Origin of the sequence: Calothrix anomala FACHB-343, assembly GCF_014696435.1 — a bacterium.
Lineage (GTDB): Bacteria > Cyanobacteriota > Cyanobacteriia > Cyanobacteriales > Nostocaceae > Aulosira > Aulosira anomala_A.
Genome location: NZ_JACJQG010000015.1, coordinates 57,672 through 155,536, shown reverse-complemented (window position 1 = coordinate 155,536; position 97,865 = coordinate 57,672). Strand labels below are relative to the sequence as shown.

General features: G+C 41.0%; 77 protein-coding genes and 1 pseudogene (1 of these 78 only partly in view). 29 read left to right on the top strand and 49 right to left on the bottom strand.

Going from position 1 to position 97,865, the window contains the following annotated elements; genetic code table 11:
* Positions 1–190 precede the first annotated feature (190 nt).
* The 4 genes and pseudogenes from glgB to H6G08_RS37460 all read right to left on the bottom strand — a co-directional run.
* Positions 191–2,485, bottom strand: a complete 2,295-nt coding sequence (gene glgB, locus H6G08_RS11175) for a 1,4-alpha-glucan branching enzyme (protein ID WP_190541765.1) — start codon at positions 2,483–2,485, stop codon at positions 191–193.
* 465 nt (positions 2,486–2,950) lie between these two features.
* Positions 2,951–3,265 carry a hypothetical protein gene (locus H6G08_RS11170; protein WP_190541805.1) on the bottom strand — a complete coding sequence of 105 codons (315 nt, stop codon included), beginning with the start codon at positions 3,263–3,265 and terminating at the stop codon, positions 2,951–2,953.
* Between the two features lie 312 nt (positions 3,266–3,577).
* Positions 3,578–3,832 carry a hypothetical protein gene (locus tag H6G08_RS11165; protein ID WP_190541762.1) on the bottom strand — a complete coding sequence of 85 codons (255 nt, stop codon included), beginning with the start codon at positions 3,830–3,832 and terminating at the stop codon, positions 3,578–3,580.
* Positions 3,833–3,982: 150 nt separating this feature from the next.
* A pseudogene (locus H6G08_RS37460) lies at positions 3,983–4,188 on the bottom strand (hypothetical protein); the annotation flags it as partial.
* A gap of 556 nt (positions 4,189–4,744) precedes the next feature.
* Here H6G08_RS37460 and H6G08_RS11160 point away from each other — a divergent pair.
* Positions 4,745–5,437, top strand: a complete 693-nt coding sequence (locus tag H6G08_RS11160; protein ID WP_190541759.1) for a hypothetical protein — start codon at positions 4,745–4,747, stop codon at positions 5,435–5,437.
* Positions 5,438–5,567: 130 nt separating this feature from the next.
* Positions 5,568–7,412 (top strand): peptidoglycan D,D-transpeptidase FtsI family protein, encoded by a 1,845-nt coding sequence (locus H6G08_RS11155; RefSeq protein WP_190541756.1) that lies wholly within the window; start codon positions 5,568–5,570, stop codon positions 7,410–7,412.
* A gap of 422 nt (positions 7,413–7,834) precedes the next feature.
* Here H6G08_RS11155 and H6G08_RS11150 read toward each other — a convergent pair whose 3' ends face one another.
* From H6G08_RS11150 to hppD, 9 genes are all read right to left on the bottom strand, one after another.
* Positions 7,835–8,878 (bottom strand): caspase family protein, encoded by a 1,044-nt coding sequence (locus tag H6G08_RS11150; protein WP_190541753.1) that lies wholly within the window; start codon positions 8,876–8,878, stop codon positions 7,835–7,837.
* Between the two features lie 13 nt (positions 8,879–8,891).
* Positions 8,892–9,335 carry a PIN domain-containing protein gene (locus H6G08_RS11145; protein WP_190541750.1) on the bottom strand — a complete coding sequence of 148 codons (444 nt, stop codon included), beginning with the start codon at positions 9,333–9,335 and terminating at the stop codon, positions 8,892–8,894.
* Entirely contained in the window at positions 9,335–9,625 is a 291-nt protein-coding gene (locus tag H6G08_RS11140) for a DUF2281 domain-containing protein (RefSeq protein WP_190541749.1), read from the bottom strand. The genes H6G08_RS11145 and H6G08_RS11140 overlap by 1 nt, the downstream gene beginning before the upstream one ends.
* Before the next feature lie 724 nt (positions 9,626–10,349).
* Positions 10,350–11,303 carry a hypothetical protein gene (locus H6G08_RS11135; protein ID WP_190541746.1) on the bottom strand — a complete coding sequence of 318 codons (954 nt, stop codon included), beginning with the start codon at positions 11,301–11,303 and terminating at the stop codon, positions 10,350–10,352.
* On the bottom strand, positions 11,300–12,202 hold the full coding sequence (locus H6G08_RS11130; protein ID WP_190541743.1) for a hypothetical protein: 903 nt from the start codon (positions 12,200–12,202) through the stop codon (positions 11,300–11,302). Before H6G08_RS11130 ends, H6G08_RS11135 begins: the two co-directional genes overlap by 4 nt.
* A 100-nt stretch (positions 12,203–12,302) precedes the next feature.
* Entirely contained in the window at positions 12,303–14,339 is a 2,037-nt protein-coding gene (locus H6G08_RS11125) for an AMP-binding protein (protein WP_190541740.1), read from the bottom strand.
* Positions 14,340–14,603: 264 nt separating this feature from the next.
* Positions 14,604–15,524 carry a hypothetical protein gene (locus H6G08_RS11120; protein ID WP_190541737.1) on the bottom strand — a complete coding sequence of 307 codons (921 nt, stop codon included), beginning with the start codon at positions 15,522–15,524 and terminating at the stop codon, positions 14,604–14,606.
* A gap of 314 nt (positions 15,525–15,838) precedes the next feature.
* Complete coding sequence (locus H6G08_RS11115; RefSeq protein WP_190541734.1) at positions 15,839–17,026, bottom strand: homogentisate 1,2-dioxygenase; 1,188 nt, start codon at positions 17,024–17,026, stop codon at positions 15,839–15,841.
* A gap of 83 nt (positions 17,027–17,109) precedes the next feature.
* The gene (hppD, locus tag H6G08_RS11110) at positions 17,110–18,213 is read right to left on the bottom strand and encodes a 4-hydroxyphenylpyruvate dioxygenase (protein WP_190541731.1); all 1,104 of its coding nucleotides are present in this window, start codon (positions 18,211–18,213) and stop codon (positions 17,110–17,112) included.
* A gap of 504 nt (positions 18,214–18,717) precedes the next feature.
* Here hppD and H6G08_RS11105 point away from each other — a divergent pair.
* Together H6G08_RS11105 and H6G08_RS11100 are read left to right on the top strand one after the other, a co-directional pair.
* The gene (locus tag H6G08_RS11105; protein WP_313941814.1) at positions 18,718–19,212 is read left to right on the top strand and encodes an Lrp/AsnC family transcriptional regulator; all 495 of its coding nucleotides are present in this window, start codon (positions 18,718–18,720) and stop codon (positions 19,210–19,212) included.
* Positions 19,213–19,260: 48 nt separating this feature from the next.
* The gene (locus tag H6G08_RS11100; RefSeq protein WP_190541727.1) at positions 19,261–20,130 is read left to right on the top strand and encodes a hypothetical protein; all 870 of its coding nucleotides are present in this window, start codon (positions 19,261–19,263) and stop codon (positions 20,128–20,130) included.
* A 100-nt stretch (positions 20,131–20,230) separates the two neighbouring features.
* On the opposite strand, the gene H6G08_RS11095 is transcribed toward H6G08_RS11100, so the two are convergent.
* The 8 genes from H6G08_RS11095 to H6G08_RS11060 all read right to left on the bottom strand — a co-directional run bounded on the left by H6G08_RS11095 (position 20,231) and on the right by H6G08_RS11060 (position 30,513).
* Positions 20,231–21,778 (bottom strand): radical SAM protein, encoded by a 1,548-nt coding sequence (locus tag H6G08_RS11095; protein WP_190541724.1) that lies wholly within the window; start codon positions 21,776–21,778, stop codon positions 20,231–20,233.
* Between the two features lie 47 nt (positions 21,779–21,825).
* Positions 21,826–21,963: a hypothetical protein gene (locus H6G08_RS11090; protein ID WP_190541721.1), complete on the bottom strand. Its 138-nt coding sequence runs from the start codon at positions 21,961–21,963 to the stop codon at positions 21,826–21,828.
* 677 nt (positions 21,964–22,640) lie between these two features.
* Positions 22,641–22,838, bottom strand: coding sequence for a hypothetical protein (locus H6G08_RS11085; protein WP_190541719.1), 198 nt, complete (start codon positions 22,836–22,838; stop codon positions 22,641–22,643).
* Between the two features lie 299 nt (positions 22,839–23,137).
* Positions 23,138–25,156: an AAA-like domain-containing protein gene (locus H6G08_RS11080; RefSeq protein ID WP_190541715.1), complete on the bottom strand. Its 2,019-nt coding sequence runs from the start codon at positions 25,154–25,156 to the stop codon at positions 23,138–23,140.
* A gap of 117 nt (positions 25,157–25,273) precedes the next feature.
* A complete protein-coding gene (locus tag H6G08_RS38130; protein WP_313941826.1) occupies positions 25,274–25,396 on the bottom strand; it encodes an AAA-like domain-containing protein in 123 nt (40 codons plus the stop codon).
* Between the two features lie 110 nt (positions 25,397–25,506).
* Positions 25,507–27,552 carry an AAA-like domain-containing protein gene (locus H6G08_RS37455; protein WP_190541712.1) on the bottom strand — a complete coding sequence of 682 codons (2,046 nt, stop codon included), beginning with the start codon at positions 27,550–27,552 and terminating at the stop codon, positions 25,507–25,509.
* Between the two features lie 569 nt (positions 27,553–28,121).
* Positions 28,122–29,042: a DUF1338 domain-containing protein gene (locus H6G08_RS11065; RefSeq protein WP_190541709.1), complete on the bottom strand. Its 921-nt coding sequence runs from the start codon at positions 29,040–29,042 to the stop codon at positions 28,122–28,124.
* Positions 29,043–29,208: 166 nt separating this feature from the next.
* On the bottom strand, positions 29,209–30,513 hold the full coding sequence (locus tag H6G08_RS11060; protein ID WP_190541706.1) for an acetyl ornithine aminotransferase family protein: 1,305 nt from the start codon (positions 30,511–30,513) through the stop codon (positions 29,209–29,211).
* A 513-nt stretch (positions 30,514–31,026) separates the two neighbouring features.
* Between H6G08_RS11060 and H6G08_RS11055 the strand changes: the two genes are divergently transcribed.
* Both H6G08_RS11055 and H6G08_RS11050 read left to right on the top strand, forming a co-directional pair.
* The gene (locus H6G08_RS11055) at positions 31,027–31,191 is read left to right on the top strand and encodes a hypothetical protein (protein ID WP_190541701.1); all 165 of its coding nucleotides are present in this window, start codon (positions 31,027–31,029) and stop codon (positions 31,189–31,191) included.
* Between the two features lie 67 nt (positions 31,192–31,258).
* Positions 31,259–32,467, top strand: coding sequence for a NupC/NupG family nucleoside CNT transporter (locus H6G08_RS11050; RefSeq protein WP_190541796.1), 1,209 nt, complete (start codon positions 31,259–31,261; stop codon positions 32,465–32,467).
* Positions 32,468–32,625: 158 nt separating this feature from the next.
* Here the strand turns inward: H6G08_RS11050 and H6G08_RS11045 are convergent, their stop codons facing one another.
* Entirely contained in the window at positions 32,626–33,072 is a 447-nt protein-coding gene (locus H6G08_RS11045) for a hypothetical protein (protein ID WP_190541699.1), read from the bottom strand.
* Between the two features lie 285 nt (positions 33,073–33,357).
* On the opposite strand from H6G08_RS11045, the gene H6G08_RS11040 reads away from it, so the two are divergent.
* On the top strand, positions 33,358–34,647 hold the full coding sequence (locus H6G08_RS11040) for a sensor histidine kinase (protein ID WP_190541694.1): 1,290 nt from the start codon (positions 33,358–33,360) through the stop codon (positions 34,645–34,647).
* Positions 34,648–34,689: 42 nt separating this feature from the next.
* Here the strand turns inward: H6G08_RS11040 and H6G08_RS11035 are convergent, their stop codons facing one another.
* From H6G08_RS11035 to H6G08_RS11015, 5 genes are all read right to left on the bottom strand, one after another.
* Positions 34,690–36,252 (bottom strand): NAD(P)H-quinone oxidoreductase subunit N, encoded by a 1,563-nt coding sequence (locus H6G08_RS11035; protein ID WP_190541690.1) that lies wholly within the window; start codon positions 36,250–36,252, stop codon positions 34,690–34,692.
* A 296-nt stretch (positions 36,253–36,548) separates the two neighbouring features.
* A complete protein-coding gene (gene rbp, locus H6G08_RS11030) occupies positions 36,549–36,860 on the bottom strand; it encodes an RNA-binding regulator (protein WP_190541686.1) in 312 nt (103 codons plus the stop codon).
* 405 nt (positions 36,861–37,265) lie between these two features.
* Positions 37,266–38,501: a DUF6745 domain-containing protein gene (locus H6G08_RS11025; protein ID WP_190541684.1), complete on the bottom strand. Its 1,236-nt coding sequence runs from the start codon at positions 38,499–38,501 to the stop codon at positions 37,266–37,268.
* A 79-nt stretch (positions 38,502–38,580) separates the two neighbouring features.
* Positions 38,581–39,654, bottom strand: coding sequence for a DUF6745 domain-containing protein (locus H6G08_RS11020; protein ID WP_190541681.1), 1,074 nt, complete (start codon positions 39,652–39,654; stop codon positions 38,581–38,583).
* Positions 39,641–39,934 carry a DUF8820 family protein gene (locus tag H6G08_RS11015; RefSeq protein WP_190541677.1) on the bottom strand — a complete coding sequence of 98 codons (294 nt, stop codon included), beginning with the start codon at positions 39,932–39,934 and terminating at the stop codon, positions 39,641–39,643. Before H6G08_RS11015 ends, H6G08_RS11020 begins: the two co-directional genes overlap by 14 nt.
* Positions 39,935–40,401: 467 nt before the next feature.
* Here H6G08_RS11015 and topA point away from each other — a divergent pair, with 467 nt between their 5' ends.
* From topA to H6G08_RS10985, 6 genes are all read left to right on the top strand, one after another.
* Positions 40,402–43,080 carry a type I DNA topoisomerase gene (gene topA / locus H6G08_RS11010; protein ID WP_190541674.1) on the top strand — a complete coding sequence of 893 codons (2,679 nt, stop codon included), beginning with the start codon at positions 40,402–40,404 and terminating at the stop codon, positions 43,078–43,080.
* A gap of 402 nt (positions 43,081–43,482) precedes the next feature.
* Positions 43,483–43,620 carry a hypothetical protein gene (locus tag H6G08_RS11005; protein ID WP_015140586.1) on the top strand — a complete coding sequence of 46 codons (138 nt, stop codon included), beginning with the start codon at positions 43,483–43,485 and terminating at the stop codon, positions 43,618–43,620.
* A gap of 10 nt (positions 43,621–43,630) precedes the next feature.
* Complete coding sequence (gene aroQ / locus H6G08_RS11000) at positions 43,631–44,098, top strand: type II 3-dehydroquinate dehydratase (protein WP_313941805.1); 468 nt, start codon at positions 43,631–43,633, stop codon at positions 44,096–44,098.
* A 238-nt stretch (positions 44,099–44,336) separates the two neighbouring features.
* Positions 44,337–45,353, top strand: a complete 1,017-nt coding sequence (locus tag H6G08_RS10995; protein ID WP_190541671.1) for an ADP-ribosylglycohydrolase family protein — start codon at positions 44,337–44,339, stop codon at positions 45,351–45,353.
* A gap of 265 nt (positions 45,354–45,618) precedes the next feature.
* On the top strand, positions 45,619–48,312 hold the full coding sequence (locus H6G08_RS10990; protein WP_190541668.1) for an HD family phosphohydrolase: 2,694 nt from the start codon (positions 45,619–45,621) through the stop codon (positions 48,310–48,312).
* 81 nt (positions 48,313–48,393) lie between these two features.
* Positions 48,394–48,990 (top strand): Uma2 family endonuclease, encoded by a 597-nt coding sequence (locus tag H6G08_RS10985; RefSeq protein WP_190541789.1) that lies wholly within the window; start codon positions 48,394–48,396, stop codon positions 48,988–48,990.
* A 39-nt stretch (positions 48,991–49,029) separates the two neighbouring features.
* Here H6G08_RS10985 and H6G08_RS10980 read toward each other — a convergent pair whose 3' ends face one another.
* From H6G08_RS10980 to H6G08_RS10970, 3 genes are all read right to left on the bottom strand, one after another.
* Positions 49,030–50,265 carry a DUF445 domain-containing protein gene (locus tag H6G08_RS10980; RefSeq protein ID WP_190541665.1) on the bottom strand — a complete coding sequence of 412 codons (1,236 nt, stop codon included), beginning with the start codon at positions 50,263–50,265 and terminating at the stop codon, positions 49,030–49,032.
* A gap of 28 nt (positions 50,266–50,293) precedes the next feature.
* The gene (gene ubiE, locus H6G08_RS10975) at positions 50,294–50,986 is read right to left on the bottom strand and encodes a bifunctional demethylmenaquinone methyltransferase/2-methoxy-6-polyprenyl-1,4-benzoquinol methylase UbiE (protein ID WP_190541662.1); all 693 of its coding nucleotides are present in this window, start codon (positions 50,984–50,986) and stop codon (positions 50,294–50,296) included.
* 247 nt (positions 50,987–51,233) lie between these two features.
* On the bottom strand, positions 51,234–52,178 hold the full coding sequence (locus H6G08_RS10970) for a response regulator (protein WP_190541659.1): 945 nt from the start codon (positions 52,176–52,178) through the stop codon (positions 51,234–51,236).
* A gap of 328 nt (positions 52,179–52,506) precedes the next feature.
* On the opposite strand from H6G08_RS10970, the gene H6G08_RS10965 reads away from it, so the two are divergent.
* The 4 genes from H6G08_RS10965 (at position 52,507) to H6G08_RS10950 (ending at position 60,443) form a co-directional block, all read left to right on the top strand.
* Entirely contained in the window at positions 52,507–53,595 is a 1,089-nt protein-coding gene (locus tag H6G08_RS10965) for a RuBisCO accumulation factor 1 (RefSeq protein ID WP_190541656.1), read from the top strand.
* Between the two features lie 958 nt (positions 53,596–54,553).
* A complete protein-coding gene (locus tag H6G08_RS10960; RefSeq protein ID WP_190541653.1) occupies positions 54,554–55,138 on the top strand; it encodes a CHAP domain-containing protein in 585 nt (194 codons plus the stop codon).
* 681 nt (positions 55,139–55,819) lie between these two features.
* Positions 55,820–59,764: an FG-GAP-like repeat-containing protein gene (locus H6G08_RS10955; protein ID WP_190541649.1), complete on the top strand. Its 3,945-nt coding sequence runs from the start codon at positions 55,820–55,822 to the stop codon at positions 59,762–59,764.
* Positions 59,765–59,777: 13 nt separating this feature from the next.
* Positions 59,778–60,443 (top strand): Uma2 family endonuclease, encoded by a 666-nt coding sequence (locus H6G08_RS10950; RefSeq protein WP_242046125.1) that lies wholly within the window; start codon positions 59,778–59,780, stop codon positions 60,441–60,443.
* Positions 60,444–60,645: 202 nt separating this feature from the next.
* Here the strand turns inward: H6G08_RS10950 and H6G08_RS10945 are convergent, their stop codons facing one another.
* Complete coding sequence (locus tag H6G08_RS10945; protein ID WP_190541647.1) at positions 60,646–61,827, bottom strand: hypothetical protein; 1,182 nt, start codon at positions 61,825–61,827, stop codon at positions 60,646–60,648.
* Between the two features lie 407 nt (positions 61,828–62,234).
* Here H6G08_RS10945 and H6G08_RS10940 point away from each other — a divergent pair, with 407 nt between their 5' ends.
* The gene (locus tag H6G08_RS10940) at positions 62,235–62,852 is read left to right on the top strand and encodes a CP12 domain-containing protein (RefSeq protein ID WP_190541642.1); all 618 of its coding nucleotides are present in this window, start codon (positions 62,235–62,237) and stop codon (positions 62,850–62,852) included.
* Between the two features lie 120 nt (positions 62,853–62,972).
* On the opposite strand, the gene H6G08_RS10935 is transcribed toward H6G08_RS10940, so the two are convergent.
* The 4 genes from H6G08_RS10935 to H6G08_RS10920 form a co-directional block, all read right to left on the bottom strand.
* The gene (locus H6G08_RS10935) at positions 62,973–64,088 is read right to left on the bottom strand and encodes an LptF/LptG family permease (protein WP_190541783.1); all 1,116 of its coding nucleotides are present in this window, start codon (positions 64,086–64,088) and stop codon (positions 62,973–62,975) included.
* 251 nt (positions 64,089–64,339) lie between these two features.
* Positions 64,340–65,068: an LPS export ABC transporter ATP-binding protein gene (lptB, locus tag H6G08_RS10930; RefSeq protein ID WP_190541639.1), complete on the bottom strand. Its 729-nt coding sequence runs from the start codon at positions 65,066–65,068 to the stop codon at positions 64,340–64,342.
* A gap of 34 nt (positions 65,069–65,102) precedes the next feature.
* A complete protein-coding gene (locus H6G08_RS10925) occupies positions 65,103–65,600 on the bottom strand; it encodes an LptA/OstA family protein (protein WP_190541635.1) in 498 nt (165 codons plus the stop codon).
* 458 nt (positions 65,601–66,058) lie between these two features.
* Positions 66,059–67,762 (bottom strand): potassium channel family protein, encoded by a 1,704-nt coding sequence (locus H6G08_RS10920; protein WP_190541632.1) that lies wholly within the window; start codon positions 67,760–67,762, stop codon positions 66,059–66,061.
* A gap of 547 nt (positions 67,763–68,309) precedes the next feature.
* Here H6G08_RS10920 and H6G08_RS10915 point away from each other — a divergent pair.
* The 5 genes from H6G08_RS10915 (at position 68,310) to H6G08_RS10895 (ending at position 72,596) form a co-directional block, all read left to right on the top strand.
* Positions 68,310–68,804, top strand: coding sequence for a hypothetical protein (locus H6G08_RS10915; RefSeq protein ID WP_190541628.1), 495 nt, complete (start codon positions 68,310–68,312; stop codon positions 68,802–68,804).
* A gap of 524 nt (positions 68,805–69,328) precedes the next feature.
* Positions 69,329–69,991, top strand: coding sequence for a transaldolase family protein (locus H6G08_RS10910; RefSeq protein WP_190541625.1), 663 nt, complete (start codon positions 69,329–69,331; stop codon positions 69,989–69,991).
* A gap of 106 nt (positions 69,992–70,097) precedes the next feature.
* Entirely contained in the window at positions 70,098–70,301 is a 204-nt protein-coding gene (locus H6G08_RS10905) for an antitoxin AF2212-like protein (protein WP_190541622.1), read from the top strand.
* A 50-nt stretch (positions 70,302–70,351) separates the two neighbouring features.
* Positions 70,352–70,777 carry a type II toxin-antitoxin system VapC family toxin gene (locus tag H6G08_RS10900; RefSeq protein ID WP_190541620.1) on the top strand — a complete coding sequence of 142 codons (426 nt, stop codon included), beginning with the start codon at positions 70,352–70,354 and terminating at the stop codon, positions 70,775–70,777.
* Between the two features lie 727 nt (positions 70,778–71,504).
* A complete protein-coding gene (locus H6G08_RS10895) occupies positions 71,505–72,596 on the top strand; it encodes a glycosyltransferase family 4 protein (protein ID WP_190541616.1) in 1,092 nt (363 codons plus the stop codon).
* 114 nt (positions 72,597–72,710) lie between these two features.
* Here H6G08_RS10895 and H6G08_RS10890 read toward each other — a convergent pair whose 3' ends face one another.
* The 4 genes from H6G08_RS10890 to H6G08_RS10880 form a co-directional block, all read right to left on the bottom strand.
* Complete coding sequence (locus tag H6G08_RS10890) at positions 72,711–73,160, bottom strand: response regulator (protein WP_242046124.1); 450 nt, start codon at positions 73,158–73,160, stop codon at positions 72,711–72,713.
* Positions 73,161–73,204: 44 nt separating this feature from the next.
* Positions 73,205–73,603, bottom strand: coding sequence for a response regulator (locus tag H6G08_RS10885; protein WP_190541613.1), 399 nt, complete (start codon positions 73,601–73,603; stop codon positions 73,205–73,207).
* Positions 73,604–73,912: 309 nt separating this feature from the next.
* Complete coding sequence (locus H6G08_RS38125; RefSeq protein ID WP_277877783.1) at positions 73,913–74,047, bottom strand: hypothetical protein; 135 nt, start codon at positions 74,045–74,047, stop codon at positions 73,913–73,915.
* 143 nt (positions 74,048–74,190) lie between these two features.
* On the bottom strand, positions 74,191–76,053 hold the full coding sequence (locus H6G08_RS10880) for a PAS domain-containing protein (protein WP_190541610.1): 1,863 nt from the start codon (positions 76,051–76,053) through the stop codon (positions 74,191–74,193).
* A gap of 416 nt (positions 76,054–76,469) precedes the next feature.
* On the opposite strand from H6G08_RS10880, the gene H6G08_RS10875 reads away from it, so the two are divergent.
* Positions 76,470–77,306: an endonuclease/exonuclease/phosphatase family protein gene (locus H6G08_RS10875; protein ID WP_190541607.1), complete on the top strand. Its 837-nt coding sequence runs from the start codon at positions 76,470–76,472 to the stop codon at positions 77,304–77,306.
* Between the two features lie 147 nt (positions 77,307–77,453).
* Positions 77,454–78,896 carry a cardiolipin synthase gene (gene cls, locus H6G08_RS10870; RefSeq protein ID WP_190541604.1) on the top strand — a complete coding sequence of 481 codons (1,443 nt, stop codon included), beginning with the start codon at positions 77,454–77,456 and terminating at the stop codon, positions 78,894–78,896.
* Positions 78,897–78,966: 70 nt separating this feature from the next.
* Here the strand turns inward: cls and H6G08_RS10865 are convergent, their stop codons facing one another.
* Positions 78,967–82,092 (bottom strand): calcium-binding protein, encoded by a 3,126-nt coding sequence (locus H6G08_RS10865; RefSeq protein ID WP_190541601.1) that lies wholly within the window; start codon positions 82,090–82,092, stop codon positions 78,967–78,969.
* Between the two features lie 906 nt (positions 82,093–82,998).
* Between H6G08_RS10865 and H6G08_RS10860 the strand changes: the two genes are divergently transcribed.
* Positions 82,999–84,048 carry an aldo/keto reductase gene (locus H6G08_RS10860; RefSeq protein ID WP_190541598.1) on the top strand — a complete coding sequence of 350 codons (1,050 nt, stop codon included), beginning with the start codon at positions 82,999–83,001 and terminating at the stop codon, positions 84,046–84,048.
* 565 nt (positions 84,049–84,613) lie between these two features.
* Here H6G08_RS10860 and H6G08_RS10850 read toward each other — a convergent pair.
* Complete coding sequence (locus tag H6G08_RS10850; RefSeq protein WP_190541592.1) at positions 84,614–85,039, bottom strand: hypothetical protein; 426 nt, start codon at positions 85,037–85,039, stop codon at positions 84,614–84,616.
* 451 nt (positions 85,040–85,490) lie between these two features.
* On the opposite strand from H6G08_RS10850, the gene ypfJ reads away from it, so the two are divergent.
* Positions 85,491–86,348, top strand: a complete 858-nt coding sequence (gene ypfJ, locus H6G08_RS10845) for a KPN_02809 family neutral zinc metallopeptidase (RefSeq protein WP_190541589.1) — start codon at positions 85,491–85,493, stop codon at positions 86,346–86,348.
* Between the two features lie 437 nt (positions 86,349–86,785).
* On the opposite strand, the gene H6G08_RS10840 is transcribed toward ypfJ, so the two are convergent.
* The 7 genes from H6G08_RS10840 to H6G08_RS10810 all read right to left on the bottom strand — a co-directional run bounded on the left by H6G08_RS10840 (position 86,786) and on the right by H6G08_RS10810 (position 95,840).
* Positions 86,786–87,427, bottom strand: coding sequence for a heterocyst differentiation related protein (locus tag H6G08_RS10840; protein WP_190541587.1), 642 nt, complete (start codon positions 87,425–87,427; stop codon positions 86,786–86,788).
* 266 nt (positions 87,428–87,693) lie between these two features.
* Positions 87,694–88,494 (bottom strand): tryptophan synthase subunit alpha, encoded by an 801-nt coding sequence (gene trpA, locus H6G08_RS10835; protein WP_190541584.1) that lies wholly within the window; start codon positions 88,492–88,494, stop codon positions 87,694–87,696.
* A 358-nt stretch (positions 88,495–88,852) separates the two neighbouring features.
* The gene (locus tag H6G08_RS10830; protein ID WP_190541581.1) at positions 88,853–89,164 is read right to left on the bottom strand and encodes a DUF3007 family protein; all 312 of its coding nucleotides are present in this window, start codon (positions 89,162–89,164) and stop codon (positions 88,853–88,855) included.
* Positions 89,165–89,188: 24 nt separating this feature from the next.
* Positions 89,189–89,401, bottom strand: coding sequence for an NAD(P)H-quinone oxidoreductase subunit L (gene ndhL, locus H6G08_RS10825; protein WP_096647603.1), 213 nt, complete (start codon positions 89,399–89,401; stop codon positions 89,189–89,191).
* Between the two features lie 1,216 nt (positions 89,402–90,617).
* The gene (locus H6G08_RS10820; protein WP_190541578.1) at positions 90,618–92,000 is read right to left on the bottom strand and encodes a TniQ family protein; all 1,383 of its coding nucleotides are present in this window, start codon (positions 91,998–92,000) and stop codon (positions 90,618–90,620) included.
* On the bottom strand, positions 91,990–93,141 hold the full coding sequence (locus H6G08_RS10815; protein WP_190541575.1) for an ATP-binding protein: 1,152 nt from the start codon (positions 93,139–93,141) through the stop codon (positions 91,990–91,992). The genes H6G08_RS10820 and H6G08_RS10815 overlap by 11 nt, the downstream gene beginning before the upstream one ends.
* Before the next feature lie 2 nt (positions 93,142–93,143).
* Entirely contained in the window at positions 93,144–95,840 is a 2,697-nt protein-coding gene (locus H6G08_RS10810) for a TnsB C-terminal domain-containing protein (RefSeq protein ID WP_190541572.1), read from the bottom strand.
* 173 nt (positions 95,841–96,013) lie between these two features.
* On the opposite strand from H6G08_RS10810, the gene H6G08_RS10805 reads away from it, so the two are divergent.
* Positions 96,014–96,274: a helix-turn-helix domain-containing protein gene (locus H6G08_RS10805; protein WP_190541569.1), complete on the top strand. Its 261-nt coding sequence runs from the start codon at positions 96,014–96,016 to the stop codon at positions 96,272–96,274.
* A gap of 32 nt (positions 96,275–96,306) precedes the next feature.
* Positions 96,307–97,314, top strand: a complete 1,008-nt coding sequence (locus H6G08_RS10800; protein ID WP_242045762.1) for a TniQ family protein — start codon at positions 96,307–96,309, stop codon at positions 97,312–97,314.
* A 225-nt stretch (positions 97,315–97,539) separates the two neighbouring features.
* On the opposite strand, the gene H6G08_RS10795 is transcribed toward H6G08_RS10800, so the two are convergent.
* A protein-coding gene (locus H6G08_RS10795) for an AAA family ATPase (protein WP_190541566.1) crosses the window boundary here: on the bottom strand, positions 97,540–97,865 show its 3' end. 1,729 nt of this gene lie beyond the right edge of the window; only the last 326 of its 2,055 coding nucleotides appear in the window; its start codon lies beyond the right edge, outside the window; its stop codon occupies positions 97,540–97,542.

Sequence of the window (97,865 nt, the reverse complement as noted above, 5' to 3'; positions counted from 1 at the left end):
AGTCAACAGTCAACAGTCAACAGTCAACAGTCAACAGTCAACAGTCAACAGTCAACAGTCAACAGTCAACAGTCAACAGTCAACAGTCAACAGTCAACAGTCAACAGCTATATAACACCACTCCCGATTCTAAAACGAAAAATTGCGCGATCGCCTAAATTAAAGGGTGGGACTATGCCCACCCTCTTAATTAAGATTCCAGCGCTTTTGCTGTCTTCTCTTTATCCAACTTGAGAATTAAAACCCCCAAAGGTGGTAAACATAAATCTAGGGAATAAGGACGATTGTGCAACGACCAGTCATCAGTCCATTTACCGCCTAAATTACCCATGTTGCTACCACCATATTGGCGCGCATCACTATTAAACAACTCGGTATAAAAACCCTTTTCTGGTACACCTATGCGGTAATGGGAATGAGGCTGAGGTGTAAAGTTGCAAACCACAACTACAAAATTATCAGAATCTTTTTCCCGACGAATAAAGGAAACTACACTATGGCGGTTGTCGCTACAGTCAATCCACTCAAACCCAGGTTCAGCAAAATCTTGGGTATATAAAGCGGGTTCGCCGCGATAAAGATAATTTAGTTCGTGGAAAAATTGTTTTAACTGTTGATGGGCTTCATATTGCAGTAAGTGCCATTCTAAATCAGCCCAGACATTCCACTCACTCCACTGCCCAAACTCCATGCTCATAAACATGGTTTTCTTACCAGGGTGAGCAAACATATAGCTAAACAAACAACGTATATTAGCTAACTTCTGCCATGTATCCCCTGGCATTTTGCCAATCATATTACTCTTACCATGCACCACTTCATCGTGGGAAAGTGCCAGCATGAAGTTTTCGCTGTGGTTGTACCACATACTAAAGGTGACGTTATTTTGGTGGAACTGACGGAACCAAGGATCCATACTGAAGTAATCCAGCATGTCATGCATCCAGCCCATATTCCACTTTAAGTTGAAACCCAAACCACCAGTGTAGGTAGGCCAAGATACCATCGGCCAAGAAGTAGATTCTTCCGCAATGGAAAGCGCACCGGGGAAATAGGTGAAAATCAGATAATTTACTTGACGCAGAAAATCTGCGGCTTCTAGATTTTCTCTACCACCGTACTGGTTAGGTAGCCATTCTCCTGGTTTACGGCAATAGTCGAGGTAGAGCATAGAAGCCACAGCATCGACGCGAATACCGTCTATATGGTACTTATCAAACCAAAACAGGGCATTTGCCGCCAGGAAATTACGGACTTCATGACGCGAATAATTAAATACCAGTGTTCCCCATTCTTTATGTTCGCCTTTGCGGGGGTCGGCATGTTCGTATAAATGACTACCATCAAAGAAGGCTAAACCATGTCCATCTTTGGGGAAATGTCCGGGAACCCAATCGACAATTACACCAATGCCATTTAAGTGACATTGATCAACAAAATACATGAAATCTTCAGGAGTACCAAACCGGGAGGTAGGAGCATAATATCCGGTTACTTGATAACCCCAAGAACCATCAAAGGGGTGTTCGGCAATGGGTAACAGTTCTACGTGAGTGTAACCCAATTCTTTAACGTAGGGTATTAATTTTTCTGCTAATTCTCGGTAAGTTAGGAAGCGCGCGCCGGGTTTGAGTTCGGAAACTATAACTACAGGTTCAGTTTCGCCATTGGGTAATTTGGCTGGTTCAGCACTAGAAGCATGTAGCCAAGAGCCGATATGGACTTCGTAGACGGAAACAGGCTGAGTGAGAGGATCGCTATGACGCCGCTTTTCTAACCAATCTTCATCACTCCATTTATAGGTATTTAAATCGGTAACAATCGATGCAGTTTTTGGGCGCGGTTCCTGTTGAAAACCGTAGGGATCGGATTTTTCGTAAATGTGACCTTCAAAATTTTTGATTTCATATTTATAATGCTCGCCTGCACCTAATTCAGGAATAAACAATTCCCAAACGCCAGTAGGGCCTTTGCGCATTTGGTGTTTGCGCCCATCCCAGCTATTAAAATCGCCCAATAAAGAAACGTTACGGGCGTTAGGTGCCCAAACAGCAAAGTAGACGCCTTTAACACCGTCTACTTCTGTCAGGTGCGCTCCTAGTTTTTCATAAATTCGGTGGTGGTTACCTTCACCAAACAAATGCAAATCAAAATCTGTGAGACGGGGAGAACGGAAGGCGTAAGGATCGTAGGTGACGCGCTCGCGATCGCCTTCTTTAATTTTTAGCTGGTAGTTTGGTAGTTCTGCTGTTTCAATCGTGCATTCAAAAAAGTGGGGATGATGCACTGTTTGCATCGGGTATTCTTTGCGTTCTTCGGGAACTACTACCGACACTGCACTTGCATTTGGTAGGTAAGCTCGCACAGCCCAGACATTTTTGCCATTTTGTTCTATAAGATGCGAACCCAGTACTTCAAAAGGATCTTGATGTTGATTCCAAACGATACGGTTAACCTGTTCAGGGGCGATCGTGGTCATGGACATGAAAGCTACCTACGTTAAATAAAGTGATTGAGTAAACGAGTTTTCTAACTTTATATATATTCTTTACATTTATTTGCAATTTTGTCCTCACCGTTATCGTACATCAGAAATGATTCACTAATACTGCTAGCGCCTAAGTCAAAAGTCAAAAGAAGCAGGGGAGCAGGGAGCAGGGGGCAAGGGGGAAGACTGGGAACGGAAGCTCAAACTCCGCCCCAGTAAGAGCGAACAAAGAAGGGCGGGGCTTGATACCCGTGTTCCGCCGCTCCGCTCCACGGCTCCAGGGCAGGGGACTGCTCCCCCTGCTCCCTGCCCCCTGCCCCTCCGCCTCTTTGATCAAAACGATCGCTCTCTCATCAACCAGTCCCTAATGACAACTGTACGGGCGGGTTCACAGATATCCGCAAATATCCTAACGATCGCACATAAACCCGCCCCTATTGACAACTGACTATGACCAATCGCTCAAATTCCTAAAAATGGGAAGAATTGCAGCAAAGCTTTCCGGATGCGTAATAAGAAAATCTGATCCCGGATTCGGGGATCTAGTTTGGGCGGTGGGCTGACTTGCAAATTTTCTTGCAATTGTGCATATTCTGCAGCAGTTAGAGGCTTACCATCAATAGGCGATCGCGCTGCAAGTATTATCTCTGTACGGAGGATTTCTTCGGGAATATCCTCTGGTGGTGGTAACGCCCTCACCACTGTTGTTAAATGGCTGTTCAACCACAATACAATGCTGATGCTGATGCTCAAAACCAAAAATCTTGTCCGCTTCATCGGTATCCTTTTAAGTTCTGAGTCCAGATTGCCATAAACTAAGCTTAAGGCTACTAACTGCCGACCAAAGCCAAGAAAGCTCAAAAATAAATTTTTTTAATGAGATATTGTGATGCGATCGCAGCAAAAGGACACTTGGTAGCAGTCTTTGCTTCTTCACCAGTGTCCTCTTTCTTGCTGATTGGATTAAACAGGTACTTAAGCACCCTCAATTTGCATTGAGCAACACCAGAACTTGGGTAACCTTATATCCCCACCAACCTACTCTCAGGATAATGGTGAGGAATGTAGTTACTAAACCTAAATATACTATTAGGGTGACTTTGTAGCAGCAGGGCTAGCAGCAGGGCTAGCAGCAGGAGAAGTTTTAGTAGTACCACCAGGAGAAGTGGTAGCAGCAGGAGAAGCAGGGGTTTTAGTAGAACCAGAGTCACTGGGTTCGCCTGTAGCAGCTGGGCTGCTGGCTGGACTGCTACCAGTACCACCAGGTTCACCACCGCCTTCACAAGCACCGAGAAATGTAGCCAGACTTAAAGCGAGAGCCAAACCGAAGATTTTTGTTTTCATAACTCCTCTTTCACCAATTGTGGCAATAACAAATTTTCGCCTGATGAATAAGATACCCTATTTATTGCTTTTTTTTAAAATACTTTGAGAGATATATATTCAAATTAATGGAAAAGATTTTTTCGTGAACTACTCAGGGTTTCGCGTTGGCTAACCCTGAGCTTCTGTACTCACAGGCGAGTGCCGTAACTTGGACTTTCGCCCTAGTTTCGGTCTTACCTCCCCTCCTACAGCAGAGACGGCTGATAGCGAAGCGTTAGCGACGAAGGAGCGTCACCTTCCGCCTTTAGCATTTCGGCTTCGCTCAATGCAAGCATTCTGATACCTTCTGCTCTTATATTTATCGCTGCGTTTCCATATGTAATTCTCAGTAAAGCAATCAGATAAAATATTTGGCAATTCCAAAAGACACCCGCCTCACACATCAAAGAGCGGTTGATTTAGTTCGTTGCGGTCTTCGTTGTTGCCCTGCTTTCATCCCCAGGTGTAGTTCACGGAACCTGGGGACTTCCCGCAGTGTTAGTTAAAACTTTGGCAAAAGAATTATCTAGATATCGGTGAAAGCAGATAGCCAAGACAGTCAAAGCTTAACACCTAGTTAAAATCTGTAACTTTAGCGCAAAGCGAGCTATCATACCAAAAATCGTGATGTTTTCGCGGACACTTGTAGCTTTCTTGAGAGCATTGCCATACTTTAGAGACAATGCCCAAAGGTCAAGTTGTCCAATTGCAGTTTGCAATCAGCAAGCATCGCCATATTTAAGGGATGCAAACATTGGGGCAGCTACCTAGCAGAATATTGAAAATGAGTTTAGGGTATTATTTGCGCCGATCGCATTCGGGAGCGATTTCCACCTAAACAAACCCGGACAAGCAATATACAATCTAGTTTTTCCATATCTCCAAAAAATTATGCCTGCGGCTCGCAAATCAGCTGTTTCTGTATCGAGTAATAATTGGTTTCGACGAGAACCTACCCTATCTTTAGGGAAAAGGCGATCGCCAAATCGAAATTCAGCCACACCAGCCTCTACACCTGCTGTTGAATCTTTACCAGTCACGACTAGCAGACAACGGCGTTCATCGCCAAAGTTATCTGTTTCGGCAAAAAATGGATCTGTTATCCACCCAAAAGAGCGATCGGGTAAATCATCTGCCAATTTCCCCGAAAAAGCTAATTCTGGGCAGAAAAGCCAGAAATTAGGCTTTTTGAAGTTTCCCGTGAATAGCGATCGCGGAAATTTACCTGTATGGTTATTACGTTTTTATACAGTTCATCGTTATTCTTCAGTTGTTGCATTTTTATTAGTCGCAGCCACCCTAGTAGTTTATGGCTGGACAGTTTATTCTCAGGATGTTTGGAGTCGGGGATACCGTCAATTACAAAATTTACAACGTCACGAACGACAGTTGACTACAACTAATGCTGCACTCACCAACAAAATGGCTGAAGAAGCAGAACAACCAACAGCCGGATTAGCCCTACCAACTCCATCCCGCACGATTTTTCTGCCCCCAGCATCTCATAGTCCTAATTCCCCACCAGATCAGACAACACCCAACCAAGAGACACAACAACCAATTTCTTCACCCTTGGGGTATTAAGGTTAAGAGTCAATGGTCAATGGTCAATGGTCAATGGTCAATGGTCAAGATTAAATTGACTTTAGACTCTGGACTATTGACTCTGGACTATTGACTCTGGACTATTGACTATTGACAATGGACAAACCCAATGCGTAAGTCACCAACTAAAAGTAGATTTAAAAATTTTCGCCATTCAGATTTTACGAGGCGGAGGCAATTTTCTAAGCAGAGTTTACCAGAAAACTCGACGACTAATAATCAAGAAAAGCTAGGCAATAGCAGAACTCGACTGTTCATCACATGGGGTGTACTAATTGCTGCCGGTTTGGGGTTGGCGATTAATTTGTATCAATTACAAATCTTGCAGGGCGCAAAGCTAACGGAAAGGGCGAGAAACCAGCAAATGGTAAATCTTAGGCCTTTTATGCCCCGTCGTCCGGTAATCGATCGCAGTAATAATGTATTGGCAATTGACCGTCCTGTATATACTGTCTTTGCCCATCCCAAGCTGTTTGATAAATCTAATAAAGAAATCGCTAAACTCATAGCTCCAGTAATAAATAAAGATGCTGATGAATTAGTTAAAATATTTGACAGTAAAAAAAGTGGCATTACATTAGCCGCAGCATTGCCGGAAGAAATCGCCGATCGCTTTATCGCCTTAAGGCTAAATGGGTTTGAATTTACACAAAAATATTCGCGTTTTTACCCACAAGAAGACTTAGCAGCTGATGTGGTAGGTTACGTCAATCTTGACCGTCGCGGTCAGGCGGGGGTGGAATATAGTCAAGAGAAGTTATTAGAACGTCCTGTACAAACGGTGCGATTAAGTCGATCTGGTAATGGCGCATTGATGCCTAATAATGCACCGGAAGGGTTTTTGCATTTTGATGACTTGCAATTACAATTAACTCTTGATAGCCGCCTGCAACGGGCTGCTCGTTCTGCACTCAAGCAACAGATGGAAAAGTTTGGTGCAAAACGAGGTGGAGTCATTGTGATGGATGCAATGGATGGCTCAATACTTGCTTTAGTTTCTCAACCAACTTACGATCCAAATCAGTATTCTAAAGCGAAAATCGAACTGTTTAAAAACTGGACTGTCGCCGATCTTTACGAACCAGGCTCGACATTTAAGCCTTTAAATGTAGCGATCGCTCTGGAAAATGGTGTAATTAGACCAGATGATGTATTTAACGATCCTGGTTCTATTGCAGTAGCCGATCGCATTATCAAAAATGCGCAAAACAAAAGTTACGGGCAAATCAACATTGCTCAAATTCTCCAACATTCCAGCAATATTGGCATGGTGCAAATCATCCAAAGATTGCAGCCCAATGTCTATTACAATTGGCTGGAACGTTTAGGGTTAGGACAAACCTCGGATACAGATTTACCTTTTGAAGTCGGCAGTCGCTTAAAAAGTCAAGAAGAATTCATTTCTTCACCCATTGAACCTGCGACTACCTCTTTTGGGCAAGGCTTTTCTTTAACACCCTTGCAATTAGTACAAATGCACGGAGCTTTAGCCAATGGCGGTAAATTAGTCACTCCCCATGTCATCCGTGGGTTAGTTGATAGTAAAGGACAGATGCATTATGTACCAAATCGTCCGATGCCGCGCCAAATTTTCTCACCAGCTACAACCCAACGGGTAGTTGAAATGATGGAATCTGTAGTTGCTGAGGGTACTGGTAAGGTAGCACAAATCCCCAACTACCGAATTGGTGGGAAAACAGGTACAGCACAAAAAGCTAGTGCCTCCGGCGGTTATTTAGCTGGTGCTAGAATTACCAGCTTTGTCGGGATTTTACCTGTAGAATCTCCCCGCTATGTTGTTTTGGCATTAGTAGATGAGCCAAAAGGAGAAAATGCCTACGGTTCTACCGTCGCTGCACCAATTGTTAAAGCCGTGATGGAAGCGTTGATTCCCATTGAACAAATACCACCGAGTTCATCAAGCGATAATAATCCAGTGAATCCGCAAAATTAGCCCAAACTGCTATTCAATCGCTTACAGGCAGTGTCTACGCTATATATGCCGTTTGGGGTGTGAAGCGATCGCTTTTAAGCATGTTTTGTCACTTTTAGGACTTACGCAGTGTCATATATTTTTCATGCTTTTTGTCAATGATCAATAGTCCATAGTCCAAAAACGTGAATTTTGACCATTGACTTTTGACCACCCTTGTGAGGGTTTTTGTGTTCGGTGCGTAAGTCCTAACTTTGTGAAAATAAAAATCAGAGCCAATCTTTTAACTCTAAATACAACGAGCATTTGAGTGTTTAGGAGTCGTGTAAAAATAAGTTGAACAATTTAATATTTCTAGTGCGAGCAGCGTTCGACTGAGCGCTCACGCCGAAGTCTTGCCCGCGCGAGCAAGATGCTCGCACTACTTATTTTTACTTAATGCCTTATGATTCGATAAATGACTCAATGCGATCCAGTTCATCGCTGAGATGAGCGAGTTTCGCTTCTTCATCAAGTAGCTGTTGTTCTAACTGAAACTTCACTGCTGTACCAGCTTCAATCGCTAAAGCTTCCCGCATCTGCTTCACTTTCTCAGTACGCTTGTTCCATTCAGCTTGAAGTATATCTAGTTTCTGCTGCGATCGCCTGCGTTGTCCAGCAGTTAAACCTAGAGCAATTGGGCTAGTTTCAATAGTTGCAGTTTCCCCAGGTAAAAATTTACTTCCCCCAGCGTAGTAACACAGGGGAAAATTATCGCCTAAATCCAGCACTTTGTTGACAAATGGGTGTTGTGGCCCCGAAGCTCTTTTTGGTACTTGGTCAAACAAGTACACTAAAATATCTAGAATCCGAGCATAGCCATCTTGATTAAATGCAGCTTTCCCTTGCAAAGCTTCCAGCAAGCAATCAGTAAAAGCACTATAAGGTTGACCTGTATAAGAATATTCATCTTCCCGTGAAGAAGCAACCACCACTTTACCGCTTCCAGTTCCCAGCACATTCAACAATTCTGGTGGTAAAGGTGATTTCTCAAATACCTCCCCTGATTCCTTCAAAGCCGGAACACCGCCAGCATGACAGCAATCTAACAAAACCACCAGCTTCCGCGCTGTAATGGCTTCAATTTTTTGGGTAAATTCTAAACCTGATATCGCAGTATTTGGGCGTTGACTAGGATCATAGCCATAAGGTACAAGGAAGTATTCATTGGTGCGTTTAATGCGTCCCCCATGTCCAGAGTAGTAAATAATGACAGTCGCATCAGGATTTTGATTGACTTGGGTAATAATTTCGTCAAAAGCTGCGAGGATATTTTGCCGAGTAGCAGCAGTTTCAGTAAGCAGTGTCACCTGTGTTGCTGGATAGGCGGCGCGGTTCTGGTCAATCAATACATCTCTGAAAGCAGTAGCATCTTTGACAGTGACAGGTAAATCTGCACCTACGCCAATGAGTAATGCATAACCGTTGTTAAAAGTTGCGTTTGTCATACTTATTTTTTTATCAAACCCAAGATTCTAGGGCAAATGTTCTCACCTGTTGAATTCGCAAAAAATCACTATCTCTAGAAACAACAGTTAAATTATTTTGCAGTGCAATAGCTGCGATCCAAATGTCGTTTTCATCAAAACCTAAATCAGTGATTTTAGTTTTTCTCTGTTTGTTTTTATCTTTGGGTGCAAATTGCTTAAATACAGCTGCTTTTAGTTGACCATAAATAGTAGCAGTAGATGCATTAATACTGGAAATATATATACCCTGAAGAAAGCGGTGAATCAGATCTAAGTTACTTTCCCTGCGTTGAGAACGTTCTGCCATATCTACCAGTTCACCTTGAACAATGACACAAGTTGTAATTAGGCTGTTTTCTAATTCGGCAATGCGACGTAGTAGATTCACATCACCTAGAATGGCAGCACTACAATGATTTGTATCTAATAGGTACATTATTCAAAAGGGTTATCATAATCAAATTTTGCTTTGCCGCGAGTAGCATAAACTAGCCGCAGACACTCTTCTAAATCATCACCTTCCCATTTACCAATAGTTTTTAGATGTTCTAGAAGCGAGCGACCTGTAGAATTTGTATTAGCGTGAGTAGGAGATGTTGAAGCTTCTGGCTTAGGCTGAGTTTCAGTTTCTTTTGTTTTTAGAAAGCGTAAAAAATCTAGAGTTTCAGCCAGAATATTATCGGGGCTGGATTCAATTTCTTGTAGTAGTTGTTCCTTGATTGTCATAATTATTTCTGACCGCTAATTATTCCCCCTTCATTGTATCGGAAAATTAGGAATTACTGAGTCAATTGTGTTCATGAAAACAACAAGCTATCTTTATTACAGCATCAGTTATCCTGACTACACAAAAGAGCGATCGCCTATTTTACTTCGCTAAACTTGTGAAGAGGTGCGATCGCCTAAAAGCGAATGTGATGGTTGAGTGCGATCGCCTGTTTGACTCGATCAACTTGTGGGGAGGTGCGATCGCCTAAAAGCGAATGTGATTGTTGACAGCGATCGCTTGTTTTACTCGATCAACTTGTGGGGAAGTGCGATCGCCTAAAAGCTGATGTGATGGTTGAGAGCGATCGCTGGTTTTACTCGATCAACTTGTGGGGAATTGCGATCGCACTTGTGTTAATTAATGTGATTTATTTACATTTTGGGTTTATCATACCCTATTTTGTAGTGTGTTATGTGTGGTCGCTGCGCCCCATGACTATTAAGAGTCTACAGAACTTTTTTCAATTAAAATCACTTAAATTCCTCTCACTCAAGCATAACAAAATCTCCGCCCTCAATTTTTACAAGAACAGGTTTACTCTGACGCTCTCCTTGATTAAACTGAATTGGCTCTCCTGATGTTTCAGTAGATGCAACATTCACTTCTTTTAATCTTTGTAAAATCGTTTGTCGAGAAGGATAAGGAAATAGAGTTTTGATAAAAGCTTGTGTAGCATCATAGCTAGTAATTGAATTTTTCGATACCTTGATCGCGGTTTTTGTTTTTAATTTGAGGATAAAAAGTTCTTTCTCCCCTACTAATACTATTTGTATCTTGTTGACAAAAAATACCTAAATTTTTTTGTTGTCCTGCTGGGCAAGGGGTTAAAATTTGATAAATGCTCATACTAAGACTGAGACTAATCGTACCAATGTATACTGCTAATAAAGCTCGTGGAATGAATTTTATGGCTTTTTTACGATCAGCCTTTAACTGTTCGGGGATTGGCAAATTAACTCCCAAAATTCGTATCTGGTTTTCTTTGTCTAGTAATTCACTAATAACAGCTTTTGCAACATCCAAATTACCACGGGCAAACTTTCCCATTCCATGAGCATAAATTAGTAGGGGTTGGAATTGTGCCAATGGGTCTGCAAAGGTTTCTGTTAAAAAAGCCATTCGCACCATTTCAGATTTATCATGCAAATTTAACTTTGAGAATGCTAAAGCTAGTTCACGATCTGCGTGATTAGGTTGTGTATATGCTAGAGCTACCCACCGTTGAGTCTGGGCAAATTCATAAGTATCAGGATCATCACTCTGAAGCTTCTGCCTGACATAAGCAAGCAAAAAATCTGATAATTCATTTATCCTTTGTTGACCGAAGTTTTTATCTTCTTGCAATCGCTGCAACAGCAAATTTCGCACTGCTAAATCCATTTCATAAAGTTCATATCCAACTTCATCGCACAAGTTAGAAAGTAGTAAATCAGCTACAGCTATCCAAGGAATATTTAACATTTCGCCGTGAATATCTCGTTGGAATTTAGCCCATAAACGATATAACAAATCCGGTGTGAGTGCTAAAGGAAAAGCCGCATGATACGCCAAATATAGGTGCGCTTTGCCGAAGCGGTTTTGGTTTTCAAAAGACTCAATACGTCGCCTGGCAACGTCTGTCCTAATTTTGCTCATATTCTCCGCCCCTCAAAATTAGTCGGTCTTCCCCGCAGTACACCAATTGCATCTAGCACACCTCTGCGGCTAACTTCAAACATCGGGACAAGACTAGCAATCTCATCGGCGGTTGTACCAAACCAACGTTTTCTCGGCATAGGGTTAAGCCAAGCAATGTAACGCACCCGTTTGTTCAACTTCTCCAAAAATTCTTTAGTAAAAGCGTACCGTTCTTCGCTATATCTACTACGGGCAGCACCAGCATCACTAAAAATTAATATAGTAGTTCTATTTGTGCAAACATGGGTAACAACATCGGTGATTAACTCTGCTTGCTGATGGTACGAATCTTCGTAGAGATATTCCATAGGGCAATTGTGAAAGTAGTAAACCCCAGATTTACCCAAACGACCACCATGCAAAGCAGTTTCTGCCAAACGCCGTGATAGTGCGTGAAAAGGCACCATTGAGCCATCTTGGTCAATTAGTAATAGCAATTCCGCCTTATTCACCCGACGCGGAACTAAAACAGGTTCAAGCAATAAACCTTGGCTGACAATCTGGTTGACTGTTGCTTCTACATCCAACTCTGTAGGTGAACCTTCACGTACTGGACGGCGTAAATAGCGCCAAATCTGTTTCATTTGCCGTTCAGTTACAGGAAAATACTCAGTGTTCACCATGAAGCCACTATAAGGAATGTCCTCATCTCTGCTGGTAGCGTGTAGGACAGCTTGAGCCACTTCTACTTCATCTTTGACTACTTGTATAAATTCTGAAGCAATTGGCGAATTAGTTTCTTTTAAAGTTGCTGTGGCAACAGAGGTACTGCGATTAATGGGTTTTTCCTCAATCTTAAACTTAGCTGCCCATTTTAAACATATATATAGATATATAAACCTTGTGATAAGTAGCAAACTCCAAGCAATCCAATCTGGTTTTTCTGTGTTTGTTGTGTCAGGTAGCTTAGGGTTTGTTGATGGTGTAGGATTAACTCACATCTTGCCATTGTTGAGGTCAACTTTTTTGGCAGTCATAATGCTTTGCCTCCTGATAATCTTCGCGCAGTACGCGACGCATGACTTTATTGGATGAAGTTCGCGGTAATGTATCAATAATGACGATGTCTTGAATTTTAAATAAAGGATTGAGTTGCTTACGAATTGCGGTTTGTAAGGAATTTTGCAGTAATTCTTTGTTTGGCTGGATGTGACTTTCTAGCACAGCGTAAACGATTAACTGACTCGGCCCGCCTTCAGGGGGTGAATAAGCGATCGCAATAGCTTCGCAAATTCCCTCTACAGTATTCAAAATTTGCTCAATCTCCATCGAGCTAACTTTGATACCGCCTAAATTCATCGTGTCATCCACACGTCCATGAGTCCGGTAGTAGCCGTTGCTTAATCGCTCGATTTGGTCGCCGTGACGACGTAAGGATGAGCAGGGAGTATGGGCGAAGTAAACTTGATGGTGGTCTTTGTTAATTAGCTCAGTAGATAGCCCGATGGCAGGAGCAATGATAAATACTTCGCCTTTGTCACTGGGATGACCAGCTTCATCAAAAATCGCCAAGTCTAAACCTAAAGCTGGTGTAGTGAAAGTTGAAGGTGCGGAAGGCTGTACCACTGTACTAGTCAGATATGCGCCGCCAACTTCTGTACCACCGCAGTACTCTATGATTGGTTTGTAGCCAGCTTGAGACATCAAAAACAGCATATCTTGGGGATTAGAACATTCACCTGTGGAACTGTAAGCTTTGATACTGCTCCAATCCAGTCCTTGCATACAGGCGGTGGTTTTCCAAGTGCTGACTAAACTTGGGACTACACCCAGCATATTCACAGGAGCATTTTGAATAAATTCCCCAAATCCCCGTTCTGTGGGCGTGTCATAGTAAAGGGCGATGGTTGCTTTATTGATTAAACTGGCGTAAATAAGCCAAGGCCCCATCATCCAGCCTAAATTGGTAGGCCAAGCTACCACATCACCAGGGTGAATATCTTGATGTAAATGTCCATCTACAGCGCATTTTATCGGGGTGGTTTGCGTCCAGGGGATTGCTTTGGGTACTCCGGTAGTACCAGAGGAAAACAGGATATTTATATGGGCTGCTGGGTGGGAAATTACAGCATCAAATTGCTCGTTTTGACTGAGAAATTCCTGCCAAGTTACATCGCCAACACGTAATTCTACAGATGAACCCAGGACGATCGCTCTTGGCGCATTGGCATCAACTACTTTGCTATATAGGGGGAGTTGTTTACCGCAACGCCAAACATAATCTTGAGTAAAGATAGCTTTAGCCTGTGCAAGGTGCAACCGCATAGCAATTTCCGCAGGCGCAAAACTATCAGCGATGGAAACAACTACACAGCCAGCTTTGACAATACCTAAATATATTGCTACTGATTCTACAGTCATGGGTAGAGCGATCGCGATCGCATCTCCAGTCACAAAGCCAGCTTGTACTAATCCATTAGCGACGCGGTTAGTTAAACTGTGGAGTTCGCTATATGTAAGGGTAGATAACGAACCGCCTTCTTGCTGAAAAATAATGGCGGTGGCGTTTTCATCGGCTAAAAAACAACTCTCCGCAATATTCAAACGCCCATCTACTAGCCATTGCGGTGATTCTACACCTTGGGATAAATCCACAATTTTGCTGTACGGTTTTTGGAAACGAATGCCTAATCGTTGAATCATTATCTCCCAGAATTCTCCACGATGCTGGGTTGACCAAGCGTGTAATTCTGGATAGGAGTTTACGTTGAGCTGCTTCATCAACGCCGCGATGTTGGTTGATTGAATTTGCTCATCGCTGGGAAACCAAGCCGGAGGTTGTCCGGTTTGCCAATCAGCAAAGGTGGTTTGATAAAGCAGTTCGTGAAAGTGAAAGGGTTGATCGGGTTTGAGGATATTTTGGGTGAGGTGCTGCCAGCATTTTGCGGCAGGCAGGGAGGATAACCACTGATTGATTTGTGGTAGCATGATGGCGGCGGTTTCTTGGGATATGCCGCAAGCGGTTATTTGTTCGAGCGATAACTGCTTTGTCATCGCTTTTTACCTCATATATGAATTTTAGATTTTAGATTTTGGATTAAAAATCCATATCCTCTTGCATAAATATCTTTTTGTCTCACGCATAGACGCGGAGCGGCTTCCCGCAGGGTAGGCGCAAAGACGCAAAGAAGAAGCTAAGAATAAGGACTTTTGCAAAAAGTCTAGTAACTTTCTTAACTCTGTGTCCTCTGTGCCTCTGCGGTTATAAAAAGTTTTTGAACCACAGAGACACAGAGAACGCGGAGAGAATTAAGAGTTTTAAGTGGAAATTTGGGTTAATTTGTCTTCGTTGAGACCGTACCAAAAAATAGCGATCGCATCTAAAATTTCTCGTCCTCCTTGAATGAATTTACTTTGATCAAAGTGGGGTTTAAAGTAGACTTCCTCTAGTTCCTCTAAGGTATGTCCGGCGTGTTGTCCTTCGACGCGGTTATGCCAAGTGAAAAATGCTAAATGTAATTGGGGATGTCGTGTTTGTTTAATTTTTGTGAGTCCGTCTTCTAATTCTTGCCAAAAGCCTGCCGCAGCCCAATTTTCAACAGCAAAGCTAGCGCCTTCGGCTATTTGCGGATCGTCGCTACCATAGAGGCGTTGTAATTCATCGCAAAAATGTAAAGTTGAAGGGCGTCCGTGTTTGCGTTTACCTAATTCTTCGTAGTGTAATCCTAAATCCTCAGCTACATTCAGCAACCATTCAAAATGAGCCGCCCGGAAACGACAAATACCACCGTCTACTGTACCTTCTGTACTGATTAATTCGGGGTCGCCTTCTCGGTCTTTTTGTTCTTCAGTTTGGGCAATTTGTTGACCTGAATTTTTGCCTGATTGGCGATAAATTACGCCCAATTCATTTAATAAAATCTCCCGACTAGCCCGTGATTGTTGCAGGGTTGGTGAATTAATTGCTTTGAGTAAAGCTGCAATTAAAAATTGATTGGAGAACACCGAGAATTGTTTGAGAAAGTGCTGTAATTCTGCATCTGTTGCCGTACCATTACTAAACCAGCGAGTATAAGTATTGTTAGTAATGATGCGATGCTGCAAAAATTCCCGTTCTATTTCATTCAAGAAATCGCGAAAACTTTCAACTTGCGCTTGAGTTAATTCGCCTCGTTGTAAGCGTTCTTCAATTCGTGAGGAAATCGTTAAATTATTTGGTTTGGTAATAACTTGATTCATAAATATACCTCATTTTGGAGGCAGAAGGCAGGAGGCAGAAGGCAGAAGGGCTTAATTTATGGTTAGGACTTTTGCAAACACCATTTTTTCACTCTTATTTCTCTGCGCTCTCTGCGTCCTCTGCGGTTTTTTATAATACTAATTCGTCACACTCCACCAGTAAATTTCAACCATCAAACTCAGATATAGCAATCCTATTTGAATTGCAAAAATATTTTTAAAATGAACCGCCAAGACGCCAAGTACGCCAAGGATAAGAGAAAAAATAGAGAATTAGTAAATTTCACAAATGATTTAGGATTGCTATAGAATTTTTACCCTTGTATATGTTCTGCTGTATGTGGATGTGATAGCCAACTGTAAGCATAGTTTTTATCCTCTAAACCCAAAGCATACTTCGTTAGTTTCAACGGACGGAAAGTATCAACCATCACTGCTAACTCATTTGTCCGTTCTTTGCCAATTGAGCCTTCATAGGTTCCTGGATGGGGGCCGTGGGGAATACCGCTAGGATGAATGGTAATCGAAGCCTGCTCAATTCCTTTACGTGACATAAAGTTACCTTCTACGTAATAGATAACTTCATCAGAGTCAACGTTGGAATGGTTATAAGGTGCAGGAATTGCTTGGGGATGATAATCGAATAAACGCGGTACAAAAGAACACACCACAAATCCGGGGGCTTCAAAGGTTTGATGTACTGGCGGTGGTTGATGTAGTCGCCCTGTAATTGGCTCAAAGTCTTCGATATTGAAAGCAAAAGGCCACAAATGTCCATCCCAGCCCACCACATCTAAGGGATGATGGCGATATAAATAACTGGTAATGCGATCGCGTGCTTTGACTCGGACTTCAAATTCCCCAACTTCATCATGGGTAATTAGCTCGTCTGGTGGGCGTATATCCCGTTCGCAGTAGGGCGAATGTTCTAAAAATTGTCCGTAACGATTGAGGTAACGGGCTGGGGGTTCAATATGTCCCTGTGCTTCAATTACCAGCATTCGTTGCTCAATTCCCGCGTCGGGAATAATTCGCCACAATACTCCTGTGGGAATTACTAGGTAATCTCCTACTTGATAACGCAGAAGACCATATTGGCTTTCAAGGATACCGCTACCTGCATGAATAAAAATAACTTCATCGCCATGAGCAAAGCGATACCAGTATTGCATTGCTGCGGTAGGACGAGCCACGAAAATGCAGACATCTGTATTCGCCATCAGGGGAACACGAGAGGCGATCGCATCTCCACCAGTTTCTACTGTCGCTGTTCGTAAGTGGCGATGTAGTAAAGCACCTGTTTCTGCAAAAGGAATTTCTACCGTTTCTTCCAGCAAAATCTTCTCAATTTGCGTTGGTGGATGCAGGTGATAAAGCAGAGATTGCACGCCAGCAAAGCCGTGAATACTAATTAATTCTTCATGATATAAAGAACCGTTAGCTTGACGAAATTGGGTATGTCTTTTATGTGGTATATTACCCAATTTATAGTAATAAGTCATATCGCTATGCTCCAATTTTTAATTCGTAATTCGTCATTAATTACGAACTTGTACTGAGCTTGTCGAAGTATTACGAATTATTTCTACACGCTCACAAGATTTCCTCGCTTGGCTTGTTCGCGTTCAATGGCTTCAAATAAAGCTTTAAAGTTTCCTTCGCCAAAACCTCGCGCGCCGTGTCTTTCTATGACTTCAAAAAATAATGTCGGTCTATCTTGTACGGGTTGGGTAAAAATTTGCAGTAAATAGCCATCTTCATCTCGGTCTACTAAGATACCTAATTCTGCCAACTGTTCTATGGGTTCGTCAATTTTTCCTACCCGTTCTTCTAAGTTATCGTAATAAGTCGGTGGGGGAACTAAAAACTCAACGCCTGTTTGTTTCATGCCGCTAACTGTGGCAATAATATTATCAGTTGCTAAGGCGATATGTTGCACTCCCGCCCCGTAGTTATATTCTAAATATTCTTCTATTTGCGACTTGCGTTTACCATTAGCAGGTTCGTTAATTGGTAATTTAATTTTTCCCGTACCATCCTGCATAACTTTGGACATTAAAGCAGAATATTCGGTAGTAATGGTTTTATCATCAAACTCTACTAAAAGATTAAAACCCATTGTTTCGGCAAAGAATTCTACCCAACGTTCCATTGCGCCTAATTCAACGTTACCAACTATATGATCTATCGCTTTAAGTCCCAAACCTGTACTTTTGAGATGCGCTTTATTTTGCGCCTCAAAACTAGGTGCAAATACCCCTGCATAATCGCTGCGATCGATAAATTTAATGATGGTGTCACCGTAACCGCGAATGGCGGAATAACGGAATATTCCATAGGTATCTTCTTCTTCTGTAGGTGCGATCGCGCCAATTGCACCTCGGCTAGTTGTTTGTTGATAAGCGCTGACAACATCCGGTACTTCTAAGGCGATAATCCCCACAGCATCACCATGTTTCAACACACTTTTGGCAATGGGATGATCTGGACTTAAGCCTGAGCTTAAAACAAAATTAATATTTCCCTGTTGCATCACATAAGATGCTGTTTCGCGGTACTTGGTTTCTAATCCGCGATAAGCTGTGTTCGTAAATCCAAAACACTGCGCGTAAAATAGCGCTGCTTGCTTGGCGTTACCAACATAAAATTCTAAATGGTCGATGCGTTTAATTGGGCAGAAATCGGTCATTATCTATTCCCTCATTTAAAATCAGGCAGAAGGCAAAGAACAGAAAAAGAAGAGTTGTAAGATATTTATTTGTGTTTCTTTCAGAATTAATATGAAACATTACCAAATGTTTAATTTGGTGAAATAAGAATCTAAAGCAAAATAGATGAGAGACAAACCCTCATTAATTCTGACTTTTATAAAAAACATCTCTCTTCTGGCAGATTTATATAATGCCTTGTGCAAGACTCTGTCTTTAGCTATCAATTTTTGAGTTGAGATTATAAACTCTACTCTCCTAATTTAGATTATAAATTTTACTAACGAGTATCTACAAGTGTAAGATATTAACTTTTAAGATAATTTTAGAATGTATTTTTGACTACCCTAGATAGGTATATTCTGAAAACATAACAATCAAAACCGCCCTTTCCTTCTACGTAGAGGAGGAAATCAGCTTTGTGACTGTCAATTAATACTTCCTTCTGCCCTCTGCCTTGCATAATAAGACTGGAGACTATCAAAGTGAAGCCAACACTCAAAAACTGGGAACACCTGCAACAATTGGATGAAATAGATCGACAACTGTTATGTCTCTTACAAGAAAATAGCCGTATTACTTTCGCGGAATTAGCGCGTCACGTTAATCTCTCAACGCCAGGGTTGCAAAAGAGATTGCGCAAGCTGGAAGAAAAAGGTGTGATAGATCGTTATGTAACTTTGGTGAATCGCGAGGCGTTAGGTTTAGATTTGCTATGTTTTGCGCAGGTTACATTAACTAATCATCAACCGGAATGCGTGGGTATTTTTTGCGATCGCGTCAAAGAATTACCAGAGGTTTTAGAATGTCACCATCTTAGCGGCGAATTTGACTATTTATTAAAAATGGTTGTCCCTAACCATCAGCACTTAGCCAAGTTACTCTCAGAAAAAATCACCCGCATTCCTGGTATAGATAGAATCCAGACAAATATTGTGCTGAATGAAATTAAAGCTTCAACTTCATTACCATTGGATTAGATAGTCATTTGTCATTTGTCATTTGTCATTGGTAGGAGGTGAAATGTAATGGTTTCATCAGTAAAGGCGCTGCTGTCGTCGGTTGTGGATTATGCTGGGTTATTTCCGCCTGCAAAATTGGAATTACAGCCAGCAATGGCGAATTATGCTCAATATCAAACAACAGCTTACAATTGGATGTTAGGTCGGTTTATTTTACCAATTTCTCGCTTACAGGAATTTGAGCAGCTTTTACCCGATTATCCAGCGCAATGGTTACTCAGCATAATTATGACTGGAGATGTGCAAAAAGCGATCGCTATTTTAAAATCACTCAACAATCCCAAAATTGCGATCGCCTCTTTAGAATTTCCCCCCCTTCCAGCAACAGAAATCAAAAATATCCTTCCCTTAATTCCTCCCGATGTAGAATCATTCTTTGAAATTCCCTTTAACAGCGACTTACAAAGCTATTTACCCTTATTGCAACATCCTCGCGCAGCCGCTAAAATCCGTACTGGCGGCGTCACAGTTGATGCTTTCCCTAACTTTGCGCAACTTTACCAAATTATCTTCGCCTTTGCACAAGCGCAAATTCCCTTTAAAGCCACCGCCGGACTGCATCATCCATTACTCAGTAAACATCCTGTAACCAGCGAACCAAACAGCCCAATCGCCCTGATGCAAGGCTTTTTAAATGTCGCCGTTTTAGCCGCACTAATTTATCAGCAAAAAATCACACCACAAATCGCCGTAGAAATACTACAAGAAACATCTCCAGACAACTTTCACTTTACAAGCGATCGCCTTTCCTGGAAAAATTACCAACTAAATATTGCAGAAATAAAGTCAGCCAGAACCCAATTCTTTCGTTCCTTCGGTTCCTGTTCATTTCAAGAACCAATAGACGATCTCAAAACACTCAAACTCTTACCTTAACAAAACAGTTCATCAACCCCTAACTCATCCTCCGCGTACCTCCGCGTTTACCTTAGCGCCCCTACCCTGCGGGAAGGCGAAGCGCCTATGCGTTAAAAATTCACCTTTCCAACACAATCTTCGAGTCATTCGAGGAAGCCGTACTTACCATTGCTGAATATTCCCCGTTATAGTTAGTAAATTCCGCCGGCGCTTTGCGAATATTAGACAGACGAATTTGCCAATCAGAAACCTGCTCGTAAGTAAGATGACGAGTATTAGAAGTAGTCGTCCATACTCCCCAAAGACAAGTATCTTCAAACTGGAGCATTCCGGTTTTGCGTAAATTAAAAGATTGGGGAGTTCCAGGTAAAGGAATAATACTGTAACAAGAAGTTTGAAATTCCAACTTGGGATTAATCTTTACCAATTCATCCACCAGTTCTGTAATCGCTTCCTCCAGACGTAGCAAGTCCTCATGGTCATCATCAGGTAGCCCAATAATAATGCCATAAGTCACCACAGGTACACCGGTTCTGACTACAGCTTTCATCAATTCACAATGCTCTTGCCAAGGTACCAGCTTTTTGTACGCTTCTCGGCCAAAAACCGGACGTTCCGCCGGAATATAAGCCAAAGGACAACCCACTTTCCCATCCCAGCCAAACAAAGCTTCAATTAGTTCTTCATCCGGTCTGAGGTCGGTGCTATCATAGTTGCGCCCAGCACCAAGAGTAGTTTTCCGCAGTTCCAAACCATTCGGCCACATGAGAGTGATTCCCATTTCCCGCGCACCATTGGTAATTGCGAGGATTTCTTCTCGTCCTCCGGGAAACAGTACGCGGGCGAGAAATTGATCGGAACCGATATTAATTGAACGCGCCCCCACCTGTTTCTGAATTTCTAACCATTTTAAGGATGTTTCTGGCGACATTCTGCGAAAACCAGTACCATAGGTAGGTGTCATGCAAAAATCGCAGGTGCGATCGCATCCAATATCTGCAACCAAAGAACCAACAGGTACAAATCCCTGCACATTGGGAAGCGTTCCTAAACATTCTTGCGCCACTTCTAATGAAGGTAGCGCCCACTCATCAGGACTTTTAGCTTTAGTTTTTCGCGCATACTGTTTACCATCTGCGAGAATCACCCCTGTGAGTTCTTCCCGTGGAGTTTTTCCGAGTACATAATCGAAAATCGCCCAATTTGCGCCCCCCGATTTATCTTGAACCACTGCGGTTGCGCCAGCTTTGAAGTAATGCTGCGGTTCCGCTAGCGCATCCGAACCACCCACAACAATGGGGCGATCGCCTTTTGCTAAATGCTCAATCACCATACAACTGACTTGACGATCTTGGGAGAAATTGACTGTAATACCCCAAGCATCGTAAGCTTCCGGGTCAAGAGTAGAAATTTTACCTCCGACGTAGGTTTTCCGCAGAGTCATTCCTTTCCAGTCAATCTCGCCAAAGTCTTCGCTATAATTGTCATCTCTGAGGTTGACTAAGCGCGCATCAAATCCACCTGCTTGTAAATCAGCAATTAAAACTTGCTTGCTGATTAACGAACGATGTCTATATAAAGAAGTCCAATTTTTACCGGCTGCATCGTATAATCCCGTAGCTGGCGGTTCAATCAATCCAATAGTCGGACGCTTTTTGTTTGCCATAGTCGAGGTTGCAGAATGAGAGATAAACGCAGAGTTATTTTGCTGTGTCATAATTGGCACTCTTGGGCGAAACAGTTTGCGAATTCAATATCCAGGCGATCGCTCAAACTTTGAAAGCGGCGGGAAACTGCATACTCTTGTGGGTGGAGAGGGACAACTGCCCCGCCGCTTGGGGCATTGGGCATTGGGCATTGGGCATTGGGCATTGGTATGTTCTTTCCCATACCCGATTCCCCATGTCCAAAAACTCCGATCCGTGGATGGAGTTTTGTATTTTTCACCACAAAAAATAGCTGATTATTTAGCTGTTAACATAGTTAATTTAAGATTTTGATGCATAACTTAACATAAACAAATATAAGATTATAAAAATTTTTTTGTGAGCGAAATCTAAACAATTCAGTTACAAGAAATGGCAGCAAAAACGCTAGGTTATACCAATGGGAGAAAAGAATGCGACAGATTGTAGGGGCACTGGCACTGCCATGCCCTCTAGAATATTTTGATGTGTCGCAAAGATTATTGAAATTGGTATTAGAGTGTGGATAAAATTAATTTTTAAATTTTAGCTTCCTTCTTAGGGAGTATTTATAAATAAATTTAAAATGAAAAACTCCACCCCCAAGTAGATTGAGTTTTTGAGTATGGGGAATAGAATATGGCGAATAAATTCAATATAGTAGCTGAATCTCGCAGCCCAAAAATGCTTAAACACAAAGACCTAGACGTAGGGTGTGTTGTCGCGTAGCGCAACGCACCAAAGCAGAGAATAAGGTGCGTGGCTACTCCTGCGGGCGTTAATGTGCAGCAATAATGCGATCGCACTTTAATGCAATGGGTGCGCAGTCCCTTGTCTGACACATCACACCTCGATATCGATTGCAATCAACACAACATTGACGACAATCAACGCAACATTGATTGCAATCAACACAACATTGACGACAATCAACACAACATTGATTGCAATCAACACAACATTGACGACAATCAACGCAACATTGATTGCAATCAGCACAACATTGACGACAATCAACGCAACATTGATTGCAATCAACACAACATTGAAGCCAATCAAAACGACTGCGAGAACTTGCTATTTATAGCAAATTGCCCTTAATTGCCATACCAATTTTAAAAAAGAATGCCAAACATGGTAGGGGCACTGGCACCGCCATGCCCTCTAGATTATATTGATATACCGCAAACAATATTTAAATCAGTATCATTTTTAACACAAAACTAAAAGCGATCGCCCCATCACAAACAGACAACCCCCAGCCCTAAGCTAATGCGCGTCTAAATTGCCTAACTACTAATAAAAACAGTCAACCGTCAACCGTCAACCGTCAACAACCCTCACCGACACACCTTCAACCTCTCCCGCACCTCAGGATGGGTGACAAAATAATCTTGCAGCCAGTCGCAACCCCGCGCCAGCAAATCATCCAACCCACCAACCCGCCACACCTTGGCGGTGTTGTCATCTGATGCAGTGAGGATGCGCTGTCCATCCGGGCTAAAGCTGGCGCTGCTGACCAAATCTTGATGCCCTTTGAGGTCAGCGAGCAACTTGCCATTGCTGTCCCACACCTTGGCAATTTTGTCATCTGATGCAGTGACGATGCGCTGTCCATCCGGGCTAAAGCTGGCGCTGTTCACCGAACCTTGATGCCCTTTAAGTTGCACCCGTTCGCGGATATTATCAACAATTGTTTGCAAAGCCAAAATCGGGCTACTAGCGGGGTATAGGTCTAAAGGTCGTCCATCTTTCACCAGTTCTTGTAACCTTTGTCCCCCATCCATAGCCGCAACTAAAGCATCTAGTTCTTGATTTTGTTTCTCAAACTGGTTTAATGCTGAAACTCCTGTTTGTTCCAGCTTTGTACCTTCCTGGGCTTCTTGTGCTTGCTTAATTGCACTAGCTGCAAATATTCCAGCAATAATTGCTCCAACTATCGACACAGCTAAAAGAATTGTACCAATGCGAATTTGTTGCTTGGCTTTTGTTTGCGCTTTATTTAAAGTCTCATTCGCTTGTGCTAATATCCTTCCTTCTTCTTCTTTAACTTCTAAAGCAATTTCAATTTCTCTTTTATCTATTCTTTCGCTAGCAGCTAAAAACTTATAATCTTCATCAATCAAACTTTTATCACTTGCCCAAGCTAAGGCATCCCGCAAAGCTTGCCCTCGCAATAAACGCGATTCATCTTGATAACCTGAATCTACCCAAGCTTTTAGTGCTTCTCCATAGGGGCGTAAATCAGCCAGTGCTTTTTCCAGCCAATTCAGGTTAAACACAGCAGCATATATCCGGTTATAAACTCCCAGCTTGCCCTTGCGCCTGACGACCAATCCCGAAAGCCGCAATTGAGTTTGCTCTAAACTATTATTATCTGCAATTTCTTCCTGTTGCAAAATTTGCTGATATAACCCTAACAATCTACCTGTACGCTGTCCACCACTGCGTAAAATCCGATCGCGAATTGTCTTTAAATGCTCTGGTTCATCCTGCGATTCCCAATTAGAAATTACTTTGGTTTGCACCAATTCCTCTACCCACGCCGCCACCCTATCCTCTGGAATGGGAGAATCATGATTCAGAATTAATTTACAAATTTTTTGAGTAAGAAATGGTTGTCCCCCTGTCCACTCTAAAATGGCTTCCATTACCAACTTGGGATTTTTACTTTTCGTCGCCAAACCCCCAGCTAATGGTTGGGCTTCTTGTAACTTAAAACCAGTCAGTTCAATTGCCCTACCAATATTAAATGGTGTACGTTGCCTATCTTGAATTAAATCTGAGGGAGTCGCCACTCCAAATAAAGCAAAACTCAACCTTTGATATTCTGGCTGAGTTGCGCGACTGTTATAAAACTTTCTAATTAACGCAAAAAAATCATCAATATTAAATCCCAGACTCAATACGCTGTCAATTTCATCAACAAAAATCACAATCTTTTGTGAAATTGAATTAAGCAGAACTCTTTCAATAAACTCGCTAAATCGGTTAACAGAAGACAATGAACTGTGACTAGTCCACCAATCATCTAAATCAAAGCTATCGTAAAGATGGAGACTGTTAATAATGCCATTAATCACCCCTGCATACCATTGTTCAGAAGTGATATCAGCAGTGCCAATTCCTGTAATATCAATATCAGCACAGGCAATACCCTCTGCTTGCAATCGTTGCATCGTCTGTACCCGCAAACTCGACTTACCCATTTGCCGCGAATTCAGCACATAACAAAACTCTCCCGCTTTTAATGCTTGGTAAAGTTCAATATCTGCTTGTCGTTGCACATAAGTTGGGGCATTAACTGGTAAACTGCCCCCTACTTGATATTCGTAAGATGGGCGGGGTATGGCATTCATTTAGTTATATCTCAACTTTTGTTTAAAATTTTGCATTAGCTGTAGGTTGGGTTGAGGAACGAAACCCAACATTTGTCAAAATGTCAACCTACAAACTTTTTAGACATCCTCATAAATTCACCCCAAATGCTCATCAAAATACTGACGATACAACTCACACGAAGAAATAACATTATTCACCTGAAATTTCACCAACCCCATACTGAATAATTTACAGATATTTTCAGGTAAATAAACCACGCTGTAGGGGCACGGCACCAGTAAAATTATTGTATGTACGAAAAGATTGTCGGTGCCGTGCCCCTACGACCCAACTACATACTACAAAATTTTTAGACATCCTCATAAATTCACCCCAAATGCTCATCAAAATACTGACGATACAACTCACAGGAAGAAATAACATTATTCACCTGAAATTTCACCAATCCCATACTGCGTAATTTAAATGCCAAACCAGAATCTATGCGTACTGAACTACTAGCTGCAACTACTTGTTTCATCGCACTAGCTAAGTTAATATCCTCCTGTAAATTCGATAAATGTCTGCGTAAATGGTCGCTGTAAAAACCTTCTTCTGTAGGCGCAATTTGTAATAATTGTGATAAATTTATCCTGCCACGAGCAATTTCATAAATAGCTTTTCTCACCAAATATGGATGTCCCCCTAACATATCCATGAATTGCTGAATTTCTACTTCATGCCAATGTAAATCATGGCGTTGCAGCAAATCCTCTACCTGTAATTTATTAAACTCTGGTAACTCAATTGGCAATCCCACATTAAATGGTGATTGATTAATATTTAAAGGAATATACACTTCCTTAGAATGAACAATCGCCAAGCGCAGCTTTTTCCAAATTTCTTTATTCTTAGAAGTTTCATGCCAAGCTCGTAACAATGCAAAAAATTCCGAGGCTACTTGCGGATATTGAAAAACTTGATCGACTTCATCTAAACCTAAAACAATCGGGTGAGGAATTTCTGCAAGCAAGTATCTTTGAAAGTAGTTGGTACACTTGTCTTTACTACCCAAAACACCTTGCCAATATTCTCTTAATTTATCTGGGAGATTCAATTCTTGAGCAATACTCACACAAAACCATTGCAAGAATTTATCTAAGTTAGTAAAAAATTCTGCATCTGCTGATTGAAAGTTTAAATAAGCAGCAGAATAACCTTGTTTTGTTCCACAATCAAGAATCCGCGTTAACAGTGAAGTTTTACCCATTTGTCGAGGAGCTTTAATCCGAATCAGCGCCCCTGATTGTAAAATTTCTTCATAACAGTCACTCTCAATCGGTGGACGTTCTATATAAAAAGCTGATTCTAAACTAACCTGTCCTTCTGGCTGTTCAAAATGTATCTGTTTAGCAGCAGAATTAAAAGCAGGCTGAGTAATCGCAACAGTTGATGCAAAAGAATTATCCGGTGTACTTTCACTAAATAAATCTTGGAAGAATAGCCTAATTTTTTGGAAAATCGAAGCCTCACCACCAGACTGAGAAGAAATTAGCCTAGCTGTTGGTGGCGCTGGCACCAATGTTTGAGCCTGAGATATATTAAACTGTTGCTGTAAAGCCTGCAAAGCTGCCGTAGCATCTTGGTAACGCTGGCGATAGTCATAGCGCACCATTTTATCTAAAAATTCTGCAAAGCCAAGGCTGATATTAACTGTGCCTTGGAACAAAGCACAACATATCTCACCATTAACATTTCGTGGTAGCTGGAGAGGTTGTAACCCAGTCAAAGCCTGAAAAGCAATAATCCCCACTGCATAGATATCGCTACTAAACTGGGGATAAAGCGCCTGTTGTTCGCTAGGCATATAGCCAGGAGTACCAATTGCTACTGTCAGGCTACTTTCACCTTGAGGATTAACTTGCAAAGCACCAATTTCTTTAACTGCGCCAAAGTCAATCAGTACAATTTTCCCATCTTTGCGCCGCATTAAATTCATTGGTTTGATATCTCGGTGGATAATACCTTGTTGATGCACAAACGCTAAAACTTCTAAGATTTCCTTGGTAAGTTTTAATACTTCAGCTTCGCTTTGACGGTAACCAGGAATAATTTCTGATGTTAAGTTATTCCCATCAACGTATTCTTGAACTAAATAAAATTTTTCGTTTTCCAGAAAATGGGCAAATAATTGGGGAATTTGCGGATGTGCGTTCCCAAGTTTGTATAAAATTTTTGCTTCTTGGTCAAACTTTTTTTGAGCAATTTCTAAAATCGTCGGATTTGCATTTTTAGGTTTGAGATGCTTGACTACGCATGTAGGGTAGTCAGGTAAATCCAAATCATAAGCCAGGTAAGTCTCACCAAATCCACCAACTCCCAATTGTTTAAAAATTTGATATCGATTCCGCAGCGTTATCCCAATTAAACTCATTTTGCATCCTCTATTTTTTTAACTGATAATTGGTCAATCATGGAAACCGACAAAAAGAAAATGGTATATTTTGTAACTATTGATTTTTAGCTAATCTACGAATTTATCTGTACACATAAAAACTATAGAATATCGACATCTTGGGGCAAAAACCGCTATTTTAGCTATTATCATAGTAATTTACATCGAGTTTATAATCAAAATCAATCTTTACTAGTTTTGTTTTGGATTTGATAACAATCACTATCTTGCTCATTAAGATTGATAAAAAATTTGACCCTGCGACTTTGCTCAGGGTCAATAGATGTGAATAAATATAAATTGTTTGTAGGAGAGTTAAGCTATTGATTGTGCTTTTACAGCTATTTTCAGGTAAATAGACCACGCTGTAGGGGCACGGCACCAGTAAAATTATTGTATTTACCAAAAGATTGTCGATGCCGTGCCCCTACTACGACAGATGTGGTTCAAATAGGTGAAAACTGCTGTAAGTTGCAGAATCTATTGTCGTCAATAGTCAACACTTCGACAGGCTCAGTGCGGCGCAGTCAACAGTCAACAGTCAACAGTCAACCGTCAACCCGTGTCATTTCAAATAATTGCTGGGCATTCTTACCCAAAAAAGCATCAAACAGTCTAGATTTACCCGGTTCTATTTCTACAGGATAACGCTGGGCAATTTCATAATAAGCGTAAGTCCAAGGAATCTGAATTTCCGCACCACTGTTATCATCTAAAACCGTAACCATTTCCTTAACAGCTTGAGTAGCAGTTTGTCGCAAACCGCAAGCAATATTACCTTCTATCTCCGCTTTCATCGGTACACCCAGATTAACTAAACCGCTAACAGTAGCATCAATATCTGGATATTTTGGTGTATTTTGCCGATTCACATAGCCTGTAAAATGGTTAACAGCATAACCATGTAACAATACCCAAGCACCATATTGAGTTACTTCGTTAACTTCTTCCACAACCAAACGTTGCGGAGGTAGCCAAGGACGAGTAAATATTTTGTGTAATTCTTGAGCAGTTGTTTCTACGTTTTTATTTTCTAGTAGAGAATCAGTTAGAGAAAATATCAGTTCTTCCTGAAATGAAGAGACTGTTTTTTTAATAAGTTGGACAATTCTCTCCGGTAATTCCTCAACAATTAACTCGCTGATAAATAACTTAGGTAAATCAAATTCTGCTTCCTGGGGATGAGTATAATGACGGGCATACAAATGAGTTTCCGGAAATGTATATTCCCCTGCGGCTACGTAACCTAAAGCTGTAGCTAATTGTTCCAGATAGTTAATCCCCAAGTTAACTAAACCTTTTGGGGTATTAATAGACATACGTAAAGACCGCAAAGCAATGTGATCGTTAGCTACAGTCCCACCAGCCGCCGTAATCATTTGCTGATAGGTGCGAGCATAACTTACTCTGGCACTATATTCTTGCCACAGTAACGAGTAAAGATGAATAGCAAGTTTGTCATTTGTCATTTGTCATTTGTCATTTGTCAGTTGTTAGTAGGGGCGGGTTTATGGGAAATCCTTATGGATATTTGAGGATATCTGTGAACCCGCCCGTACATTTGTTAGTTGTCAGTTGTCAGTTGTTATTTCCCAATGCCCTATGCTCCATGCCCCATGCCCAATGCCCCATGCCCTATGCCCCATGCCCTAAAATATCCGCGAGAATATCAAGGGCGATTTGAATTTGGTTGCTATCAATTATTAATGGTGGACAAAAACGAATTGCGGCTTTACCACAACCAAGTAATAATAAACCGCGTAGGAAGGCTTCTTGAATTATGCGATCGCGCATGGGACGATCTAAATTACCTTCTTCATCTATTAAATCTATCGCTACCATTAAGCCTTTACCTCTGGGTAGGGAGACACGGGGAAATTTCTCATGTAACTGTGTTAACCCAGCTTGTAATAGCTCTCCCATCTCTAAAGCGTTGCTCATTAAACCATCTTCTAACAGTCGCAGGGTAGCAATACCAGCAACGCAAGCTACAGGATTACCCCCAAATGTGGTAGCGTGGGCACCAGGAGGCCAAGTCATTAATTCTGGGCGAGAAAGGATTGCACCTAGAGGTAAACCGCTAGCGATACCTTTAGCTGTGGTAATAATATCTGGCATGACGCCCCAATGCTCAATAGCAAATAACTTACCAGTGCGCCCCATACCCGATTGCACTTCATCAACTACCATTAAGATGCCATAGCGATCGCATATATTGCGAATTCTTTCTAAAAAGCCTGACTCAGGAACAATATAACCGCCTTCCCCTTGAATTGGTTCTACAACAATGGCGGCGATTTCCTCTGGTGGTAATAGAGTTGGGAATAGCTGTTTTTCTAGATAATCTAAGCTAGCGTGAGTGCCGTAGGGAATATGAGTTACTCCCGGTACAAACGGGCCAAAATTAGCTCTTTGCACAGCTTTAGAACCAGTCAAAGACATTGCGCCATAGGTACGCCCGTGAAATGCACCTAAAAAAGCGACGATGTGCGATCGCTTGGTGTAATATCGAGCTAGTTTAATTGCCCCTTCGTTAGACTCCGCCCCTGAGTTAGTAAAAAATACCCTCGCACCTTGGGGAAAAGGGGCGCGAACCGCTAATTTTTCCGCCAGTTCTACCATCGGTTCGTAATAAAAATCAGTCCCCGACATGTGTAACAATTGGGCTGATTGGGCTTGAATTGCGGCTACAACTTCAGGGTGAGCATGTCCGGTGTTGGTAACAGCGATACCTGCTGTCATATCTAAGAAAACATTGCCATCAACGTCTTCCACCATACAACCTTCACCCCTAGCGACAACTAAGGGATAGTCTCTAGTGTAAGAAGGAGAAGTAACATTGCGATCGCGTTCTATAATTGCTTGAGCGCGCGGCCCTGGTAAAGCAGTCACCAAATTAGGTATGCGCGGTAAACCCAAATTAACAGAAATACTTAACATACTTTTTTTAGATTTTTTTAAGATAATTTTTGATTAAAAACTGATATTTTAGCGCTTGCAGTATCAATTGATTCTCTTTGTCAAAGATTTATACTTGAATCGCCAAACACAAAATACAAGCTTAAATATCAACTTTTTAGTTAACAGTTGAGTCTGGCATCAACAACTATCCTGACAAATGTTTCTTGTCTGGTTATGGCAGAAAATCTGATATTATGTCCATTAAATTTAGCATAATCAAAATTTTCCGTGTTGCATATTTGCGGTATGATTTACCTCACCCATGAAGCAGAGGCAACCCTGAGACAATCAAGATTTTCAACGTTTCATGACAAAATTTATCTTCCGTTTTCGCCACACAATCAACTGCGGTAATTTGGGACATCACACAGCAGTAAAAAAGCTTAAATTTGATAACCGATCCGAACCTTAATCTCTACAATCCTCTAAACATATGGATTTGGCATTTTGGCAGATATTTTAATTGTCATGTTGGTATCTTGAAATTCGCGAATGTCTTTGTGCGACAATACCGACTTGCAGAATCCCTCGGCTAATTACCGGGGGTCTTTTTTTTGTCAAGAAAAAATCTTTTTCCCAGTCAACAGTCAACAGTCAACAGTCAACAGTCACCAGTCAACAGTCACCAGTCAACAGTCACCAGTCAACACACCCTAGCCCATAATCCTCTTTTTGTGTATGCTTTGTGACCAAGCCTCAAAGCAGTAAATTCTGGGGATTTATTATGGAACGTGCTATCTCTGCCTTTGGTATCTTAGTTTTTCTAGGCATATCTTACGCTTTGTCTGTGAATCGCAGTGCTATTCGTTGGCGAACAATAGCCTGGGGGTTGGGTTTGGAATTTACATTCGCCCTATTAATTCTCAAAACTCCTGGTGGTTTGACTGTATTTAAAACCTTAGGAGATGTCGTCAGCAATTTCTTAGCATTTTCTGATGTGGGTGCAAAATTTGTCTTTGGCGAAAATTTCAAGGATCACTTATTTGCCTTTCAAGTATTACCCACAATTATCTTTTTCTCTGCTTTTATCAGTGTTTTATATTACTACGGAATTTTACAGCGCATAGTCAATGGACTTGCCTGGATAATGATCAAGACAATGAAAACATCAGGTTCCGAGTCCTTATCCTGTGCAGGAAATATCTTTTTAGGGCCAACTGAGTCAGCATTAATAGTTAAGCCCTATGTAGGTAAAATGACCCAATCAGAACTGCACGCTGTAATGACAGGCGGTTTTGCTACCATTGCAGGGGGAGTATTAGGCGCTTATTTATCATTTGGTATTCCTGCTGAACATTTAATAGCAGCTTTCTTTATGACTGCACCCACATCTTTAGTTGTGTCAAAACTGCTATACCCAGAAACCGAAGTATCAGAAACTGCTGGACATGCCAAGCTAGATGTGGAAAAAAACTATATTAATGTAATTGATGCTATCACCACAGGTGCAATTGATGGCGTCAAGCTAGCAGTAAATGTTGGGGTGATGATCATCGCCTTTTTGGGTTTACTCGCAGCCTTCAATGCTTTTTTAGCTTGGTTAGGAGCTTTTGTTAATTTACCCCAGTTATCATTGCAGTGGATTTTATCTTTTATTATGGCTCCTGTAGCTTGGTTGATGGGTGTACCTTGGGCGGATTGTCTGCAAGTAGGCGCATTATTAGGTACAAAGACTATTCTTAATGAGTTTATTGCTTTTTTAGATTTAAAAACATTAATTGCTAGTGGCAAAATTTCCCAAAGAGCGATAATCATTGCTACTTACGCTTTATGTAATTTTGCGAATATTGGCTCTATTGGAATTACCATAGGTGGACTTGCCGGTCTAGCACCCGATCGCCAACACGACCTAGCACGGATGGGTGTAAAATCCATGATTGGCGGCTTACTGGCAGGTTTTATCACCGCTTGTATTGCGGGGATGTTGGTGTAGAGACGCGATTAATCAGAAACGCGATTAATCAGAAACGCGATTAATCAGAGACGCGATTAATCAGAGACGCGATTAATCAGAGACGCGATTAATCAGAGACGCGATTAATCAGAGACGCGATTAATCGCGTCTCTACAATTGTCATTTGTCCCCCTGCCTCATTCTTTCCTCACGTACCCCAGGCTCCAATTACTCGGTTGTTGTAGATGATCGAGTTGACCTTGTACCATGAGCCACAACGCTAATCTAGTATTGACATATCCCTTAACTAAATAATTACCTGGTTGGGCAGTAATTCCATTGAGATTGGGATGTATACTAAAGTACGCAGTCCCACAGTAAATGGTGTTTGTTGGTAACCGTAATTGCAGCAAATAGTCATGAATATAGCCGTTGGGAATCTGAAAAATCCCATAAACATGATGTTGACCCCGCCAAGGCTGAATCACGATTTTTTCGGGAGAAATATAGTGTTTTTGGTTGGTTGAAGCAATAAATCCGCGTTTATAACATCTCCCAATAGGCTGCTCTGATATGTAAGAAAAGCCGAGAATTCCCACTAAGCTAATGGCAAACAAGGTATAAATGAATTGACGATTTCGCACTTATTCATATCCAACACTATCTTTTGTGTTTATAGCTTAACTATTGTCTTTTTAACTTTGGTTTTTAGCTTGAGCCGCAATCATTCCATGATGCAGTCAAGCTAATAGCTTGATTGTGAAATAGTTTCAGCAACACATACCTATAGTATTTGTGCTAATGGATATTAAACACTGTTCAAAAAGCGATCGCCTCCGGAGCGATCGTGTATCAATGTGAATTTAAAGTTATATAGACATACTAGCCATTCTCCAGTTACTGAAACAGTACATTTGACACCTGTAAATATGGTTACTGATAAACAAAGCCTGATCCTGATTGTTGACGATAACCCAAACAATGCCAAATTACTGTTTGATTATTTACAAGCTTCCGGTTTACAAGCCTCACTGGCGGAAAATGGCGAGATAGCTTTGGCACAAGTGCAAGAAATTTTGCCTGACTTAATTTTATTAGATGTGATGATGCCGGGAATTGATGGCTTTGAAACTTGCCGACGCTTAAAAGCAAACCCAGCTACTCAAAATATTCCCGTGATTTTTATGACCGCCATATCAGATGTGGTAGATAAAGTCAAGGGTTTAACCCTCGGTGCAGTAGACTACATTACCAAGCCATTTCAACCAGCCGATGTATTAGCGCGGATTAATCTTCATTTGAAATTATCTTATCTCAACCAAAAGCTAGAACAACGAGCAGCAGAATTAACTGCGACTGTGGAACAGTTAAAACAATCTCAACAGCGTTTGGTACAAAGTGAAAAAATGTCCACTTTGGGCGAATTAGTCGCCGGAATAGCCCATGAAATTAATAATCCGACTAGCTTTGTGCAAGGTAATCTCACCTTTGCACAAAAATATATGCAAGATTTAATCGATCACATTCATCTTTATAAAAATCAAGCCTCAGCAACAGAAATAGCCAAACACGCAGCCAAAATAGATTTAGAATATATTTTCAAAGATTTTCCCCATATTCTCGATTCTATGGATGAGGGAGTAGAGCGTATTTGCGATATTAGTATGTCTCTACGCACCTTTGCTCGTGCTGATAGTGCTGTGAAAATTCCTTTTAATATTCACGATGGCATTGACAGTACTATTTTAATTCTCAAACATAGATTAAAAGCTTCTAATCGGCGTCCGGCTATTGAAATTATCCGCGATTACGATGATTTACCAGACATAGAATGCTTTCCTGGGCAATTAAACCAAGTATTTATGAACATTTTAGGTAATGCAATTGATGCTTTAGAAGAGTCTAATTTAGGACGCAGCTATCAAGAAATTGCCAAAAATCCTAATTATATTAAAATCAAAACTCAATTAATTGCCGATAAAAATAATATTTTAATTACTATTCAAGATAATGGTTTGGGTATTCCCGATAAAATTAAATCACAAATATTCGACCATCTATTTACAACTAAACCTGTAGGCAAAGGTACAGGTTTAGGTTTATCTATTACTCAACAAATTATTGTTGATAAACATGGGGGAAAAATTGCAGTAAATTCTGTTTTTGGTGAAGGCGCAGAATTTGCGATTACTCTACCAATAAATTCGCAAAACAAGTAATGGATAATTGTTGTGAGCAATTACCCATTACCGACGTTCAATTTACATTTTCTCTGGCTGCTCGATGTTAACGGCACTTGCCTGAGTGCTAACAGCAGTAGTTCCTTGCAATATTGCAGTATGGGAAACTGAATTGTTAGCTAAAGTAAATAGAGGATTTGACAAAATCCCAGAAATAGTAGTGGCGATTAAAGTTACTATCAAACCCACTTGCAAAGGTCTAAATCCAGGTAAATTCCATTGCACTGGGGGATAATTTTGCACTACTTCTGACATTTCTTGAGGTTCTTTGACTACCATCATCTTAACTACACGAATGTAGTAGTAGATGGAGACAACGCTGGTAACTAAGCCTAACAGGACTAACCAGTAAAGGCCAGCTTGCCAACCTGCCCAGAACAAGTAAATTTTCCCGAAAAATCCTGCTAGTGGGGGAATACCACCTAAAGAGAGCAGGGAGATACTCAAGCCTAATGTCAGCAGTGGATCTTTTTGATATAAGCCAGAGTATTCGGCAATTTGATCTGTTCCGGTTCTCAGGGAGAACAAAATAATGCAGGTAAAGCCGCACAGGTTCATGAACAGATAGACCAGCAAGTAAAAAATCATACTGGCATATCCGGCTTCAGTACCAGCAATCATCCCAATCATCACAAACCCAGCTTGGGCGATAGATGAATAGGCTAGCATTCGTTTCATGCTGGTTTGGGCGAGAGCAACTACGTTACCCAGCACCATACTAAGAACTGCAAGGGCAGTAAAGACGAATTTCCATTCGTCAGCGACTAGGGGGAAGACTGAGGTGAGTAAGCGGATAGCTAGGGCAAAACCTGCTGCTTTGGAACCTACAGATAAAAAGGCAATCACTGGGGTAGGAGCGCCTTCGTAAACGTCTGGAGTCCATTGGTGGAAGGGAGCAGCAGAAATTTTGAAGCCAATACCGGCAATTACAAAAACCAGAGAAATGACTATACCCAATGACTGCCCAATGTGTGCTTTGGCAATGCCATCGGCGATCGCACTTAGTTGAGTTTGTCCGCCAGATAAACCATAAAGCAAGGACACGCCATATAAAAATACTGCTGTACTGGAAGCCCCAATCAACAGATATTTTAGTGCTGCTTCATTTGAGCGTGGGTCACGCTTGGTATAACCTGTTAACAAATAAGAGGAAATACTCAGGGTTTCTAAGGAGATGAAAATCATCACCAACTCACTAGCCCCGGATAAAAACATTCCCCCCAGGGTAGCGGTTAACAAAATCGCGATGAATTCTGCTAAAGCGGTGCCACTCTGCTCTACGTAGCGAATGGACATCAAAATAGTGACGGCGGCAGATAAGGCAATAATACCGCGAAAGACAATACTGAGGTCGTCACTATTAAAGCCACCGCTAAAAGCAATGGGATTAGTAGCATCCCATTGCAAGCTCAGGGCGACAATCGCAGCTAATAAACCTGCGATCGCTAGATACCCAATCCAGCGTGAAGATGTACGCCCCAAAATCAAATCAACAATCAAAACCCCCAAGAGGGTGAGAATGACAATACCCTCTGGTAAAATCGTTCCCGCATTTAGCTGGGATGCAAGATTAGCAAAATCCATGAGTTGTATAGGTTTTGGCGATTAGACATCAAGGCTAACTTTGTTCATTCTATCTATTGTTCTGAACCAAAGTTCCATAAACCTTTTTGTCCGATTCCATAGAGTAAATTATATTCATTTTCTCTACTGCCAATCCATTATTCAATATTTCACGCAAAAATAAGCAGTTCAGCGATATTTTGAACTGCTTTTTATATAAATCAGCAGTCCAGTATGCTACCGAAGCTGCTAAATATGGGATAATTTTTTTAGCTAAAGGCTTTTTATCTTCCTGCCTTAATGCATCGCCTCAAGTCTTAATATTGTCTTGAGTATCCGCTAGCATTTCTTCCCCAATTGCCACCGCCAGAGCGAGCACCTTTGTCCTCCCGTGGTCTAGCTTTATTAACTTTCATTACACGCCCCATCCATTCAGCACCATCTAGAGCTTGAATAGCTGCATCTTCGGCGGCTGATGATTCCATTTCCACGAAACCAAAGCCCCGCGCGCGTCCAGTTTCCCGATCTGTGGGTAATTGAACTCGCTTAACAGTACCGTACTCAGAAAATACTTTGCTGAGGTCGTCTTGTGTGACGCTGTAGGATAGGTTACCTACGTAAATAGACATGAAACTCTCCCGAATCCATTGATGCAGAGATGCTTATCCGGAGAGCAACTTGCAATTATAAATAAAAACAAGATTTTGACCGCCGAATTTAACTTCTCCGATTTTATGCTAGCACAACTTTTCTGTGATTTGGCAATATATCTTATCCATTTGTCATCATGTGTGCTAAAATACAAAATTTTTTATTATTTCGACTAATATATTTATCTGCACTTAGGTTTGAATACTGCTCGGTTAAGGAAAATTGTAGGTTGGGTTGAGGCTCTGCGAAACCCAACAGAGCTACCCAAATGTTGGGTTTCGTTCCTCAAACGCCACTTGCTTCAAGCCGGGAAACCCGTCCAACGCAGTGGCTCCCCAACCTACGCGGGTTAAGGTTTTTGAGCTTAACCGAGCAGTATTGACTTAGGTTTGAATAGCAAATTCCTCTGGCGCAATCCCCCAATTTACCCAGCAAATAGCTTGATGTGCTGATGTCATATCTGGTGGAACACGCAAAGCATGGATAAATCCAGTGCTGGGACAAGTCATTTTTAATAAGTAAATTGGCTCTGCATCTACATCAGCGTCAATTTTTAATAGGCTGTATTCTCTCCAGGTATCTAATTCAATTGCTTGTAATTCTTGGCAAATTCGGGCATAACCAATACCTTGAATTAACACTCGCCGCCATTCCGCATTATCTTCTGTTAATAACCATTGAGCTTCCCATTGTTGCGGGTGGAGTTTACCGTATTTTTCTGGTAAAGTGACGCCGTGATAGGAGTAAAGGCTAAATCCATCAACGTACTCTATTGCAGGTTCTCCTTCTGCGTGGAGACGATTTTGATTATCTAAACGCAGATGAAGCGGGCGATCGCAGATAATTACAGCTTGATCAAAAGTAAAAATCCATCCACACTCTTTAATTAAAGATTGATATACTAACAATTCTGGGAAAATTTCTGCACACCATACACAAGTAATAATAAAATCCCGAAAGCTGTTAATTTTGCACTCTTCTTCTGGCTGAAAACATAGCCCAAAGAAATTATTTATGTAAGAGTATAAACTGGCTTGGAGAGAAGATGATAGCCGACTTCCGAGTTGCAGGTTTATTTGTTGCCAATCTTCACTTTGTAGTTGTTCATTCAGATATATTCTGCTGTAATTTTCCAGTACAAAACTTAGCCTAAAACCTAAAATATCGGAAAAATTGTTATTTAATTTAGCATACACTAGTTCATCGAATAGTTCTTCATCGATGTTGATATCCTGAAAAACTTGAGGATATATTGAATAACTCAGATCTTTGAAAAACGAAGTTTGTCTTCCCAATTGCTCTAGTGGCTTTTCTAGCAAATCCCGTTGCAGCTTTTTTAGTTTACTAATTGGTGAATGATTTAATTGGCTAACAACTTTGTTATTTAATTCCTTTTTCAAGTAATCAAGCTTGTCAAAGATAGTATGTTTTAGAGCTAAATAAGGACTTTCATAAAAAATAATGTTAGGAGCATTCTTACCAATTGCTATGTAGGCTGCTTTTACTGCTTCCGCAGCTTTTTCTCTATCAATTCGCTCAGTTGAAAGTGCAATATTTCGCCACTTATCCCGATAAATTGGAATTAAAGCTTCTTGTTCGGGTGTTAACTTGTCAATCATAATTGCTAATATAAAAATGTACTTAAATAAAATCTAAAGGTAGATTTATCCTTAAGTTTTGCATCTGATATTCAATAATTCAGGTTTGAATAGCAAATTCCTCTGGTGCAATTCCCCAATTTACCCAGCAAATTGCTTGATGGGCTGATGTCATATCCGGTGGAACGCGCAAAGCGTGGATAAATCCAGTGCTGGGACAAGTCATTTTTAATAAGTAAATTGGCTCTGCATCTACATCAGCAGCAATTTTTAATAGGGTATATTCTCTCCAGGTATCTAATTCAATGGCTTGTAATTCTTGGCAAATTCGAGCATAACCAATACCTTGAATTAACACTCGCCGCAGTTCTGCATTATCCTCTGTTAATAACCATTGAGCTTGCCATTGCTGTGGGTGGAGTTTACCGTATTTTTCTGGTAAAGTGACGCCGTGATAGGAGTAAAGGCTAAATCCATCAGCGTACTCTATTGCAGGTTCTCCTTCTGCGTGGAGACGATTTTGATTATCGAAGCGAAGATGAAGCGGGCGATCGCAGATAAAACAGAATCCTTCAAAAGGAAATATCATCATCCCCGCCACTAATACCTGCTCAACAACTTGATAAACTTTATGATCGTAGTAGCAGTCTATCTCGGAAATAAAAAAATCAAATGTAGCAGCAATATCTATCCAATCAAATGAGTAAATAGCTTGTGCAGTCACATTGTTACTCCAAAGCTGCCAAACTAATTCAGATTGGTTGATACTAAGAACCCTGCCTAATAAATTTAAGGTATTTTCTTGCCTAAAAGCTGATTCTAGGTTATCTAAATTATTTTCTCTAAAAACTAAGCTAATTGGGTTGAAGGATAATTGTTTCCAAAAATCTTGTAATTGATGTTCTATCAAATCCTCTACAGAATCTACTAGATTATTTTCTAGTTTATTTTGAGATGAATTCAGTAATAGCATTTCGGTAATAGCCTGATAAGGACTATTACAAAAAATAATTTGCGGCAGTTTCTTTCCCGCAAATAAGTACACAGTCTCAACAACTTCCGCAGCTTTATCTCTATTAATTCTTTCAGTTGAAAGCGCAATCTTTCGCCACTTCTCCCGATAAACTGGAATTAAAGCTTCATGTTGGGGCGTTAACTTTTCAATCAGCGACATAGCGCCAACCTTCAGGCTCGTATTCTCTTTGGATTTTCACCATCCAATGACCTTGAGGAACTGCGATCGCCTTGTGTTCCTCATGACTCAGTAAAGCCGTTGTAGAATAAACACGTAGATAAAGAGTATCATTTTTCAAGAATAATTTAGCATCGCCTTCGGTAATCCTGTGCTTATGCCCAGTTACCTCACCTTCTGCCAAAGTTAAATGAGGTATCTTTTCTCCCTCAACTTGTGGCACAGGTTGTAGAATGACATCACCTTGACGAATTGGTTGCATAGTCTCGGCTCCAAGATAGGTACAAAACCCACTTCGCTTTTGCTCTCAATTTTGATTTAATTTTGGCACAACCTTTTGCAGAATAGGGAATGAGAGATAAGGTAAGGGGACACAAAGGAAGCAGGAATCATGAAATCAACTCACCTTCATCACCTGCGATCCCTGACTTGCGCCGAAAACAAGAGCGATCGCTATATTACACTTTGGGGGTATTTTGAAAACTGTAGTCGCCAATTTTGCTCTTGATAAGTTAAAGATGGAAATAGCTGGAAATTCACAGCCAGCGTTTTCCTAGCTTATTATCTGGAAAGGACTGTGCCCAAACTGTAGCGGATTTTTACCCTCATGGGCATTTTGTGTGAGGATAAACTCACATGCAAAAGCGCGACGTATTATTGTCACATCTCGCCGAAATCATTTAAATTTTTCTGTTTAGCTGAACGGCTATTCTTTTTTTTTAAATTTCCATGTCAACTCTCGTCATCGTCGAATCTCCGACCAAAGCTCGTACCATTCGCAACTACCTACCATCAGGCTTTCGGGTGGAAGCGTCTATGGGTCATGTACGTGACTTACCCCAGTCAGCTAGCGAAATTCCCACCTCTGTCAAAGCAGAAAAATGGGCGCAGTTGGGGGTAAATGTAGACGCCGACTTTGAACCGGTGTATGTTGTCCCGAAAGACAAAAAGAAAGTTGTTACCCAACTCAAAGATGCGCTGAAAGAGGCTGATGAGTTAATTCTAGCAACTGACGAAGACCGGGAAGGTGAGAGCATCAGTTGGCATTTATACCAGTTGCTCAAGCCCAAAGTCCCGACTAAGCGGATGGTGTTTCATGAAATTACCCAAGACGCGATTAAAAAAGCGTTGAAAAACTGCCGAAATATCGATGAGCAGTTGGTTCGCGCCCAAGAAACCCGCCGAATTTTGGATCGCTTGGTAGGTTATACCCTGTCTCCCTTGCTGTGGAAAAAAATTGCCTGGGGATTATCGGCTGGGCGGGTACAATCTGTAGCGGTGAGGCTGTTGGTTACCAAGGAACGCCAACGCCGCGCTTTCCGTGAAGGGACTTACTGGGATTTAAAGGCATACCTAGAGCAACAAAAATCGCCATTTACTGCCCAGTTGGTGAACTTAGGTGGCAAGAAAGTTGCTAATGGCAGCGATTTTGACCCAAATACCGGACAAATTGCGGCTGGACGCAATGTGGTGTTGCTGAGTGAAGCCGATGCAGCTGCACTCAAAGAACGGCTCGCAGATAAAACCTGGAATGTCAGCGAGGTCGAAGAACGTCCTGTGACCCGCAAACCAGCGCCACCGTTTACCACCTCGACATTGCAACAGGAATCTAACCGGAAATTGCGTCTCTCAGCCAGAGATACGATGCGGATTGCGCAGAATTTGTACGAGCAAGGCTACATTACCTACATGCGGACAGATTCGGTGCATTTATCTGAGCAAGCGATCGCAGCTGCACGCAGTTGTGTAGAACAACGCTATGGTAAGGAATATCTCAGCCCCCAACCGCGCCAATACACCACCAAATCCAAAGGCGCGCAAGAAGCCCACGAAGCTATTCGTCCAGCAGGTAGCACCTTCCGCACGCCCCAAGAAACCGGTTTAGGCGGTCGGGAATTGGCTGTTTACGATTTAATTTGGAAGCGTACCGTCGCTTGTCAAATGGCTGACTCTCGCCAAACTCAAATCACCGTCCAGTTACAAGTTGAAGACGCTGGTTTCCGCGCTTCCGGAAAGCGGATTGACTTTCCTGGCTATTTACGCGCCTACGTTGAAGGTTCCGACGATCCCGAAGCTGCGTTAGAAGACCAGGAAGTAATTTTACCTAGTTTAAAAATAGGCGATCGCCCCGATTGTCGAGAAATCGAAGCAATTAGTCACGAAACCCAACCGCCAGCTAGGTACAGCGAAGCTACTCTCGTCAAAACCTTAGAAAGTGAAGGAATTGGTCGTCCGAGTACCTACGCCAGTATTATTGGCACAATTATTGATAAAGGATATGCCCAATTAGTTAATAATGCTCTGGTTCCCACTTTTACAGCCTTTGCGGTAACTGACCTGTTAGAGAAACACTTCCCGGATGTTGTCGATCCCAGCTTTACCTCCAAAATGGAGCAAACCCTCGATGACATCGCCACCGGGGAAGCTAAATGGCTACCCTACCTCAAGGAATTTTATTTGGGAGACAAAGGTTTAGAAACTCTAGTCAAGGAAAGAGAACCACAAATTGATGAAAAGAAAGCCAGGACAGTAGAACTAGAAAACCTACCAGCTAAAGTCCGCATTGGTAAATATGGCCCTTACATCGAAGTCGAAAACGGTGAAGGTGTAGTTACGGCTTCCATTCCCAAAGACCTCACCCCAGCTGACCTTGACCCCAAACAGGTAGAGGTGCTGCTGCGACAAAAAACTTCCGGGCCTGACCAACTCGGTCGCCATCCCGACACAGGCGAACCAATTTATGTGAAAATTGGCGCTTACGGCCCTTACGTCCAATTAGGCGACAAGACAGATGAAAATCCCAAACCTAAACAAGCTTCCTTACCCAAAGGAGTGACCCCAGAAACCGTCACCCTAGACATCGCTGTTGGGCTTTTAGCTTTACCCCGGACATTAGGCGTTCATCCGGAAACAGGCGGGAGAATTCAAGCGAGTTTAGGACGCTTCGGCCCTTACATTGTCCACGACCAAGGCAAAGAAGGCAAAGATTACCGTTCTCTGAAAGCTGCTGATAATGTCTTAACAGTTTCTTTAGAAAGGGCGTTAGAGTTGTTAGCAGAACCGAAAAAAGGCCGCAGTTCCACTACCAGCAAATCGAAAGCAGCTGTGCGCGAATTGGGTAACCATCCCGAAGATGAAACCCCAGTGAATATCTATGATGGCCCCTACGGCCCTTATATTAAGAACGGTAAAACAAATGTCAGCATTCCTGAAGGTGAATCTGTGGAAAGCATGACATTGGAGAAAGCTTTACAATTATTAGCAGGTAAAGCAGCATCAGCAAAATCAACGCGCAAATCAACTAAATCTACAACTTCTAAATCTAAGACAACTTCTAAGTCAACTTCTAAGTCAACTTCTAAGACTGCTACCAAGACTGCTAGTAAAAAAAGTAGTGCTGAAGATTAGTAGTCTGTGACATTGGTTTTCCTCCATACCTAACCTAATCAGGATAAAAGTCCTGATTAGGAAATAATTTACCCAGGATGAAACAACTTTCTTAAGAGTCAATAGTCAATGGTCAATAGTCAACAGTCAATAGTCAATAGTCAATAGTCAACAGTTCAGAAATTGTCAAATTTTGACTAATAAAGGACATCAAGCAAAGCGATGGTTTCATAGCCGTATGATTATCAGAATGTGATACTCTAAGAAGTAAGGCAGATCACAACACAACATTTGATAGAGTGGGTCACTCCCGACATTAAAGATTGCGATCGCCTCCATCACAAACCAGAGGTGCCAAAGTACGCCAGTTTCTGCGTAGCTGTGAATCAAAATTGAGGTAGTATCTCAGGAGCAGTCATTTCAATGGACTATATAGAAAAGGTACTGGAAAAGCTGAAAGAATTGGCGCGAAAGCTGATTGAAGCCCTACTCGGGCCAGAAGCAGAGCCGGAACCAGAACTTATACCGATTCCTGTAAATGAGCGTTCGCGTCGTCGTTAAGAGATAAAAAGTGCCGGATTTGACGTTGCAGCCTTTGAGTATTTTAGTGCTGCACGGGCCAAACTTAAATTTGCTAGGAAAGCGAGAACCGGGAATATACGGTTCATTGACACTGGCGGAAATTAACCACCTGCTAGCCGCAGAAGGACAAAAACTACAGGTGAGTGTTTTTCCTGTGCAGTCAAATCATGAAGGCGTTTTGGTTGATACTATTCATGAAGCCCCAGGAACATATCAGGGGATTTTAATTAACGCTGGGGCTTACACGCATACTAGTGTGGCTTTGCGAGATGCGATCGCGGGTGTTAATTTACCTACAGTAGAAGTACATTTAAGTAACATATATCGTCGGGAAGAATTTCGACATCATTCTTATATAGCACCGATAGCAATTGGGCAAATTAGTGGCTTTGGCGTCCAAAGTTACATATTAGGTTTACAGGCTTTAGTACATCATTTGCGGAAAGATAAAGTATGAATAATTGTTGACGGTTGACGGTTGACTGTTGACTTCTGTACGGGCGGGTTTCACCGACATATCTGTTTTCTGTGTGAATATCTCACAAAACCCGCCCCTACTGACTATTGACTGTTGACCATTGACCATTGACCATTGACTCTTAAGAGAGATTTTTATTTTGAATTTTGAATTGATTCATGCTTGGCTGAGAGATTTTTGCGTGAGAGACTAGCTTCATAAGAATTATCTTTGATGTATGCGCTACTCTGTTGTTAGTCGATTTCGCGGGACTTTACTTGGGGCTTTAATTGGGCAAAAATTAGCATCGAGTCAGGATCGAACATCCTCCCACAGCTATGACCTCGATGAGATAGCAGTTATAGGTACTAAAAGTTTAATTAAACTAGGCAAATTAGATTTAGATGATTGGCAATATCTACAACAACCAGCATCTACTAATAATTATCCTTCTATGAAAGTGATACTGGCTACCTTACCAGTAGCACTTTTTTTTCATGAAACCCCGCAAAAATTGCGCCAAAACTTGCTGCATGTGTTACAAATCTGGGAAGATAACCCAATCATTCGTGATGGAACCTTAGCTGTAGGATATGCGATCGCGCAAATCCTCACAGAAAAACTTCATCCCCCTAGCCTTATTCCCGAAATTATTGCCTTTATTGGGGAAACTTCAACATCTTTACCACAGCAATTAAGCAAAGTTCATACTTTGTTAGAACAAGGAGCAAGTTTACAACAGGTTCAAGCTGAGTTAAGTAAACAAGAAAAACTGACTCAAGGTATTGCTATGGCGTTTTACTGCTTTCTCAGTACCTTAGAAGACTACCGTTTAGCTGTTTTATTAGCTCATCAACAAAGTAATATTTGGCAACAAGACAATTGGCGTTTACACTTACATAATATAAGTGCAATTACTGGTGCTTTATCAGGGGCCTATAATAGCATTGCGGGTATTCCTTTAGGTTGGCAGATCTTATACTCGCAAGCTGATTTAGCAACATGGAGACTAAGCAATTTTGCTGAAATGGTGAAATTAGCTGATGCACTTGTGGCTGTTTGGTCAGGGTTGTATAATCATGCCTTGCATTCAGAGCAGTTAGGCACACAGGGAGATTTCTCAACTGAGGAAGAACTACCATTACCTTTATGGTCACCAATTTCCCAAAACATTGATGATAACCCTAATTTACAGAGTCAACCATTGTCTCCTCTCTGGGTTTTTGCCGCTCCGCGTGTCATTCGGTCGCGTTAATGCTATTTATACTGAGCAATATTGTAGACGCGACACCAACATGCCATTTGCTTTCGCAATTGACAGATACAAAATTTAGTAGTTCTTTATACTACAATTTCCAAAGAAACTCTTAACCTGACTCTGTAGGTAGGTACTGTGGCTCACCAGCTACAAGCAAACCCCACCTCCGAAGTTCTGAGCGACTTGGGTTGCTCCTGCTTGGGCTTCCCTTAGGTTTGTCTTGTTTTGAGCTTATCAAAGTAAGCAACTATAGGCAGAGGGAATGAAATATCAGCGATTTTTTAACTCTTTGAACAAGCAATTAAATCTTTGGCGACAACAGTACAAGCATCGTCAAAAACAAGTGCTGCAAAGCAGCCAAAACTGCTTGGACGACTGGCAAAAAACTTTGGTGAAGAATATCCAGATTTATGTATCAATACCTGGTAAAAATCGCCGAAAATCAGCAATAACACGGAAAATAATCGCCAAATCAGCGACATCTCCCAGTCAATTAAATACAGTTGGGTTTAGCTGGGTACATGAAAATCGTTCGACAATGATTTTAGCGATCGCAGTTGTCTCGCTCACAGGTGTAATTGGCCATAAATTATATAATCAACCTAACTTAAAAGAAGGAAATATTGCACCAGAGACAATTAAAGCCCCATATACAGCCAAGATTGTAGATCCGGTAGAAACAGAAGCCCGACGCCAAGCGGCGCGCAAAAAATTCTGGCCTGTTTTAATGGTTGATAGCCAAATTAATGCCAAAATCGAGCAAAATTTGCAACAAATTCTAGATCTGGGCGATGAAATTCGGGCTACGGCGGGATCTTTTCCGTTCATGGAAAGTATAGATTTATCTGTTGCTAGCCAAAGTTATCTCCGCGCTTGTAATGAGTCAGAGTGGAAAAATATCTTACTCTCCTTAGAAAAATCTCAAAAACAGACATTGGGATTATTACCACTCAACCAAAATAGTAGCTCGTTGACCACACCAGAACCGAGTAAGCCATTAAACATACCAGGGAAATTATCTACCGCTACACCTAGTTCCAGCAAATCGAGATTAGCCCCATCCGCACAACTGGAGAAAAAGCCAGTGAAGATTTCTCCTAATGCGGACTCATTTCAAGCAGTGACAGAATTAGAAATTTACCGAGTCACAAATTCCGAACAAAAATATGCTGCACTGATTGCTCAAATCTCCCAAATTAGGAAACAATACCAATTAGCTAAAGCTAAATTAGCCATGTTAGCAGTTGGTAGTTCATTAGCGATATATAAAGAACATATTTTTTTAGAGTTATCAGATCAAGATTGGGCAAGAACCAGAAAATTAATCCGCGATATTTCTCAACGCATTCTCGCTCAAGGTATCCCCTATGGATTACCAGAGAACGCTTTAAAGAATACGGTGAATTTACAAGTTGACACATTAGAACCATCAGCCGCTCAACCTTTGGTTAGCAAATTGTTGTTAACTGTGCTGGAACCAAATTTGAAGAAAGATGATGCGAAAACCCAAGAGCAAGCACAAAAAGCAGCTAATGGGGTTAAAGACATCATGGTTGAGGTTAAACAGGATGAGCCAATTGTCAAGAAAGGAGAAAAAATCAAGCTGCGGCATATCCAAGTTTTAGAACATTATCAATTAATTGAGCGCCAGACTAACTGGGCAGAGTTAATTAAATTAACAGGGATTGTTACCACAGGAATTGGTATTTTTGTCGGTATAGAACGACGACTGGGGAATAAATTACGCCAACGCGATCGCATTTTAGTCTTGCTCCTAACCCTGAGTATACCGGGAACGATCGCGATCGCTACTCCGAAGCTGATCGGTTTTGGGATGTCAAATACTACCTGGAGTGCGGTAGGTTTACTAATAGGCAGCTTTTATGGCCCGGCTTTAGGCGTCACAGTTGTCGGGCTAACCTTACTAGTGCTACCCGTGAGCCTGGAAATTAGTAAAATTGCGCTGGTAGCTGGTGCAGCTGGGGGAATTGTTGGTAGTTTAATGGCGAAACGACTGCGATCGCGTGAAGAATTAGCTTTATTAAGTTTAGCGATCGCTTCCACCCAAGGGGGTATTTACTTAATTTTATCGCTGTTGTTAGATAGTCAAACTTCTTGGTATGTCATCCTGCAAAGTTCCGGCTTATTTGCTTTATGGGGCTTGGGGTGGAGTATTGTAGCTTTAGGCTTGAGTCCTTATTTAGAAAAAATCTTTGATTTAGTTACCCCGATTCGGTTAGCCGAATTAGCTAATCCTAATCGTCCCTTATTAAAGAAACTAGCCACAGAAGCACCGGGAACCTTTCAACATACTCTATTTGTCGCCACCTTAGCGGAAACTGCGGCTAAACACCTGAAATGCGATGTGGAACTAGTCAGAGCTGGTACGCTTTACCACGATATCGGTAAAATGCACGACCCCCTTGGTTTTATTGAGAACCAAATGGGCGGGCCGAATAAGCATGAAACAGAAATTAAAGACCCCTGGAAGAGTGCAGAGATTATCAAAAAGCATGTCAGCGAAGGGTTAGCGATGGCGCAGCAACATCTTTTACCTACGGCAATTCAGGCATTTATCCCCGAACACCAGGGAACAATGCTGATTGCTTATTTCCACCATCAAGCCCAGCAAATGGCTAAGGAAGACCCAAGTATAAAAGTAAACGACGATGATTTTCGCTACGACGGCCCCATTCCCCAATCGCGAGAGACAGCAATTGTGATGTTGGCAGATTCTTGTGAAGCAGCGTTGCGATCGCTCAAAGATGCATCTCCAGAACAAGCCTTAAATATGTTAAATAATATCTTGCGGGCAAGATGGCAAGACAATCAACTAGTAGATTCGGGATTGACAAAGGAAGAAGTTAGCCAAATTGCAGAAATATTTGTAGAGGTTTGGCAACAATTCCATCACAAACGCATCGCTTATCCTAAATTTAAGTCAGGTAAGTCATAGAAAAAGGTAGATTGGGCAATCTAGACTCTGGACTTTTGACAACCTGAGTGCAAAATATTCAATTTAAATGCGTCACAGATGATGAATGACCTAATTCTCAACTTACGCCCTACTATCGAGCTAACTGATGAGCAGTTCTTCCAAATCTGTCAAAATAATCGAGATTTGCGTCTTGAACGGACAGCTGAGGGAGAACTAATTATTATGCCACCAACAGGATGGGAAAGCGGAAATCGTAACAGCAGACTGACACAGCGCTTAGGTAATTGGGCTGATGCTGATGGTACAGGTTTAACTTTTGACTCTTCTACAGGTTTTAAACTCCCTAATGGTGCAAATCGTTCTCCTGATGCATCTTGGGTAAATCGGGAGAGATTAACAGCCTTAAACCCAGATCCAGCGAAGTTTTTACCAATAGCTCCAGATTTTGTCGCAGAATTACGTTCGGCTACCGATAGCCTAGAAACACTGCGACGGAAAATGCAGGAATATATTGACAACGGCGTGCGTTTAGGTTGGCTGATAGATCCGCAGAATCAATGTGTAGAAATTTACCGCCCTGGACAGGAAGTGGAGATTTTGCGTAGGCGTAGCCCGTCGGAGACATCGCCTACCAGTTTATCAGGTGAAAATGTCTTACCTGGATTTGTGCTGGATTTAGCCAACATTTTGAGTTAAATATTAAGTTAAAAACCGTTACAAAAGCAGTCTATATAACTATTGATTCAAGAATAAAAACACAGTTTGACCTAAACCGACAATCACGCCTAAAACACCACCTAAAGTCACAATTGCTTGTAATTCATTTTTGACAATTCCTTCAATTGCTGCTTCTAAATCAGCAGGTGAAGTTGATTTGACTCTATCTACAATTACCTGATCTATAGACAAAATCGGAATTATCTGAGAAACAATTGCTTCTAAATCTTTCTCTAAATATCGCTCTAAAACTAAAGCTAATTCTTGACTGACAACTTCTAAAGAACTGCTAACTACAGGCGAAGTACTCAGACGATTAAGTAACACAGAAGCAATATTTTCCCAGTCCACCGAATCAGATAATCCTTGTAACAAATCGCTCCCGCTTGTTTGCAGGTAATGACGGACGCTTTCTCTGGTGGTTTTGCGCAGTTGTCTGACTGTACCTACAGGTAAATTTTGCAATGATAAATTTTGCAATAATTTTTTGATGCGATCGCGCATTCGCAATTCTTTAATTAATTCCTCTAAGCGCTCATTGGTTGCTTCTTTTTCATCCAAGCAAAAAGCTCTCAATCTAGCCAGAGTATTGCGTAAACCGAATAAATTCGCCACTACCCAATAAGTACCGCTAGTCTTTTCGCGAAAGCTTTCATCAATAGTTTGAATTGTGCGATCGGTTAAAAAGTCAATGATAGTTTGTCGCAGGACATCTGGCGGTAAGACTACTTCTAATAGCCAATCCGCCAACCTTGTAGACTGTTCTTCACTCAGTTGAAATTCTAAGAGTACTTGGTCAAAAATTTGATTTAGCTGTACTTCTAAAAAGTCTTCCCGCCTTGCTAAAACCTTGAGGAGTCTTGGTAAAGATTCTCCCAATAAATCACGGAGAATATTACCAACAATTTTGGCGCTTTTGTAATTTTTTTCCTCAGAATTAACTTGGTCGAGAGCTAGTTTTAACAACCATAAAATTGCCCCTTGTACCCGTTCTGTTTGCAACAAACGGCGGGCCAGATTTTGCAATTCTTCTGGGGTTAAAAGTGACCCCATGATTGTATTAGAAATTTTTAGCGCCAACCGTTCCTGATTGCGGGGAATCAAACCAGGGGTAAAGGGCACTCTTTGCTTACCGATATAAAATGCTCGGTAAGGACGAAATAACATTTTGATGGCTATATCATTTGTGAAATAGCCAATAATACCACCTATCACCGGGGGTGATAGGTAAAGCCATAGATGAGACCAATCCACAGAGTTTTGGAATTACCAATTTTGGATTTTATTTACTGACTACCAGCACTCCCATCATACCGTTCGCGATGGGGTAGTGTGTGGCGGAAGCAAAACCAACTTCATAAGCTAATTCTACCTGCTCTTTGCCCCCAGGGAAGCGGTCTAAACTGGGGCTGATGTAGGCATATTCTTCTTTCACGCCCAACTGAGTTGCAATTGGTACCACAACATTATCTAAATACCACTGTTGGAACGATCGCAATTGCTGATTTTCTGGGCGATGGAAATCTAAAATCGCAGCTTTCGCACTCGGTTTGAGAACTCGGTACAACTCTTGGAGACTGCGAGGAATATCCTTAACATTTCTTAAACCATAGCCCATTGTCGCCCCATCAAATTGATTGCTGTCAAAGGGTAAATTCAGAACATCGGCTTCAACCCAAGTAATAGTTGATTGATAAGGATAGTTTCCCTGGGAACGTTCTTGAGCCATTTTCAGGAGGTTAGCGGAGAAATCTACGCCATATACATGTCCTGTCGCGCCTACACGCCTAGCTAAACCTAAGGTAATATCCCCACTCCCGCAGCACAAATCAAGAAAAGTATCGCCAGGCTGAGGGTGACTCCATTTAATTGCCATTTCCTTCCAAATTCGGTGCTGTCCCAAACTCAACCAATCATTCAACTGGTCGTAAACAGGAGCAATACGATCAAAAATAGCGCGAATTTCGTGAGTCATGAGTCAAAAATCAACAATCAACAGGAGCCAGTGCGTTTATCCGGTTTTCCGACTGGCAAACGCCTGTAGACGCATGAAGCGCCGCCTTCCGTAGCGTAGCATTTAGCGTTCCCCTGTCATACCAATTTAAATAATCTTGGCGGCACATCAATATATTCTATAGGGCATGGTAATACCATGCCCCTACCATCTGTCCCATTCTTTTTTCAAATTGGTCTAAGCGTAACCCGCCCCTACTAATTTTTGATTAAGCGCAATGACTGCTAGTAAGAGCGATCGCAACTAATTGGCCTGATAAATGAATTAGCTTAAGTTCATCATCGCGCAAAGTATGTGGTTGTTTCCACTGGAGAGACAACAAGCCCATAACTTTGTTACGGTAACTAATGGGTATAACTAAGTGTGCTTGAATACCAGATTTTTGGTAATGGTCTACACCAGATAATTTTGGGTCTTTCAGTACATTTAAGCATAATTGTACTTTTCCCGTAGTGATCGCCTCGCTCACCAGAGAATCTACGGCTAACCAGTTTTCTACAGTACTACCGTTACCGTAATCTCCCTGAACCGCACTGAGATTATTACCCTCAACTAGTTGCAGAATACAAGCATCAGCGCCAAAACTTTTACTAAAAGCTGTAGCAATTGGTTTGAGAGTTTCTTCTAAACTATTAGCTGCTTGGGTTACCTCTACCAACACCGTCAGCAGGGCCATTTGAGCATTAGCACAGCGTAGTTCTTCTGTACGTTGCTTGAGTAAATCGTAGGTTTCCGCAGCCCTTTGGACTACAGCCTTGAGTTCTCCAGGGTCCCAAGGTTTAGTAATATACTTGTAAACTTGCCCAGCGTTAATTGCTTCTACCAAATCTTCAATATCTGTAAAGCCAGTCAAGATGATTCTGACTGTATCGGGAAACTGAGGTACTGTCTTGCTGAGAAATTCCGTACCTTTCATTTCCGGCATCCGTTGATCGGAGATGATCACCGCTACTTCGCCTTCAGCAGCCAACATTTGCAAGGCATTCATGCCACTATCTGCTTTGAGAACTTGAAAATCGCGGCGAAAGGTACGATAGAGCAAATCTAGATTATCTGGTTCATCATCAACCACCAGAATTTTGAGTTTTTTCGGTCTTTCTAAAGTTCTTAATTGACGACGTTCTGTATTAAATTCCAGACCTGCATTATCCATAAATACCTTAAATGCCTTTAAATATTTACTATCTTGTTATATTCCATACCAAGTTTATTCGATAAATAAATAACCAGCCTTGCGCAAATTTGCGGATGTAGATTAATAATAGGGAACAGGGTATGGGGCATTGGGCATTGGGCATTCGGCATTGGATAACAGTCAGTAGGGGCGGGTTGATTGAGAATTATCGTTGATCGGTGCGGATATTTGTGAACCCGCCCGTACAACAGTCAACCGTCAACCGTCAACAGTCAACCATCATCGGGCTTTACTGGCTGTTTTCCGATAGAATAAGACTTGCCTATCAGGTATTAATTTTTGACGTATGACTGACCTACCACCCAACGCTCAAAATCCTCACAACGCTGATTCAGATACCGCCCAAGAGTTGCTGCGGAAGTTACGGCAAAAGCAAGGTAACTGGGTGGAATGGGGTCAAGCGATCGCTCATTTACAAAAAACAGGTTACAATCCTCAAGATATTTTTGAAGCTACTGGATTTGAGCCGATTCAACAAAATCAGGTGGTTGTTGGTTCTCAAGTTTACAGTTCTTTAGAAACAGGTGGCGCGTCAGAAGCGACGCGATCGCATTATGCTACACGCGGCAGTGATATTTTATATGAGTTACGCTTGCTCACCCATGAAGAACGAGCGGCGGCGGCGGATTTGACTTTTCAGCATAAGCTAGACATGGATGAGGCGCGAGAAGTCGCCAAAGCGATTAAAGAGTATTCCCGGTTCCGGACTTTCCCGGAAGGATTTTCCGACCATCCAGGAGATGCTGTAGCATATCATGCATGGAAACTCGCCAAGCAAAACTCAGATTTACAAGAGCGATCGCGCTTAATTGCTAAAGGGTTACGCTTCGCCCATACGCAAACAGCCAGGAAACAAATAGAACAATTACTGACAGATTTTTCAGTCGCGCCAAAACGACCAGCACCACTTTTACCCTTTTACCGCCTGGAATCGGAAGACGAATTACCCCGGATTGTTCCCGTAGCTGGGGAGTTACCATTAACACCAGATGCTTTAAAAGCTGTGCCTTTGGTCACTGAAATTGAACCATTCCGTATGGTTAAATTTACAGGGGAGCAAGCTTGGGTACCATTACCAGGTTGGCAAGTACTTTTAAGTGCAGAAGACCCAGTAGTAATTGTCGCAAATAGCGATCGCCTACCCAACCAAACCCAACAGACTAAATTAGAAAAAGTTTTGGTAATTGTAGATCGTGCCCAACGTCAATGGGATGCTTCTAGTTACTTTGTTGTCGATAACTCTGGCGAACTTGATATTCAATGGTTTGACACTGCAGCTGAAATCCCCTTATTAGGTAAAGTAATTATCATCTTGCGTCCTAAGAAAATCCTGGATGAAGAATTTACCAAAGATTCTTGGCAAATTGACGAATAAATCAATATTCCTCTTCCAGAAAACCGCATTAGCTAATTTCACTGTATATCTATTTAATAATAGATGTAGCAATAGTTACCCCCTGAGTCAGCAGAGGGGTAATTTTTTCGCTACTCAGTTAATTAGAGCGCAACAGCTTATACCAATTAAAAAAAAGAATGCTTAGATGGCAATGCCATACCCTCTAGAATATATTTGTCTTCCTAGTCCTTTTTGTTGATATATCAAATAGGATTGCCATAAAATGCATACTATAACCATGGTATAAAATTACACAAAATATTATCCTTGCCGATGCAGGAGAAACTACTTTACTGCCGACGGCCTCACAGATTAATGATTATGCTAACTGGTAATAGCTGCAGACTCATTCTGCTGTTAATTCGTCCAAATTCACGTTAAATTTATAAAAACTTAGGTAATCACGCTATAGGCTTGCTTAAGCGTGGTTTGTCATGATGTATTTAATAATTATTTATGCAAAGTTAATTCAATTGTCAGCTTGATTGGCTAAAGCTGACAATTGAACTTTCTTTGAAACTTAAATTGCACAGATAGTTATTAATTCTCCAGTTAATTACTGTTTTATTAACAAAAAAATGCTTTATTTATAGGGAGCAAATACAATATTGCCCTCATAGTATTCTGCTTGTCAATTAGATGGTTTTGTATTCATGACTTTAGTATTTTCGTGAAGAAATCAAGTCATTACAATATTCTTCAACATAAGTAAGTCTGCTGGAATAAACCAAACTATATTGCGCAACGTAAACATGCTTGAAACCCTTAGCAATTACCAATGAAAGACCTCTCCTGTCGCAGACGCTACGCATAGCTTACTTCCCCAGAGGGGTACGTCAGTTGTCTTTAATTGCGCCGACCTAGTTATCTTCGTTGTGATTAAAAATTACATTGTCAGCAATCTCTGTAAACTTTAATAATTGGAAATCATTTAACTATGTTTGAAAACTCCCAAAATCACATTGACTCCTCATTAACAAAATTGAATAATACTTTAAATTCTCTAGATAATAATTCACTTAATATTTTTCCACAGAATAGACTAGGCTTGGATTCACAGCAACTTTTGTCATTAGCAGGTGAGACTTTAATCCAAGCATGGTCAAACCATACCGATCCAACCCAAGCATTAATTTACGCAAGAGAGGGCAATTGTACATGGTATGCATATGGTCGTCTAAAAGAATTAGGTTTTACACCAGAAGATATACTGCTGCCACCTGGACAACGTAATGCGAACCAATGGGGAGGAGTTCTCTATAATGGCGCAAGAACTTTCTTAGGAAGTAATGAAACTCCTCAGCTTGGGGATGTAGCTCAGTATTATCTCAATGGGCAAAATCACGTTGCAATTGTTGAAAAAGTTGAAAATGGGCGAGTATACTTGTCAGAATCTCACTACAACCAGGATTTTGACGGCGATAAAGATGGTGATGGTATTACAACTGATGGAACATTTCACCGCATCGTTAACTATACCGTAAACAACCCTCATCGCTATATCCGTCTAGTAAGACACTAATTTGTAACTTCTGCAAATGGCGCGGTAGTTTTAGAAGCGATCGCCAATCCACCCTCATACATAACCAAGCGCGATCGCCTTTTTCAATACCCAGAGTGCGATCGCAAATCCATTCTCATACATATTCAATTGGGATCGCCTTTTTTACTACCCAAAGTGCGTTGGTGCAGCCCGCCGCAGGCATCGCTCTTTTTTGGTTGTGGATGAAAGCGCGATCGCTGAAAATCAGGTTTTGCAGACAAATCCCAATAACTCCCGCATTATGCAGATGAATTCTTCTTAAGTAATTTCCACAGGTTGAGATGATGTAAATTTGCAATCAAAGGTTGTATTTGCGATCGCAAGTAGAACACAATAGCCGAAAGCTTACTAGATAATTTACTTTTTTGTCTTCCCGAAGCGGTTTTTATCTATTTTTCATCTAATTTCAGTTTTTTATACCTTTTTCGACTGACCTCACTCACATTAAATTCATCGCAATTTAGGTAATCACGCTATAACTACACTTCAGCTTAACTTGTCATGATGTAGTTAATAAATATATCAGCAAATTTAATTGCGTTTAAACTTTGCTAAATCATGCTTTAAATGAAGTATGAAATACTTAGTCATAGATTGATTTTGGCAAGTTTAATGTTTCAGCATTTCTGTTAGTTTTCAATATTCTGAATCAGGTTAACTATGTTTGACAATCCTGAATTTAACATCAATTCTTCGTTTCCAGACTTAGATAATAATTCGCTTAATCCTTTACAAGCTGATTGGCAAGGATTTAGTTCACAGCAACTTTTATCGTTAGCAGGCGAGACTCTCATCCAAGCGTGGCAAAACGAAATTAACCCAACTAACGCATTAGTTTACGCTGCTGGAAGTATTTTTAAAACTAACTTTGCTGAAGTAGCTGAGATTGCTTTCGGAGAATCTTTTGATATTAATAAAGCAGAAGCATTAGGTGCAGAGATATTGGGTGGAAACTATGGTGTATTGCCAGATGTGCAATTTCTCTCTAATGCCCAGATGAATGGTGCATTAGGTGCATATGCTAAAAGTACAAACACTATTTACATTAACAGTAGTTTTCTGACAGAAAATGCAGATAACCCAATCGCTATAGGCAAAATTATTGTCGAAGAAAAAGGACACTTTTTAGATGCTTACGCGAATGCTGTTGACTCCCCTGGCGATGAAGGTGAGATATTAGCAGGGCAGGTTCAAGGGAAAATATTCAATGAGGCAGAACTCATCGCATTGAAAGCTGAGGACGACTCTTCTGTTTTCACAATTAACGGACAATCAGTATCTGTTGAACTTGCCTCTCCTTCAGATTTTGGCATCAATTTAAACTCTAATTCTTACGCACAAGCAGGCGGTAATGTATTCAGATATGGTGTGCTCGATCAGTGTACAGAATTTGCCTATGGACGTGCTTTAGAGAAAGGCTTAATCAATCCAAATAGTGGCGTTGGAGCAAAAATTCGGGGTAATGCGGGGCAATGGGACGAGCAAGCAGGCTCTTGGAGTAAAGAAGCTAGAGCCAATAGTTTTGTAGTATGGGATGCTAATCAAGGTGGTGCAGGTACTGTTGGACATGTCTCTTTTGTAGAACGTGTGAATAGTAATGGATCTTTCGTAATCTCTGAGTTCAACTGGAACTACGGCGATGGTAAATTCAATTCTCGCACTATTAATCCAGGCACAAACGCTTTTAACACTGCTAAATTCATTCACTTAGAAAGTAGCACTCTATCTCTTAACAACAAAAAAGAAATTGTTTTGGGAACCAAGGTTGACTTCAACGGCGATGGCAAATCGGACTTTATCAGGCAAGAAAAAGGTAGCTTTGCCACGGATAACTACCGCATGTTTGAAACCTATCTCTCCAATGGTGATGGTTCCTTCAGAAAAGCTTGGGAAATCTCCAATTCTAATAATATGCATGGGGATCTCACCAATCTGTTTATGGGAGACTTTAATGGCGATGGCAAAACAGATTTTTTAAGGCAAGAAAAAGGTGCATTTGCGACTGATAATGCCTGGATGTTAGAAACTTTCATCTCCAATGGTGATGGTTCCTTTACCAGCCGTTCTGCTATGCATGATGGCGCAATGCATGGTGATTTAACCAATTTGTTTATTGGTGATTTCAACGGCGATGGCAAATCGGACTTTATCAGGCAAGAAAAAGGTAGCTTTGCCACGGATAACTACCGCATGTTTGAAACTTATCTATCCACTGGTGATGGTTCCTTCAGAAAAGCTTGGGAAATCTCCAATTCTAATAATATGCATGGGGATCTCACCAATCTGTTTATGGGAGACTTTAATGGCGATGGCAAAACAGATTTTTTAAGGCAAGAAAAAGGTGCATTTGCGACTGATAATGCCTGGATGTTAGAAACTTTCATCTCCAATGGTGATGGTTCCTTTACCAGCCGTTCTGCTATGCATGATGGCGCAATGCATGGTGATTTAACTAAATTATTTCTCGACGATTTCGATGGTAATGGCAGAGCAGATTTCTTGCGTCAAGAAAGAGGAAGCTTTGCCACGGATAATAATCGAATGCTGGAGACTTACACCTCTAACTCAGATGGTTCATTTACTAAGCGTTGGCAAGCTGATGATGGAGCAATGCATGGTGATTTAACAAATTTGTTCGTTGGTTTCAATACTCGTTATTCAAACAACGAAGGGTCAATTCGCCAACTGTATATTGATATTTTCGGTCGTGAAGCAGATTCCAGTGGCTTGCAATACTGGGTACGACAGATGGCATCTGGTATGACACTCTCCCAAGTGCGCTCTGAATTTGCTAAAAGTGCAGAAGGCAGAGACAAAGTTAACACAGCCTACCGCAAGATTTTACTACGTGATGCCGATCCAGGTGGTTTGCAAAGTTATACAGATGCCTTGGCGCGAGATTGGACATTGCGGCAAGTCTACGAGAGTATATCTGGAAGTAACGAGGCGCGATCGCAGTTTTGGGTAGCCCAGTATTTTAACAACACTGATAGAACTGGTAGTCCGGTTTTTGCCGAAAGCTTTGGTCGTACTAATACAGGCTTTGACCGTAATTGGGGAAATGGTTCACCTTCAAATTGGGTGTCCACTGATAACTTCTCCGCACGGATATTTGGACAAGTATCTTTTGGTGCAGGTCGTCAAGAGATTCGTGTTCAGTCTGACGATGGTATAAGAGTGCGAATCAACGGACAAACGATTATTGATCGCCTTGTCGATCAGCCATTTGTAGTGAATACAGGAATTTTTGATGCTGGAAATGGTGGCAAATTTAATGTCGAAATTGACTACTATGAACGTGGTGGTGGTGCGGCTTTAAACTTTGCAACTAAAGCGCTTACAAATGTACCTATTGGAAACTGGAAAGCTGAGTTTTTCAATAACATTAATCTTACAGGAACACCCGTAATTGTTCAAGATTGGGGCAGTGGCAGTCAAAACTTCTCGCGTGACTGGGGTAACGGTTCTCCGCATTCCCTAGTTTCAGCTGATAATTTCTCTGCCCGATTCACAACTCAACGCTATTTTGCTAAAGGATGGAACCAAATTCAAACTACTTCGGATGATGGTGTGAGAGTTCGTATTGGTAATCAGGCAATCATAGATAAGTGGTTTGATCAGGTAACAAAATACACTAATGGTTTTTACTCGGAAGGTGCGTACTATGATGTTATAGTTGATTATTATGAACGGGGTAGTGGCGCAAATATAAAGTTTGAGGTTACAACAGATGATCCATATAAAGGAACTATCTTTGGAACCAATGTTTTTGGACAAACACTACAGCATTCAATTAGCTTTAATAGGGTTGACAATAACTACTCTGATCCTGTGAGTTCAAACAAGAAAACATGGTTAGTTATTCATGGAATGGATAACGATCCAAATTCTACTGATATCAAGTATTTAGCGTCTGCAATTGATGGTTATGAAGATGGCGATCAAGTTTTTGCCCTAGATTGGTCACAAGCAGCAAAAAGTTACATTAATCCAAACATTGGAGGGTCATGGATTGAAACTGCTGCTAGCTGGGCAGCAAATAAACTAAGTAATTGGGGAATTAGTAGCTCTAACATTAACTTGGCAGGTCATAGTTTAGGTGCTTATGTTAGTGCTGAAATAGCAGAGCGAATTTCCGGCGGTGTCAATCGATTGCTTGTTTTTGATCCAGCAAGTAAAACTTTGGGACTTGGAGGTTATGATTCAGAGTCTGTCAACTTTAGTGCTCATTCTCAGTGGTCATGGGGATTCTATACCAGTTCATTTGGCAACTCTGGACGAACTACTACGACCGATGATGCTTTTACAATTGGTTTTGGTTACAATAACCCAATTGATAATCATGGAAATGGTCTAGATCTATTTGCTTCTATGCTGACAAGAAAAGATAGTGTTAGCAGTTTGTTTAAACTAGATAAAATGGGGCAAAGACCTTGGAAACTTGATGAGTTTGATGAAGTTGGAAAGAGATTTAATCTAGGAGGAGGGAAATACGAAGGACGTATAGAGGCCACACTTAAGGATGGCCGCTGGATTCCAAACTACTTAGTGTACAGAAAGGCTGATGCACAATGGTGGGAACCTGAAACTATCCTCTGGGCGTAAACAGAGGTAATGGTTGATCGCCTTTCTAACTACCCAGAGTGCGATCGCTTTTTTGTCATACACGATCAAGTGCGATCGCTTTCCCATTTCATACATCATCAAGTGCGATCGCCTTTTTGTAATTGTGGATGAAAGTGCGATCGCTGTCGAAATCACGTTAAAATTAAATCAATCTTTCTTTTACTCTCAGCAAATATTAATTATGAAATGGGAAGAAGTTTGTGTCAATAAAAATTTACAGGATTTACCCTTCAAAATCGAATTAAATAAATGGGGTCAAATTGTTATGAGTCCCGTAAAAATTAAACATTCTTTTTACCAAGGGAGAATCCAACGTTTATTAGAATCTTTAGTAGATACAGGAGAAGTGATGCCAGAATGTGCCATAGACACATCCGATGGGGTGAAAGTTGCTGATGTTGTGTGGTGTTCTGAGGAACGATTTGCTCAAATTGAAGATGAAGTGTCAGCCTCAATTGCACCAGAAATTTGTATAGAACTTAAATCAAGTGGTAACAGTTTGGAAGAAATGGAATTTAAACAAAAATTATATTTAGAAGCTAAAGCTATAGAAGTATGGATATGTAACGAACAAGGTGAAATGAAATTTCATAATGAACAAGGTGAATTAGAACAATCTTTATTAGTTGCAAATTTTCCTAAGCAAATTAAACGCTAATTAATTAAAAAGTCATAATCATGGGTAAAATTTACCCTAATAAGAATAAATTATATTCTCATTACTTAATGATTTGCAATTGCCGTAAATACATCAGCTTTTATAGCTTTAGATCGAATATCGTCAAAAGTCCAAGTCAGCCTTTGACTCTGGACTTTTGACTTTTGACAAACTAATTGCAAAATATCCAATTTAAATATCTCTAAGGATAGGTGTAACCATTAATCTGAACGCCACCATAAGGCGCTGGTGTTGGGCGAGGTAGAGAAATTCGCGATTGGGGTAATTGAGTAGGTTGCTGTACGCCATAATTACCATACATTATGGGATTTGTAGTATTGACAACACCTGGTATAGAACTTGGCGGAGAATAGGGCGAAATATTATTGCTCGTAGCAGAGGTAACAGCTGGTGTTACTGCTGTTGTTGTTGGTGTTCCATTGATTAATGGCTGACTACTATTAAAGTTGGGATAAGAATTTTGGCTGAGGTTAGTTGCAGTTGGTTGATTATAAATTATTCCCGGATTTAAGTTATTGTTATTGGGTAAAGTCTGAATAGGTAAGCTATTAGGTGATGGTAATTTGGCTCCATTATTTACTGCATTGTATGCCGCATTACCCATAATATTTGTTTGGCTAGTTGAGTTTTGATTGATTAATTTTACACCAGCTTCTGAATTACTCCCCATAATATTTACAGTTTGAGAAACTGGAAAATTAGAATTATTTTGATACTGTGATTTATTAATCGCATCTGCTAATGGGCTGATATTTACAGAATCGCGATTAATTTTAGCTTGGGTTGCTAATGCTAATCCTGAGTTATTAGCTGAAGCATTTGCGTCAATTTCTTTTGCAGAATTAGTGAAAGATTTAGCGCCTGATAATGGACTATGACTATAACCAGAGCGCAATAAATTATCTGCTTGGACAACAAAGGGGTTATTTTCTGTCAAAGTGGATTTGGTATCAAAGATTTCCCTGTTAGCATCAGATTGAGAAACATTGCTAACAGCAGGTTTTTTACTAACAACATCATCAAATAAGTTTTGGTTGTTTTGATTGTTGCGATTCTCTTCCGGGAGAATTAATGGTGCTACTACAGTGACTCGTCCTAAGTCTTGAGTCAAGGCGGGAAAATTATCAACATCAGCGATCGCAGCTCTATCTTCAGTTGACAGTGAAGATTCACCTACCTTGGAGACATCAGCATCAGGATTTGGCTTTTGTGTCAACATATCTGGATCGGAGAGATATTCCCAACCAACCAACCCAAACACAGATAACAAAATTGCTGTTACCCAAAAACTCGGCCTTCCTAAATTCAAGAGTCTGGCTTTCAGGTAACGTAAGTATGCAGGGGGATAATGTTGATTTGACATAAGTTTAGCTATGGAGAATTTACTGAGAGGCGGTAATAATTTAGGTAATTTCCGATAATAGATATTGCTTAAGCGTGAATTTTGAGAAAAGATAGCAAATAAATTTTCAGTTTGATTTCATCCTAACTGCTCAATCTTCATGAGTCATGGGCGATAGAGAATTATTTGTAAAAAATTTACTTTTCCCGATTTACTTTATTCAATAAGGTTTTCCTGATGTAATGAAATAGCTGTTTATCCGCGATGGTTACTTTAGATATCATCAGAAATTAAAACCTGGTCTAAGTTTATGGTTGTAGCTACTTTCTAGTTACTCAAATGTGCGTTGCTCTGTTCGATATGACGATAAAGGCATTGCCAGCCTTGTTCTCGCATTGCATAGTACTATTTACCAGGAGACTCCGGCAATGATGAAAGCTGAAGATATCATGACCAAAAATGTAGTCACCATCCGTGGTTCAGCAACTGTTGCTGAAGCGGTGGGACTAATGAAGGAGAAAGGATTGCGTGCTTTGGTTGTGGATCGTCGTCACGAGCATGATGCCTATGGCATAGTCACAGAAACAGATATTGTCTATAAAGTAACAGCTTACGGTAAAGACCCCAAGCAAATACGGATTTACGAAATCATGAGCAAGCCTTGCATTGTCGTGAATCCTGAGTTGGGTGTGGAATATGTAGCGCGGTTATTTGCTAATACTGGTATTCGTAGGGCACCTGTGATTAAAGGTAAGCTGTTAGGGATTGTTTCTATTACCGATATTTTGACAAAAAGCGACTTTGTTGAAGCTCCTACAAGCCTAGTGCTAGAAGAAAGAATTCAAAAAGCGATCGCATCAGCTCGTGCTATTTGTACCGAACAAGGAGCCTATTCCAAAGCTTGCGCCGCCGCTTGGGATGAAGTAGAAGAACTCCAAGCAGAAGCAGCCCATCAAAAAGCCGAAAGTATGGAATCAGCCAAGCTGTCTTTTCAAAAATACTGTAAAGACAACCCAGCAGCCCCGGAATGTCGGCAGTATAGTTAGGGCTAGGGTGCAGAGGGAGCAAGACAATTCATATTAATTGTAGAGACGCGATTAATCGCGTCTCTGTCCAATGCCCCATGCCCAATGCCCAATGCCCAATGCCCAATGCCCCATTTCAATCTACCTCTGCGCAACTCGGAATAATAAAAATAGCCCTGTACCCAAACCGATAAAGTTGGGTAGCCAAGCACCCATAAAGGGGGAGAGAATATTGGCTTGGGCTAAGGCTCCAGTGATAAAGCTGAGGAAGTAGTAAGAGAAAATGACAATGACGCTGATACCAAAGCTGGTACCGCGTCCAGTACGCTGGGGTATGGTTCCCATTGCTGCGCCCACTAAGCCAAAAACTACACAGACAAAGGGTAAGGCGATTTTTTGTTGAATTCGGACTTCGAGTTTACGGATCTTTTGGCGATCGCCTCCTAGTCTTTCTACAGCTAGTTGTTCTATGGCTTCGGAAATGTTCATTTCGCCGTAGTCGCGGCTTTTTTCTGCCAAACTGAGTGCTGTACGGGGAAGGCGCAGTTGTTGGTGTTCAAATCGCAGAATATTGCGATAAGAGCGATCGGGAGCAACTAAATAGATAGTACCGTTATAAAAATCCCAAACGTTTTGTGATGCGTTCCATTGCCCTGATTCTGCTACAACAATTTGATTGAGGTTTTGTTCAGAGCGATCGATAATTGTCAAACCTGTCATACGCTTACCATCAAATTGGTCAGCGTAAAACAGGCGTGTCAATATTCTATTGGTCGTTCCATCTTTTGCTTTAATATCTCGATATTCTGGGTAGAAAATATTTTGTTGTTTTAAAATTGGCTTGTCTGACTTTAAGGCGTTGTTTAAAGTTGTATTTGCTTGATAACTTGCTGCTGGTGCTATATGTTCGTTAAACACAAATGTTAGCCCGGTAACGACTAAACTTAACATCACAGCAGTCATTACCATGCGATAAACACTTACCCCACAACCTCTGAGGGCGATCAGTTCACTTTCGCTAGAAAGACGACTGTAAGTCATCAAGGTAGCTAATAAAGTGGACATGGGAAAGGCTAAAACAATGAAAGTTGGCAGTTTTAGAACAAAAACTTGCAAGGCAATATCTATGGGTAGCCCAGATTCTACGATTTTTCTGACTAAATCAAATACAGCATCAATTGTTACCCCAATTGATGAAAAAGCTCCCACCCCAAATAAAAACGGTGGTAGCAATTCGCTGGTGAGATAGCGATCCATGATCGTAAAAGGCATCAGCGAATTGATGGTGTAAAAAGATGTGAGCTTTTTTGAAATCATACGCCAGTTTATACATTAAATATTTAGAACCCAGACACAGCCAAAGATTTATATTAAATACAAGGCGTGAAACTAAAATCCCAGGCGCTGAAAAAAATTAACCTTCTGGATTAAACGTAACCATAAAGACTCAACAATCTCCAGGAATATGCCTAATTAATTAATTTTTAATTAATTTAATTAATACAGTTTCAAACTTGGAAATTATCGCCTAAATAATATTGGCGCACGAGTGGGTTATTATAAAGTTCGTTGGCATTACCAAAAGCAAGAATTTGCCCTTCACGCATGATATAAGCGCGATCGGTAATTGCCAAAGTTTCACGCACATTGTGATCTGTTATTAAGATACCCATACCGCGATCGCGAAGTCGCGCTACTATTTGTTGAATCTCGGAAACTGCGATCGGATCGACGCCAGCAAACGGTTCATCCAACAGCAAAAATTTTGGCCCTTCCCTCCCAGCAGCTAAAGCTCTAGCTAATTCTGTCCGGCGACGTTCGCCACCAGACAGTTGAATTCCTTTACTGTTAGCTACCTTTTCCAAACGAAACTCCCGCAGTAAATTGTTGATTCGCCCTGACCATTCCCAATGTGGTACATTGGTTTGCTCTAGTACTAACAATATGTTATCGCGGACTGAAAGCTGGCGAAATACGCTTGCTTCCTGCGCCAGATAGCCAATACCCAACCTAGCTCGCTTGTGCATTGGCATTGCCGTAATATCGACATTATCTAGCCATACTTTGCCCTGATTCGGTTTTTCTAACCCTGTGGCAATATAAAAAGTTGTCGTTTTACCTGCGCCATTCGGCCCTAATAAACCAACAACTTCTCCTTGAGCTACAGAAAGGTTAACGCGATTAACAATCTGTCGTTTACCGTAAGATTTGTGGATATTCTCCAAAATAATTTTCACATTTAGATGCCCTTTGTCTATTTTTCTATAAATCCTAATTAGAACGTTTGAGATCTGGTGTCTTGGGAGCAGGTCTAGCAGATTGTCCCCCTACTTCCGAGTCCTGTACCATGTAAATAGACTCGACTTGACGGTTAGATTGGGGCAAAGCCACAAATCGTCCTTCATCGATGAGATAAGTTACTTTCTCTGCCCGAATACTATTGCCACCCTGTTGCAAAATATAGACATTACCACTGAAATCAATCCGGCGTTCCTTGCTGAAATATTGCGCTTGTGTTGCTGTGGCTTGAATTTGTCGCGCCGGATATAACATTTGCACATTCCCGCGCGCAGTTACCACTTGGCTTTTGGCATCATATTCTTGAACATCAGAACGAATTGTTAAAGGGCGATTTCCCTCCGCCGTTTGTGCAGTCACGGTTTGCATTTGGGGAGGAATCACTATTGCACCCAAAAGTGTAGCGGGTAAAACTAAGCTTAAAGCCAAGCGACGGATTGGTGCTCTGGGTAATTGATAGAAGGGCAGCATAACAATTTACAATTTAGAATTTCAACTTGTATTTATAATTATCTCAACAACTTCATCCAAAGGGAAAAAATCCCATCGGGACTAATTTTCGATAAATACTCAGGTGATAGACGCTGACTCTGACTTTAAGGTTTCGCGTAAGTTAGGATTCAGGACTAGCTGGAAAATGGGCATTGGGCATTGGGCATTGGGCATTGGTTAAGATAGATTTTCTACTTAGTTGTGTCAAAACCTGGGATTGATGACTAGCTTGACAATCAGAGCTAGGAGCTAGAGCATGTTTGCAAACCCCTCAAGCTTTCAGGCTTGAGGCTGAGGCTATATTCACAAATCATATAAGCTCAAAAGCCTCACCTCTCGTAGTCCGCGCAGACGGACTTGGTAGAGTTAGCTGCATCCTTTTAGGGTGAAGGCGACTTAGAAAACACGCCCATGCCCCATGCCCCATGCCCCATGCCCTAATCCCTAGTCCCTGTCACCATGACTTGCGATCGCTCGTCGCGCCATAATTGATATAACCGATTTGCTGGCATGGTCAAATATAATATATCTCCTGGACTCAGTTGAGTATCTAATAATTCCCAACCATGCAGGGTTTTATGTGTGGTTTCTACATACAAGGGGACAAAGTCTGCTGACATAGCAACATCTTTGACTATTTCGCCGCAAAAAGGATGTACTTGGGTAATCATAGTTGCAAAGGCTACCCAAAGACTATCGGCGGTGATGCCATTACCCAGGATGCGTCCGCCTAGTGCGGCGGCGGCGAAAGCTGGGGCGGCTAATTCTGCGGGACTGAGTACGGCATCGAAATCAAATACTTGTTGTGCCATACCCGCAAAATCAGGATCGGCATAATGGACAATTACGGGAATGCTAGGCGATAATCCTTTGGCTTTCAGGGCAATTTCTAGGTTAATCGCATCGTTACTAGTCACAGCTAGCACTGCGGCAGCATTATTAATATTACTCGCTTCGAGAATGGCGCGGAAACTCGCGTCACCTTGAATTACAGGTATACCCAGTCCGCGAGCAGTGTTGACAAATCTATTGTTACTATCTGTCTCAATTACTACCACCTCATGTCCGCTAGCATGGAGTTCTTGGACAATTCTCACGCCAATGCCGCTTAAACCGCAAACTATATAATGATGACGCTGGGGTATTCGGGCTGCATCCCAAAATTGTTTGAAGCGATTTCCCAGGACAAAATCGGTAAGCATGGCGTACCAGATACCAATCACCCCTGCACCAACTAGCATCATGACGACGGTGAAAAGTTTGATACTGTTGGGAGCAAATTCGACTACTTTATCATTGCCACCTGCTCCAGTAATCATACCGACAGCAAAGTATAAAGCATCAACGAAGGAGATATTTAAACTCGCAGAAACATAAGTAAGTGAGGCGAGCAAAATAATTACTAATAACACCGCCGCCATCACTAATACTGATTGGGCGTGTTTTTGAAATTGCTTCAAGCTAGTACAAACTTTCAGCAATTTTCTTACCCATGATTTGCGGGTAGAACGCACGCGGGGTTGGATACCAACAATAATGCGATCGCCTACTTTTAACTTTTGTTCTGACAGTAAGGCAGATACCAAATTCATTTTACCTTTAACAGGTAAATAATAAATCAGCATCCGCGATCGCTCTTCCCATAATTCGCTGAGTTTATGTCCCAGCCAAGGATGGTTTTCATCTATATATTCTTCTTGAATCGGCCAAGTTTGTTGAAATAACTTAATTTGACCGATAGCTTGATTACCTAATGCAGCAAAGGTAAACACCGGTGCAGCTAAACCCACCACACTCATACTCAAGTGATTTGGCAAAGTCTGATCCAGACGTTCCGCCAAACTTGTATTATAAAAGCGATTAATAATGCGAATATGCGGATTTAACACCCGCGCTTGCAACATAATTGCTAAATTCCGCGCATCATCGGAACTCGCAATTACTAATGTATGTGCTTGCTCAATTCCTGCTGCTGTCAGGGTAGCAGCCGTATGTAAATCGCCAATAATTACATCTGGAGCGGATTCACCAGGGATTGGTTTGTGATGAATACCAACAACAAATGCACCTTGCTGTCTTAACAGTCGAAAGACTTTATATCCTGTACGTCCTAAGCCACAAACAATAATACGAGGTTTCATGAAATCGCAGCATTATGGAACAAGGGGCTGCATTTGGAAATATTAATTAATATTGTTGCCTATTTCTTTGACTAAGAACTGTAACTGACAACACGGTAATCAATTCAAAATTCAAAAGTCAAAAGTTAAAAGTCAAAATTAATGATTTGGCAATAAAACTAGGGTGAATAATACCTAGCATATAAGGATTTTGTTGATTATTGTCTACTTTACAGATAGCGATATTTTTTGCGAAATCAAATTGTATTTCTAGAGATTGAGGCGATATCTCATTTTATGAGCTATTGTACAACACATTTCCTTTAAGCATTAATTCCTTCTCTTTCTTCTCTTAGCGTCTTGGCGTCTTGGCGTCTTGGCGGTTAATTAAAATAATTACTACCAATACAGCGTTTTATCTTAAAAATTGATGGTGCGTTGCGCTACGCGACAACACACCCTACTAGCTACTGATATGTCAATCGTATATTTTACTTAAATTGGCACTTTGTCCTGATAGGGATAGTCAATATTATTTAGATAGCTGGAAATTAGAAAACTGAATTTTATGAAAAACTTAGCAAAATTAACTATTCTGGGTGGAATTATATCGCCTCTAGTGGCAGCAGGAATTATTTCGGCTACTGCGCAAGCACAGCAAGAATCGCCTCCTGGCCCCCTTGCTGCACCCAATGTGACATTAAATATACAAAGTAGCGCTGGTAAGTGTCCAAAAACAGTGGGCTTGTGGTGGTTAATCTTGCCTTATGAAGGTGGTGCAGAACATACAGTAATTGCAGATACGAGAGCATTTGCTGATTCTGCAAAGTTAGTATCATCAACGAAGCAGTCTGTAGAATTTGTTTCACAATTACGCAGTGATTATGCTTCTTGCGTTGGTAAAACCCAAGGTCAAGAATATAACTTTTACAGCGTGCAATTTAAGAATAAGCAAGCCTATTTTCGGGTAGATTTGCGCAAAATTAATGCACCTGCGAAGGAAATCACCTATAAAACTGTAGCAGCTTCTCGTCCTTATGTGCGCTGGGCGATCGCGGACTAAGATCATCTCAACTAATCAATCTCTTTTCCCAGTCAACAGTCAACAGTCAACAGTCAACACTATCTTCCAGATAGCATCAGGTTTATGACTTTAGTAATGGTTGATTCATGACTTTTGTCTGTATGATTCTTTGGTGAAAACAGCTTTAATTACATATGTAAGGGCTAAACGCGGCTACTACTTAATAATGGGTCAGGACGTTATCAAGTAGTAGCTGTTAATCCCTTGGTTAAAGCTAGTTTACTCCTCATTGCAGATTATAGTTGCCATAATCACAGCTATATCAGCAGAATCAACAATCATTTCTCATTGATTTTCTCTAGGAGCTGCGTCTGTAGCTTCTTTTTTTTGGGCATGGGGCATTGGGCATTGTAGAGACGCGATTAATCGCGTCTCTACAATAGTCAATGGTGATGATTGCATAGAAAAAATCTCAATGCATTTGCCAGTGTTGTGACAGAGGTAACCGCTAAATTTCTTGTAAAATGACAGCGACACAACCTTTCACAGAAGAGGAGATATAAGTGAGTATTTATCTCGATTCGGCAATTGTCGCTGAAGCTCAAGCTGCAAAAGAATTAGGCTGGGTAAAAGGGATCACAACAAACCCAACTCTGTTAGCGAAAAGCGATTTACCTGTAGAAACTACGCTGAAACGATTGACACAATTAACTACAGGCCCGGTATTTTATCAACTGATGTCCTCAGATTTTGATGAAATGTTAGCCGAAGGGCGAGCAGCTTTTGACATCATAGGTAAGCAAACTGTACTCAAGATTCCCGCATCTATGGTAGGGTTTCAAGTAGTTGCAGCATTATTCGGAGAAATTTCCTGCGCGGTGACAGGAATATATAGTGCTTCCCAAGCAGCAGTGGCTAAAGAGGCGGGTGCAAAATATGCGATCGCTTATGTGAATCGAGCTACTAAACTTTTAGGTGATGGCATTGCTTTAGTTAAGCAAATGTCTAGTGTAGTTGCTGGTAGCAATACAGAAATTATGGCAGCTAGTATTAAATCACCTGAAGAAGCAGTAGCATCTCTCCAAGCTGGCGCACAACATCTCACCTTACCTTTAGCTATGTTGCAAGCCATGACTACCCACGAGCTATCACTGCAAACCATTGATGAGTTTAACAAAAATGGTCGTGGTCTTTGGGTATCTTGTCATTTAGAAATTGGTCAGTAGAGACGCGATTAATCGCGTCTCTACAATATGATGAATCGCGTCTGTACAATTGTCTGTTTTTCCTAGCCCCTAGTCCCTAGCCCCTAACCCCTAGCCCCTAACTCCTATGTCACAAAAAATCACAGCTGTATTTGATGGCAAAGTTTTTTATCCTACTGAACCGCTAGCTTTACCAGCTAATACCCGCGTGCGGTTGAGTATTGAAGTGTTACCGGCACAGAAGCAAGAAAGTGTATCGTTTTTAGCAACGGCGCGATCGCTCCATCTTTCGGGGCCAGCTGATTGGTCTAGTAAAATTGATAAAAATTGACGAAAATTGACAAAAATTTAGAAATACTAGTAAGTTTTAGCATCTACAGCATGAGGTCAGAAGTCTTTTTAGATACAACATTTGCGATCGCTTTATCTACACCGCAAGATAACTTGCATCGGCGTGCTGTTCAATTGTCTGAACTTTTAGAAACAGCAGGCACGCGCTTAGTCACAACGCAAGCTATATTGTTAGAAATTGGCAATCTTTTATCTAAACAACCATTGCGTCATGGCGCAGTTACCTTATTAAATGCCCTAGCAGCAGACTCTAAGGTAGAAATTGTCCCTTTATCTCCAGAACTGTTTGACAAAGCTTTTCAGTTATATTGCGATCGCTCTGAGAAAGAATGGAAATTTATTGATTGCGTATCTTTTATAGTTATGCAATATAGTGGCATTACAGAAGCTTTAACAGCCAACGAACATTTTCAACAAGCTGGATTTCGAGCCTTATTAAGAGAAGAACAAAACTAAATAGCAAAAATACTTATTTAAGCCTGAAGTTAATTTTTGTGGGTGGCGATCGCGTGGTTTTTTGGTGGTAATATAGTAGCCCCAATTCGGAATTTTACTAGCCCACAAATTGCCAAAATCACTTGCGCATACTTTTGAAGATTTAACCGACATTTTTTAAGGACTATCTCCCACAAAAATGCTCTTGGCAAAACAATCCTGAAGATTTACTTTATATATTGTCTCTCAAGCATAAATATAATGTATGACTTTTTTTGCTGACAATTAACCTGTATTTATCCTCACTTAATATCATAAGTGATTATACTAGCTTAAGAGCAAAGGTGAGGCTATATAGCCAGATCCTTGGCTGACTAGGTTCATTTACTTGATGTGAGAAAAACAAAGGCAAAGTCTAGAACCTAGCTATAGTTGGAAGTTCACGCATTTAATTCTCATTCAAAGCCTCAAATATTTTGGTTAATCTTGTTTGAATAGCACGTTTTATTAATTTAAAAAACTATCTTTAGATAGATGAAAATAGATTCTTGAGTCTGCCAGATTAAAAACATTCAATCCACTTAAACGCTCACTGGAGATGAGTTTTCGGTTCGGTTCACCTAAATTGCGCAAGTCTGCGGCAAGGCGGGTGACAGTCATTGCAGATATCGAGGAAAAATTGGTTTTCCCATATCTACAAAGAGGAGTCCATGTGACAAGGACTTTTGACCGCTGAACCCTACACATTATGAAAATCGCACAAATCGCACCCCTGTGGGAACAAGTTCCGCCTGTTACCTATGGAGGAACTGAGTTAGTCGTGAGTCGTTTGACCGATGAACTGGTACGTAGAGGTCACGAAGTCACGCTATTCGCTTCGGGTGATTCCCAAACTCTAGCTCGTTTAGAAGCTGGGAGTCCGCGTGCATTACGCTTGGCTGACGATATCCAAGAACCGATGATGTACGAGATCATGCATGTTGGTAATGTTTATCAACGTGCTAACGAATTCGATATTATTCATTCCCACGTAGGGGTTTGGTCTTTGCCTTTAGCTAGTGTGGTCTCAACACCAACAGTGCATACCTTACATGGTATCTTTACTCGCGATAACAACAAAGTTTTTCGCCAGTACAGCACGCAACCATACATCAGCATTAGTGATGCCCAACGTCTGTTAAACATTAATTATGCGGCTACAGTCTATAATGGCATCAGCGTTGAGAAGTTCCCCTTCTTTGCAGAACCGCAAGATCCGCCATATTTGGCATTTTTAGGACGCTTCTCCCCTGAAAAAGGGCCGCAACACGCTATAGCTATTGCTAAAAAAACCGGTTGGCGCTTGAAGATGGCTGGTAAAGTTGATGTGGTAGATAAGGAGTTCTTTGAAAAAGAAGTTGCTCCTCATATCGACGGTAAGCAAATCGAGTTTCTCGGTGAAGTTAACCACGATCAAAAAGCCGAACTTTTAGGTAACGCAGCAATTACTCTGTTCCCCATTACCTGGTGCGAACCTTTTGGATTGGTAATGGCTGAATCTATGGCGACAGGTACACCAGTCATCGCCATGAATATGGGTTCTGTTTCTGAAGTAATTGCTAATGGCGAGACAGGTTATGTTTGCCAAAGTTACGATGAAATGGCGGCGATGATTCCCAAAGCCTTAAAACTGAATCGCCAAAAATGCCGCGAACACGTAGAAAATAGATTTAGCGTTACCCAAATGGTTAACGGCTATGAAGCAGTCTACGAGAAACTGGTTGGCGATCGCAACTGGCGTCATTGGTTCAACTCTGCAATCAGAAATTCTTTGGAATCTCTAACATCTTTGACCAAATAATTACTAATTTGGAATTTCACTTAATGGGATAGACAAAGAGGTTTTAGGTATTCAATTTGTAAATAGTTTACTGATGCTCCCTAAATCTGGGAGCCTTTTACTTTGGCGATGAGTTTAGATAGGAAATGCGGCTGAAATTGGCTCATTACGAAATAACATTACATCAGAATGATTCAGTGCTTTATCAATAGCAGTGTAAAGTTCATTTTTGGCTATTGGTTTAATCAAATAGGTAAAAGGATAGATACTTTGTGCGCGTTCTATCGTAATTTTATCAGCGAATCCTGTAATATAAATAATCGGAATCTGCAAATTACGCCAAATTTCTTCTGCTGCTTGAATACCGTCAATTTCACCATAAAGTCGAATATTCATCAGAATTAAATTTGGTTGTAATTGATATGCTTTTTCAATCGCTAATTCTCCTGAATGAGCAATATCGATGACTGTATAACCCCAATATTCTAAAATATCTTCGATGTTGAGAGCGAGGCTATAATCATCTTCAACTATCAGAATTTTAACTTGATTATTGGGTTCTGAATTTAAAAGTAAATTCATCATATTTATACTCCTAATTTTGGCAAATTTATATTGACAGTAAAAGTCTACAACTGAGAAATTGGTAGAGAATGCCAACCCAAAATTTGAGAAATCCGATCGGACAGTGTTAGTGGATTAAAAGGTTTGAGAATGACACCTGAAATTGCATACTGTTGCAGAAAATCTGGCTCTAACCATCGCGCCGCAGCACTCAACAGCACCACAGGAATTGCTTGGGTTTCTGGATTATTTCTGAGTTGATTCATAAATTTAAAATAATCCATACAGTGCATTGATAAGTCCATCACAATTGCATCAGGATGGTTGAACAAAGCTTGCTGAAATCCTTCAACCAAAGAATTGGGAATTACTACATTCCAACCACCTAAATCTGTGAGACATAGTTCCACAAGCTCTCGCACATTGAGTTCATCGTCAATGAGTAAGATAGTTTTATTGGACATTATTAACTACCTCTAATGTCCGCATTGAAAAATACTCTAGTAATAAACATTGATAAGGATTGATTAATTTAATCAGCCAGAATGCATTCGCTAAAATTTAATTTGTGACGAATGTTTCTCATACCAATTCAAAATTCAAAATTCTCTCTTGGAAAGTTCTGATGCCTGCGGCAACCCCTTCGGTGTACGGAGGAAACCTCCGCTCAGACTTTCCGCAAAATTCAAAATTAAGAATCCAGATAGGACAAGGGTTTATGGTTGTGTATCTGTCGCATTCTCTTTTTAAATTGGTATCAGCTGCGCTTTGATTTACGCATCAGTAGGGCTGTAAAATCCCACAAGTATAAAGTATTGAGCCGTAATTTTACGGTCAGTAAAAGTTGGCGGTGAAGATAAATCAGCCTTGAGACATGTTAAAAATGGGTGAATTTGAAAAGTTTTCATATATCCTGCTGATGTTCTCCGGGATTTTCATTACACCAGCAAGGTAAATGACAAAAATAAAGAACTGATAAAAACCACAATTTTATTACAAAACTTAACAATAACAATATTTAGAGACGCGATTAATCGCGTCTGTACAATTATCATTTGTCCTCTACGTCCTCTGCTTCAACTATTGGTAGTGTGAAGAAAAATGTGCTGCCGACACCAAGGGTACTCTCAGCCCAGATTTTGCCCCCATGTTGATCGATGATGGTACGACAGATGGCTAACCCTAAGCCTGTACCGCCTTTGAGGCGAGAGTCGGAAACATCTACTTGCTGAAATCGTTGAAAGATGGTTTCTAACTTGTCTGCGGGAATACCTCTACCGCGATCGCTAATACTAAACAATACCTTATTTGTTTGCTGTTCCACCCTGATAGTAATAGTGGAATCAGCAGGAGAAAATTTTAAGGCGTTACTGAAGAGATTGGTGAGGGTTTGAATTAAAGCATCGGCGGCAACCCAAACTTTAGTATCTGTAGACTGAATATTAAAAGCGATATTTTGCTGTTTAGCGATCGCTTGTACTCCGGCTACTGCTTGTTCAATTAAATCGGCGGCGGTGCAGATGCTTCGTTTTAAAACAACTCTGCCTGAATCTAAGCGTTCTAAATCTAAAATATCATTCACTAAACGCACCAAGCGATCGCTTTCGCTGGCAGCAATATCAATCATTCGCTGGAATTTTTCTGGTTTTTGATCGTAGATCCCACTTTGCAATAAACCCATCGAGGCGCGAATTGAGGTTAAAGGTGTACGCAGTTCGTGACTGACAATGCCGATAAACTCACTCTTCATTTGCTCAATTTTTTCCTCTTCGGTAATATCTTCTGCTAGCCCTGCAAGGCGAATAATTTCCCCAAGTTCATTTTTAATCGCAAATGAGCGATCGCGAATCCAACGAATCGAACCATCAGGGCGGATAATGCGATATTTTTTCTCAAATTTCCCGGCTTTAAGCTGTTCTACCATTTCCAGCTTCACGCGATCGCGATCTTCCGGATGCACTGCTTCTAACCAAGCGCTAACGTTTTCATAAAGTTCTGCACAACTGCGGTGCCAAATGCTTTCATAGGCTTTACTCACATAGAGAAGTTGCTGATAGTCAATATCTGTCATCCAAAATACTGCTTGGATATTGTCTGCCAACTGGCGGAACTTTTCTTCACTTTCGCGCAAAGCATCCTCAATTTGTTTGCGAGCGGTAATATCTTGATGAACAGCTACCAAAACATGGCCATATTCAGGATGCAGAAATACAGAAGTTGTCGCACTACACCAAAATGGCGTCCCATCTTTTTTGACGTTGTGGACTTCATAGCTAGCTTCACCTTGTTGTAACACCGCAGAACGAATTGCTTGATTAACTTGTTCCGCCATTTCCGGGTTGTTAGCATAATTAACAATGGAAACATGTTGACCATTCAGTTCGCCATAGTCATAACCAAACATCTGCTCAAATTTAGGATTGGCATAAACAATTAAGGCATCACTAGCACTAACTAAACAGACTCCTTCCGCCATATTACGAGTAATAACAGCTTGCAGTTCCAGCATTTGTTGGGCTTGTTGCTGCTGGATGATTGTTTTTGATAAGCGATCGCTTGTTTCTTGGAGTTGTTGTTTAATCTTTTGTGTACTTTGGCGAAAATAGTTAGTTAGCAGGTTAATAGTTAAACCCACTACGAAGAAAATTTCTAACTCTAATACATCCCCTACTTGAGCTATTTGCAATCCATGAATAGGAGAAATTAAAAAATAATTACTTGCTAGCCCAGAAAAGATGACTGTAACTATCCCCGAACGCCAGCCACCATACCAACTACTGATAATAATACTTATATAGAAAACAGCACCAACAGTATGAGCGAGGAGCATTTCTAGCCCCAGTGATAGCAACAGAGCGATCGCAGTTGCGCCAATCGCAATCCCGTAGGGTAACAATTGCCGATAATTTTTCATTTTTCCTAACCTCTGCTGGCTCTACCTGCTTGTAACCGCGATCGCACTTGCTGAATATAATTGTGTAATCGGGTTATCAGTTCCGTCCCCTGTAACGGCTTGCTATCAAATCATTACTCCAGCCCCAAAAGCTTGCTGAAGAGACTCTGCATTAGTATAGGCTGTCACGACCAAAATCAGTAAAACTCCTCGCTAGGCATCGTAAATCGTGGCGTGACACAATTTTTAGCCGTTAATATTCAGCTACATCCTTGGTTGACTGACATCAATACCAAGACTATGCAAATATTTTACTTTTCCTAGAAGCGATCGCAAATGACAAATGACAAATGACAAATGACGAATGACCAATGACAAATGACAAATGACAGCCATCGCGCGTTATCTTTAATTACACAGACCTATTGCCGTAAAAAATGGTTGATATCAAACAGAAAGTAGATTTTCTTGCCAGAAAATTCGTTCCATCTCATCGATTTTTGCGCACCCAAGAATCCACAATCGATCGCAGCCATATACTGCAAACAGCACTCAACCCTGCATCAATCAAAGTCCTCAACTGGAATATCGCCAAAAAAAGTTATCACGAAAATTGGGTGCGGGATTTTTTAATCATCCTTGAGCAATATCAACCAGACTTAATTTTTCTTCAAGAATTCCGTCTTGATATAGATGCCAAGAATATCGTGGAATTGGTAAATATGAGTTGGATCTTTGCCCCTAACTTTATTGATGCCCATCATCAAAGTTATTCGGGCATTTTAACCGCAGCTAAAATTAGCCCACTACATAAAAGAGCCATCATTACTAAACATTATGAACCAATTATTAAAACTCCTAAAGTCTCGCTCATGGCTGAATATCCCTTATCTCACAATCCAAATAGTCTTTTAACTGTTAATAGTCATTTGATAAATTTCGTCAATCTGCATAAATTTAAAACCCAATTGCATGAATTAGAGCTAGCACTATCTACCCATCAAGGGCCGATTATCTTCTCAGGAGATTTCAACACTTGGAATCGCCAAAGAGCCTTACTTCTTTATAAAGTAGCTACCCGATTAGGATTAATGCCAGTGTCTTTTACACCACACCACAGCAAGAAAATTAAACGCTTTCTCTTATCACCACCATTAGACTATATATTTTATCGCGGACTCAAAGAACATAAAACCAATGCTAGGGTATTAGAACATATTACTTCATCAGATCACAAGCCATTATTGGCAGAATTTTCTTATATAAATACTTAATAAATTTATTATATTTAGGTGCGCTATTTGCTGATAATATTTGGTGTTTAATAGTTAATTAACAGGAAATTTACCATATAAAATATCAGCCGCTTAAGCCTTAAATACAACTAAAAATAGACCCGAAAAAACTATATAAAATTACAAATGTTAATAGATAGTAGTGCCATAACTATTTATAGTGCGGCTACAGTTATTGTTCATGCTTTAGGAATCGCCCATGCAGCCCACGCAGTGATGACAGTGCGTTCTTCACAAGGGGCGATCGCCTGGGGAATTTCCCTAGTAACTTTTCCCTGGTTAACTATTCCCTTATATTGGGTATTAGGCAGAACTAAATTTCATGGATATGCTGAAGCTTTGCGCTCAGTTTACGCAGAACACTATCAGCTAGTCCGTCAAACTTACAATGAGATTGCCCAATTTCAAGTAGCGCTACCAGATAATTTAGCCAGGTTGCAACCATTAGCGAAAAAGTTTACCGGTATACCCTTCACATCCGGTAATGCAGCCGAATTGCTAATTAATGGACAAAAAACCTATGAAGCAATGTTAAGCGCGATCGCCTCCGCCACAAATTACATTTTGCTGCAATCATACATCGTCAACGATGACCAAGCTGGAGAAGAATTCAAACAAGCATTGATAGAAAAAGCCCAGCAAGGAGTCAGCATCTACTTCCTTTATGATGAAATTGGTTCTAACAAACTATCTCGTAGTTATCTTCAATCTCTACGCAAACATGGTATTGAAGTTAGTGCATTTCACACAACTAAAGGTAAAGGTAACCGCTTTCAACTCAACTTTCGCAATCATCGCAAGATTTTAGTCGTAGATGGTGAAGTCGGATTTGTCGGCGGTTTAAACATCGGTGACGAATATCTAGGCAAAAATCCCCGTCTCAGTCCTTGGCGCGATACCCACATGAAACTACAAGGGCCGACAGTCCAAAGTTTGCAAGCTTCATTTATGCAAGATTGGTATTGGGCGACGCGAAACTTGATAGATGTCAATTGGGAAATTAAACCTCACCAAGAAACCAACCAAACCGCATTTGTTTTACCTACAGGCCCCGCAGATCGGCTCAAAGCATGTAACCTATTTTTTGTCAATGCAATCAACGAAGCGCAAACCCGGCTATGGATTGCTACCCCTTACTTTGTCCCCGATGACGCCACCTTAACAGCCTTGAAACTAGCTGCAATGCGGGGTGTAGATGTGCGGATTATCTTACCCAATCGCCCCGATCATTTATTTGTTTATCTTTGTTCTTTTTCCTACTACAGCGAAATGGAAGCGATTGGCATTAAATTATATCGTTACAAAAATGGATTTATGCATCAAAAAATCATCCTCATTGATGACGATATGGCAGGAGTAGGCACAGTTAATTTAGATAATCGCTCATTTTTCCTCAATTTTGAAGTTATGGGTTTTGTTGTTGCACCCCCATTTGTAGCCAGTGTTGAGAAAATGTTAAAGGACGATTTAGCAGTTTCTGTGAAAGTTAATTATGCTGAATATCAAAAAAAACCTTTGTGGTTTAAGTTAGCGGTGAGAATTTCTCGCTTATTAATGCCATTGCTGTAAATAGCGATGTCAGATATCGCAATTCATCTAAGGCGATCGCAGTGTTGTCATATTTTAAAGTAGCAGTCGCTTACAAGATAGTAAAGTCATTATTGCTCAATTTCAGCCACTTACTGAGAGTAGCTATTTGAACTTGACTGCTGCTACCAGTTCCGTCCACATCAAACCACAGTTTGCCATCAGTTTGATTATAGATAAATCGCTGATATTGTGTAGTGCGAGTTGTGCCAATAATAAATTGTTCTGCTGTCAGTGCGACTTCCTTGGTTAATCCTCCACCAAAACTAGCGGCAGAAATAGCAATTTTATCTTCTCCCACAACAAAGTCGTTAATTCTGTCAATTCCTTGATTGGGAGTGTTAAAGGTAAAGTAATCAAACCCGCTACCACCAGTTAGCGTATCATTATTTAACCCGCCAATTAAAGTATCATTTCCTGAAGCTCCGTTTAAGCTATCATTGCCATCGCCACCATTGAGCTTATTATTACCACTGTTACCGACGATGATATTATTGAGACTGTTACCCGTGCCGTTAATGTTGGCTGTACCAGTCAAGGTTAGCCGTTCTAGGTGATTTTCTAAGGTGTAGTTAATTGCAGATTTAACGGTATCTGTACCTTCATTGGCATTTTCGCTGACGATATCACCAAGGCTATCAACTACATAAGTATCGTTGCCTAAACCACCTGAGATTGTGTCATTACCAGCTTTTCCATCAAGGAGATCGTTACCATCGCCACCAGTGAGCTTATTATTACCACTGTTACCGACGATGATATTATTGAGGCTGTTACCTGTACCGTTAATGTTAGCTGTACCAGTCAAGGTTAGCCGTTCTAGGTGATTTTCTAAGGTGTAGTTAATTGCAGATTTAACGGTATCTGTACCTTCATTGGCATTTTCGCTGACGATATCACCAAGGCTATCAACTACATAAGTATCGTTGCCTAAACCACCTGACATAATGTCAGATCCTGCTTTGCCATCTAATGTATTATTACCACTATTACCAGTAATCAAATTATTAAGTAGATTACCGTTACCTGATAAGTTGCTGGTACCAGTTAAGATTAAATTTTCCAGATTATTACCCAAGGTATAGCTGATAGATGACCTAACAGTATCTGTGCCTTCGTTAGCGTTTTCGACTATCCGATCGCCACTATTGTCAGATACATAGATATCATCTCCTGTCCCCCCAGTCATGGTGTCTTGGCCAGAACCGCCATCTAAGGTATCGTTACCTGCTAAACCAAATAGGCGATCGCTACCACCTAATCCTTCTATTTTGTCGTTGTTGGTTGTGCCAGAAAGGGTATCATTACCGTTGGTACCAATGGTAATGTATTTTGTACTAGAAATACTTTCTGTCCCATTCTGTAATTCGTAAGCCTTAGCCACTAAGACATGATTGCCTACTAATTGATTCAAGGGAAGATTGAAGGTATAAGGAAATAAAGTATCAGTGGCAAAGTAACTGCCATCTACATATAAATCTACTCTTCCTAATGCCCCATCCACCGAGGCATCTGCTAAAATTTCAAATGTTCCTTTTCCCAGATTCTTCTCTAGAGTCTTAATAGCGACAGTCGGAATACCTGTGGTTAAATAAAGGTTGCCATTGCTGAATTTGAATTGGTTGATATCGGTAATATATCGCCACCAGTTGTTGAGATAATAATCTGTTCCTCGTCCGCTAAAATGAGGTAAATGGTCATACCACCAATTCAAATATTCCCGTTGGGGGTCTGTTCCATTGGGTGACCACTCACGGTAATTAAAAGAGCGAGTTATCCCTTGAAAATTAGGATAGTTATACCAATCATCAGCATTGCTGTTGACAAATTTTGTATTGGCATAATCATAGTCGCTGACTCCATTAACAGGAAAATGGATATTTCCTACACCACCTAATCCTGTTTGATAACGATCCTGAAAAGTAAATTTATTCCAATTATTATTGAGATTCGGCGATTGGGGCCCATATATATGATCCATCACCGATTCTGCGCGGTGTCCAAAGGAGTGTAAGGCTTCTCCTACCCCGCGTTCAAAGTTAAATCCCATAATTGGGTAAGCGCGATCGCTATTAGCATTTTGCACTGGGCCGTTAATCCAGTAAGCACCCTGCCCCGCCATTGTCGATTCCCACAACCCAGCGATCGGGCCAGCATAAATCCAAACTTCATCAATTTCCCCACTATCAATCCGCTTGGTTAGGTTGTTTTCTTGAATAAATCGACTATAGTCAAACTGAGAATTATGAAAATCACGAATGTTCCAAGCTTGGTCAAAACTTTCATCAGTATGCTGAAATCCATCCTCAAAATAAGGATGTTTATCTACAATTTGAATATCAGCTAGTTGATAGTTAACTAATCCATGACTACTGGTTTGTAAATCTTTAATCACCTGATTGGTGAGCAAAACCGGATCGTCCCATCCATAGGCTTGATGCTGTCGCTGACCGCCTTTATTTTCCATAATTGGATCAAAGACGTATAGCAGAATTTTCGGGGCGATCGCATCAGGATTAACGTTTGCTGGTGGTGGCGGCCCTTGGGGAGGTAGATAATTATTATCAAAATTGACAAATTCTATTCCGTCATAATAAACGGTAAATCCATAGTCCCAAGTATCTTGATGGATCTCAAAAGAAGTCACTTTTGAAATATCGGGCTGACCTGCGATCGTTTTTACCCACTGACTGTCTCCATTTAAGGGGATAGCATACTTGCGCCATCCGTCATTTACCATTAAATTATTTTGGGGTTCGTAGCGAATCGAACCAGTCGGACTGTTGATTTCAATAATTGGTTGGTTACCCTGGAAACCGAAGGGATTATTATTGATTGCATAAGCCCAGAAAAAAAGGTAATTTTCCTGGCTAAGATCTAAATAACTATTCTGTGGGACATTATATCTAATCCCGGTATCAAAACCACTATTAGTCACAAATTTCAGGGATTTTGTTCCAGCTTTCAGATAGTTACTGTCATAGCTGATTTGAGTATTTGCCCCATCAGAAGCAAAGGTAGTCCATAAATTTAAGTCGCCTTCTGTTAAGTCACCTTGGGAAACAATATTCAATGCTTGTGCCACTAGAGATTGTTCTAAAGAACCTAATCTAGTTGGAACAATGATATTGGAAGACTCTACCAATAGGTTGTTATTGAGCTTGTGAGCCTTGTTCATATTTTTAGTTCAGCTTTTCTCAAATAAGAAAGATTAAAAACTTTTAAATCTCTAAAAATCCGATTAAATTTTTGTAAAAACTAGCTACACTTAAAGCTTACTAAAGCTTACATTTAGCTATGAATATGCCGTACATATGCAGGTTTTGTAAGGCATTTCCATTACCATTTTTCATGTTTTATATGGATGGGAAACTCAATATTTATTTTTCGCAAATAAAAATTCTGATTTGAGCGAAGAGAATGGTCTTAGCATGTTTGGCAGGAATATAAACTCTTATTTATCCACAATTTCCCAAGAAACAAGGAAATTAGCAAGCTGATTGTGTAAATAATTAACAAAATTTTAAAATCTCTGAAGAAAGCTTTTGAGATAAGTGAGGTACACCAATTTTAGAGATGCTTTTTAAACTTTGAATTTGCTTCAGCTGCTATAGTTCATAAACATCGAATCTGGTGTATATAGATTTGAAAAGCTCACGCCCAGACGCCCAGACCCAGAGAAGAATGTGAAAATTAGGACTTTTGCAAGAGGTATATTGAAGCTTTGCAATTATGATGCCAAAATATTCGCCCTTATGAAGATATATCGGTGTAGTTGCGATCGTCAGATCTTCACAAGTAGCATGTTAAATGCTGTATATTAATATTGAGAGCGATCGCTTTCCTGCTAAATTTTCAACTAAAGCTAATCACTAAAAAATCCTTTTCCTCTAGTCTCTAGCCCCTCGTATGGGAAAAACCCACAACAAAAGATAAAAATTTGTTTTTCCCATGCCCCATGCCCCATGCCCATTTATCTATACCCCTAGATGACTGCTGTTTTCTCTCAACAGTTAGATGTAGCTCAATTTTCCCCGTGTAACTCTATGAAAACGAGCTATAAACGATTGGGAACATTAAATTTGTGGATATTAGCAGACGAGATTTATTTAAAGTAGCTTCTACTTCTGGTTTAGTTGCACTCGGATTAGCAGGTGCAGAAGCATTGTTTTCCGAAGCCTCAGCCCAAACTAGACCAGCTTCCACTCAAACAACAAGCCAGACAAGAAGCGGCGAAATGATCTACAGAACCTTAGGACGCACGGGCGAAAAAATATCTGTTATTGGTTTAGGCGGTCACCATATTGGTAGACCAAAAGAAGAAGAAGAAGGTATCCGCCTTGTCCGCACTGCCATCGATCGCGGTATTAATTTCATGGATAATAGCTGGGACTACCATAACGGCGGTAGTGAAATTCGCATGGGGAAAGCCTTAAAAGACGGTTACCGACAAAAAGCTTTCTTGATGACCAAAATTGACGGACGCACTAAACAAGCCGCTACTCAGCAAATTAACGATTCTCTCAAACGCTTACAAACAGACCGGATTGATTTATTACAGCATCATGAAATCATCCGTATGGAAGACCCAGACCGCATATTTGCCCCCGGTGGCGCAATGGAAGCTGTATTAGAGGCACAAAAAGCGGGAAAGGTTCGCTACATTGGCTTTACTGGACACAAAGATCCGTTAGTGCATTTAAGAATGCTGGATGTTGCGGCGCAAAATAACTTCCGCTTTGATGCAGTGCAGATGCCGTTAAACGTTATGGATGCCCACTTCCGGAGTTTTGAACGTCAAGTTTTACCCAGACTTGTCAAAGATGAAATCGGTGTATTGGGTATGAAATCAATGGGTGACCAAAATATTCTCAAGAGTAATACAGTAAAACCCATAGAATGTCTTCACTACGCGATAAATTTGCCCACTTCAACGGTAATTACTGGTATGGAAAGTATGGAAATTCTCAACCAAGCATTTGAGGCAGTACGTACTTTTCAACCAATGAGTCAACAACAAGTCAGGGAACTGCTCAATCGGACTCGTGAAGTCGCGTTAAAAGGTCAGTATGAGCTATTTAAGACTACTAGTCAATTTGATAGTACAGCAAAAAATCCTGAGTGGTTAGGTTAAAAATTGGTGCGTGAGTTTGCATAGTAGAGGCGTGTTAGCTATGCAAGCCAGGCAGAGAGTTTGAATTTTTATACTAGTAATCTATGATGCAATTAGTGATTGAAATTGCATCATAGATGAACGTCGGTACTTTAATATTATTTTTTATCCTTGCTGCTATTAGTGGAATTCTTATCCTTTACCTCATTCTTCTGGGTATGGCACCTGGAGTAAAACCCTTAGATTGGATGGGATTTTTTCTCTATAGCCCTGGGCTTGGTTTTTTTATTCTAATTGCATTGTTATTTCTAGCTACAACCTTGCAGATTTTTGCCTGGATAATCAAGAAAAGCCAACACCCTATAGCTAGCAAACGTCTCAATCTCATTTCTTGGATTGCCTTAGGATTACTCCTACTGATTCAGTTATTAATGATTATCGATTTTCGTTTTTAATAACAGAAAAATCATATAAAAATCCGAATTTGATTTTTGAAAAAATTTCAGCGAAAACGGTGCGTTACGCTTCGCGGTAACACACCCTACGTTTTATGCAAAAATTAGATAGCAATCACACTAATTAGAATTTAGCGTTGCACTGAGTTAGAGATATTGCTACCTGCTTTGGCTGCACTATCCTTAACACCGCCAGCAGTTTCCTTAGCACCTTCTACATAGCCAGAGCCAAATTCTTTAAAAGCTTCTGCCGATTGTTGACCAATCCGTTGTAAACGTTCACCAGGTGCGCCTTTTGTTTCCCGCGCTTCTCGATTCCATTGACCTGTAGTTTTTGGTCTTTGAGCATCATTTTCTGATACTCTTTCGCGAACTTGGTCGCGCAACTCTTTACTACTGCGTCCAGTATCGTCAATGTAGGCGCTATTGCGTCCATGATCTACATTGGTTGTCAGGACAATTAAACCAACAAAGACAACAGATAAAAAACGCTTAACTTGAAATCCTTGAAACAAAGAACTAATATAAGCGATCGCATTAGAAATCACATTTTTCATGCCAATACTCCCTTGGTAAAATTATCGATGATTTCCAGATTGTCGAGATATCCTTGGCTCACTCCAAATTTAGCTAATCCCATGAGAAACTTTAGTTAGTTTCTCTCGGAAATTAACCTATCAATGAAATTATGGATTTAGTGATTAAATCAAGCCAATGACTCTTTTGATTACAAATTAAGACTAACTGGAAAAAATTATTTATCCCTCTAACAAAAGTCAGAGTTTAGTGAAAAATCCGAGTTTATGCGCTAATAAATTAGTTCCCTCAGTCAGAGTGCATGTCTCATCATTGTTGTCCCTTGGGCAGAAGATTTTGATTTAGAGAATTTCTAATATTTGTACTTAATTATGGCAAGTCTAGCCTAGTGCGATTTTTCCTGATTGATCGCTATGGGTTTATGTACTTTCTTCACTGATGTCAGATTAAGTAGTTGGGAGACTCTAGGTTATGCGTTGGGAATTTGGGCGTAGAAGCACCAATGTTGAAGACAGGCGCGGAACTCGGCTTTCGGCTCCTGTGGTGGGAGGTGGAATTGGCGCGGCAATTTTATCGCTAATTGTTGTCTTATTGGGTGGCGATCCCGGTGCTTTTTGGGAGCAAACACAACAACCAAGCGATCGCCCTTACTCCCAAGCTCCGCAAACCCAACGCTCGGCTACAGAAGATAGGCTAGCTGATTTTGTTTCGGTTGTCTTGGCTGATACTGAAGATACATGGCGCAGTCTGTTTCAGCAGCAAGGAAGAACATATCGCGAACCAACCTTAGTTCTGTTTTCCGATGCGGTGGAGTCAGCTTGTGGGTTTACGCGATCGGCTGTCGGCCCCTTCTATTGTCCTAGCGATCAAAAGCTCTATATAGACTTAAGCTTTTACAAAGATTTGAAAAATCGCTACCAAGCGCCAGGAGACTTTGCTCAAGCTTATGTAATTGCTCATGAGGTAGGACACCACGTGCAGAATCTTCTGGGTATTTCCGATCGCGTGCGCTCATTACAGCGTCAAGGCGATCGCTTAGAAGCCAATCAACTTTCAGTTCGCCAAGAGTTACAAGCAGACTGTTTCGCCGGCGTTTGGGCACATCATGCCGATCGCTCGCGGCAAATTGTCGAAGCTGGCGACATTGATGAAGCGTTAAATGCTGCTAGCAGTATTGGAGACGATCGCTTGCAAAGTCAAGCACAAGGGTATGCTATTCCAGAGTCTTTTACTCATGGAAGTTCAGCCCAAAGAGTCCGCTGGTTCCAACGGGGTATACAAACCGGCGATCCTGAACAATGCGATACTTTTATAGTTGCCAATCCCTAAACGTCACTGTTACTCATATTTAGTAATAAAAAATACCGTCCGATTTGTTCTCGATTTCGGACGGTTGCTGCTGAATAAGTAATCAATTGTCTCTTGTAATCAGAACTTACGCGCTCAGATCCCCCAACCCCCTTAAAAAGGGGGCTTTAGACTTTCCCCCCTTTTTAAGGGGGGTTAGGGGGGATCGGGGTTTCAGGCTTCAGTGCGTAAGTCCTAGTAATAAGGCAGAGGGGACAGTGACTCACCTTCTGACTTCTGCCTTTCTTCGGTCAAATTTGCACTTGGCGATCGCTCTTTTTATCTGTCTATATATGTATATAAAAATACTCACATCTGCTTCCATTTCTGAAGTGAAAATGCGAGTTACTCTTAATGTGTATTATTCAATATGAGATATAGGGGTAGTTGCTAACCCTGCTAACCACTATAGTTTGACGTTAATGTACATCGTCATATTCTGCTGTTTCTACCCGTCTTGCTTCCATCCGTGGCGGTAAAAACTCAGCCCGACGTATGGGAACTAAAGGCGATGTTTGCCCTTGGTAGGGGTGAATTACTTGTACAGTCCGGGCAGAGCGCTGTTTTGGAGAAAACAAAGCCAATACACCAGCAACAACAACGCCACCACCAATGGTTAAAGTCATACCGCCTACCGCCCAAACTATAGGTGAAGACCACCAAGGATTTTGCGGTTGTAGAGCGTTTTTCTGATTATTTTGTTGGGCGAATTGCAGTTGTTGTTGCTGCTGATTGTAGCTTTGGAATTGCCACTGGAGTTGTTGATTTTGGGTTCTCAACTGCTCGTTATCGCTTCTTAACCGCGCCATCTCCGACTTTAGCGTTTCTAATTCAGCTCGCTGATCTGAATTAGGAGCAGTTGGGGGCTGGTTATTGGGATACATCGGTTGCCCATAGGGATACTGGGGCGGTGTCATCACCTGAGGTGCTACAACAGTAGGCATCTGTGGGGTAACCGCAAAATTAGGTTGTAGAGAATTATTACCTGCCCCTTTGAGCAATACTAGAGCCGCTAAACCAGCTACGGCGACTCCACCGATAAATGCCATACTCTCACTCATCGCCTAAGCCCCTCAACTGCGACGTAATAATTATCATTTTTAACTGACTCACTCTCACACTCATATTTTTTAGTTTACTTACACTTCACATAATACCCAAAGTATCAGCGATGTTCCCAGGTAGTTTTAGCACAGCATCATATGTGCTGCTTATATTCAATATTATATCTGTTAAATTATCTACCAATCTCCAGCAAAAAAACTACACTGTTATATATTTTTAATCTACTTTTCCCTAGTCATCAAGACTAGTATTTATACTAATGCTATTTTGCTTGGAGATTTGCTTTGAGACTTTGGCAAAATTCCGCGATCGCATTTAACCCTGCTTCCGGTGTCCCTTCGGCTAAACGGTTGACAAAAGCGCTGCCCACAATTGCCGCATCTGCGCCCCAATCTCTGACTTGACGGGCTTGCTCTACTTGCGAAATTCCAAAACCTACGCCAATGGGCTTATCTGTAAAATTACGTATTTCTTTGAGTAAATCTGAAACTCGTGTTTCTATCTGCGCTCTCATCCCAGTGACACCGGTAACACTGACTAAATAAATAAATCCTTGGGAAGCGCGAGCGATCGCTTCTATGCGTTCGACAGAACTAGTCGGTGCTATTAATAAAATTAAGTCAATTCCCATCTTGCTAGCTGGTTCCAGTAACACAGCAGCTTCTTCCAAAGGTAAATCTGGTACTACCAAACCGGCTACCCCAGCCGCAGCAATTTCTTCGAGAAACTTATCAATTCCCCGATGCATAATTGGGTTGTAGTAGGTAAACAGGACAATAGGCGATTTTAAATCTGGAGTAGTTTTTTGCAACATTTCCAGTACTGCATCGAGGGTAGTTCCCCGTTCTAAGGCGCGGGTAGCAGCTGCTTGAATTACCGGGCCATCTGCCAAAGGATCGGAGTAGGGAACCCCAAGTTCAATAATATCTGCTCCACTGCGGTCTAGTATTCGCAATGCGGCTGCCGTTGTTGCTAAATCTGGATCGCCCGCCGTAATAAACGGAATCAGCGCGCATTCTTGATTGCGTCCTAGAGTTTCAAAGCAGTCGGAAATAGCAGTCATTGGTCAATTGATTTTGGATTTTAAATTTTGGATTTTGGATTTACCCCGAACACTAGCGTACAGGGTTTCAACATTTTAAATTTTGGATTTTGGACTGGTTTCACCCTTAAGTGTCGGCTTTGGCGAAATAATCTAAAATCTAAAATCTAAAATCTAAAATTAGTACGGTCAAGATTCAAGAGTTAGTTGTCATATCCTACCAAACAACGTACACCGAACCAACGACCAATCAACCTAATCAGGAAACTCAAAAAAATCAATTATTCCCTTCAAGTCGTCAACAGTCAACAGTCAACAGTCAACAGTCAACAGTCAACAGTCAACAATACCTTCGGTAATATTTTTTACTTATAAATTCCTAACGTTGACTTTGTCTTTCCTGTTCAACTTCTGCTTGCAGTTTGGCTAGTTCTTCGGGGGTGAGTTCGTCTAGCCGCTTTTGGAAAAACGCCTGTTCATAATCTTCGCGTTGTTGATGGTAGGTCATTTTTTTACCCACCGCACGAAAAACATAGGTAGCTAGCCAACCCAGCAAACAACTGACTAGCAAGACTTGGCTCCAAATACCAGCTTGTTGATTATCTAAACCTACTAGCTGTAAGCCTAGATATGCTATGCCTCCAGCAACAAAAACGCCAAAGCCGATTCCTATAGCATCAATGCGTCGCATGAGAATTATGACCTACCAATGTTGTTAAACTTCAATTTGTCGGCGCTGGGGTCGAATATTTACAAATGGCGATAAAACCAACAATCCTGGAAAGAAGAAGAACACCAGAAAGTACATGATGGTGCGCTCTATAGAACTAGCTGCATACCAGCGCAGTTTGAGATAAAACAGCACAGCCACTGGAAGAACTAACAAATAAGCTCCAGCCAAAGCCAGATACAGCAGGGCTACAATCATAATTTTCGCTTCTGTGATAGACAAGATGGTTGATTACATCTATTTTCCATCATAGGCTGAATGGCGAAATATGGATAATGGGGCATTGGGGATGGGGCATGGGGCATGGGGCATGGGGCATATAATTTTCTTGGGGTTGGTATTAGATATTGTTATCGACAAATTATTTGGCGGTGGTACTTGCAATTCATAATTTGATGTGTTAATTTTGTTAAGGCTTTTGCGAAAGGAGTTAAAGCTACCTAATTAAATAGGGATGCTACTCTTAGGTGGCGATCGCAAAAAAGCTAGTAAATACTGTTGTTAGTTCAACAACTATTTGGCATAGTCACCAATTCAGTACAATTGCTTTTTGTGAACAAAATTATTAAATCTAGTTGCACAAAAAACGTAATTAATGCTGAAATGTATGAGAGAGTATTTACTACCTCTCAATCAAATCAACTCCTAACTCAAAATTAGGGGGGTGTGGCGGAATGGTAGACGCTACGGACTTAGAAAACTGAGCCTTGCTAGAGAAATCTTGTAAGTGTAAGCTCTCAAACTCAGGGAAACCTAAATCTGATTACAGACATGGCAATCCTGAGCCAAGCCCACAAGAACAGATAATGATTTTTAATTTTTGATTGGTGACAATCCAAAATTGAAAACTCAAAATCTCTGATTGCGGGAAGGTGCAGAGACCCGACGGGAGCTACCCTAACGTTAAAGTCGAGGGTAAAGGGAGAGTCCAATTCTCAAAGCCGAGAGTTATGAAAACTATTAGGCAGTAGCGAAAGCTGCGAGAGAATGAAAATCCGTTGATCGTAAAAGGTCGTGTGGGTTCAAGTCCCTCCACCCCCATGAAAAAATTAAATTATCAGTTTTTTGTCACTGTGACTGGAACCATAACTTTGCCGCAACGGCAAGCTTATGTTTCCAATAATGTGACTTAAAGGAATTGTTTGCCGTTTTTTAAAGTAAAAGCTTGCCGCAGTAAAGGCTGAAACTCTTGTTATGTCGATTAATTCTGAATTAATGTCAAATTTCATTCAAGAATAAGTCTGCCGCGAGTCCCACGCTAAATGTAGGCTTTTGGAGGATTTTTATGCTTTGCGATCGCACTCTCGCAAGACGGGTATTTGACCACGAAACCAGTCTGGCTATAGGTTCGGCAAGCTTATCCTTTAATTTTTGGCAATCTTTTCCTTTAAGTCACAAATAAACAGTGGCAAAGTTATGGTTCCAAACCAATTTCTCTTCGTGCTGCTCTAAGGGCATTGCGAACTTCTTTATCACGAAAACATCCAGGTTTAGCCAATAGCCTTGAAATAGCTGCTTCACTAGGATAAATACCTTCAGTGTAAAATTGCTTAACCGCTTGTTTTACCTCCTCACAGCACTGTTCAATTCGTTTGATGCGAGATTCTTTCATATACTTAACATACTGGGCTGAAATTGCTCGGCATAGCTCTGGGAAATGTCTATAAAGAATTCGCTTAGGATATCCAAGGCGTTTGGCTACTACCGTCATAGGTAACGGTTGTTGATTATTTTGAAGCAAATCTTCAAGTAACTGTTGAGTGCGATCGCTATCGAATTTTACTTCAAGCTTTTTTGTAATGCTATCTCCTAGTTGGTTTTGAGGTATAGCAGGAGATTGACTATAATTCTCCTTAACAGTCTCTTGAGTAAAGAAATCCAGCACAGATACCTGAAGAGTAAAACAGATCTTCAAAATTACATTCAGTTCTGGCAAGACTTTTCCCATCTGCCACATCCAAACCTTGTTTTTGGGAATGTCGAGCATACGGGCAAAAGCAGCTGTGTTTCCTTCAGTAAATTGGTTTACGTATCTACAGAACGCTTGAGCAACTATTTCCCTTTGCAAAGGTTTTGGTAGGTGAGGGGTATTAGCAATTAATTCTCCAATAGTCTTGATAACCCACTTTTGCCAGATAATCTCTTCCTTACTCGGTAGGGCTTTATCGGAAAATGGGTAATTATCAGTAACGCCCAGCCATTCTAAGCAATAGGGGCAATAACCTGGTCTCGAATAAGACGCAAGAGGAGGAAGCTGTCGTTGGCAATGAGGACATTGTTGGCATAAAGACTGATTGTGCCAATGACAAAATTTAACTGCCTCAAAAAACCAAATTAAGGGTTCGTAAATTACTTTGTCTTTCGAGGAATACCACTCCTCATAACAGTAGGGACACCAAGCTCGTCTAGCACGAAGTAATCTCCTTTGGGGAAAGATACCAGCCCATGTTAATAGAGAGAGAAAACGCAAATCACTACGTAGAGTTAATGACTCTAGCACTGTAACTAAATCAAGAGCCATCGTACCTATTCCATTGAGTGCCCCAGTTAAACTTCGCATTTCAAAAAGATTTGTAGTTTTGTAAGTCTTGGGTATAAAGGACACAAGTTCTCTGGATATTAAAGCTTTTGGGGTTACACAATGGGCTTCTGCTAGCCGAGATATATAACCAGTTAAGCTTTCTACCAACGGAGTACCAATACCAACAGGCTGTAATTGATACAAGCGACTACGAGATGGAATAGAAAGCTTTTTTAAATCCCAAGATTCGTATGTTTCTAATGCACTAGCTAACATCTTGTTGCACTCCGATGGGATCTCTTTTTGGTTTGCGTTTACCAACCTTTCCTGGAGGACGAGTAGTTTTTGGCGTTTCTTCGGGTAGCACAATTGATTTTGTTCCAAGTCCTAATGCAGAGCGTAAGTTTTGTATATCTGTTTCTGTTTCAGATAATTGTCGTTCACCCTCTTGAATTTCCTTGAACATTCTCTGACACTGAGCAACCGACCAAGCACGTTTTTGTAAGTCTTTGAGCGTGACTGTTGTTGCTTCTCGATCCAAAGCATCTTTAAGAGCGCGTGTTAACCAATTTTTCAGTATGCCAACACATCCTAAAGTACGTTCGTAAAAATATTCCCAATGACTAACTAAATCTGGAGCTTCTGCAAGCGGCATCTGCTGCTGGAAGGTTAATAATACACTTTTGAAAGCTTGTACATCCTCTGGATTTTCAGCACAATAACGGCGGAAATGAATATCGACGCTACGGCGTGAGAGTTGACCGCTTAAATTACGGAATGTCAGTAATTCGTAAGTTCCTAATAGACAGTGTAAAATCCCTGTCATATTTGCTAGAGATTTGAGGCAGTCTAATTGATCTTGCAGCTTGTACCCGCTTGCCATCTTGCCAAAATGTTGGGCTTCATCTACAAAAAATACGTCGGGATGACGATGGATGAGAGCATTTTCTAAAGCTCTGCGTAAAGCAGGTGCAACTACTTTTGGCTCAACATTGATTTTGCCAAAATTATCGCGAGAGATACCACGCACACCGTAATCAAACTTGTGATCGATTAAAGGTTCTTCTAAGGCGATTAAAGCGCGTGTGTAGTAATCTTTCCAGTTGAAGTTTCTTGATTCTGGGGCTATAGCTTCAACACCAACAACAGGAACACGACCGCGGTCGCTTTCCAGTAATGGTAATACTAGTTCTGTTAATTTCTGCTCAACACGCAATCGTAAAGTTGTTTTACCAACACCGCTAGGCCCATAAACAAAAATAAATGATGCCCCTGCGGGTTCGGCAATTGTTCGTATGAGAATTTCATAGACTTCTTTAAGCCGAGGATGCGCTACGGTGTAATTCTCAAAGTAAGCCAGCCTTTCTGTAGCAGGTCGTGTGAGGAGTTCAAGCGGAAATCCAGTAGATTTTGTCACAATTAAAACTCCTCATACACTACAAGTGTTTCTGGGACGAGCGCTTCATCTTCAGCCACTTGAGTATCAGTATTTTCAAAAGGAACTTGAATAACCTTTGGTTGTTCGTTGCGGCTTGCTGTCGCTTTTCCACCCTCAATTACCCTAAAGACTTCCCTGGCTTCTGCGTCATAGGAACGCTGTTCTAGTAGAGCTTCTTGTGCTTCTACAGATGCTAAAAATTTTGCTAGATTCTTAGCCGAAACTTTAGATTGTTGTGCATGATTTGAGGAGCGTTTGCGTAACTCGATACTAGCTAACTTCAGTTCTTTTTCTGAACGACCTTGGAATTCTGCATAATATTGAGAAATACACTGTACCCACTGTCCGCGAACAAAGGCGTAAGCGATGCCAATATTAAACGGGTCATATCTGATTGGAACAGAGGTATTTTCAATTTGCGGGTCGCGGAAACTATTAGACCAGTAGTAGATGTAGTTAATTTTTACACCGCGTCCAACTTGAACTTTTGCTTTCCCCTCTGAGGTGGTAGGTAGGGTAAGAATCTGAAAGTTTTCATCGTAAGGAATCATGCGGTGAAGCCGACTGCCACCAATCGCCATACCTGCTGCAAACGCATCCCTCGGACTTTGGAAAAGTGCTGGATGTTCGTCTGTATCGTAAACTTCGTAAGCCCAAGCACAAAGATATTCATAAAGTAAACCAAGTGTCCATACAGCTTTATTTTTAGGGTTAACTGACTTGGTGACTTGGCGGACGTTACGAGTTATTTGTGTATTAGCGCGTAAGTTATAAACAAATTCAGTATTGGCAGTCCCAAATAGGCGTTCGCAAACCGAACCAAAACGAGCTTTGGCTGGGGGTCTTTGCTTTTTTGTACATTCAAAAGTAGCTAGTAGTGTCTCGAAGTAAACGCTGTGAAACTCTGTACCGTTATCTACGACTACAATTTGCGGGAGTCTACCGTGACGTTGGACACAAATTCTTAGCACCATTAAGCAAGAACGATATGAGGGTGAGTCAAACGTTAGGTAAACTGCCAGCAATCGCCGCGAATAAGCATCTACGAGAAATGTTGCCCAAGGTTTGTTAAGATTGCGACCTGTACGTGAGCAAGCTAGCTCTACATCTAACGGGGTATGGTCGATATGTCCAATTTCTAAGGGGCGATCGCCGTGTCTTGGGGTAGTTTGGGTAAGCTCCCAATAGAAAGATTCATACTGATAAGCAGCACGGCGACCTTGGCGTTTTTTAGTCTGTTGGTAACCAGTACGGCGTTTTATTTCTTTAGTAAATGTTTTATAGCTCGGAGCAATTACAGCAGATTTTTCGCAAGCTAGAACTAAAGCCCCGTAAACCTCCCACATTTTTTTTTGTTTCAGAGTTTCGTAGTCTTCTAAAATAAATTTCTTCATGATTGCTAAGGTGTCTTCGGGCAGCTTGCGCTGACAATTACCTTTGACACTGCGATGGGACAAAAGCCCAATGTAGCCGCAACCGTATTTTTGAAGTGCAGTTAGATATTTAGCTTTCCAGTCACGAATGGTACGAGCAGGTATTGTTTCGTTTTCTGGGGGATGACCGTTTAAGTAAGGCTCGATAGTTTTGTAGCGTTCAAGAGCTTCTGCTTGGTCTTCTGGACTAGCTTGATAAAATCGCTGCCAAGATTCTGTGCTAATAGCTGTTTTTTCTGGTGTTTGGAGACTGGTGATTTTTCCTTGACGAACCAGATTCTCAAATACAAATTTTTTGAGTTCAATTAACTGATTATTTTCTGCGCCAAGTATAACTTCTGTTTCGCCAACATGGATGATATTTAAACCTTTGCCGTCCCAACTAACAGGGGTTCCAGTAGCAAGATTGATTACAGGAGAGATAGCCGGAAGATTTACACTTGGCTGCTCCACCATTAATCTATAAGCACTAGCAGTCTGTTCGTCACGGAAGACGAGACATCTTTCTGGTTCAGCAAGTGGTGCAGCATTTAAATCAAAATAGATTTGCCCAAGAGCAATTAAGGTGTAGATATTGTCAGATTTAGCTCCTGTTGACTGATTGAGTAGTTCTGCTAAAGTGATTCCTGGTTGAGACGACACAATTGCAAGTAATGATTGAGCAATTGTGTCTTCCACTGCTAGGGATTCTGAGCGATAATAGTCTTCTAAAAATTGCAGATTACGTTGCAGAACCCAGTTTATTTCTCTATCAGAACGAATTTGGTAATAAAGCCCAAACTGGTCAGCATAGGCTTCTCCTGGCGGACAATGCCATTGATTATCTTCTTGAGAGTAAAAGTAACGATTGGGGCTTTTCTCTGCTAGTTTTTTCAAATCCTGCTCAGTTTTACACTCTTCCCAACCAGCCGAATTGGTTCGGATGACAAAGAAATCTGGGGTGTGTAAAACGCCTAATCTACGTCCGTTACTTGCTTGATAGTCCAGTTTAATTTGCGGTGGTTGATCGTAGAATTCTAGAACATCTTCATCATGTTCTAACAGATAGATAACTGGCAGTTCAACCCGATGAGACTCAAATTGAATCGTGACTCCCATCTTGCGACTAGGGTAGCGTCCAGAAACATTCTTACTACCGCCACCAACGCGACGGGATGGTTCAGATGAGCGAACTTTCTCAATAATTTTTTGCCCTGCCTCGGATATCTGCAGGCGAGCAACCCATTGTTCAAATTGCTCTTTCATATAGTCCTTACTAAGCGCTTTGCACTTGATTTTATGAACCTATCAAAATCAGACCATAAAGTTAGGAACTTGTTTAGCAGATGCCATACTACTTAACTTTGTAACACTTATAGTGTGCAAAAATCTACTAATAGTGTGTGGATTTAACCGCGATACTGGTTCAGTATTGTTTTGTGACGCAGAAATACCCCAGTATTGAGTACCGCTTTGGCAAAGCGATTAGGCGGCGAAGGCGAGAGCTAGATTTATCCCAAGAAGCACTGGCTGAAAAGTCAGGGCTTCATCGCAATTACATCTCAGGTATCGAAAACGGGGAACGTAACCCTTCGTTAAAAAATATTGTTAAGTTAGCGGCAGCTTTGGAGATATCTGTCTCCGATCTGTTTGTTAATTACGGCATCGAGGTTAAGAGTGAATCGGAGACTAATTCCTGAAATTCGGCTGTTAAAACTAAAGTACCAGCGTAATGGTTAATCCAAAAGGGATGACTATTTACTTAGAAAATTGGAACCTAAAACCTTTAGAAATACCGCAACGGAGTCGGTTATTCTCTCTTGAACCTGTGGCGGTGGGAACTCCCTACGCAGAAAGTCTTAGTAGCTATCTCCATCGTTTGGCGCAGGCGCATTGTTTAACCTCTCAAAAGCTCGTTATGGGAGAAATTGCGCCACTTATCCTCAAAGATGAGGATAAATCTGAGCTATTGGCAAAAAATCTGAGTCACCTATTGGGAAATAGCGATGCGAAACCTGCTATCAACGGAATGCGAGAAATGACAGGGAAGTTAGTCACGGTCTTAGAAGAGTTAACAATGCGTCAGGATTTACGTTTCTTGACCCTTTTAAGCTGGAAAGGAATGATTTATGACAAAGGGTTATTTCGGAACTATCGTGCTTGGTGTCCTTGTTGTTGGCAAGAGTGGATGCAGGAGAACAAAACTATCTATGAACCCTTATTATGGTCATTTAAGGATTTAGAATTTTGTTTGATTCACAAACAGCGATTAATAGAAGAATGTTCTCATTGTGGTTCACGTTTACCTGTAATGGCTAAGTTTTCGCCTGCAGGATTTTGTTCTCGTTGTGACGGGTGGTTAGGACAGGAAATTAAAGGTGAAGAGGATATAGAGAAATATAGAGTTAATATTCAAGGAATTAGCGACTTAATTGCACTTACTCCCCAATTAGGATATAAACCTATCCCTATTGAGTTAACCCGAAAATTACAATTAATTTTGTTAGTGTTTGAACAAGCAATTGGCAAGGATTTGCAGCTATTGGGAGATTTAGGGGGAATCATGGAATCGTTGAGGATTGCCTCAACAACAAATCAAAGTCAACCTTATCATTTGGTGAAGTTGATTATTCCTGTGTGCGAAAAGGCGAAGATTAGTATAGCCCAGTTGTTTGGGTTAGATTTTCAGGAATTGAGCAAGATATTGTTCGGGAATTTTAGTCTGGAATTAAAGTTGTAGAAGTGATGCAACGCCCTAAACCCCAATCCAACTGCGACAAAACGGTGGATCTTGCTCAGTTTTGGTAGCACGCTCTCTACCCAATAGAGTGACGGATTATTTAACTAAGCTGATAAATTCTTGATTACAAATTCTAATCTTTGTACATTGCCTATTGAATCTTGGCTGTAAATCCAATCCTTATTGGCAATTGGTAATGTCCTAACGACAAAACCCAAACTTCGGTTAGCTGTAGAGATTTGCGATCGCCACTCCAATCCCCTGAATTTGTTGGGTTAACTCTTGCGGTTCAACAACTTTCACCTGATCCCCAAAGCCTAAAATCCAGCGACGGAGATCGATATCGTCTAGTGACCAGCGGGGTAACTTTACTCGAAATCGGTTTGGATGAGTAGGATCTGAGCTTTTAGATAGGCTAAAAAGTGAAGCCAGTCCCTGGGGAATTTGACTGTCAGACAGCCGTGGAGACATCTTCATTTGTGTGATAGGAAATCGTTGGGTTCCTTCGCTGATGAATCGAAATGCGTAGTCATTGAACCAAAGTTCTACAG

Excerpts from the sequence above, each read along its gene's own strand:
- H6G08_RS11055 (WP_190541701.1), top strand. The coding sequence starts at position 31,027 with ATGTCTTTGTGCGACAATACCGACTTGCAGAATCCCTCGGCTAATTAC.
- H6G08_RS11155 (WP_190541756.1), top strand. The coding sequence starts at position 5,568 with ATGCGTAAGTCACCAACTAAAAGTAGATTTAAAAATTTTCGCCATTCA.
- hppD (WP_190541731.1), bottom strand. The coding sequence starts at position 18,213 with ATGACCGATTTCTGCCCAATTAAACGCATCGACCATTTAGAATTTTAT.
- H6G08_RS11035 (WP_190541690.1), bottom strand. The coding sequence starts at position 36,252 with ATGGATTTTGCTAATCTTGCATCCCAGCTAAATGCGGGAACGATTTTA.
- H6G08_RS10880 (WP_190541610.1), bottom strand. The coding sequence starts at position 76,053 with ATGAAAAATTATCGGCAATTGTTACCCTACGGGATTGCGATTGGCGCA.
- H6G08_RS10985 (WP_190541789.1), top strand. The coding sequence starts at position 48,394 with ATGAATGACCTAATTCTCAACTTACGCCCTACTATCGAGCTAACTGAT.
- topA (WP_190541674.1), top strand. The coding sequence starts at position 40,402 with ATGTCAACTCTCGTCATCGTCGAATCTCCGACCAAAGCTCGTACCATT.
- H6G08_RS10830 (WP_190541581.1), bottom strand. The coding sequence starts at position 89,164 with ATGCGACGCATTGATGCTATAGGAATCGGCTTTGGCGTTTTTGTTGCT.
- H6G08_RS10920 (WP_190541632.1), bottom strand. The coding sequence starts at position 67,762 with ATGAAACCTCGTATTATTGTTTGTGGCTTAGGACGTACAGGATATAAA.
- ubiE (WP_190541662.1), bottom strand. The coding sequence starts at position 50,986 with ATGACTCACGAAATTCGCGCTATTTTTGATCGTATTGCTCCTGTTTAC.
- H6G08_RS10955 (WP_190541649.1), top strand. The coding sequence starts at position 55,820 with ATGTTTGACAATCCTGAATTTAACATCAATTCTTCGTTTCCAGACTTA.
- H6G08_RS10890 (WP_242046124.1), bottom strand. The coding sequence starts at position 73,160 with ATGATGAATTTACTTTTAAATTCAGAACCCAATAATCAAGTTAAAATT.
- H6G08_RS11065 (WP_190541709.1), bottom strand. The coding sequence starts at position 29,042 with ATGACAAATGACAAACTTGCTATTCATCTTTACTCGTTACTGTGGCAA.
- H6G08_RS10915 (WP_190541628.1), top strand. The coding sequence starts at position 68,310 with ATGAAAAACTTAGCAAAATTAACTATTCTGGGTGGAATTATATCGCCT.
- cls (WP_190541604.1), top strand. The coding sequence starts at position 77,454 with ATGTTAATAGATAGTAGTGCCATAACTATTTATAGTGCGGCTACAGTT.
- H6G08_RS11150 (WP_190541753.1), bottom strand. The coding sequence starts at position 8,878 with ATGACAAACGCAACTTTTAACAACGGTTATGCATTACTCATTGGCGTA.
- H6G08_RS10960 (WP_190541653.1), top strand. The coding sequence starts at position 54,554 with ATGTTTGAAAACTCCCAAAATCACATTGACTCCTCATTAACAAAATTG.
- H6G08_RS11015 (WP_190541677.1), bottom strand. The coding sequence starts at position 39,934 with ATGCAACCAATTCGTCAAGGTGATGTCATTCTACAACCTGTGCCACAA.
- H6G08_RS11135 (WP_190541746.1), bottom strand. The coding sequence starts at position 11,303 with ATGAGCAAAATTAGGACAGACGTTGCCAGGCGACGTATTGAGTCTTTT.
- H6G08_RS11095 (WP_190541724.1), bottom strand. The coding sequence starts at position 21,778 with ATGGCAAACAAAAAGCGTCCGACTATTGGATTGATTGAACCGCCAGCT.
- H6G08_RS11140 (WP_190541749.1), bottom strand. The coding sequence starts at position 9,625 with ATGACAATCAAGGAACAACTACTACAAGAAATTGAATCCAGCCCCGAT.
- H6G08_RS10885 (WP_190541613.1), bottom strand. The coding sequence starts at position 73,603 with ATGTCCAATAAAACTATCTTACTCATTGACGATGAACTCAATGTGCGA.
- H6G08_RS10995 (WP_190541671.1), top strand. The coding sequence starts at position 44,337 with ATGCGCTACTCTGTTGTTAGTCGATTTCGCGGGACTTTACTTGGGGCT.
- trpA (WP_190541584.1), bottom strand. The coding sequence starts at position 88,494 with ATGACTGCTATTTCCGACTGCTTTGAAACTCTAGGACGCAATCAAGAA.
- H6G08_RS11100 (WP_190541727.1), top strand. The coding sequence starts at position 19,261 with ATGGTTTCATCAGTAAAGGCGCTGCTGTCGTCGGTTGTGGATTATGCT.
- H6G08_RS10940 (WP_190541642.1), top strand. The coding sequence starts at position 62,235 with ATGATGAAAGCTGAAGATATCATGACCAAAAATGTAGTCACCATCCGT.
- H6G08_RS11165 (WP_190541762.1), bottom strand. The coding sequence starts at position 3,832 with ATGAAAACAAAAATCTTCGGTTTGGCTCTCGCTTTAAGTCTGGCTACA.
- H6G08_RS10990 (WP_190541668.1), top strand. The coding sequence starts at position 45,619 with ATGAAATATCAGCGATTTTTTAACTCTTTGAACAAGCAATTAAATCTT.
- H6G08_RS10840 (WP_190541587.1), bottom strand. The coding sequence starts at position 87,427 with ATGAGTGAGAGTATGGCATTTATCGGTGGAGTCGCCGTAGCTGGTTTA.
- ypfJ (WP_190541589.1), top strand. The coding sequence starts at position 85,491 with ATGCGTTGGGAATTTGGGCGTAGAAGCACCAATGTTGAAGACAGGCGC.
- H6G08_RS11060 (WP_190541706.1), bottom strand. The coding sequence starts at position 30,513 with ATGTTAAGTATTTCTGTTAATTTGGGTTTACCGCGCATACCTAATTTG.
- H6G08_RS10875 (WP_190541607.1), top strand. The coding sequence starts at position 76,470 with ATGGTTGATATCAAACAGAAAGTAGATTTTCTTGCCAGAAAATTCGTT.
- H6G08_RS37455 (WP_190541712.1), bottom strand. The coding sequence starts at position 27,552 with ATGAGTTTAATTGGGATAACGCTGCGGAATCGATATCAAATTTTTAAA.
- H6G08_RS11120 (WP_190541737.1), bottom strand. The coding sequence starts at position 15,524 with ATGAATCAAGTTATTACCAAACCAAATAATTTAACGATTTCCTCACGA.
- H6G08_RS11005 (WP_015140586.1), top strand. The coding sequence starts at position 43,483 with ATGGACTATATAGAAAAGGTACTGGAAAAGCTGAAAGAATTGGCGCGA.
- rbp (WP_190541686.1), bottom strand. The coding sequence starts at position 36,860 with ATGTCTATTTACGTAGGTAACCTATCCTACAGCGTCACACAAGACGAC.
- H6G08_RS11020 (WP_190541681.1), bottom strand. The coding sequence starts at position 39,654 with ATGTCGCTGATTGAAAAGTTAACGCCCCAACATGAAGCTTTAATTCCA.
- H6G08_RS10945 (WP_190541647.1), bottom strand. The coding sequence starts at position 61,827 with ATGTCAAATCAACATTATCCCCCTGCATACTTACGTTACCTGAAAGCC.
- H6G08_RS11170 (WP_190541805.1), bottom strand. The coding sequence starts at position 3,265 with ATGAAGCGGACAAGATTTTTGGTTTTGAGCATCAGCATCAGCATTGTA.
- H6G08_RS11145 (WP_190541750.1), bottom strand. The coding sequence starts at position 9,335 with ATGTACCTATTAGATACAAATCATTGTAGTGCTGCCATTCTAGGTGAT.
- H6G08_RS11050 (WP_190541796.1), top strand. The coding sequence starts at position 31,259 with ATGGAACGTGCTATCTCTGCCTTTGGTATCTTAGTTTTTCTAGGCATA.
- glgB (WP_190541765.1), bottom strand. The coding sequence starts at position 2,485 with ATGTCCATGACCACGATCGCCCCTGAACAGGTTAACCGTATCGTTTGG.
- H6G08_RS10850 (WP_190541592.1), bottom strand. The coding sequence starts at position 85,039 with ATGAAAAATGTGATTTCTAATGCGATCGCTTATATTAGTTCTTTGTTT.
- H6G08_RS10905 (WP_190541622.1), top strand. The coding sequence starts at position 70,098 with ATGTCACAAAAAATCACAGCTGTATTTGATGGCAAAGTTTTTTATCCT.
- H6G08_RS11125 (WP_190541740.1), bottom strand. The coding sequence starts at position 14,339 with ATGACAAAGCAGTTATCGCTCGAACAAATAACCGCTTGCGGCATATCC.
- H6G08_RS10970 (WP_190541659.1), bottom strand. The coding sequence starts at position 52,178 with ATGGATAATGCAGGTCTGGAATTTAATACAGAACGTCGTCAATTAAGA.
- H6G08_RS10965 (WP_190541656.1), top strand. The coding sequence starts at position 52,507 with ATGACTGACCTACCACCCAACGCTCAAAATCCTCACAACGCTGATTCA.
- H6G08_RS10925 (WP_190541635.1), bottom strand. The coding sequence starts at position 65,600 with ATGCTGCCCTTCTATCAATTACCCAGAGCACCAATCCGTCGCTTGGCT.
- H6G08_RS10800 (WP_242045762.1), top strand. The coding sequence starts at position 96,307 with ATGGTTAATCCAAAAGGGATGACTATTTACTTAGAAAATTGGAACCTA.
- H6G08_RS10865 (WP_190541601.1), bottom strand. The coding sequence starts at position 82,092 with ATGAACAAGGCTCACAAGCTCAATAACAACCTATTGGTAGAGTCTTCC.
- ndhL (WP_096647603.1), bottom strand. The coding sequence starts at position 89,401 with ATGATTGTAGCCCTGCTGTATCTGGCTTTGGCTGGAGCTTATTTGTTA.
- H6G08_RS11090 (WP_190541721.1), bottom strand. The coding sequence starts at position 21,963 with ATGCCCAATGCCCCAAGCGGCGGGGCAGTTGTCCCTCTCCACCCACAA.
- H6G08_RS10810 (WP_190541572.1), bottom strand. The coding sequence starts at position 95,840 with ATGAAAGAGCAATTTGAACAATGGGTTGCTCGCCTGCAGATATCCGAG.
- H6G08_RS38125 (WP_277877783.1), bottom strand. The coding sequence starts at position 74,047 with ATGAAAACTTTTCAAATTCACCCATTTTTAACATGTCTCAAGGCTGAT.
- H6G08_RS11040 (WP_190541694.1), top strand. The coding sequence starts at position 33,358 with ATGGTTACTGATAAACAAAGCCTGATCCTGATTGTTGACGATAACCCA.
- H6G08_RS11025 (WP_190541684.1), bottom strand. The coding sequence starts at position 38,501 with ATGATTGACAAGTTAACACCCGAACAAGAAGCTTTAATTCCAATTTAT.
- H6G08_RS10820 (WP_190541578.1), bottom strand. The coding sequence starts at position 92,000 with ATGTTAGCTAGTGCATTAGAAACATACGAATCTTGGGATTTAAAAAAG.
- H6G08_RS10900 (WP_190541620.1), top strand. The coding sequence starts at position 70,352 with ATGAGGTCAGAAGTCTTTTTAGATACAACATTTGCGATCGCTTTATCT.
- H6G08_RS11160 (WP_190541759.1), top strand. The coding sequence starts at position 4,745 with ATGCCTGCGGCTCGCAAATCAGCTGTTTCTGTATCGAGTAATAATTGG.
- H6G08_RS11080 (WP_190541715.1), bottom strand. The coding sequence starts at position 25,156 with ATGAATGCCATACCCCGCCCATCTTACGAATATCAAGTAGGGGGCAGT.
- H6G08_RS11115 (WP_190541734.1), bottom strand. The coding sequence starts at position 17,026 with ATGACTTATTACTATAAATTGGGTAATATACCACATAAAAGACATACC.
- H6G08_RS10935 (WP_190541783.1), bottom strand. The coding sequence starts at position 64,088 with ATGGATCGCTATCTCACCAGCGAATTGCTACCACCGTTTTTATTTGGG.
- H6G08_RS10895 (WP_190541616.1), top strand. The coding sequence starts at position 71,505 with ATGAAAATCGCACAAATCGCACCCCTGTGGGAACAAGTTCCGCCTGTT.